This window comes from Pseudomonas mandelii (assembly GCF_900106065.1).
In the GTDB taxonomy this organism is placed as follows: domain Bacteria; phylum Pseudomonadota; class Gammaproteobacteria; order Pseudomonadales; family Pseudomonadaceae; genus Aquipseudomonas; species Aquipseudomonas mandelii.
The window spans coordinates 1,198,726-1,314,068 of sequence record NZ_LT629796.1 but is presented as its reverse complement, the minus strand read 5'-3'; the positions used below and the strand labels follow the sequence as shown (position 1 = coordinate 1,314,068).

Sequence of the window (115,343 nt, the reverse complement as noted above, 5' to 3'; positions counted from 1 at the left end):
GTTCGACTTCGGCGGCGTACTGTCGCCATCCATCGACGAGCTGTACCGCGTCTACCAGGAAAATACCGGCATCAGCCGCACCCAGATGGAAGCCGCCATGCATGCCGTGGCCAAGCCGCTGAACGTGCAGTTCCAGGCACCCATCGAGCTGGCAATGATGACTCAGATCGAATGGGGGCAGGGCATGAGGAAGGCATTGTCCGAGCTGTATCCGGGCATTGATTTGAGCCGCTGCGACTTTGATCATCATGGCGAGCAGTGGTTTTCCCCGCACAACGTCAACGAACACATGTTCGAGCTCTTCCATGAAGTGAAAGCGGCCGGTCTGAAGTCATGCATCCTCACCAACAACGTGGTGGAGTGGGAAACGCCTTGGCGGCGCATGGTTGGCCTGGATGATGTCGCTGACAGCATCGTCGATTCCTGCAAAGTGAAACTGCGCAAACCAGACCCGAAAATCTTTGCGCTGGCGGCCGACCAGATCGGCGTACCTGCCGACGGCTGTGTGCTGATCGATGACGTCGAAGAAAACTGCGAAGCCGCGCGAGCTGCCGGTTGGCACGCCATTCTGTTCGTGGACAGCCTCGAGACTCAGCAAGCCGTACGCGCCCTCATCGACGCTGCCCGACCTCGTGCGCAGGCAGGTGCCCGATGAACATGCGCGTCCATCCCTGCGTGCTGGATATTCCCAACCTTGATGCGGTGCCCTACTACCAAACCGTGGGTTGGGAAGGTCAACTGCCGCAAATCCGGTTGCCCAGCGGCCACGTCGCCACTCACCTGACTGGATACGCCGATTGCAAGGCGTTCCTGGCCGACCCAAGTATCAGTCGAACCCTGTGTAACGTCGAAAACGGCCCGACCTTTCTTCCCGGACCGACCCAGCCGGAGCTGTTGCTCAATCTGGATAACCCGGCCCACATGCGCTCCCGCGCGACCGTCGCGCGTGCTTTCAGCAAGCGCGGCCTGGAAAGCGTGCGCCAGCACGTGACCACGGTGACCGTCGACAGCATCGAGCTGCTGCGCAAAGGCGAGACGCCGGCGGACCTGTTTGCCTCGGTGCTGGAGCGCCTGACTTCATCGACGGTGTGCCACATCCTCGGTATCCCGGAAGAGGACCGGCTGCTGTTCAGGCCCTGGAGCCAAATGATTCAATCGGCGCCGCCGGACGATATCGCCGGTATCGAAGCGGCGGTCAACGCCAGTTTCGATTACATGATGGACTTCGTGCAGGGCCGCAGGGTGGCGCATCCAGACGGTTTTATTCGCCAGTATGTCGACCAGCGCCACACCCTGGAAGACCCGCTGAACGACCGGGAGTTTGTCGGCGTGCTGCTGGGTATTCTGCTGGGGGGCGACCATAACGCCCTGAGCGTGATGACTAAAAGTCTCTATACCTTGCTGTGCGCGCCATCGCTCTGGCAGTACGTCCGGGAGAACCCCGATCGTTCGCCACAATTGATCGAGGAGCTCATTCGGCTGATTCCCATCGGCAAGTTATCGGCGTTCCCCCGAATCACCACCCAAGCCCTGCAAACTAGCCGCGGGCTGATTGCGGCGAACACTACGGTTTACGCCAACGTGTTCCTCGCCAACCGTGACCCCAGCGTGTTCAGCGCACCGCTGCTGATCAATCCCGACCGCCAGGACAAGGCCGCGCATATGCAATTCGGCCATGGCATCCACAGCTGCATGGGGCCGGCGCTGGCGCGTCTGGAAATAGCCACCGTGCTGTCGACCCTGGTACAGGCATTGCCCGATCTGGAGCTGGCGTGTGACCCGGCGTCGATCCGTTGGATCAACGGCACGGTACTGCGCCGCCCCGACGAACTGCCTGTGCGTTTCTGATGCCATTTCAATCAAGGGAACAAGCCATGATCTTTAAACCGCTGATAAACGGATTTTCGCAGTTTTCGAACCAGATCTTTCTGAATGACCCTGAACACTCCTACACCTACGCCCAGTTGAGCGATGAGATCAGGGTTCAACTGGAGTGGCTGGCCGCCAATGACGTGCCCAGGCAAGCGGTCATATTCATGAGCGGTGACTTTTCGTTCGCGGGCATCGCGCTATTCCTGGCGCTGTACCAGAACGGCCACATCATCGCCCTCAACACCGCTGAAAACCCGGCTGAAATTCAAAACAAGCAGGCGGCGGCAAACCCTGAGTTTGTGATCGATATCGATACCCGCCAGATCCTGCCGTGCGTATGTGCCCAAGCCCCGGAAAACCTGATGATCGGCGAGCTGAAAAAACAGGGGCATGCCGGCCTGATTCTGTTCAGCAGCGGCACTACCGGCACACCCAAGGCGATGTTGCATGACCTGGACCGACTAGTGGGTGAGTTCTCCGAAAAACGATCTCGTCGCCTCGATATCTTTCTGTTTTTGCTGTTTGATCATATCGGCGGCATCAACACGCTGTTGAACATACTTTCCATCGGAGGAACAGCAACGATCGCGGCCAGCAAAACGCCGGACACCGTTGCCCGCCTGATTGAAAAACACCGCATTACCGTGTTGCCGACCTCGCCAACATTCTTGAACCTGATGTTGATCAACGAGGTGTTCGATACCTGTAACCTCAGCAGTTTGCGCATGATTACCTACGGCACGGAGCCGATGCCGGAGAGTTTGTTGCTCAAACTGCGAGAGCGTCTGCCACGGGTAAAATTCCTGCAGACCTTCGGCACCAGCGAGACGGGCATTATCACCACCAGCTCGTTGTCTTCCGACAGCCTGTATATGCGATTCCAGGAAGGTTCGAGTGAACACAAAGTCGTCGACGGTGAGCTCTGGCTGCGCAGTGCGACACAAGTCATGGGCTACCTGAACCACTCGATGGACAGCTTCACCGACGATGGCTGGTTCAAGACCGGCGACCTGGTGGAGGTCAATGCCGACGGTTACCTGAAAATCCTCGGTCGCAGCAAAGAGATCATTAACGTCGGTGGCGAGAAGGTCTACCCCGCGGAAGTCGAATCCGTGCTGCTTCGCCATCCGCAGGTGCGTGATTGCAAGGCGTATGGCGAGGCCAATGGTTTGACCGGGCAATTCGTCGCTGCGCACATCGTCCTGGATAGCGACTATGGGGACTCGACTGCGACGGTGCTGCGCGATATCCGGCAATTTGCCCGGCGGCTGATGGATGCCTATAAGGTGCCGGTACGCTTGAAATCGGTGGAGGCTATCCAGTATTCGACGCGTTTCAAAAAGCTGCTGATCGACTGAATGTGTGGCATGCCCTGAAGGAGCGATCAACCACCTTCAGGGCTGCTCATCAGTTGCGCTTCACCGAGAAAATCAATGAATGCGCGGGTCTTGGGTGACAGCAAGCGGCTTGGCGACCAGACAATCCAAAAATCCCCCTCCAGGCTTAATTCGGGCAACACCCTGATCAATTCGTGGTTGGCCAGGTATTCCTGAATGACAAAGTCAGGCAGGTAGGCCAGGCCCATACCATTACGGCACGCCGCCAGGACCGCCTCCACGCTGTTCATGATCACCGTGGTTTCCAGGTTGATCTTGACGGTGTCGCCATGGACCTTCAGCCACCAGGGCTGGAGTTTGCCGTTCGAGGGGAACTTATAGGCGATGCCTTTGTAGTGCTGGAGATCCTCCACGCTCGTTGCTGTGCCGTAGCGTTGCAGGTAGTCGGGCGCTGCACACAAGACGAACCTGAATGTGCAGATTCTTTTCGCCGCGAGGCTGGAATCGGGCAGTTCGCCGCTTCGGATCACGGCGTCAAAGGCTTCATCGACCACATCGACCAGTCGGTCGCTGAAGTCCAGGTCCAGTTCGATGTCCGGATAGCGATGGTAAAACTCGCGCAAGATACCTGATATCAGACGGTAGCCCACTGCTGGCAAACTGATTCGCAGACGTCCTTTCGGGCGCGTCTTGGAATGGGAAAGCGCAGCCTCGGCATCCTGCAATTGCTGGAGCAAGGTCCGGCAACGACCAAAAAAATCCAGGCCTTCGCTGGTCAGGCTGATTTGCCGGGTACTGCGGTGGAACAAGCGCACGCCAATCCGCTCTTCAAGACGGCTGACACTTTTTCCTACTGCAGAAGACGAGATGCCCAGCGCTCTGCCCGCCAGGGTAAAACTTTGATTCTCCGCTGCCCGCACAAAGGCAATCAACCCGCTCAGATTATCCATATTCCGTGTCCGCCCACTTATCCATTTTGTCGGCAGCCGCAACGACAGGACGCCGTGGTGACTTGCGAAAAACCAGTAACGACAAACCTGCTACAACCCCTGCGGAGATTGACTGGATTTCAGGCACAAAAAAAGACGTCCGTGGACGTCTTTTTTCGTTGAATTGGTGGGCCGGGGGGATTTGAATCTGCGCTGTATATCATTGATTAATAGAGATAATACTGGGTTTAAAATTTGAGTTGGAATACCGGTTGGCATGCTGCTCGGGTCAATATTTTCACTATAGGCAGGGGTGAAGTATCCGAGCGTAGATTTAGAGCAGATGAGCGAAATTAGTCTGCTCGAAGTGAGTCCGCTACGGTTGGGTGGATGAGTCGATATACCTTAAACCGCCCGGTTGTGAGTTCTAGCAGTCAAACGCTTTCGTGGATACTCGCAAATCAAAGCCGGTCAGCCGCGCCGTTTAGCAAAACAGCCGCCATACCATCCAGCCGCTTTTTGGTCTTTTCCCATTGCGGCATCACCTGGTGCATAAGCCGGTAGAACCGCTCGCTGTGGTTGTGTTCGGCGATGTGACAAAGCTCATGCAAGATCACATAGTCGATGCACTCGCGGGATGCTTTAACCAAGTGTGGGTTGAGCGTGATACGGCCCGCAGGTGAACAACTGCCCCACTGTGTCTGCATGCTTAGGATGCGCAGTGGGGGCTTGGATGCAACCCAAAGTGCTTGTCGCAAGGCAGCTTCTAGACGTCGATCAAATACCTCACGGGCGCGCGCTTTGTACCAGGTGTACAGGAGTTCGCGAATCCTCTCTGCCGACTTCACCCGGACAGACACCTCTAGCTTGCCTCGCAACAGGCGCACTTGCTGTAGCTCATCAGGCGCTTCTATAACCTTGAGCACGTACTGCTTGCCTAGGTAGTAGTGACTTTCCCCGCTGATGTACTGTCTTGGGCGGACGTGTGTGAGCTGCGCACGAAACTCACGAAGCTGCTCATAGATCCAGCGGCCGCGTCGCTTCAGCGCGGCCAATACCTGTTCATCGCTAGCCCCATCCGGCGCACTGACGCGCACGCGACAGTCGGGGTCAACCTTGATCAGTATGCGCGAAACCTCGCGCGCTCTTCGCGCCCTTTCAACCTGAATCAGCTCGTCGGCATAGTGAAAGCTCAGCCAGGTCGATACAGCGGCGGCAGAAGGAGCACTCATGACGATGGGCACACTCATAAGCCGGACAAGCCTACCCGCGTGATTTGCACCACCCACTCAACTATGGCCTTCGCCTGATCCATACCAGCGCCCACCGCTTTGCATTCCTTGAAGAGCAACGGCAGTAGCTTCTTACGGATATCGCTTTCGATGTTCTGTGGGTTGATTGAATGTTCGGCCACGGAGGTCATGACCATTTCATCCAGGCTGAAAGCCAGTTTTACCCAGTGTTCCTGTACCTGCTCATTAGCTGAAGTGAGGGCGTCAGGAAGGCTTTTCTTGAAAATACCGAAGTACGCCTGGGTATGCCGGTTACCCGCAAAAACATCCGGCAGCTCATCAAGCTTACGGGCCTGCACCTGCTGCTCAAATTCGTGGAATAGCAGGTACTGCTTAAGCGGATGATCAAACAGCTTTGCCGCCTCTTCGATGGCCTGACGCAGCAGTTTGGAGAACGCTTCCTGGGCATAGGGATCATCACGCAACTCCTGCTCGATTATCTTGCTGACACGAGTCTTGATAATGTCGGTTTCGTTGCGGGTTTTGTCCTCACTCCACTGCTCAGGTTTTTGCTGCCCCATCTTGCCGACTTCGTAAACGCCGCCAGGGTCTTTTACCTCCACGCCGACCACGTGCTTATCCAGCAGCTTGCGCACCTGTTCGGCGTACTGGTCATAGTTCACTGTTTCACCGGCATCCTGTCTGGCCAGTTGGCGCAGGCTGGAGAACTGCTTGAGGGTTTCCTTGTAATGGGTGCGGTCGGCATCGCTGAAGCTGGTGTCCTCGAAGAAGGACGAGGACTGCAAAGCAACTTTTAGGCAGCTGGCGAACTCGGTTAGCGCCTCGTAGAAGTCATCGCGCACCTTGAGATTTACATCAACCAACTCGCCGTCACGCTCCTGCATCTTGGGCACCAGTACCTGGCGCAACTGCTCGATATCCCCTTTGTTTTTCACATCGGAGAAAATCGCCCAGAGGTTTTTGTGCAGCTGAGGGAGCCGTTTGTACTCACTGCTCATCTGGTTGTAGAGCCCAGCGATGTCATTGATGTCATAGCCGCCTTGGGTGCGCGAAGCCAGGTCCTGATACTTCTGGATCGTGGTATCCAGCTCCGAAAGAATTCCCCTGTAGTCGATCAGCAGACCGAATTTCTTTAGCGGATGTAGGCGGTTTACCCGAGCAATCGCCTGGATTAGGTTGTGCTCCTTAAGTGGCTTGTCGATGTAGAGCACGGTGTTTTTCGGCTCATCGAACCCCGTCAGCAGTTTGTCCACCACGATCAAAAGCTTGAGCGATTCATCCTTGTCGAAGCGCTCGATTAGCTGCTTGGTGTAGGTTTGCTCATCGGTGCTGCCAACGTTTTTCTTCCACCACTGGGTTACCTCAGGTGAGGCCGCTTCATCCACGTCGGTGTTGCCCTCACGGCTATCCGGTGAGCTCATCACCACGGCGCTTTCGAACAACCCTGCCTCATCCAGATACTGTTTGTACTTGATTGCCGAGGTCTTACTGTCACAGGCCAGCTGGCCTTTGAGGCCCTCGTCGATGTTCTTCACGAAGTGGTTGGCGATATCCAGAGCAATAAGACGAATACGGTCATCAGCGCTGTATATCTGGCCTTTCTTGGCGAACTTGCGTTTGAGGTCGGCCTTCTGTTGCTCGTTTAGCCCTTCAGTAATGCGCTCAAACCAACTATCGATAGCGCGCGCATTCACATCCAGATCGGGAATGCGCTCCTCATAGAGCAATGGCGTCACGGCCTGATCTTCCACCGCGCGCTGCATGGTGTAGGCATGCACGATGGGACCAAACTTGTTCGTTGTCTTGTCATCCTTGAGCAGCGGCGTGCCGGTAAACGCGACAAAAGCCGCGTTGGGTAGCGCCTGCTTCATACGGATATGGTTTTCACCGCCTTGGCTACGGTGGCCCTCATCGATAAGCACGATGATGTCGGCGCTGGTATTCACGCACTGTGGCAGCTTGGTAGCGCTGTTGAACTTCTGGATCAGCGAAAAAATGATGCGTTCGTTGCCCTTACCGATTTGTTCAGCCAAGCGCGTGCCAGAAGTGGCCATGGCCGCCTCGCGGTCCTTCTTGCCAGTCAGCTCGCCACCGGAAGCAAACGTCTTACTCAGCTGGCTTTCCAGATCAACTCGGTCAGTGACCACCACAATGCGGCACTGCTTGAGTGCGTCATGCAGGATCAGCGCCTTGCTCAGAAAAACCATAGTAAATGACTTGCCCGAGCCAGTCGTGTGCCAGATCACCCCGCCCTCACGGCCGCCATCTTTGCGCTTGTGGCTAATCCGCTCGATCAACCGCTTGATACCGAAAACCTGCTGATAACGGGCAATGATCTTGCCGGCCTTCTTATCGAACAGCGTGAAGTAGCGAGTCATCTCCAACAGTCGGGCAGGGGAAAGCAGGCTGATCAGCAACTGATCCTGGCCAGTCAGCGCCAGCTCACCACCTGCTATCAGGGTTTCATACCAGTCCAGGTCACGGGCAGGGCGGTGGCTAAAGATTGAGGTTTTCTGCGCTGTATTCAGCTTGCGATTCTTCAGCGCGTACAACTCAGTAGTGGCGATATCTTCCTCACGCCAGGCTGCCCAGAATTTCGCAGGCGTGCCGCAGGTGGCGTAGCGTCCATCGCTACCATTGATCGACAGCAACAATTGGCTGTACGCGAACAGTCTGGGGATTTCATCGTGACGCTGGTTGCGCAAACTCTGCGAAACGCCTTCGTCGATGGTCGGACCTTTCATCGCATTGCTGTCGGGACGCTTGGCCTCGATCACCACCAGCGGGATGCCGTTAACGAAGCAAACAATATCCGGCCTGCGTGCTTCCGCACCGCCGCTGCGTAGCACGCGAAATTCTTCAGTGAAGATAAAGCTGTTATTTGCCGGGTTATGCCAGTCGATCAATGCCACCGTCGGGTTGGCCTTTTTGCCATCCACGAACTCAGTTACCGAGATGCCATACAGCAAATGGTTGTACAGCCTCTCGTTGGCAGCCTGCAGACCTTCATTGAGCGCAGGGCTGCACACTTCACTGATCAGGTTGTCGATGGCCTTGGCCGAGAGCGGATATTCACCCCCACCAAACAAGAAGCGACGCTTACTCAGTTGCTCGCGCAGCACATCACGCAATACCACTTCATCGCTCTTTCCGCCCCGCGCGAACAAAGCTTGTTCGGGCGACATAAACTCCCAACCAAGGTTACACAGCAGTGCCAGCGCCGGAAGCTTTGCGCTGTATTCTTCCTGAAACTTAGGGGTGGGGGTCACGGGGCAATTCCTTCTTCTTCCAGGGCGTGCATGGTGGTGATTCGGGGCCGATCAACGTTTCTTTTTTTCACTGCTCAGGCGTTTTTCCAGACGCTCTAAAGCTGCCAGCTCTTGAGTGTCGGCTGCCAATGCCTCGGCGCTGCGACGGTGTTGGTCGAACGTCTCGTAACGTTCGTGGGCCACCTGCTTCATCTGCTCGTGGCTGATGCTGCTAGCGATGCGCAGCAGCGGTTGCTTTAGAGAATCAGGTCGCTGCCTGCCATATCAGCCATTCGCCTCCGCAATGGTGCGATCCGCTACCACCTTGTCGACCATCGCCTTCACGGCGCAATCAATGGCTGAGCCATCGGTGTAATCAGCAGTGGTCGCCAGGTTGGTGCGGCCTTCCTTAACCAGCTTGAGCGCTTTGTCGCGGGCGCCACGTTTGCCTTTGCCGTAGACAGCGATCGAGTGGCCACCTTGATTCTTGACCAAACGCATGGAGGGGATGTCTGTCTCGCCGTCGCCGATAAACACCATATTGTTGAACGGCACAGGTCGCTCAGCGGGTTCGACAAACTTATTGATTACCGAGTTATCGTGCACATCCAGGCTGCCCTTGTTGATGCGGAACAGATACTGGGTCTTGGTGGTGTAGTTCACTGCCAGGGCAGGCCAATGCGCGACATCGTTATGGTCGTACATAAAACCTGAGGCATAGACACGAGTGAAGTGCTTGTTGATCGGGGTACCCACGATCATCTCGCGCAGCCCCGACGAGATAATGAAGTGCTCAACCTTTACGCCTTTGGCACGGCCATACTCGGTGATGCGCTTGAACCACTCCTGCACACCCGGGAATAGTTGGATATGGGCTCCAAAATCGGCAAAGTCTTTTTTGCGTACCGGCACCCGGGCGGCCTGAGCCTTTTCGATCATCAGTCGCATATAGGTTAGAATCTCGTCCGCCTGTTGCTCCTGAGCCATCGCCTTGGCTTCGCGCCAGAACTCAGCCGGCTTGATGCCCAGCGCTGGCACAAAGTTGTACTCCTGCATATTGCCGGGCGACAGGGTGCCGTCGAAGTCATAGGCAATCACAAAGGGGACGTGCTTCTTGGCCATTAAGCGACCTCCAGTTCATCTACCTTTACACGGCGCTTGCCGATAAACAGCTGTTGCATCAGGGCTTTTTTCTCTTGCTTCAAGCAGGCGAGTTTGGCTTGCAGTGCATGAATGTCTTGGTCAGCTGTTGTGAGCACTGCAGCAATTGCTTTTTGCTCATCCACCTCAGGGACAAAAACAGTTAGCCCAAAGAAGTCGCTCGGCTTGACGTTGAGCAAGCCATGCGCCCGGCCGCCTTCGTTAGCGACTTTACTTAAGCCATTATTCAAAAGGCCTGATTCGAAGTAGTGCTCAAAAAATTCTGGGTTGCAGATGGTCTCGTCACTTACTTCAAAGCAAATATAAAGTGTGGTAACTACGCCTTTGTCATATTTGTTTAGGCGTTTTATGGCTCCCATCGGGTAGCCATTGGAGTAGCTTTTGTTGTAGGCGAACTGCCCTTTCTTCAATAGGAAGTAGTTATCTAGAGTCTCTGATGCAACGGTCTTATTAAAGAAATCTTCCTGCCGGATCAGACCATGCTGGGCCGAAATGGTGACAACATTGGTGCTAGCTTCAGTGTTCTTTGTGGTTACTCTGGAGAAGAGCTGTTCGAGCCGAATATTTTGCCATTCACTTTGGACGCCGTGAACTCGCTGATTACCAGATAACAGCAGTTGCTGCAGCGCTTTTTTTTGTCGCTGGCTGTTTTTCAACAGTTCTTCGGTGGTAGTGATTGCTTGGTCCCAAGTGGAGAGCACTAAAGCAATTTTCTGTTGTTCCTGTAATTCTGGGTGATAGATGGTTAGTTTTTTAACTTCTCCAATATTTATTCCTTTAACCGCCTGGCCAACGGTGTTTAATTCTATTTGTCTCTGGATATCAGGCGACTGAAGCGCGTAATAGACATATCTAGGGCTGTCGTTTGATGATACGCGGATCCTTGCGGAGTCCTGGGTAATATTGGCGCCATCGAGCGACTTAGGAACGAATGCAACTCGTCCTGTGGTCCCTCGAATTGTCAGTAGTAGATCTCCTGATTTTATTTCTGCGCGCTTATATTGCTTGTGAATTTCTGGAGAGGTATGTAGCAAATCACTCTCTAGGACTCGACCACCTATAATATTTTTAACCTTAATTACTGGAATGCCACCCGGGTAATTTTCCCCAGGCTTCAGAATTCCATAGCAAATAGGACCGCTTTTATCTACAAAAGCGTCAAGAGCAGTATATCTAAAATTAGATTTGACCATAACCTAGCTCCTTTAAGTACCCATCCATCTGCACTTCAAGTTCAGCCAGTTGCAGCTTTAGTTGCTTGCGCTCGGCCCGGACTGTCAACAGGTCGATTTCCTCTTCTGCCTCGAAGGTGTCCACATAACGCGGAATATTCAGGTTGTAATCATTGTCTCGGAGTTCCTGCAGGCTGGCACGGTGGCTGTACTTGTCTGAGTTGATGCGGTGGCGGTAGGTGATCAGGATATTGTTGATCTGCTCTTCACCCAGGATGTTCTGGTTTTTGCCGGCCTTGAAGTCGCGGCTGGCGTCAATAAACAGCACGTTTTCATCGGTCTTGGCTTTACTGAAAACCAGGATCGCTGCGGGGATGCCGGTGCCGTAGAAGAGCTTTTCCGGCAGGCCAATAACGGCATCCAGCAGGTTTTCCTCGATCAACTGCTGGCGGATCTTCCCCTCACTGGAACCGCGGAATAGCACGCCATGGGGCACGATCACGGCCATGCGCCCGGTCTTGGTCTTCAGGGTTTCGATCATGTGCAGGATAAAAGCGAAGTCGCCCTTGGTTTTCGGTGGGATGCCGCGCTTGAAGCGGCCAAACTGATCGTGCTCGGCTTCCTCATGGCCCCATTTATCCAGCGAGAACGGCGGGTTGGCGGTGACGATATCGAATTTCAGCAGTTGGCCATTCTGGTCGAGCAGTTTGGGGTTGCGCAGGGTATCGCCCCACTCGATCTTGTGGTTGTCCTCGCCATGGAGAAACATGTTCATCTTGGCCAGTGACCAGGTGGAGCCGATGGCTTCCTGGCCATAGAGGGCATATTGCTTGCTGTTGTGGTGTTCGCGCACCTTGCGCCCGCACTTCATCAGCAACGAGGCCGAGCCACAGGCCGGATCGCAGATGCTGTCGCCCGGTTGTGGGTCGAGCAACTCTGCGATCAGCTCGGAGACTTCCGGCGGGGTGTAGAACTCACCGGCCTTCTGTCCGCCGCTGGCGGCGAAGTTCTTGATCAAGTACTCGTAGGCGTTACCGATCACGTCCAGGCTGCCGACGCGGGATGGCTTGAGGTTGAGTTCGGCCCCGGCGAAGTTTTCCAGCAGATGGCGGAGGATGGTGTTCTTCTGCTTCTCCTCGCCAAGCTTGTCGGTGTTGAAGGAGATGTCCTGGAACACGCTCTTGCCGGCATCCTTGAGTTTGGTGCCGTTGGCTTCTTCGATGGCGTGAAGTGCCTGATCAATGCGCTCACCATTGCCTGGCTCATGGCGACGCTCATAGAGAGCGTAGAAACTGGCATCACGTGACAACACGAAACGCTCGTTCTTGAGCATTTCCTCGATCAGCTCCGGCTCGTCGCCGTATTCCTTCTTGTAGTTGTCGTAGTGGTCCTGCCAGACATCGCTGATGTACTTGAGGAACAGCATGGTAAGAATGAAATCTTTGTAGGTGTCCGCACTGATGGTGCCGCGGAAGGTGTCGCAGGCCGCCCAAAGCGCCTTGTTGATCTCGTCCTGATTTACTTTGTCGTTCATGGCTCAATCCTTAATAAGGTGCTGGTAAATGCCTTGCAGCATTTGCTCTCTGTTGGTTTGCAGGCGCGCGATCAGATGATCTTCTTCATCCCAAAGCCGCTGCAAGTCGATCAGCTTTTGCTGAGTGGCAAGCGGGGGGAGAGGAATCATCATGTCCTGCAAGGCGCCTTTGCTGATGGCCTGGATGCTGCTGCCGCTGCGTTCAAGGCTGCGTTGGCTTTGCGGCAAATTGATCATCCAGCACAGGTATTCGGGTAAGACGTTTGTTTTTTTTGCGCTGACAATAAAAAACTGGCTCGTCGCGACAACTGGCTCCTCATCTTTATAAAGGGCAGCCTTGTTGCTGTCGCCACGGGAAATCACGGTGATGTCGCCGTGCTGAAGCAGGGGCGCAGCGGTGCGAGCGTCCCAGGTAATGGCAATCAGCTTATCGGGCTCAATCGCAGCGCTGTGTCGCAGATCCTTGATCTGCAGCACGCGAACATCGCCAGACGGATCATGCTCCAACGCACCGCGAAAGGTGTAGCCAGATCGAACCTCTGCCAGTTCGCTCAATTTAAGTAATGGGGTTGGCATAAATAGCCCTGGTAAAAAGCGCCGTCCTTGGCGCAAGAGTTGGTCAGACTTCGCAGCGCTGGTACTGGTTTTTCAGCCACTCAATCGCCTTCGCAGACAATCCGTGCCAGGCGGCATCTCCCTTGAGACGGGTCACCAGCAGCCCATCATCAGCATCCATTACCGCTTTAAGGTTATCCCGTACCTGAGCAGCGTTTTGGCTCGTAGCAATAATCCATGTAGATTCCAGCGGTCGACACCAAGTGCCATAGGCTTTGATGCGCTCATACAGAGATTGATAGTCACGCTGCTTACGCAGGTCATAGGTGATTTGGTACAATTTCATAGCTTTAGCTCTCCTAATCGGTCAGTTATGGCAATCGCGACAGGCTGCCACCTGTCGCACCTCATTTTTTCTCCGTACATCGCGTACTGAGTTGCGGCGAGAGCAATATCGCTTCGCTTGCGCCTGCTGTCAAATGTTTTTTGTGCAGTAGATGTCTTATTGAGGCTGTGGTTGAGATCAGCGCTCTATCTCCCTTCCTGTTTTTGCTTACCCGCCACCTCTGTTGGATTTGCCTCCTCGTACGGTGAGCTGACTCAGGCTGCGGAAGAAAGAGTTCTCATTTCCCTGTATGGGAGCTGACGAAGTTTCTAGGAATCGCAATAGCCGTATTGAACACCGACGACCAGTCGAATTTACATTTGAGAGGTTTGGCCTTTCCCCAATCGCTTCCAGATCAACAAGGCAGTGAGACGGTAGTAGTACCGGGTGGCGTCGGAGTGGTCTTTCAAGTGCTGGGTGAGAAACCAGCGCACATGCTTCAGCTGCCAGGTCCAGGGATTGTCGCGTTGCCATCGCTGTTGAATGGCCGCTTGCATGAAGCGGGCTTGGCGTAGGTGTCGCTGCTGGGTGGCTTTTGAGCCGGTCAGTACGCCGCTGAGGAACAGCGCCATATCGAAGGGTTTGCTCACCTTCTATCCCCTATGTAGGCCGCCACCACGTCGATCCGGTTGTGCCCAAGCTCAAGGCTGATTTGCTTTCGCGCTTGTTGATCGAGGCCTCGGTCGATGCGATAGCAATGGCCGCCATTGACCGGTGCTGCGTGGCCGGTGAGCTGTTCGTAACGTTCGCAGGCATAGGCCGCACGCAGCTCGTGAAAGCCCTTCAGCCCTTGCTCATGCAGCAGTTCGCGGGCGGGGCGCACGGTTCGTTGTAAAAAGGCGGCATAGCTTTCGTCGCGGGTTAGCAAGTTTCGGCTGCCGGCGGGCGAGGTGTTTTGGGCAAACCGCAGCGCAGCCTTTACGTCTTTATTGGCCTCGATCCAGCGCGGCGCGAAAGCCCCTGAGCGACCGCCCTTGGTGCCGTTCTGAATGTTGATGCGACCGAATCGTTTTGCTTCGCGTTGTAGGCGTGGCAGATCAGCCAGGATCGCTTCGCGCAGGCGCATACCGGTTGCGCAGACCAGGCAGACAATCGCCGCTATACGTTCGTGGTGCTGCTCACGAAGCGCTTCAACCACGCGACTCAACCGTTGGCGGTCTTGGCCATCCGGTGCTCGGTTGCGTACGCTTGATCGCTGCATGCCAAGCGCCTTGCTCGGACTGGCGATTTTCACATACTGATCACCGCGTAACGCTGCGAGGGTGCGGTTGACGCTACTCAGGCGGTTCTGCGCGGTGGCGATGCAGATTTCACCTTGTTGGATTTGCTGACGCAGGTGTGTGGCGTAGCTGTGCAAGGTACTGCGATCTATCTGGCGGGCATCGTTGTAACCGGGGCCATCTGTTGACTGACACCACTTCACAAACGCCTGCCAGCGATCACTGTGTGCTTTGACCGTAGCGAAGTGGCCGCCGGCAAACATATCTTTCAGCGCTTGTGGGCCGGCATAGCTGAGCTGACGGCCGTAGCCAAAGTTGCGCCCGTCACGCCGGCCGACCAATGCCATCGGCTTCACCGTTTTCCGTGTCTTGCAGAAAGCGCAGCACCGCTTTCCAGTGGGCGCTGATCTTGTCCGTCTGATGCCAATGTGTGGGACGAATAATCAGGGCGTTTTGCTGATACCGGAGCATTGCTCCCTCTTCGCGCAGTTGGTGGATCAGTTGGCCGATGTCGACAGGCCCTAAGACGGGTGTGGCGATAACGGCGACAGTGGCGACATCCCTTGTAGTTGCTGCTCTGAAGCTTGGCGACAAGGCGGCGACGGAAGTGGCGACGCTCCGCAATGCAGGTCGTGTCTGATGCTGTGCCTGGTAACGGCGCACCGCGTCATTGAGGCGGAACATGGCGCACCTCGAAGGTCTTTCCGTCAGGAGAGTCCAGCCAGCTATGTGAGATCAATTCGACCAGCAGCGTAATTGCGTGATGACTGCTCTTGCGGGCAAAGCGGGGGCCATTGCGGTTGAGGTCGCGGACGGAGAATTGGGTCCAGCCTTTTTGCGTTAGCCAGCGCAATAGTCGATCCGCCTCCTCGCGTAACGTGTTGATGGGCTCTTGCTCCGTCAGGCGCTGGATTTCGGCCAGGTAGTAATCCATCAGCGTCGAGGCGCGCTGGATATGGGGTTCGTCCACTGCATGCGCGTCTTCAATCACCGCCAATACCCCGGCGATACGCAGTACGTTGGCGGCTGCTTTCCCCGCGACGGACTGCACACCGGCCAGCTCGCCAAACTCACCAGATTGGCATTCGATGGTGTCGTGAATATCGATCCAAGCAATGCGCGCGTTGGGTGTCAGTTCCAGCCTGTCAGGGTTAAGTGAACCATCGTTGTGCAGCGACAGCGGCTTATCCAGCAGAGCGGTAATGCGCGCTTGGTAGCGCTGGATCCTGGCATCTCGCGTAAGGTCGACTGCCTTGTACAAGCGCCGCCCCACCAGGCGTTCGGGCCAACTGATCAGGCAGCGGCCAAGAATGCCTTGGCCGTTGATCATTCGATCTGTGAGTAGCTGGTTGGCCAGGTAAGGTTGCAGCATCAGATGCAGACTGAGGCGACGATCATAAGCTCGCAGGCTTTCGCCAGGCATGGAGCGCGCCCGGTCGATGGGGCTGCCGTCCCATAGTGCTGACAGGGTGGTGATGGCCTTGAGTTGGTTCTCTTTGCTCATGGTGCTGCTGCCCAGAAATTGGCCACCCTCATCGTTGAATAACCCCATGCTGGGCAAGCCCTGGCATAGGCTTTTGATCAAGGCTTCAATGGTCGGCTCGGCGATGATCAACCTGGGCGGGACGGGGTCGGATAACTCACGAGCTTCGTGCTTTCCTCGAATGGCGGCGCGATTGGCTTTCAGTTGCTCCAAATACAACATCCACTGCCGCCGCTCCCACTCACGCGCAGCCGCTAGCGCCAGATGATCCACTGCGCTTTTCCGATCACCCGACGATGCCACCGTCAGCATGTACAGGGACAACGGATAAACACGGCCATCGAGCTGCACATTGGCGTGCGACTGGGTCACCAGGGCGGCAGTGGCCAACACCGATTGCGCAGCCATGGCGCAGGGCACGCCGATCACCTCGGCCATGCGTTCGACGGCTGGCCCTAATATCTGTCCCAACGCTTCGACCGGATACGCCAGCGGCTCGGGCCGGTATTCCAGCAGCGGCCGTGGCAGGTCGAACACTTCGCACAATTGCATCGTCATTCTCCTGGTGCTTCGAATTTCCCCCTCACTCTCCCCGCCACGGTTGTTGAGTGTTATCAGGGATCAAGGCCCCTGCAGCCTGTGAGGGTTGTCCACTTACGCAGGACGGGCGGCTCTTTACGACCGGGAGCTTGGGCATCTCATGATCTGGCCTCCTGAGCACCGATAGCGGTGGGCGGGTGGAGGCTGCGTTGGCTGACGAGACCAGCGCCGCGAGATCCTGAGTCTTTTGCAGGCAGTGATGCGATGACCGGGGCGTGCCTGACTGTCAGTCAGGTGCAGTCCATTCCATGAGCTGCGGCACCATCATCTGTATCGCTGCTGCGGGTGACATCGGGGTTGTCATGCCGATTGTCACTGGGACAAAAGCTGCAATGCGTTGCCTGGTAAGGGCTGCGGCAGTGGTTTCGGCGCCCGTCTCTTTCCTGGAGAAAGAGACGGGCGTGGGCTGCCGCATTTGCACTGTGGATAAGTTGGCTTCGATCACGTTGGGCGTGACTGCGCGCCTAATTGGAAGCGAGCGCGCATGGGCTGGGACCACCACTGTAGGGCGTAGCCTTAAAGGTCCCTGGCTACCTGGGCAATGCTGTCGATGACAGCGCTTTACGGCTCTGGTGTAACGCGTGCTCGGAGGGTGGTCAACTGGGTGAGCGGTGGGGTTTTTAGGCGTTGTACGTGTTTGGAAGAAGGTGGCTTGGAATGGACAATGGGCCGTTCGTCGGTTTTTAAAGTGAGCCCCTGAGGACGGGAAGGCGAAGCCTTCCTGCCCTCAGGGGCTGGGCATTAAAAGCTTGTGGGCGCTGCAGATGGTGGCGACTGTCGCCACGTTGTCGCCATACGAAGGACCGCTAAATACTTGGGTTGTCGCCAGTGTCGCCGCTGTCGCCAGCAGGAACTGATTAACGAAACGGGATGACGTTCCCGTTTTTGTTTTCATGAATGGCCGTCACCGACAAATTGCCGGTGGCGGCTTTTTGAATGTACTCGCTCCACCAAATCATCATTGGACGCCGGCGCTCAATGTAGTCCGCTCGGTTGTACGCGCTTCGGACTTCGTCTTTGTCGACATGGGCGAGTGCGACTTCAATCAACTCCGGGTCCCATCCATGTTCGTTGAGGATGGTGCTGGCCATTGATCGCAGGCCGTGGCTGACCAACCGATCCTGGAAGCCCATACGCTTTAATGCCATGTTCGCAGTCTGGCTGTTTGCGTGGGTACGCGGATTTCGGTCGGCCGGAAATACGTGTTCCCGGTGGCCGCTGTAGGGCTTGAGTGTCTCTAGCAGCGCGAGCGTCTGGTCGCTTAGGGGGATGGGGTGCGCACGGCGTTTTTTCATGCGCTCCTTTGGGATGGTCCAGATGCGTTTCTCGAAATCTATTTCTGCCCAGGTCGTCCCAGCAGCCTCGGCAGGGCGGGTCATAGTGTGCAGTTGCCATTCGATCAGGCAGCGGGTGATGCGTTTGATGCTGGCGTTGGCAATCGCCAGCATCAGGTCGGGTAGTTCTTCGGGAGGAAGTGCTGCCATGTTTTGTTTTTGCGGTTTCTTGAAGGCTGCCCGAATGCCACTGAGCGGGTTCGCAAAGATCAGCCCGCAGTTGACGCCGTAGGCCATGATTTCGTTGAGACGTTGGGAAAGTCGCTTGACCGTCTCCAGGCTGCCTTTGGCCTCGATCGGGCGTAGGAGCTTGATGATCATGGGGGCGGTGATGTCTGCGAGGGGTGTGGCTTTGAGTCTGGGGAAAACATGCAGCGTGAGTGAGCGCCAGATGTCTTCGGCGTAGGCCGTTGTGACGGAGTGTTTTTTCAGTTCGAACCAGGCGGTGGCCACCTTCTCAAATGTGTGTTCGGTCTTCGCCAGCTTGGCTTGCCTGAGCTCATCGCGGTGAGCCTTGGGATCAATGCCTAGCACCAGTAGTTCACGTGCTTCTTGAGCTTTCTTTCTGGCGTTCGCCAACGAGAGAGCCGGGTAAGGGCCCAGCGCCATATTGAGGCGGTTTTTGGTTACCGGCTCGCGGTAGTTGAAATTCCATATCATCGAGCCACTGGCTCTGACCCTGAGTTGAAGGCCGTCGCCGTCAGTGAGAACGAAGTCTTTTCCTGTTGCCTTGACTGCCTTGAGTTGGCGGTCTGAGAGGCGGGTTGCATTAGTAGGCATGAGAGCTACCTCCGACACCGTTTTGGTATCCCAAAAATAGCACCGGTGGGTCCGGGATACCAAATGGGATACCAAAATGCCTGGAAATCAAAATGCCTCTACGGAAGCCAATGGCCCTGAAACCCTTGATTTCACTGGATTTCAGGCACAAAAAAAGACGTCCGTGGACGTCTTTAGTTGATAAAATGGTGGAGCCGGGGGGATTTGAACCCCCGTCCGCCAGTACTCCGCTGTCGGTACTACATGCGTAGCCGTTTCTATTAAGTTAACCCTCAGCGACCCGAAGGGCAGGGTGCTTTGGGCGAGTTGTGTAAGTTTTAGCCGCTTCGTCCACAACGTACTGCACGGCGATTCTGTTCTATATGACAATCACTTTGGGTTTACAGACATCCCCTGATGATTGCTGGACCCGAAGGTACCAGGAGGGAAGGGCTAAGGCTGCTTACGCAGCGAGAGCGTATTCCCCGTAGGTTTCGTCATTGGCAACTATAGAAAGTTGCAACAGTGGATTTACGAGTTCTGTTACCAACTCGGCATGCACCTAAAGTTTCGCAACCGGCGTCGAATCCTAAACGGCCCCGAGCCTGTTGCTCGGTGAATCAAAGTGAGCAACAAGCCTGCGCATTGTACGCCAACACGCGTGAGAAGGCCAACCCGAAGGTTGGCCGCGAGTGGTTATGGGTTGGGTTCGCTGCTCAGTTTGTCAGCGCCAATGCCTGGATGGCCTCGGTGGCGCATTTTTTGTCGTCCCCGGCGGCTTTTGAAGTTTTGGCGCTGGCCAGCAGTCTTTTGATCTCCGGTGCGTTGGTGGAGGTCGCTGGTAGCGCATTCACTTTGGCTTCGAGTTCCTGCAGCTTGCTCGTGCAAAGGTCGTTGTCCGCTGCAAATACGGGAGAGGCCAACACTGCAGCAGACATGAACAAACACGCGAGTGCGGTACGTTTCATGGATATCTCCTTGTACTGATGGTCTCGGTGCTGCCGTATGAGCGGGCGGCTCGGGCCAGTCCGAAAAATAAGCCACGATTGATTGGGGCCTACCTAAAAGACTACGACACGGCGCAGAAATTCGGTTTTTTCAGAATGGCTATGAAAAAACTGTTTGATAGTCGATGGGTGCAGTGGCACTAAAAATGGGGGTAATTGCCTCTGTATCGCGGGTGGGGTTGTGTAAGTTTTAGCTGCTTGAACCGGCGTCAAATCCTGAACGGCCCCGAGCCTGTTGCTCTGTGATTCAAAGTGAGCAACACGCCCGCGCCGTGTGCGCCACCGCGGTGGATAAGGCCAACCCGAAGGTTGGCCTGGTCACACGGGATTACTTGTTGGTTGGGTTTCGCGTTTGAATTTTCTCAAGCAAACCGCTAGTGATTCCAACGCAACCCTTGTCGTCCCCTGCGGCTTGGGCTGCTTTTGCTTTGTCCAAACCGGCTTGTACGTTGTCCTTGGCGTTTTCTGATGTGGCGGGATCAGAGTCCAGTACCTGCTGAATTTGGCTTATGTTTTGTTTGCAAAGGTCTTTATCTGCCGCAAACACCGGCGAGGCCAACAGTGCGGTGGTGATGAACAATCCAGCAATTGCAGAGTGCTTCATGGGTATCTCCTTGCGCATGAGGGCTCGGTGCTGCCGGTGAAGTAGGCTGCTGGCCGAGGTGGTTATAAGCCCGTTCACAGGGCCTAGCTAAATGACTATAGCCGCATGCTGGAGTTCGGTTTTTTTTTGAAGGAGTGTCGAGAGGTTTGGCGCAACGGCAGTGCATGAAAAAGGGGCGTAATCGCCCCATTTTCACCAAAGTACCCTCAAGCCGGACGCACTTGCGTCACCCGATCCACCAAGTAAACCAGACCGTGATAGTCGATCCCGCCATGTTGGCTCAGGCCGATTTCGCAGGTGCGGCTGGTGGAAATGCCTTCTGCGCAGAACTGCACGGCGTCTTTCAGGCTGCGCAGTGAGTGAGCGTTCAGTTCGGGGGTGGTGAAGCCCTTGTCCCCTGCAAAACCACAGCAGTGAATGCCCTCTGGAATGACCACGTTTTTGCTGCATTTACGCGCCAGATCAATCAACGCCTGACTCTCGCCAAGGTGCTGGGTGCTGCAAGTGACGTGCACCGCGATCGGCGCTTCCTGCGGTGTGAAATCCAGGCGGTCCATCAAATGCGTACGGATGAATCGCACCGGGTCGTAAAGGTCGAGTCGGACTTCGCCCAAATCCTGAACCAGCCGTAGCGTGCACGGGCTGGTGTCGCAATAGATCGGATCGAGCCCGCCGCGACTGGCGTGCAGCAATGCGCCGATCAGTTCCTGGCGTTTGTGCTCGGCCTGTTCCGCATAGCCTTTGGAGGCAAATGGCTGACCGCAGCAGAGGCTGTCCTGATTGTCGGGAAAGACGACCTGGTAACCGGCTTTTTCCAGCAGCCCACGGGTTTTGTCGTACAGCGACATCTGCTCCTTATCACCCGCCGCCGGGCCCATGACCCGCGAGACACACGCCGCCAGATACACCACACGAGGGCGTTGGTCCGATACGACCGGGCTGAAGCGAATGGCTTTTTCTGGCTGCGGCATAGCGTTGGTCCATTGCGGGACCTGACCTTTGGACAACTTGGTCAACGTCGCCGACAGCTTCGCCAGACGCGGTGCGCCCAGCAGCATCCGCGCACCGTTGGCGACATGCAGGGTGAAACGCGCGCCTTGCAGTGCCGTGGCGAAATTGCCTTCAAGCCAGTTGGCGGTTTTCGTATGCGTCGCCTTGCGGCCGCGAAGCTTTTTCACCAGCTCGCCGGTGTTGATGCCTACAGGGCAACGTTGCGCACACAAACCGGTGGCGGCGCAGGTGTCGATGCCTTGGTATTCGTAGGCGGCTTCAAGTTCGGCGGTGTCGACGCCTGCGCGTTTCTTCGCCTGAATATCGCGCCAGATCACGATGCGCTGGCGCGGGCTCAGGGTCAGTCCTTTCGACGGGCAGACCGGTTCGCAGAAACCGCACTCGATGCACTTATCCACAATCTCGTCGGCGGCCGGCAGCGGTTTCAGGTGCTTGAGGTGGATCTGCGGATCTTCGCTGAGCACCACGTCCGGGTTGAGGATGCCATTAGGGTCGAGCAGCCGTTTGAGTTGCCACATCAGTTGATAGGCATCGCTGCCCCATTCCAGCTCGACAAAGGGCGCCATGTTGCGGCCGGTGCCGTGCTCGGCCTTCAACGATCCGCCAAACTCCACCGCCACCAACTGCGCCACGTCGTCCATGAATGCCTGGTAGCGTGCGACTTCTTCCGGGTTGTTGAAGCCTTGGGTGAAGACGAAGTGCAGATTGCCTTCCAGGGCATGGCCGAAGAGGATCGCCTCGTCGTAGTGGTGTTTGTCGAACAGCTCGATCAGGCGGTTAACGCCAATGGCCAGCTGTTCCACCGGAAACGTCACGTCTTCGATGATCACTGTGGTGCCGGTTTTGCGCACCGCACCGACGGCAGGGAAGGTGTCTTTGCGGATCGCCCAAAGTCGAGCGTTTTCCACGGGGTCCTCGGTGAAGTCGACTTGTTTTTCCACCGGGAAAGAAGTCAGCGACGCCATGATCTGCGCCAGTTGTTCCTGTAGCAAAGTGGACGATGCGGCGCGGGATTCGATCAGCAAGGCGCAGGCATTGTTCGACAGCTGTTGTACGAAAGCGGGCATGCCGGGTTTGTCCTGCACCGAGCGCAGGCTGCGACGGTCCAGCAGTTCCACGGCGGACACCGGCTGGCTTTTCAGCACGGTGACGGCGTTGCAGCAGGTCTCCACATCCGGAAACACGATCAGCGCCGAAGCCTTGTTCGGGTGGTCGATGACCGTGTCGTAGGTCACCGCGCTGATGAAGCCGAGCGTGCCTTCGGAGCCCACCAACAAATGGCTCAAGATATCCACAGGCTCGTCAAAATCCACCAGCGCATTGAGTGACAGGCCGGTGGTATTTTTCAGGCGGTACTTGTGGCGGATTCTCGCAGCCAGTTCGGCATTGGCGCGGGTTTCGCGGCCCAATGTCGCCAGACGTTCAAGCAGCGCGGCGTGGCTCTGGTGAAACGCGGCAACGCTCGCCGCATCTTCGGTATCGAGACGGCTGCCGTCGGCCAGGACCAGACGAATACCGGCCAGCGTGTGGTAGGTGTTCTGCGCGGTGCCGCAGCACATGCCGCTGGCGTTGTTGGCTACGATACCGCCGATTTTGCAGGCGTTGATCGAGGCCGGATCTGGACCAATCTTGCGCCCGAACGGCGCCAGCCAGGCGTTGGCCTGAGCGCCGATCACGCCCGGTTGCAGGCGGATTTGCGTGCCTTGGCCGCGGATCTCGCGACCGTTCCAGTTATCCCCAAGCACGATCAGCACCGAATCGCTGATGGCCTGGCCGGACAGGCTGGTACCGGCCGCGCGGAAGGTCACCGGGACCTGGTCACGTTGCGCCAGTTTCAGTAGCGCCACCACTTCGTCTTCGGACTCGACACGGATCACCAGTTTCGGAATCAGACGATAAAAACTGGCGTCGGTGCCGAAGGCCAATGTCGACAATGGGTCGTCGAAGCGCCGCTCTTGGGGGATCAGTTGCTGCGCATCTCGCAGGAAAGCCGCCGGTAGAGTCATTGGTCCTCCAGAATCAAAACCACCAGGTCTTTCGGACCGTGCGCACCGTAGGCCAGGACTTGCTCGATGTCGGCCGTTTTCGATGGGCCGGACACCAGCAGGGCGTTGGTCGGCATGCCTTGCGCCCAGTTGAATTCCTGTTGGACCTGATAGAAGTTGTCGCGAATTTCACTGGCCTTCAGCAGGGCAAAATGCACGGGCGGAACCAGGCTCATCAAGCGCGGTTCCTCCCGTGTTGGCCAGAGAATCAGACTTCCGGTGGCGGCAATTGCGCCGAGGGTGGTGGTCAGGCTGGCCGGGGTGTCGTTGAACAGCTCGGCTTTCCACTCTTCAACCGGACGGTCGTAGGACTTGAGTGTCGGCAGATCAGGGTTGTTCGCCCAGTGTTGAGTGACGCGTTGCCCATGAGGCGTAGTCGGCGCGATCAACAAGCTCGGCAACTGACGGTCTCGCAACAACTGTGCGAGCAGCGCCGGCCAACCTTCGCCGGACGTGAGGTGGATCTCGGTGTGCACCGCTTCCATCAGTTTGCGCAATTGCGGGATGCGTTGCTCGGCGGTGTAGGTGTAAGGAGCAGTCACCAGCTCGACGTCGAATTCGTCGGGCACGGGCGTGGTGCCTGTCAGACTTTTCCGTAGCTTGGCGAGGATGTTTTGCTTGGCGCTCATCAACGATCTCCCTGTTTGGCCAGATGCTCACGGGCCATGTCATGCAGTGAGCGGGCAGCGGGTTTCGGTGCGCTGTGGTTTTGCGTCCACGGGCCAACATTGTTCGGTGCCAGGGCACGCAGTCGTGTGGCGACAAAGCCGAACAGACGATACAGCGTCGGCGAGCTGTTGAGTCTGGCCCAGGCGTTCCAGATAAAACGTTCCTTGCGCGAATATTTGCTGCCCTGACCGCGCATGACTTGATGCGCACTGTCCGGGGCTTTGACGTTCTCTTCCCGCAGGCGACGCAGCAGTGCCGGGATCGGAATTTTTACCGGGCAAACTTCACCGCAAGCACCGCAGAGCGACGATGCGCTCGGATGGTCCGGGACGTTCGCCAGGCCGACCATGTGCGGGGTGATGATTTTTCCGATAGGCCCAGGGTAAACCTCCCCATAGGCGTGACCGCCAATTCGGGTGTACACCGGGCAATGATTCATACAAGCACCGCAGCGGATGCAGTTCAGGGTCTGGCGCAATTCGCTGTCGGCGAAGGCCTGGCTGCGACCGTTGTCGAGCAGGACCAGATGCACTTCCTGCGGACCGTCGAGTTCATGTTCCTTGCGCGGGCCGGAGATCATGTTGACGTAGGTGGTGATCGGCTGGCCGAGGGCCGAGCGGGTCAACAGCGATAGCAGCGGGACCACGTCGCGCAGGTTTTCCACGACTTTTTCGATGCCGGTCACCGCGATGTGCACCGGCGGCACCGTGGTGGTCATGCGGCCGTTGCCTTCGTTTTCCACCAGCAGCAAGGTGCCGGTTTCGGCCACGGCGAAGTTGACGCCAGAAACGCCGATGTCCGCTTCGAAGAATTTCTGTCGCAAGACTTTGCGACCGATCTGAATGAGTTGGTCAACGTCCTTGGTGTACTCCACGCCAAGTTTGTCGTGGAACAAGGACGCGACCTGACCGGCATTCTTGTGGATCGCCGGCATAATAATGTGTGAAGGCTTCTCGTGATCGAGCTGGACGATGTACTCCCCCATGTCCGACTCCAGGCATTCAATGCCTTGAGCTTCGAGGACATGGTTCATCTCCATCTCTTCGCTGACCATCGATTTGCCCTTGATCACTTGCCGCCCCTCGTGAGCGCGGATGATCGATAGGACGATGCCATTGGCCTCGTCCACCGTTTCCGCCCAGTGCACTGTCACACCGTTGCGGGTCAGGTTCTGTTCCAGCTGCTCGAGCAGGTCGGGCAACTTGGATAACGCACGGGCACGGACTGCATTGCCCAGCGCTCGTAAATGTTCTCTTTCATGGGCATCGCTGAAGGACGCTGCCCGTTTTGTCATCAGAGAATCCATCGCAGTACGAAAGTTGTTTCGCAGCTGCTTGTCACCCAATGCCTTGTGAGCCCGGGTGCGAAAGTCTTCTTCCACGGCAACCGTAGGAATAATCGCGGAAGCGTTCATAGAACACCTCCGGTTCGCTGCCAAAGGAAACTGGCCAGGTGTTGGCCGCGCAACGCTTCCTTCTGTTTCTCCAGCGAGCCGTTGATGTTCATCAGGCAACCACAATCGGCACTGAGAACCTTGTGTGCGCCGGATTCCTTCAACGACCTTGTCTTGTCAGCCACCATCGCGCCGGAAATATCTGGCATACGGACGCTGAACGTTCCACCAAAGCCACAGCATTCACTTTCGTGGCTGTGGTCGACTCGCTCCACGTTGCTCAGTTGCGACAACAACTCGCGACCATGCAAGTGGGTGTTCATTTCACGCCGTGCCGAACACGAGGTGTGCAACGCCACTTTTACCGGCTCGCCGCCGTCCTTGAGCTGCACCTTGCAGACAAACAGCAGGAACTCGGCCAGTTCGTAAGTCCGGGCCGCCAGCGCCTGAACCTGCTTCAACGTCTGCGGCTCGTCCTTGAACAAGTCGGCGTAGTGTTCGCGCAACATCCCGGCACAGGATCCCGACGGCACCACCACCGGGTAATCCCCGGCGAACAGCGCCAGTTGCGAGCGCGCCACGGTCCTTGCCTGCTCGGTGTAACCCGAGGTGTAGGCCGGTTGTCCGCAGCAGCTCTGCCCTTGCGGGTACTCGACACGGATACCTTCGCGTTCCAGCAAGTGAATCGCGTCCATCCCGGCTTCGGGGTAGAACAAGTCCACCACGCAGGTCCCGAACAGGTAGACCCGTGACGGTTTCTCGCTGGGGTATTGCCGAGGCTCGGGCAGTGGCGGGGCGACGCGGGTCGCATTCGGCACGGCGTTGTAAAAAAGCTCGCTCATCAGGCGTGTCTCCGGGTGGACCCGGTTATCCGTCTGCTGAGGCTGCTGAATATAGAGAGGGAAACTTTCAGCAGCCTTACAGACCGGGTTGTGAATAGCTGACGCCGGAATCGTGGTCCGGCGTCGGTTTTTTCGATGTGGCTTGTAGTCCCTAGTGCACCAACATGCCAGTGAGCCAGTAGGCCTGGATGTAGGTGATCAGGCCGACGATGGTTGCAAAGAACAGGCTGTGCTTGAGGGTGAAGCGGAACAGGTCCGATTCCTTGCCCACCAGACCGGTGGCGGCGCAGGCCACGGCGATCGATTGTGGCGAGATCATCTTGCCGGTCACGCCGCCGCTGGTGTTTGCCGCCACCAACAGCACATCGCTCACGCCGATCTGGTGCGCGGTGGTTGCTTGCAACGAACTGAACAGCGCGTTGGACGAGGTATCGGACCCGGTCAGGAACACGCCCAGCCAGCCGAGGAATGGCGAGAAGAACGGGAATGCCGCGCCAGTGCCTGCCAATACCAGTGCCATGGTCGAAGACATGCCCGAGTAGTTGGTGACGAAGGCGAACGCCAACACCATGCCGATCGACAGAATCGGCCAGCGCAGCTCGTAGAAGGTCTCTTTCAAAGTGGTAAGACCAGTTTTGATGTTGATCTTCAGCACCAGCATCGAGATCAGCGCGGAGAAGAAAATCGCCGTGCCGGTCGCGGAAATCGGATCGAGTTTGAACACCGCTGTAATGGCGGTCGGCGCAGTCACGATCGGTGCGACCTTGATCACCATCTGATCCAGGTGCGGGATGGCGAAGTTGAACACCCAGCTGTACATCGAACCGCCGGCGGCGAACATGGCCTTGAACGGTTTCAGGGTCCAGATGGTGACCAGCACGGTGAGGATCAGGAACGGCGACCAGGCTTTGACGATTTCAAACAGGCTGTAAGGCGACGCTACGCTGGTGCGCGGCTGGCCGAAACCGCCGGCGCTGGCGGTCACCACGGAGGCCGAGACGGCACCGGCGATGTGTTGGCCGGCGGCGCGTTTTGGCTGCCAGACTTTCAGGAACAGCGTCAGGGAAATCAGGCTGGCCAGGGCCGAGGTGATGTCCGGCAACTCAGGGCCGATGAAGTTCGACGTGAAGTATTGGGTGATGGCAAAGCTCAAGCCGGCCACCAGCGCAGCAGGCCAGGTTTCCCGAACGCCGCGCAGGCCGTCCATCATGAACACCAGCCAGAACGGCACGAACAGCGACAGCAACGGCAGTTGGCGGCCGGTCATGGCGCCGATCTTGAACGCGTCAATGCCGGTCACTTGCCCGGCCACGATGATCGGAATCCCCAGGGCACCGAAGGCCACTGGCGCGGTGTTGGCGATCAGGCACAGGCCAGCGGCGTACAGTGGGTTGAAGCCCAGTCCTACAAGCAGCGCGGCGGTAATCGCTACCGGTGCACCGAAACCAGCGGCACCTTCCAGGAACGCGCCGAAGCAGAAACCGATCAGCAGCACCTGCAAACGCTGGTCGTCGGTGATCGACAACACCGAGCTGCGGATCACTTCGAACTGACCACTCTTGACCGTCAGTTTGTAGAGGAACACGGCCGCGACAATGATCCAGGCAATCGGCCACAGACCGTAGGCAAAGCCATAGCCTGCGGCGGCGAAGGCCATATCGACCGGCATCTGGAAGGCAAAGATCGCAACGGCGATGGACAACGCCAGGGTGATGCTGCCGGCGACATGGCCTTTGAGGCGGAACACCGCCAACGCCAGGAAGAAAAACACGATGGGAATAACGGCCGCGAGCGCGGAGACGCCAAGGCTGCCGAGCGGGGTATAGAGCTGTTGCCAGGTTTGCATATGGGGTGGCCCCTAATTGTTGTTGGTCAGGCACTGGTCAGCGTTCTTGGATAATTGGTAATACCAATTTACAATCGCTGTTGGCTAGGGTAAAAGCCTTGTATGCGGTGTGTCAATTTGTCGCCCTAAAACTTTTGTCGAATAAGTGCTGAATCGTGGGCGTGATCCGCTTTAACAAATGCCGTCTGGTAGGTGCTGGCACAGCGCCGATAGGCCAGAATAGAGGGCCCGGCGAGCCGTCGGGACCGTGGAGAATTGAGTTATGGGGTTTGATCAGATTCGTCAGCGCCGTTTGTCTGACGATATTGTCGAGCAACTCGAGGGGATGATCCTCGAAGGCACGTTGAAGTCTGGCGAGCGCTTGCCGGCCGAGCGCGCGTTGGCCGAGCAGTTCGGCGTGTCACGCCCCTCGTTGCGCGAGGCGATTCAGAAACTGGCGGCCAAAGGCTTGTTGGTCAGTCGCCAGGGCGGCGGCAATTATGTGGTGGAGTCGCTGGGTTCAACCTTCAGCGATCCACTGTTGCATCTGCTGGAAAGCAACCCCGAAGCCCAGCGCGATCTGCTGGAGTTTCGTCATACGCTGGAGGCGTCCTGCGCCTATTACGCGGCACTGCGCGCCACGGATGTCGATCGCGAGCGGCTGACGGCGGCATTCAATGAATTGCAGGACTGCTACACGCGTCACGATGAGGTGAGCCGGGCGGAAGAGGGCGCGGCGGATGCGAAATTTCATTTGGCGATTGCCGAAGCCAGTCACAACGCTGTGTTGCTGCACACCATTCGCGGGCTGTTCGATCTGCTCAAGCGCAACGTGGTGACCAACATTGGCGGCATGTACAAGCAGCGCACGGAAACCCGCGACATGCTGATCACGCAACATCGGGAGCTGTACCTGGCGATTATCGAAGGGCGGGCGGAACAGGCGCGGGAAGTCTCCAGCCGACATATTTTGTATGTGCAGGAAGTGCTGGAAGAAGTGCGTCAGGAAGTGCAGCGCATGGCCCGGGCGGAGCGGCGCAAGGGGATGTAGCCATGATCATTCCCACGCTCCGCGTGGGAACGATCATCAGACCGAAAGATTAATCTTCCTTGCCCTTGTTGCGCACCGCACGCTGCAACTCGCGACCGGCGTCGCGTTCGCGTTCGGTATCACGCTTGTCGTATTCCTTCTTGCCCTTGCCCAGAGCGATCTCGCACTTGACCATGTGCTTGCTCCAGTACCAGGACAGGCACACGCAGGCATAGCCTTTTTGCTGCACGGCGGCGGCCAGCTTTTCAAGCTCGCGGCGGTTGAGCAACAACTTGCGGGTGCGGGTCGGATCGGCGATGACGTGGGTGCTGGCGGTCATCAGCGGCGTAATGTGGCTGCCGAGCAGCCAGGCTTCGCCATCCTTGAGCAGCACGTAACTGTCAACCAGTTGCAGCTTGCTTGCCCGCAGACTTTTTACTTCCCAGCCGGCCAGGACCAGACCAGCCTCGAACTTATGCTCGATGAAGTAATCGTGTCGCGCCTTTTTGTTTTGCGCGATGGTCCCTGTTGGGTGTTTCTTCTGTTTAGCCATAGGGGCGGCATTATAGGGAGTTGCACGCGAGTCGGCTACGGTATCGCTACGTGCTTGAGCAGGTTGATTGAATCCCGGACAATGCGGCCTCTTTTTTGAACGCTTGGGCGTGATAACGATGTCGACAGACAAGGTTTCTGTCCACGGCAGTTGGGCTAGCCGCTGGGTCTTCATACTCGCCGCGACCGGTTCGGCCGTGGGCCTGGGTAGTATCTGGAAATTCCCGTACATGGTCGGCGTCTACGGGGGCGGCGCCTTCGTGCTGATGTTCCTGGCCTGTATCGCGCTGATCGGTGTGCCGGTCATGCTGGCCGAAACCCTGATCGGCCGCCGCGCGCGGCAGAGTCCGGCCAACGCCTTGAAGGTGCTGGCGGTGGAGGCGGGGCATTCGGGCAAGTGGTCCTGGGGCGCATTCGCCGGGATGATCACGGCGTTGCTGATCCTGTCTTTCTATAGTGTGGTCGGCGGCTGGTCGCTGGATTACATCATCGACATGGGCCGTGGCGACTTCCAGGGAGCAACGCCCGATCAGGTCGGCGCGTACTTTGGCAATGTGATCGCCGATCCGTGGCGCCTGACACTTTGGCACACGATTTTCATGCTGCTGTCTGCCGTCGTCATCGCCAAAGGCGTGGTCGCCGGGCTTGAACGCAGCTTGCGGATCATGATGCCGCTGCTCTTCGTGATGATTCTGGTGCTGCTGGGCTACAGCATGACCACCGGCCATTTCATGGAAGGCGTGCATTTCATGTTCGACTTCCACCCGGAAAAAGTCCTCGACGGCTTGTTGCCGGCCATGGGGCACGCGTTCTTCTCCCTGAGTGTGGGCGTTGGTTCGATCATGATTTACGGCGCTTACATGCCCAAGCATTCGTCGATCTCCGGCACTGTGGTCGGCGTGGCGCTGCTCGACACCTTCGTTTCCCTGGTGGCTGGTCTGGCATTGTTTCCGATTGTGTTCGCTGCGGGCTTGAACCCGAGCGAAGGCCCGGGCCTGATGTTTGTCAGCCTGCCGTTCGCCTTCGGTAACGTAGCGTTCGGCCAGTTGATGGGCGTAGTGTTCTTCGTACTGGTCGCGGTGGCTGCCTGGAGCTCGGCGATTTCCCTGCTCGAGCCGATGGTGGCTTACCTGGTCGAGCGTACGAAAGTCAGTCGCGCCTGGGTGACTTTCTGGCTGGCTTTTATCTGCTGGTTCGTGGGGTTGGGCACGGTGTTTTCCTTCAATATCTGGAAGGAAGCCAAATTTTTCGTGAACGAAGGCGGGATGTTCCATCTCTATCAATGGGGTGCGGCAGGTGGCCTGGACTTCTTTGGCGTGATCGATTTCTTCACGTCGCGGATCATGTTGCCACTCGGTGGTTTGTGTTTCGTGGTGTTTGCGGGCTGGGTGATGGGGCGTGAAGCGGTGCGCGACGAGTTGTCGGTCCGCAACCCTGCGCTGTTCGCCCTGTCCTTGTTCTTGATGCGCTATGTGGCGCCCATCGGCATTCTCGTAGTGTTTGCCGCACAGCTGTGGAAGTGACGCTGACATGACGACACACATTCAACGTTCGGCTCTGCTGCCTTACCCGGCGCAAGCGCTGTATGACCTGGTCAACGACGTGGCGCGTTACCCGGAATTTCTGCCGTGGTGTTCCACCGCTGAAGTGCTGGAAAGCACTCCCGAGCACATGCGTGCCAGCGTGGGCGTGGCCAAGGGTGGGTTGAGTCAGCATTTTGTTACCAGAAACACTTTAGTGCCCGGCCATTCAATCGAGATGAACCTCGAGGAAGGACCTTTCACCCAGTTGCATGGCATTTGGGTGTTCAAGCCGTTGGGCGAAAAGGCCTGCAAGATCAGTCTGGACCTGTCCTTCGATTACGCCGGGCCGATTGTTCGCGCAACCTTGGGGCCGCTGTTCAATCAGGCCGCAAACACGTTGGTGGACGCGTTTTGCCAGCGCGCCAAACAAATGCATGGTTGAGTCGAAGGTTGACGTCGAGGTGGTCTACGCCGCAGTTGATCGTCAGGTGCTTCTCGCAGTGTCGGTGCCAGCGGGAACGACGGTGCGCGCGGCTTTGCTGGCGTCAGGCGTTGGCGAGACCTTCGCGGAGCTGGATCTGACCCATTGCCCGGTGGGGATCTTCGGTAAAGTAATTACTGATGCGGACACTTGTCCTGTGCAGGCGGGTGATCGCATCGAGATTTACCGGCCATTGCTGGCAGATCCGAAAGAGATTCGTCGGCTGCGTGCCGCCAAGGCTGCTGAGGCCAAGGCCCGGAATCAGTAAGCCGCCCAAGCGCCAGACAATAAAAAACCCGGACATGCCGGGTTTAATGAGATGGTCAGCCTGACCGAGAAGCCCTGCAGGTTTACGCTTGCAGGGCTTTTCTCGTTTTCGGCGGAGGATCTCTCATGAACACGATGACGCTTCTCGGTATCGACATTGGCAAACACAGTTTCCACCTGCATGGCCAGGACGCCAAAGGTCATCAGGTATTGCGCAAGAAAACCAACCGCGGCCAATTGCTCAGCACATTGGCCCAGTTACCGGCCTGCACGGTGGTGATGGAGTCGTGCGGCGGCGCCCACTGGCTGGCTCGACAGATCGGTGCATTGGGCCACGAGGTGAAGCTGATCGCCCCGCAGTACGTCAAACCGTTCGTCAAAGGCAACAAAAACGACTTCATTGATGCCGAAGCGATTTGCGAGGCGGCGAGCCGCCCCGCGATGCGCTTCTGCTCGATCAAAACCGCAGAGCAGCAAACGCTTTCAGCCCTGCATCGTGTCCGAGATTCCTTGATTGGCCATCGCACCGTCGCGACCAACCAGATTCATGGCTTTTTACTGGAATTCGGCATCAGCCTGCCCATTGGCGCAACTGCATTGCACCGCGTGCCGGCGCTGCTGGACGATGCACAGCACCCGGTTCCATTGCGTCTGAAGGGCGTGGTGATGCGCCTCCATCATCAAATTCAACTGCTGAATGATGAAATCAAGGACATCGAGTCCGATCTAAAGCAACAGTTGAAAGAAGACGATGCCGGAAGTCGTTTGCAGAGTATTCCTGGCATCGGCCCCATCACCGCCAGTGCGGTATTGGCCGATGTAGGCGATGCGTCGAACTATCGAAGTGGACGCGATTTTGCCGCTTCGCTAGGGCTGGTGCCGAGGCAATATTCGACGGGCGGAAAGACAGTGCTTCTGGGGATCAGCAAGCGCGGCGACAAGCACATCCGCCAACTGCTGGTGCAGGGCGCGCGATCCATCATGCAGCATATCGATAAGCGGGAAGACGCCATTGGGCCTTGGGTTCGGGAGCTGCTGACGCGTCGACACTCCAATGTCGTCGCGTGCGCGCTGGCGAACAAACTGGCGCGAATCGTGTGGGCGGTACTGGCCAAAGGCGGCCAGTACGACCCACATCCGAACGTTTGAACGTACAGCTTTACCACCGGCTTTTGCGACGTCACTGACTGATGACAGTAAACGGCAAACGGCCCGACTGAGAACCTGGCAATAAAATCAGCTTTAGAGGCTGAGGGTTTTTTCAGGACAGTCGGGAGCGGCTACTCATCAAGGGCCGAGCGTTGTTGACGCAACACTCACGACGAGCCCGAATACATTAGCGCAAGCCAGCTTTACCGAAAACAGCCCATGAGGTTGCAGGAGATGGGCTGACCATACATTTTATTGCGTCGCAAATTATTGCGGCGAGGTTTCCAGCGGTTCTGGCGTCGGGACCGGAACGGTTTCTACACCGTCTACGTCCTTCTGGATCTGGTCCAGCAACGAGCCTGGCTTGACCGGTTTTTCCGGTTTCGGCTTCTCGGCGTTTTCTGCTGGTGCAGTGACTGTTGTGCCACTGTCCTTGCCGAGAATAGCTTCGTCGCGGCTCACGCCTGGCATGAAATCACCAGAGAGGCTGACAAGTTGGTCATTTGGGTTGAAGATAACGCTAATGCGTTCCTGTTGGCGTTCACCGCCACCCGGTTGCAGGCTGTACAGATAATCCCAGCGATCGGCATGGAACGTGTCGGTCAGCAGGGGGTTGCCCATGATAAACCGTACTTGCTTACGGGTCATTCCCGGGCGTAACTGGTTTATCATGTCCTGCGTGACGACATTGCCCTGCTGGATGTCGATTTTGTAAACCCCGGGGAATGAACAACCGGCGAGTGCGAGCAGTCCCACAAAGGTGAAACTGGTTAGCAAGAGCTTGGTGTTTTGCATCGGTGGGCGACTTCCACTATCTTGGCTGGGACAACGTAAACGCCGATCATACCCGCATTAAGAGAAGCTGCGAAGCAGCATCGCGAGAAAGCTGACCATGGTTGAAAATAGCGAACTACGCAAAGCCGGCCTCAAAGTGACCCTTCCACGGGTCAAAATTCTGCAAATGCTCGATTCCGCCGAGCAACGCCACATGAGTGCCGAGGATGTTTACAAGGCGCTGATGGAGGCTGGTGAGGACGTCGGTCTGGCCACGGTTTACCGTGTACTGACTCAGTTCGAGGCAGCTGGCCTTGTGGTGCGGCACAACTTCGACGGAGGCCATGCGGTCTTCGAGCTGGATGACGGCAAGCATCACGACCATATGGTCAACGTCGAAACCAGCGAAGTGATCGAATTCTTCGACGAAGAAATCGAGCGTCTGCAGAAAGCCATCGTCGATAAGTACGGCTTCGAGATGGTTGATCACAATCTGGTGCTGTACGTGCGCAAGAAAAAGTAAGCATGTCGCGCGAATTTTACATTCGCGAAACGAGCGAAGGCGACCCAAGGGTCGCCTTCGTGCTTTCTGCCGTCCTTAAATTTTTGCGGTGACGACCATTTTTTTCGCGTGAGCCAGGGATTCCTTGGTCAGATCGATGCCACCCAGCATCCGCGCTACTTCTTCGACGCGATCATTCTTGCTCAGTTTGGAAACAGCCGTGTGGGTCGCCTCTTCGCCGCGCACCTTGTGCACGAATAGATGTTGATGGCCCTGGGCGGCCACTTGCGGCAAGTGGGTCACTGTCAGCACCTGTCCGCGTTCACCGAGGCGACGTAGCAGTTGGCCAACGATCTCCGCGGTGGGGCCTCCGATGCCCACGTCTACCTCATCGAATACAAGTGTCGGCACACGTGAGGTCTGTGCGGTGATCACCTGAATAGCCAGGCTGATTCGTGACAGTTCGCCACCCGAGGCCACTTTGGCCAAGGCTTTTAATGGCTGACCGGGGTTGGCGCTGACCAGCAGCTCGACCTGCTCCAGTCCATTAGGCAGCAGTTCGTCGCTGCTGTTAGGACGTAATTCGATAGTGAAGCGCCCGCCGGGCATGCCCAGTCGCTGGATTTCCTGTTCCACGGCGCTGGCCAGGCTGTTCGAGGCTTGATGGCGCAGGTCGCTTAGTTCTCGAGCCTTCTCCTGATAATGACGGGCATAAGAAGCCAGCTCATCGCTCAGTCGCTCGATGGATTCATCGTTGGCGTTCAGGGTTTCGATTTCATCCAGCAAGCGCTGCTGCATCTCGGCGACTTCGGTCGGCTGGATGCGGTGCTTGCGCGCCATGGTGTAGATCGCATCCAGGCGTTCTTCCAGGTATTGAAGGCGCGCCGGGTCGGCGTCGAAGTTGTCGAGAAAGCGGTTGAGCTCGCCCACGGCTTCTTCGACCTGTATCTGTGCGCTGGTCAGCAGGCTGCTGGCTTCACCCAGTGCGCCGATCGAGTTATTGACGCTCGATAGACGATTGAGGCTGGCGGTCAGCGCGTTCAGGACATTCCCGGAATCACTTTCGCTGCATTGCTCGACCACTTGCCGACAGATACCCAGCAGGGTTTCTGCGTTGGTGAGGTTCTTGTGCTCCTGTTCCAGTTGTTCCAGCTCGTTTTCGCCGAGGCCGAGGTTTTCCAGCTCTTCGAGCTGATAGCTGAGCAATTGATGGCGAGCGCGCTGCTCGTCGCCGGAATTGGAGAGGCGCTCCAGCTCCTGGCGAGTCTGGCGCCAGCGTTGGGCGGCCAGATGCACCTGGCGGGCAAGATCAGTGGCGCCGGCGTATTCGTCGAGCAAGCGGCGGTGAGTGTCGGTCTTGAGCAGGGATTGGTGTTCGTGCTGGCTGTGGATATCGATCAGCAGTTCGCCGAGGGCTTTGAGGTCGCCGAGCGGGCAGGGCGTGCCGTTGATATAGCCACGAGAGCGTCCTTCGGCGGTGATGACCCGTCGCAAGATGCACGGGCCGTCGCTTTCCAGGTCGCGCTCTGCCAGCCAGGCGCTGGCTTCCGGGATGTCGACCAGGTCGAAGGTTGCAAGGATGTCGGCCTTGTCGGCGCCGGGACGGACTACGCCGCTGTCGGCACGGTCGCCCAGGGTCAGGCCGAGGGCGTCGAGCATGATCGACTTGCCGGCACCGGTTTCCCCGGTTATCACGCTCATCCCGCGATCGAGCTCGAGATCGAGATGTTCAACGATGGCGTAGTTATGTACGGACAGGTGCACCAGCATAAAGGCCGCTCCCAGGCTTTAGGTCTGGTTATTTATACAGTGTTTTATTTGCGGCTGACAATGCCCCTGAAGTGCTCGATCGCCTCGGTCTGACGAAATGCCTGGTCGTCGCGTAATCACAATGCAGCGTTTTTTGTAGGGTTAATCGCAACCCGCCCCTTGAAGCTGATTTTTGCGGCCCCATATACCGGGGCAGAAGCGCGAGTTGAGCTCGCGGACGTTATTGAAAGGAGAATTCTATGGCTGACGAACAGACAGTGGATACGCAAAATCTAGACGCCGATCAGGCTGCCCCGGATTCGGGTGATGAACTGGCGGCTCGCGTACAAGTGCTCGAGGAGCAATTGGCTGGCGCTCATGATCAAGCTTTGCGTGTAGCGGCTGATCTGCAGAACGTCCGCCGTCGAGCCGAGCAGGACGTAGAAAAAGCGCACAAATTCGCCCTGGAAAAATTTGCTGGCGATTTGTTGCCGATCATCGACAGCCTGGAGCGTGGCCTGGAGTTGTCCAACCCGGATGACGAAAGCATCCGCCCAATGCGCGAAGGCATCGAGCTGACCCTGAAAATGTTCCAGGACACCCTGAAGCGTTATCAGTTGGAAGTGATCGATCCGCATGGCGAGCCGTTCAATGCCGTTCAGCACCAGGCAATGGCCATGCAGGAAAGCGCCGACGTTGAGCCGAACAGCGTGCTCAAGGTGTTCCAGAAAGGGTATCAGCTCAACGGTCGTCTGCTGCGCCCGGCCATGGTTGTGGTGAGCAAGGCCCCTGCGCCAGTTTCGCCTTCTATTGATGAGCAGGCTTGAAATTAGCCACAAGGCCCCCATTTAGAAGTCAAGCGTTTAAGTGCTACCGCAGTTAGCCACCACTGCTGCGGCAACCAAATCCAAAAGTTTCGGGAGAATAAACATGGGCAAAATTATCGGTATCGACCTGGGGACTACCAACTCCTGCGTCTCCGTGCTTGAAAACGGCGTAGCCAAAGTTATCGAAAACGCTGAAGGCGCGCGTACCACGCCGTCGATCATCGCTTACGCCAACGACGGCGAAATCCTGGTTGGCCAGTCCGCCAAGCGTCAAGCTGTGACCAATCCGCATAACACCCTGTACGCGGTGAAGCGTCTGATCGGTCGTAAGTTCGACGAAGAAGTCGTACAGAAAGACATCAAGATGGTCCCGTACAAAATCGCCAAGGCTGACAACGGCGACGCATGGGTAGAAGTGAACGGCCAGAAAATGTCGCCGCCACAGATCTCGGCTGAAATTCTGAAGAAAATGAAGAAGACCGCCGAAGACTATCTCGGCGAGCCAGTGACCGAAGCGGTCATCACCGTTCCGGCTTACTTCAACGACAGCCAGCGTCAAGCCACCAAAGACGCCGGCCGTATTGCTGGCCTGGACGTAAAACGTATCATCAACGAACCGACCGCGGCCGCTCTGGCCTACGGTATGGACAAGGCGAAGGGCGATCACACCGTGATCGTTTACGACTTGGGCGGCGGTACCTTCGACGTTTCCGTGATCGAAATCGCTGAAGTCGATGGCGAGCACCAGTTCGAAGTATTGGCCACCAACGGTGACACTTTCCTGGGCGGTGAAGACTTTGACATTCGTCTGATCGACTACCTCGTCGACGAATTCAAGAAAGAAAGCGGCATGAACCTCAAAGGTGACCCGCTGGCCATGCAGCGCCTGAAAGAAGCCGCTGAAAAAGCCAAGATCGAACTGTCCTCGAGCATGTCGACTGATGTGAACCTGCCGTACATCACTGCAGACGCCACCGGTCCTAAGCACTTGAACGTGAAAATCTCCCGCGCCAAGCTCGAAGCGCTGGTAGAAGACCTGGTTCAGCGCACCATCGAACCTTGCCGCATCGCGCTGAAAGACTCCGGTATCGACGTTGGCGCCATCAACGACGTGATCCTGGTGGGCGGTCAGACACGTATGCCACTGGTTCAGAAGTTGGTGACCGAGTTCTTCGGTAAAGAAGCACGTAAAGACGTGAACCCGGACGAAGCCGTTGCCATGGGTGCTGCTATCCAGGGTGCCGTACTGGCCGGTGACGTGAAAGACGTTCTGCTGCTCGACGTCAGCCCGCTGACCCTGGGTATCGAAACCATGGGTGGCGTGATGACCGCGCTGATCGAGAAAAACACCACGATTCCTACCAAGAAATCGCAAGTGTTCTCGACTGCCGACGACAATCAGGGCGCCGTGACCATTCACGTGCTGCAAGGTGAGCGTAAGCAAGCGGCACAGAACAAGTCCCTGGGCAAGTTCGACCTGGCCGAGATTCCACCAGCACCACGTGGCGTGCCACAAATTGAAGTGACCTTCGACATCGACGCCAACGGCATCCTGCACGTAGGCGCCAAAGACAAGGCCACCGGCAAGACTCAGTCGATCGTGATCAAGGCCAACTCCGGTCTGTCCGAGGAAGAGATTCAGCAGATGATTCGCGATGCTGAAGCCAACGCCGAAGAAGACAGCAAGTTCGAAGCACTGGCCGCAGCCCGCAACCAGGGCGATGCACTGGTTCACTCGACTCGCAAAATGGTCGCTGACGCCGGCGATAAAGTGACGGCTGAAGAGAAGACTGCAATCGAAGCCGCTGTTGTTGCTCTGGAAGCCGCTGTCAAAGGCGACGACAAGGCTGCAATCGAAGCCAAGGTTGAAGAGTTGTCCAAAGTCTCCGCTCCAGTGGCGCAGAAGATGTACGCCGAACAGGCCCAGCCTGCCGAAGGCGCGGCACCTAACGACGAAAAAGCCGAAAAAGCCGACGACGTTGTTGATGCCGAGTTCGAAGAAGTCAAAGACCACAAGTAAGTTGTTGGTCGCCCGGTTGACTGCCTTCTGGCGGTGACTGGTAGGATGTCGCCGCGCGGGAGCTTGCTCCCGCGTTGGCGTGTCTGGAGTTAGCGAATTTTTACAGCATGCGACAACGCTCGAATGCTGGCGGTATGGCCGGGAATGCTCCTGCTTCTCGAGCTGAAAGTACCGCATTGAATCAAAGACCAGGATCGTTGAATTGACGTGAGTTGGGTCCGGGCCTGTATTGGGGCTCAACGAGTTTGGCGAGGCTCAGGAGGGGTTTGCCGGACGTCCTTAAGAGTGCAAAGACTTATGGCAAAGCGTGACTATTACGAAATATTGGGTGTTGAGCGTGGTTCAAGCGAAGCAGACCTGAAAAAGGCCTACCGTCGCCTGGCGATGAAGCATCACCCGGACCGTAATCCCGATGACAAAGCGTCGGAAGAGATGTTCAAGGAGGCCAACGAGGCCTACGAAGTCCTGTCCGATTCCAGCAAGCGCGCGGCCTACGACCAGTACGGTCATGCCGGTGTCGATCCGAGCATGGGTGGCGGCGGTGCCGGATTTGGCGGTCAGAACTTCTCCGACATCTTTGGTGATGTCTTCAGTGACTTCTTCGGTGGTGGTCGCGGCGGTGCCCGTGGCGGCGCTCAGCGCGGCAGCGACTTGCGTTACACCCTGGAGCTGAACCTGGAAGAAGCGGTGCGCGGCACGACCGTGAATATCCGCGTTCCGACACTGGTCAACTGCAAGCCCTGCGACGGCTCGGGTGCCAAGAAAGGCTCCTCGCCAGTGACCTGCCCGACATGCGGCGGTATTGGCCAGGTGCGCATGCAGCAGGGCTTCTTCTCGGTGCAGCAGACCTGCCCGCGTTGCCATGGCCAGGGCAAGATCATTTCCGACCCGTGCAACTCCTGCAACGGCGAAGGCCGCGTCGAAGAGTACAAAACCCTCTCGGTGAAAGTACCGGCCGGTGTGGATACCGGTGATCGCATTCGTCTGTCCGGCGAAGGCGAGGCGGGTGCGCAGGGTGGACCGACGGGCGATCTGTACGTGGTGATCAATGTGCGCGAGCACGCGATCTTCCAGCGCGACGGCAAGCACCTGTTCTGCGAGGTGCCGATCAGTTTTGTTGATGCTGCGCTGGGCGGCGAGCTGGAGATTCCGACCCTTGATGGTCGAGTCAAACTGAAAATCCCTGAAGGGACCCAGACCGGCAAGCAGTTCCGTGTTCGCGGCAAAGGCGTTGCGCCTGTGCGTGGCGGTGGAGCCGGTGACTTGATGTGCCGTGTGGCGGTCGAAACCCCGGTCAACCTGGGTCGTCGTCAGCGCGAATTGCTGGAAGAGTTCCGCAGCTCGCTGGCGGATGACAACAGCCATTCGCCGAAAACCACCGGTTGGTTCGAAGGCGTAAAGCGCTTCTTCGGCGATTTGTAAGGAGACAGGCATGCGACGTATTGCAGTGATGGGCGCCGCCGGGCGCATGGGCAAAACCCTGATCGAGGCCGTGCAGCAACAGCAGGGCGCGGGTCTGACGGCGGCCATTGATCGTCCGGACAGCTCGCTGGTCGGCGCAGATGCCGGCGAACTGGCTGCGCTGGGTCGTATCGGTGTGCCGCTGTCGGGTGATCTGGATCGCGTGGTCGACGAGTTCGACGTGCTGATCGACTTCACGCACCCGACGGTGACGCTGAAGAACCTCGCGTTCTGCCGCAAGCATCACAAGGCGATGATCATCGGTACCACCGGTTTCAGCGTTGAGGAGAAGCAGTTGCTGGCGGAAGCGGGCAAGGACATTCCGATTGTCTTCGCGGCCAACTTCAGCGTCGGCGTTAATCTTTGCCTGAAGCTGCTCGACACCGCTGCCCGGGTGCTGGGTGATGATGTCGATATCGAAATCACTGAAGCCCATCATCGGCATAAAGTCGATGCGCCGTCCGGTACTGCCGTGCGCATGGGTGAAGTCATTGCCGATGCGCTGGGGCGTGATCTGAAGAAGGTGGCGGTTTACGGTCGTGAAGGCCAGACCGGCGCCCGCGCTCGCGAAACCATCGGCTTCGCCACGGTGCGTGCCGGTGACATCGTCGGTGATCACACTGTGCTGTTCGCCGCTGATGGTGAGCGTGTCGAGATCACGCATAAAGCGTCCAGTCGCATGACCTTTGCCAAGGGTGCAGTACGTGCCGCCTTGTGGCTTGATGGGCGCGAGCCGGGTCTTTATGACATGCAAGACGTGCTCGACCTGCGTTAAGAAGTGCCTGAAATCGGGTTCAAACACGGCGTTTGAGCCCGGTTTTACTCCGCCAAGCGACGTCCTGTCGCATTCTCCGGCCTTTAAGGCTCATTGGCGGTAGACCGAAAATGCCTTTTTCTGTAAGCTACAGCTTTAGTGTGTTCACTAAAAGCGCGCAGAATAATTCAGTGAATGAGCGGGGTGACGTGTCCATACGTCACTCCGCTTTTTTACACCTGCGATCGCCCTTTCAGGCTTTATTTACGGGAGGTCTTCTTGACTAAGCCAGCCATACTCGCCCTTGCTGATGGCAGCATTTTTCGCGGCGAAGCAATTGGAGCCGACGGTCAAACCGTTGGTGAGGTGGTATTCAACACCGCCATGACCGGCTATCAGGAAATCCTTACCGATCCTTCCTACGCCCAACAGATCGTTACCCTGACTTACCCGCACATCGGCAACACCGGCACAACGCCGGAAGACGCCGAGTCCGACCGCGTATGGTCCGCTGGCCTGGTCATCCGTGACCTGCCACTGGTTGCGAGCAACTGGCGTAACACGATGTCCCTGTCGGACTACCTGAAAGCCAACAACGTAGTGGCAATCGCCGGTATCGACACTCGCCGCCTGACACGCATTTTGCGTGAAAAAGGTGCGCAGAACGGCTGCATCATGGCAGGTGACAACATCTCCGAAGAAGCCGCCATCGCCGCCGCCCAGGGTTTCCCTGGCCTCAAAGGCATGGACCTGGCGAAAGTCGTCAGCACCAAAGAGCAATACGAGTGGCGCTCGACTGTCTGGGATCTGAAAACCGACAGCCACGCGACCATCGAAGCCTCCGAGCTGCCCTACCACGTGGTCGCCTACGACTACGGCGTCAAGCTGAACATCCTGCGCATGCTGGTCGAACGCGGTTGCCGCGTGACCGTGGTGCCGGCTCAGACTCCAGCCGCTGACGTTCTGGCGATGAAGCCGGACGGCGTGTTCCTGTCCAACGGCCCTGGTGACCCTGAGCCTTGCGACTACGCGATCCAGGCGATCAAGGACGTGCTCGAAACCGAGATTCCGGTCTTCGGCATCTGCCTCGGTCACCAGCTGCTGGCCCTGGCCTCCGGTGCCAAGACCCTGAAAATGGGCCACGGCCACCACGGTGCCAACCACCCGGTCCAGGATCTGGATACCGGTGTAGTGATGATCACCAGCCAGAACCACGGTTTTGCGGTAGACGAAGCGACCCTGCCGGCCAACGTCCGCGCGATTCACAAATCGCTGTTCGACGGCACCCTTCAAGGCATCGAGCGTACCGACAAAAGCGCCTTCAGCTTCCAGGGTCACCCTGAAGCCAGCCCTGGCCCGAACGACGTAGCGCCATTGTTCGATCGCTTCATCAACGAAATGGCCAAGCGACGCTAATCGCTCGCCTTGATGTTGCAAAGCTTGAGGGGCGGTCCCGAACATCGGCGGCCCCCTCAAGGCTTCACAGATTGAACAAGACGGCTTGCCGACTGACCTGCGGATTTGAGTGACAAACCCATGCCAAAACGTACAGACATTAAAAGCATCCTGATTCTCGGCGCTGGCCCGATCGTGATCGGCCAGGCCTGCGAATTCGACTACTCCGGCGCCCAGGCCTGCAAAGCCCTGCGCGAGGAGGGCTACCGCGTCATCCTGGTGAACTCCAACCCAGCGACCATCATGACCGACCCGGATATGGCTGACGCCACCTACATCGAGCCGATCAAATGGCAGACCGTTGCCAAGATCATCGAGAAAGAGCGTCCGGACGCGTTGCTGCCGACCATGGGTGGCCAGACTGCTCTGAACTGCGCCCTGGACCTGGAGCGCGAAGGCGTTCTGGAGAAGTTCGGCGTAGAGATGATCGGTGCCAACGCTGACACCATCGACAAGGCCGAAGACCGTTCGCGCTTCGACAAGGCGATGAAATCCATCGGCCTGGACTGCCCGCGTTCGGGTATCGCCCACAGCATGGAAGAGGCCAACGCAGTGCTCGAGAAGCTTGGCTTCCCGTGCATCATCCGTCCGTCCTTCACCATGGGCGGCACCGGTGGCGGTATCGCTTACAACCGCGAAGAGTTCGAAGAAATCTGCGCCCGCGGTCTCGACCTGTCGCCGACCAAGGAACTGCTGATCGATGAATCCCTGATCGGCTGGAAAGAGTATGAGATGGAGGTTGTCCGCGATAAGAAGGACAACTGCATCATCGTCTGCTCCATCGAAAACTTTGACCCGATGGGCGTGCACACCGGTGATTCGATCACCGTTGCTCCGGCACAAACCCTGACGGACAAGGAATACCAGATCATGCGTAACGCCTCTCTGGCGGTACTGCGCGAGATCGGCGTGGAAACCGGCGGCTCCAACGTCCAGTTCGGCATCTGCCCGGACACTGGCCGCATGGTAGTCATCGAGATGAACCCGCGTGTATCCCGCTCTTCGGCACTGGCCTCGAAAGCCACTGGTTTCCCGATTGCGCGTATCGCTGCCAAGCTGGCGATCGGCTACACCCTGGACGAGCTGCAGAACGAAATCACCGGCGGCGCTACTCCTGCATCCTTCGAGCCGTCCATTGACTACGTCGTGACCAAGTTGCCACGCTTCGCCTTCGAGAAATTCCCGAAAGCCGACGCGCGCCTGACCACTCAAATGAAGTCGGTCGGTGAAGTCATGGCGATCGGCCGGACCTTCCAGGAATCCCTGCAGAAAGCTTTGCGCGGTCTGGAAGTGGGCGTTTGCGGCCTGGACGAGAAGCTCGACCTGAGCAATCCGGAAAGCATGAGCATCCTCAAGCGCGAACTGACCGTGCCGGGTGCCGAGCGTATCTGGTACGTGGCTGACGCGTTCCGCGCCGGTCTGTCGGTCGAAGACATCTTCGGCATGAACATGATCGACCCGTGGTTCCTGGTGCAGATCGAAGACCTGATCAAGGACGAAGAGAAGGTCAAGACCCTGGGTCTGGCTAGCATCGACCGCGACTTGATGTTCAAGCTCAAGCGCAAAGGCTTCTCCGACATGCGTCTGGCCAAGCTGCTGGGCGTGACCGAGAAGGCGCTGCGTCGCCACCGTCACAAGCTGGAAATCTTCCCGGTCTACAAGCGCGTTGACACCTGCGCGGCCGAGTTCGCCACCGACACCGCGTACATGTACTCGACTTACGAGGAAGAGTGCGAAGCCGCACCGACGGGCCGCGACAAGATCATGATCCTGGGCGGCGGTCCTAACCGCATCGGCCAAGGCATCGAGTTCGACTACTGCTGCGTACACGCGGCACTTGCCCTGCGCGCCGACGGTTACGAGACCATCATGGTCAATTGCAACCCGGAAACCGTTTCGACCGATTACGACACCTCCGATCGCCTGTACTTCGAGCCGGTGACCCTGGAAGACGTGCTGGAAATCTGCCGCGTCGAGAAGCCAAAAGGCGTGATCGTCCAGTACGGCGGCCAAACCCCGCTGAAACTGGCTCGCGCCCTGGAAGAAGCTGGCGTGCCAATCATCGGCACCAGCCCTGACGCCATCGACCGTGCCGAAGACCGTGAGCGTTTCCAGCAAATGGTTGAGCGCCTGAACCTGCGTCAGCCGCCAAACGCCACCGTGCGTAGCGAAGACGAAGCGATTCGTGCTGCCGCCAAGATCGGTTACCCGCTGGTGGTTCGTCCGTCCTATGTTTTGGGCGGTCGTGCGATGGAAATCGTCTACGAAGAAGAAGAACTCAAGCGCTACCTGCGCGATGCGGTGAAGGTGTCCAACGACAGCCCGGTGCTGCTCGACCACTTCCTCAACTGCGCCATCGAAATGGACGTGGATGCGGTCTGCGACGGCACCGACGTGGTGATCGGCGCGATCATGCAGCACATCGAGCAGGCCGGCGTTCACTCCGGTGACTCGGCGTGCTCCCTGCCGCCGTACTCGCTGCCTGCGCACATCCAGGACGAGATGCGCGAACAGGTCAAGAAAATGGCCCTGGAACTGGGCGTTGTCGGCCTGATGAACGTGCAGTTGGCGCTGCAAGGCGAAGACATCTACGTCATCGAAGTCAACCCGCGCGCTTCCCGTACCGTACCGTTCGTGTCCAAGTGCATCGGTGTTTCCCTGGCCATGATCGCGGCACGCGTGATGGCCGGTAAAACCCTGAAAGAAATCGGCTTCACCAAAGAAATCATCCCGAACTTCTACAGCGTGAAAGAGGCGGTGTTCCCATTCGCCAAATTCCCTGGTGTGGACCCGATCCTGGGCCCAGAGATGAAGTCCACCGGTGAAGTGATGGGCGTGGGTGACACCTTCGGCGAAGCGTTCGCCAAGGCACAGATGGGCGCCAGCGAAGTGCTGCCGACCGGCGGCACCGCGTTCATCAGCGTGCGTGACGACGATAAGCCACTGGTTGCAGGCGTGGCCCGTGATCTGATCAACTTGGGCTTCGAAGTGGTAGCCACTGCCGGTACTGCCAAGCTGATCGAAGCCGCAGGCCTGAAAGTGCGCCGTGTGAACAAGGTGACCGAAGGTCGTCCGCACGTGGTCGACATGATCAAGAATGACGAAGTCACCCTGATCATCAACACCACCGAAGGTCGTCAGTCGATTGCTGATTCGTACTCCATTCGTCGTAATGCCCTGCAGCACAAGATCTACTGCACCACGACTATTGCTGCTGGCGAAGCCATCTGCGAAGCGCTCAAGTTCGGTCCCGAGAAGACCGTACGCCGCTTGCAGGATCTACACGCAGGATTGAAGGCATGATCAAGTACCCTATGACCGTCCAGGGCGCGAAAGCCCTGGAAGAAGAACACGCTCACCTGACCAAGGTCGTCCGTCCGAAGCTCAGCCAGGACATCGGCACGGCCCGCGAGTTGGGTGACTTGAAGGAAAACGCCGAATACCACGCTGCCCGTGAGCAGCAAGGGATGGTCGAGGCGCGGATTCGTGACATCGAGGGCCGGATTCAGAATCAGGTGATCATCGACGTCACGACCATTCCTCACACCGGCAAAGTGATTTTCGGTACCACCGTTGAAATCGCCAACGTCGAGACTGATGAAAGCGTCACTTACCACATTGTGGGTGAGGATGAGGCTGACTTTAAACTCGGCAAGATTTCGGTGGGCTCACCACTGGCCCGCGCCTTGATTGCCAAGGAAGAGGGTGACGTGGTTGCCGTGAAAACGCCTGGCGGCGTTATCGAGTACGAGATTGTCGAAGTACGCCACATCTAAACGCAGGCGCCCGCTCCGTGCGGGCTCCATGCTTTGGCAGCTCACTCAGATGTTGTGGGTGGGCGGCTTGTGGCTGTTACACATCGGTCTGCTGCCGGTGCTGGGCCAGATTGGCCTGGCGCCGCTGCTGATTGACGAAATTGCAGGCATGCTTGATGCGCTGATGGTGGGTTTCGCCACAGCGTGTGTGATTTTTCAGGCTTTGGTGCTGATTCAGGCCGAGGGCCTTGTCAGTCTATGGCGCGATATTCGTGGGCAACTGCTGCTGATGGCGCTGTATGCGTGCGGTATGTTCTTCGCGGTGCGCGTCGGTTGGCCGGATGCCGTGCGCTGGCAGGTGTTCAGTTACCTTGTTCTGGGCTTTTCCGGGGTGGTGCTGGTGTTGCAGCCGGTACCCGGATGGAGTGGCAGGGTGCGCGAAGCACACCCTTGACCCTTGCCATCACTTGAAGCGATGAACGTTCGACAGCTGCTTGTTGACGCTGAAGTTCTTGCGGTAAATCAGTGCCATCTTGCCGATGACCTGAACCAGGTCCGCTTTGCCGACCTTGCACAGTTCTGCAATGTTCGCCAGGCGCGACTCGCGATCGAGGATGTTGAGCTTGATTTTAATCAGCTCGTGATCCGCCAAAGCGCGTTCAAGTTCGGCTAACACACCTTCAGTCAAACCGTTGTCAGCCACAATCAAAACTGGTTTCAGATGATGGCCAATGGATTTGTACTGTTTCTTCTGCTCTTGAGTGAGCGGCATAATCTGACCCCTGCGTCTGATCTTGTAAAAAGCGGCGGCCAGTTTACCCGAGCGAGTCCGGGACCGCCCAGTTAATCACGACCCGTTTTATTTTCGAGGTGGCCCGTGGCCCGTTCCAAGACAAGCCTTAAATGGCTGCAAAGACATGTCAATGATCCCTATGTGAAGCAGGCGCAGAAGGATGGTTATCGCTCGCGTGCGAGTTACAAGCTTCTGGAGGTCCAGGAGAAATACAAACTGATCCGTCCGGGTATGAGCGTTGTCGACCTGGGAGCGGCGCCCGGCGGCTGGTCGCAGGTCACCAGTCGGCTGATCGGTGGTCAGGGGCGACTGATCGCCTCGGACATCCTGGAAATGGACAGCATTCCGGACGTGACTTTCATCCAGGGTGACTTCACCCAGGACGAAGTGCTCGCTCAGATCCTCGAAGCCGTGGGTAATTCGCAGGTGGACCTTGTGATTTCCGATATGGCCCCCAATATGAGTGGTACGCCTGAGGTGGATATGCCCAAAGCCATGTTTCTATGTGAGCTGGCTCTTGATCTGGCGGCTCGGATACTCAAGCCGGGTGGTAATTTCGTGATCAAGGTGTTTCAGGGCGAAGGGTTTGATGCTTACGTGAAGGACGCTCGTCAGAAATTCGACAAGGTCCAGATGATCAAGCCGGATTCTTCCCGTGGCAGTTCCCGCGAGCAATACATGCTGGCTTGGGGCTACCGTGGCCGTAGCGAGTAAATCGAGGTTTTTTTGCGGGTCGATAGGATTTTCGTATTTCGCCCCGTGAGCATTAGCGAATATTGTGTAGAAAGTGTTTCACAAAGGGTTACAGACGGCGCCTGCCAGAGTCGTAGGTAATGTAGTAAGTTAGGCCGGTGAATATCATGCGAAGCGCGCGCCATTAGCGGAGCTTGCTTCAGAGGGTAGTTAATTGAACGATATGGCAAAGAATCTGATCCTGTGGTTGATCATCGCGGCTGTCCTGGTGACGGTGATGAACAACTTCTCCAGCCCTAACGAGCCGCAGACCCTCAACTATTCCGACTTCATCCAGCAGGTCAAGGATGGCAAGGTCGAACGCGTAGCAGTTGACGGCTATGTGATTACCGGTAAGCGCACCGATGGCGATAGCTTCAAGACCATTCGTCCTGCCATTCAGGACAACGGTCTGATCGGCGATCTCGTGGATAACCACGTCGTGGTCGAAGGCAAGCAGCCTGAGCAGCAAAGCATCTGGACTCAACTCCTGGTCGCCAGCTTCCCGATCCTGGTGATCATCGCCGTGTTCATGTTTTTCATGCGGCAGATGCAGGGCGGTGCGGGCGGCAAGGGCGGGCCGATGAGCTTCGGCAAGAGCAAGGCACGCCTGCTCTCCGAAGATCAGGTGAAAACCACCTTGGGTGACGTTGCCGGTTGCGACGAAGCCAAGGAAGAGGTCGGTGAACTGGTCGAGTTCCTGCGTGATCCGGGCAAGTTCCAGCGACTGGGCGGCCGCATTCCACGCGGCGTGCTGATGGTGGGTCCTCCGGGTACCGGTAAAACCTTGCTGGCCAAGGCGATTGCCGGCGAAGCCAAAGTGCCGTTCTTCACCATTTCCGGTTCCGATTTCGTCGAGATGTTCGTCGGTGTCGGTGCCAGCCGTGTTCGCGATATGTTCGAGCAGGCCAAGAAACACGCACCCTGCATCATCTTTATCGATGAAATCGATGCTGTCGGTCGTCACCGTGGCGCCGGTATGGGTGGCGGTCATGACGAACGCGAGCAGACACTCAACCAATTGCTGGTTGAGATGGATGGCTTTGAAATGAATGACGGCATCATCGTCATTGCAGCAACCAACCGTCCCGACGTACTGGACCCCGCGTTGCTGCGTCCGGGCCGTTTCGACCGTCAGGTTGTGGTCGGTCTGCCGGATATTCGTGGTCGTGAGCAGATTCTCAAGGTTCACATGCGCAAAGTGCCAATGGGTGACGACGTCGCTCCTGCGGTGATTGCACGTGGTACGCCTGGTTTCTCTGGTGCCGACCTGGCTAACCTGGTGAACGAGGCCTCGTTGTTCGCTGCCCGTACCGGCAAGCGCATCGTCGAAATGAAAGAGTTTGAACTGGCGAAAGACAAGATCATGATGGGCGCCGAGCGCAAATCCATGGTCATGTCGGAAAAAGAGAAGCAGAACACCGCTTATCACGAAGCGGGTCACGCCATCGTCGGTCGTGTCGTGCCAGAGCACGATCCGGTCTACAAGGTGTCGATCATCCCGCGCGGTCGTGCGCTGGGTGTGACGATGTTCCTGCCGGAAGAAGATCGCTATAGCCTGTCCAAGCGTGCGCTGATCAGCCAGATCTGCTCGCTGTACGGTGGCCGTATCGCTGAAGAAATGACCCTGGGCTTTGACGGTGTTACCACCGGCGCGTCCAACGACATCATGCGTGCCAGCCAGATTGCGCGGAACATGGTGACCAAGTGGGGCCTTTCGGAAAAACTCGGTCCGTTGATGTATGCCGAAGAAGAGGGCGAAGTATTCCTTGGTCGCGGCGGCGGTGGTCAGGGTGCGAGCTTCTCTGGTGAGACAGCCAAGCTGATTGACTCCGAAGTGCGCAGCATCATTGATCAGTGCTACGGCACGGCCAAGCAGATCCTCACGGATAACCGTGACAAGCTCGACGCCATGGCGGATGCCTTGATGAAGTACGAGACGATCGATGCCGATCAGATCGATGACATCATGGCCGGACGTACCCCTCGCGAACCACGCGACTGGTCGGGTGGCGGCACCGGTACTTCCGGGACACCTCCGGTGGTCCAGGATGAGCGTCCGCAAACACCGATCGGCGGTCCGGCTGCTGACGTCTAAGGTTTGAAATGACTTCTGTTCAGTCCTCGACCCGGTTGCCTTGCGGCAACCGGGTTCTTGATTTGGCCCAGACGCATGTCATGGGTATTCTCAATGTCACTCCCGATTCCTTTTCTGATGGCGGCCGATACAGCCAGCTCGACGCGGCCCTGCGCCACGCCGAGGCGATGGTAGCGGCGGGCGCCACGCTGATCGATGTCGGTGGCGAATCGACCCGGCCCGGTGCAAGGGCGGTTTCGCCACTTGAAGAGCTGGAGCGCGTGGCGCCTATCGTTGAGCTCATCAATCGCGAACTGGATGTGATTATTTCGGTTGATACCTCCACTCCGGCGGTCATGCGCGAAACCGCACGGCTCGGAGCGGGCTTGATCAATGATGTGCGCTCGCTGCGCCGAGACGGTGCCCTGGATGCGGCAGCCGCCACCGGATTGCCGGTGTGTCTGATGCATATGCTCGGTGAGCCGGGCGATATGCAGGACAATCCGAGCTACGGGGACGTGACCAGGGAGGTTGGCGAGTTTCTCGCTGAGCGTATGGCCCAGTGTGCGTTGGTGGGAATCCCTGCTGAGCGGATTATTCTTGATCCGGGGTTTGGGTTCGCGAAAACCTTGCAGCACAATCTAAGCTTGTTCAAACATATGGAAGACCTGCATGCCTTGGGGCGGCCCCTGTTGGTTGGGGTTTCGCGAAAGAGCATGATAGGTCAGGCCTTGAATCGCCCGGTTGGAGAACGCCTGTTTGGTGGTCTGGCGCTCGCGGCGCTGGCTTCGGCCAAGGGTGCGCGTATATTGCGCGTCCATGATGTAGCCGAAACAGTGGACGTGGTGCGGATGATCGCCGCAGTGGAATCAGCCGAATAAGAATGATGGAGCACTTATGAGCAAAAAATACTTTGGCACCGACGGTATTCGTGGTCGGGTCGGCGAATACCCGATAACTCCTGACTTCATGCTCAAGCTCGGTTGGGCTGCGGGCATGGCGTTCCGCAAAATGGGCGCCTGCAAGGTGCTGGTTGGCAAGGACACCCGGATCTCCGGTTACATGTTTGAGTCCGCGCTCGAGGCTGGTCTGACGTCGGCAGGTGCTGACGTGATGCTGTTGGGCCCGATGCCAACGCCGGCGATCGCTTACCTGACGCGTACCTTTCATGCTGAAGCCGGTATTGTGATCAGTGCCTCGCACAATCCTCATGATGACAACGGCATCAAGTTCTTCTCCGGAAAGGGCACCAAGCTGCCGGATGAAGTCGAACTGATGATTGAAGAGTTGCTCGACACCCCGATGACCGTGGTTGAGTCGAGCAAGATCGGCAAAGTTTCGCGAATCAACGATGCCTCTGGCCGCTATATCGAATTCTGCAAGAGCAGCGTGCCGACCGGTACCAACTTCGCCGGCCTGAAAATCGTGATCGACTGCGCTCACGGCGCGACCTACAAGGTTGCACCTAGCGTGTTCCGCGAGTTGGGTGCCGAAGTCGTTGTGCTTTCTGCTCAGCCAAACGGCTTGAACATCAATGACAATTGCGGTTCGACCCATATGGGGCAGTTGCAGGCTGCGGTATTGGCCGAACACGCCGATCTGGGTATTGCCTTTGACGGTGACGGTGATCGCGTCTTGATGGTCGACCACACAGGCGCCATCGTAGATGGTGACGAGTTGCTGTACATCATCGCCCGCGATCTGCATGAGCGCGACAAGCTGCAAGGCGGCGTGGTTGGTACATTGATGAGTAACCTTGGGCTCGAATTGGCCCTGGCGGATCTGTCGATTCCTTTCGTGCGTGCCAACGTTGGCGACCGTTATGTGATCGCTGACTTGCTGGAGCGTAACTGGTTGGTAGGCGGTGAGAACTCGGGTCATATCGTCTGCTTCAATCACACCACCACAGGTGATGCGATCATCGCGGCGTTGCAGGTGCTGATGGCGCTGAAAACGCGCTCGGAAGGACTTGCTCAGGCCCGTCAGGCGCTGCGCAAGTGCCCTCAGGTGCTGATCAATGTCCGGTTCGGTGGGGGCGCGAGTCCGCTCGACCATCCGGCGGTCAAGGAAGCCAGCGACCGTGTTACCCAGGCTATGGCCGGCCGCGGGCGCGTGTTGTTGCGCAAGTCCGGGACGGAGCCGTTGGTGCGCGTGATGGTTGAAGGCGAGGACGAAACACAGGTCCGTGGCTACGCCGAAGAGCTGGCAAAACTGGTTACTGAAGTTTCTGCCTGAATTCGGCTTGCCAGCCATGATTGTGTTGGGTAACATCTGCGCCCACTTTGACCGACGAGGTACAGCATGCGTCGCCCTATGGTAGCTGGTAACTGGAAGATGCACGGTACCCGCGCCAGCGTCGCTGAGCTGATCAATGGCCTTCGTCATCTGGCCTTGCCGAGCGGTGTTGATGTAGCGGTATTCCCGCCTTACTTGCATATCAATCAAGTGATTGATGGCTTGAACGGCAAGTCGATTTCGGTCGGCGCGCAGAACTCTGCGGTGGAAGCCATGCAAGGTGCACTGACCGGTGAAATCGCGCCGAGTCAATTGGTGGATGCAGGTTGTTCCCTGGTTCTTGTCGGGCATTCCGAGCGCCGCCAGATTATGGGCGAGCAGGACGGTGTGCTGATTCGCAAGTTCGCAGCGGCGCAGGCATGTGGCTTGATCCCGGTGTTGTGCATAGGGGAAACCCTTGAGCAGCGCGAAGCCGGTAAAACTCTAGAGGTTGTCGGGCGTCAGCTAGGCAGTATCATAGAGGAGCTGGGTGTAGGTGCCTTTGCAAATGCAGTAATTGCTTACGAGCCAGTCTGGGCCATTGGCACTGGGCTGACTGCTTCGCCGCAACAAGCGCAGGATGTGCATGCAGCCATTCGCGCTCAGTTGGCGGCAGAGAATTCTGAGGTCGCACAAGGTGTGCGGCTTCTATACGGCGGCAGCGTGAAGGCGGCCAATGCGGTCGAACTGTTCGGCATGCCGGATATCGATGGGGGGCTCATTGGTGGAGCTTCCCTGAATGCAGATGAGTTCGGTGCGATTTGTCGCGCCGCGGGAAACTGAAAAAATGCTGGAAACAGTCGTAGTCGTTTTTCATCTGCTGGGTGCATTGGGCGTAGTTGCTCTGGTATTGCTGCAGCAGGGTAAAGGTGCGGATGCTGGCGCGTCTTTCGGAGCAGGTGCTTCAAATACTGTGTTCGGAAGCCAAGGTTCCTCTACCTTTCTTAGTAAGTTTACTGCTATACTTGCCGCCGGTTTCTTCATAACCAGCTTAGGGTTAGGTTACTTTGCTAAAGAGAAAGCTCAGCAGCTGACTCAAGTAGGTTTGCCAAACCCGGCAGTGTTGGAAGTTCCAAAGCAACAACCGGCTTCTGATGATGTACCGGTGCTTCAAGAGCAAAAGTCGGCTACTCCAGCGACTGACGTGCCTCCAGCTCAAGAGCAAAAGTAAGAAGGGTTTCAAACGTAGTATTGCCGAGGTGGTGGAATTGGTAGACACGCAACCTTGAGGTGGTTGTGCCCATAGGGTGTAGGGGTTCGAGTCCCCTTCTCGGTACCAATTATCAGGAGAGCCCGCTGTTGCGGGCTTTCTTGTAGGTGGAAGGTTACATTGACCCTGTCAAGGATCGGTCGTATACTTCCGCCCCAGCTTTGTCGCGGGGTGGAGCAGTCTGGTAGCTCGTCGGGCTCATAACCCGAAGGTCGTCGGTTCAAATCCGGCCCCCGCAACCAGTTTAAGGAGCCCCTTTTAAGGGGCTTTTTGTTAGCTGGACACTTTCTACGCCGCTGTTCGACGGCGTTTCAAGGATGGGCGTTTCGCCCATTTTTTTATTTTGCATAGCATGCACATACATGCACGAGGGGGTTCAGGTGTCGAGCAAGCTAGAAGAGTTGCAGGCCTTGTTGGCCCCGGTGGTCGTGGCCCTGGGCTATGAATGCTGGGGTATTGAGTTTTCGGCTCAAGGTCGCCACTCAATGTTGCGCGTTTATATTGATAAAGAGGGCGGTGTGCTGGTGGACGATTGTGCCATCGTCAGCCGTCAGATCAGCGGTGTCCTGGATGTTGAAGATCCAATCGCCGTTGAATACACCCTTGAAGTTTCCTCGCCTGGCATGGAACGCCCACTGTTCACTATTGAGCAGTTTGCAAAATTTGCCGGTGAACAAGTGAAGATCAAGCTGCGCTCGCCTTTTGAAGGACGACGCAACTTTCAGGGCCTTCTGCGCGGTGTAGAAGAGCAGGACGTCGTGGTGCAGGTAGAAGACCATGAGTTCCTGTTGCCGATCGATATGATCGACAAGGCCAACATTATTCCCAGTTTTGACTGAGACGCGGATCCCGCGGATCCAATGGCTTGCGAAAGGCGAGGCGTACGATGAGCAAAGAAGTACTGCTGGTTGTTGAGTCGGTATCCAATGAAAAGGGCGTACCGGCAAACGTAATTTTTGAAGCGCTGGAGCTGGCCCTGGCCACTGCTACCAAAAAGCGTTTCGAGGACGAAGTCGATCTGCGTGTGGAAATCAATCGCCACACCGGTGCTTACGAGACATTCCGTCGCTGGACGGTCGTCGAAGAAGCAGACCTGGATGATCCGGCCATCGAAACCTGGCCGAGCAAGGTTGCCGAAACGCACCCGGGCGCCCAGGTGGGTGATGTAGTCGAAGAGAAAATCGAATCCATCGAGTTCGGCCGCATTGCTGCACAGACTGCCAAGCAAGTCATCGTGCAGAAAGTTCGCGAAGCCGAGCGCGCTCAAGTCGTTGACGCTTATCGCGAGCGCCTGGGGGAAATCATCTCCGGCACCGTGAAGAAAGTGACCCGCGACAACGTGATCGTCGACCTGGGCAACAACGCTGAAGCGTTGCTGGCTCGTGAAGACATCATCTCTCGCGAAACCTTCCGGGTTGGCGTGCGCTTGCGTGCGCTTCTCAAGGAAATCCGCACCGAGAACCGCGGCCCGCAGCTGATCCTGTCGCGTACCGCGCCGGAAATGCTGATCGAGTTGTTCCGCATCGAAGTGCCGGAAATCGCTGAAGGCCTGATCGAAGTAATGGCAGCCTCCCGTGACCCGGGTTCGCGTGCCAAGATCGCGGTCCGCTCGAAAGACAAACGCATCGACCCGCAGGGCGCTTGCATCGGTATGCGCGGTTCGCGCGTCCAGGCAGTGTCGGGTGAGTTGGGCGGTGAGCGTGTGGATATCGTCCTGTGGGATGACAACCCGGCTCAGTTCGTAATCAACGCCATGTCCCCGGCTGAGGTTGCGGCAATTATCGTTGACGAAGATGCCCATGCAATGGACATCGCCGTTGGCGCAGACAATCTGGCTCAGGCCATCGGTCGCGGTGGTCAGAACGTGCGTCTGGCTAGCCAGTTGACTGGCTGGACCCTGAACGTGATGACCGAATCGGACATCCAGGCTAAGCAGCAAGCAGAAACCGGCGACATCCTGCGCAACTTCATCGACGAGCTGGAAGTCGACGAAGACCTTGCACAGGTGCTGGTAGATGAAGGCTTCACCAGCCTGGAAGAGATTGCCTACGTACCGTTGGAAGAAATGCTCAACATCGAAGGCTTTGACGAAGAAACCGTCAACGAGCTTCGCGCTCGCGCCAAGGATCGTTTGTTGACCAAAGCCATCGCTACTGAGGAAAAGCTGGCAGACGCCCATCCGGCCGAAGACCTGCTCTCGCTTGAGGGTATGGACAAGGATCTGGCGATGGAACTGGCGGTGCGCGGCGTAATTACCCGCGAAGACCTGGCCGAGCAGTCTATTGACGACCTGCTCGACATCGACGGCATTGACGATGATCGTGCCGGCAAGTTGATCATGGCCGCCCGAGCCCACTGGTTCGAGTAATTAGGCGCGGCCTGAGGAGAGAAGTGCATGACGCAAGTCACGGTGAAACAACTGGCCGATGAGGTCAAAACACCGGTAGAGCGCCTGTTGCAGCAGATGCGTGAGGCAGGTCTGCCGCACACCGCCGCCGATGAAGGTGTGAGCGATAGTGAGAAGCAGTCTTTGCTGACTCACTTGAAGAGCAGCCACAAGGCGAAAGTGGAAGAACCGCGCAAGATCACACTGCAGCGCAAAACCACCAGCACCCTGCGTGTTGCTGGCAGCAAAAGCATCAGCGTTGAAGTACGCAAGAAGAAAGTCTTCGTACAGCGCAGCCCGGAAGAAATTGAAGCCGAGCGCAAACGCGAACTGGAAGAACGTCGCGCAGTAGAAAATGCTGCTCGTCAGAAGGCTGAAGAAGAAGCCAAGCGTCGCGCCGAAGAAGAAGCGCGTCGCCAGCCTGCTGCTGCGCAATCCGCTACTAACGACGCCGTTGCAGCCCCTGCTGCAGTTGCTGAGCCAGTACGCGAAAGCGCGCCGGTTGTAGCCGCTGCTCCAGCACCGTCTGCTGACGTTCGCAACAAGCAGAACGAACAGCGCCGTCCGGACAAACCACGCGCCGACGATAACAATCGTCGTGGCAGTGGCGATGGTGAGCGCAAAAACGCTCCGCATCGTGCTTCGGTTAAAGAGAAAGCGCCTGCTCCACGCGTTGCACCACGTACTACCGACGAAGAAAGCGATGGCTTCCGTCGTGGTGGTCGCGGCAAGGCCAAGCTGAAGAAACGCAACGCCCACGGTTTCCAGAGCCCAACCGGCCCTGTCGTGCGTGATGTGCAGATCGGCGAGACCATCACTGTTGGCGATCTCGCCAATCAGATGTCGGTCAAGGCTGCTGAAATCATCAAGTTCATGTTCAAACTGGGTACGCCAGCGACCATCAACCAGGTGCTTGATCAGGAAACTGCTCAACTGGTAGCCGAAGAACTGGGCCACAAAGTGACCCTGGTCAGCGACACCGCCCTGGAAGATTCCCTGGCCGAGTCCCTGAAGTTTGAAGGTGAGACGTTCTCCCGTGCGCCAGTCGTGACCGTAATGGGCCACGTTGACCACGGTAAGACGTCGCTGCTCGACTATATCCGTCGTGCCAAGGTAGCTGCAGGCGAAGCCGGCGGTATCACCCAGCACATCGGTGCGTACCACGTTGAAACTGATCGTGGCATGGTCACTTTCCTCGATACCCCGGGTCACGCCGCGTTTACCGCAATGCGTGCCCGTGGTGCCAAGGCGACTGACATCGTGATCCTGGTGGTTGCAGCGGACGACGGCGTAATGCCGCAGACCATTGAAGCGGTCCAGCACGCCAAGGCTGCCGGTGTTCCACTGGTTGTTGCAGTGAACAAAATCGACAAGCCGGGCGCTGATCTCGATCGCATCCGTAGCGAGCTGTCGGTTCACGGCGTGACTTCGGAAGAGTGGGGCGGCGACACCCCGTTCGTATCGGTTTCGGCGAAAGTCGGTACTGGTGTGGACGAGTTGCTCGAAGCTGTTCTGCTGCAAGCCGAAGTTCTGGAACTGAAAGCGACGCCTTCGGCTCCTGGCCGTGGTGTGGTGGTTGAATCGCGTCTCGACAAAGGTCGTGGCCCGGTTGCAACCGTTCTGGTTCAAGACGGTACTCTGCGCCAAGGCGACATGGTCCTGGTCGGTTCGAACTATGGCCGTGTACGCGCCATGCTCGACGAGAACGGCAAGCCGATCAAAGAAGCCGGTCCTTCCATCCCTGTCGAGATCCTCGGCCTGGACGGTACCCCGGACGCTGGCGATGAGATGAGCGTGCTGTCGGACGAGAAGAAAGCCCGTGAAGTGGCTCTGTTCCGTCAAGGCAAGTTCCGCGAAGTCAAACTGGCTCGCGCTCACGCCGGCAAGCTGGAAAACATCTTCGAAAACATGGGTCAGGCAGAGAAGAAGACGCTCAACATCGTCCTCAAATCCGACGTCCGTGGTTCGCTGGAAGCGTTGAACGGTGCCTTGAACGGCCTGGGTAACGACGAAGTGCAAGTGCGTGTTGTCGGTGGCGGCGTCGGTGGTATCACCGAGTCCGACGCTAACCTGGCACTGGCCTCCAACGCTGTACTGTTTGGCTTCAACGTGCGTGCCGATGCTGGCGCTCGCAAGATCGTCGAGCAGGAAGGTCTGGATATGCGTTACTACAACGTGATCTACGACATCATCGAAGACGTCAAGAAAGCCCTCACCGGTATGCTGGGCAGCGATGTTCGCGAGAACATCCTGGGTACCGCTGAAGTGCGTGACGTGTTCCGTTCGCCGAAGTTTGGCGCGATCGCCGGTTGCATGGTTATCGAAGGTGTTGTTCACCGTAACCGTCCAATCCGTGTACTGCGTGAAGACATCGTTATCTTCGAAGGCGAGCTGGAATCCCTGCGCCGCTTCAAGGATGACGCTTCCGAAGTACGTGCCGGCATGGAATGCGGTATCGGCGTGAAGAGCTACAACGACGTCAAAGTCGGTGACAAGATCGAAGTCTTCGAGAAGGTTCAGGTTGCTCGCAGCCTCTAACTCGCGCACTTCAAGGGCCACGCCAAGCCGCCGCATGCAAATGCGCGGCACCGCGTCAGGACTCTAAACGCAACGCCCGGTCTGGCTTTTGTCAGGCCGGGCGTTTGCCGCTTTCAGACCCCTCGGGTTTCACCGTGGGGCAGTAACAGGTAACAAGACATGGCAAAAGAATACAGCCGTACCCAACGTATCGGCGATCAGATGCAGCGTGAGCTGGCACAGCTGATCCGTCGTGAAGTCAAAGACCCGCGCGTCGGTCTGGTCACCATTACCGCTGTTGAAGTCAGCCGTGACGTCGGTCACGCCAAGATCTTCATCACCGTGATGGGCCAGGACAACGCCGAAGACATCGCGCAAAGCATCAAGGTGCTCAACTCAGCCGCCGGTTTCCTGCGCATGCAGTTGGCTCGTGAAATGAAGTTGCGCAGCGTTCCGCAGTTGCACTTCCACTACGACGAAAGCGTCGTGCGTGGCGCGCACCTGTCGGCCCTGATCGAGCGTGCGGTGGCTGAAGACAATCAGCACCCGGTAGCGGCTGAACCCGAAGACGCCAAGGAGTAATCGGTGGCTCAGGTCAAACGTATCCGTCGTAACGTCAGCGGTATCATTCTGCTCGACAAGCCATTGGGGTTCACCTCCAACGCCGCGTTGCAGAAGGTTCGCTGGCTGCTGAACGCCGAGAAAGCCGGTCACACCGGCAGTCTCGATCCGCTGGCCACCGGCGTGTTGCCGTTGTGCTTCGGTGAGGCCACCAAGTTCTCGCAGTACCTGCTCGATTCCGACAAGGGTTACGAAACCCTGGCGCAACTGGGCAAGACCACCACCACGGCCGATGCCGAGGGTGAAGTTTTGCAGGAGCGTCCGGTGACCGTTGGTCGCGCAGATGTCGAAGCTGTTCTGCCGAATTTTCGCGGGCAAATCAGTCAGATACCGCCGATGTACTCGGCGCTCAAGCGTGATGGCCAGCCGCTGTACAAGCTGGCCCGTGCAGGCGAAGTAGTGGAGCGTGAACCGCGTTCTGTTACTATTGCGCGCTTGGAATTGCTGGCCTTTGAAGGTGATACTGCGCGGCTTGCGGTGGATTGCAGCAAAGGCACCTATATTCGCACCCTGGTGGAGGATATCGGTGAGCAACTCGGTTGTGGCGCTTACGTGGCTGAATTGCGACGTACCCAGGCCGGGCCTTTCACGCTGGCGCAGACGGTCACGCTTGAAGAGTTGGAAGCGGTACATGCCGAAGGCGGCAACGAAGCGGTCGACCGCTTCCTGATGCCATCGGACAGCGGCCTTCTGGATTGGCCACTGTTGCAGTTCTCGGAGCACAGTTCGTTCTACTGGCTTAACGGCCAACCGGTACGAGCCCCGGATGCACCGAAGTTCGGCATGGTACGGGTACAGGATCACAACGGTCGCTTCATCGGTATCGGTGAAGTGAGCGAAGACGGGCGCATCGCGCCACGTCGACTGATTCGGTCAGAATGACCGGACGAGGGTGGCTGTTAACAGGCACGGTCACTACTCATTTTTAGATACAGGGATTTGTCCCTGGCCTGTTGAAGCTGTTTCTTTGAAACAGTTTCCTGATAAAAGGATTGCCTCATGGCTCTCGACGTTCAAGAAAAAGCTCAAATCGTAGCTGACTACCAGCAAGCTGTTGGTGACACTGGTTCGCCGGAAGTGCAAGTTGCACTGCTGACCCACAACATCAACAAGCTGCAAGGTCACTTCAAGGCCAACGGTAAAGATCACCACTCCCGTCGTGGTCTGATCCGCATGGTTAACCAGCGTCGTAAGCTGCTGGACTACCTGAAAGGCAAGGATCTGGGTCGTTATCAGGCTCTGATCGGTCGCCTGGGTCTGCGTCGCTAATAAGCGATTGCGCTAGAGGTTGGTTGTCTGTCGTGCGCCAGTGGGTTTCCCGCTGGCACATGGCAGGCTCCCAGCCTCAAGTTTTATCTGGATAGTCGTTTTACCCTGGACAGGCGTTGGGCCGATTCCCGACATTGCCCAAGAATTTCGCAAGAAGACAAGTTCCCCAAGAGCCACAAAAGAAGGTAGGACACCGTGAACCCGGTAATCAAAAAATTCCAGTTCGGTCAGTCGACCGTTACCCTCGAGACTGGCCGTATCGCCCGTCAGGCCTCCGGCGCAGTATTGGTCACCGTTGACGACGACGTCAGCGTGTTGGTGACTGTGGTCGGCGCCAAGCAAGCCGATCCAGGCAAGGGCTTCTTCCCTCTGTCTGTTCACTACCAGGAAAAGACTTACGCTGCCGGTAAGATCCCTGGCGGTTTCTTCAAGCGTGAAGGCCGTCCTTCCGAGAAAGAAACCCTGACTTCCCGACTGATCGACCGTCCGATCCGTCCGCTGTTCCCAGAAGGCTTCATGAACGAAGTGCAGGTTGTCTGCACCGTCGTTTCCACCAGCAAGAAAACCGATCCGGACATCGCTGCGATGATCGGTACCTCGGCTGCGTTGGCTATCTCCGGTATTCCTTTCGATGGCCCGATCGGCGCTGCCCGCGTGGCGTTCCACGAAAGCACTGGCTACCTGCTGAACCCGACTTACGAACAACAGAAAGCTTCGAGCCTGGACATGGTCGTTGCCGGTACTTCGGAAGCCGTATTGATGGTTGAATCGGAAGCCAAAGAGCTGACCGAAGACCAGATGCTGGGCGCGGTACTGTTTGCTCACGACGAGTTCCAGGTGGTGATCAACGCCGTCAAGGAACTGGCCGCCGAAGCTGCCAAGCCGACCTGGACCTGGGCTCCACAGCCAGAAGCCACTGCTCTGCTGGGCGCTATCCGTGCCGAGTTCGGCGACGCGATCTCCCAGGCTTACACCATCACCATCAAGGCCGACCGTTACGCTCGCCTGGGTGAGCTGAAAGACCAGGTGGTTGCCAAGCTGTCCGGTGAAGAAGGCCAGCCTTCGTCCAGCGAAGTCAAAGCCGCTTTCGGCGAAATCGAATACCGCACCGTTCGCGAAAACATCGTAAACGGCAAGCCACGTATCGACGGTCGCGACACCAAGACCGTACGTCCTTTGAACATCGAAGTCGGTGTTCTGCCAAAGACTCACGGTTCGGCTCTGTTCACCCGTGGCGAAACCCAGGCGCTGGTTGTTGCAACACTGGGCACCGCCCGTGACGCACAGCTGCTGGACACCCTGGAAGGTGAGAAAAAAGACCCGTTCATGCTGCACTACAACTTCCCTCCGTTCTCGGTAGGTGAGTGTGGTCGCATGGGTGGCGCTGGCCGTCGCGAAATCGGTCACGGCCGTCTGGCCCGTCGTTCGATTGCAGCCATGCTGCCTGCTGCCGACGTGTTCCCATACACCATTCGTGTTGTGTCGGAAATCACCGAATCCAACGGTTCGAGCTCGATGGCTTCCGTTTGCGGCGCTTCCCTGGCTCTGATGGACGCCGGCGTTCCGATGAAGGCACCGGTTGCCGGTATCGCCATGGGTCTGGTTAAAGAAGGCGAGAAGTTCGCCGTCCTGACCGACATCCTGGGTGACGAAGACCACCTGGGCGACATGGACTTCAAAGTAGCCGGTACCGCCAAAGGTGTTACCGCGCTGCAGATGGACATCAAGATCAAAGGCATCACCGAAGAAATCATGGAAATCGCTCTGGGCCAAGCCCTGGAAGCGCGCCTGAACATCCTCGGTCAGATGAACCAGATCATTGGTCAGTCTCGCACCGAACTGTCGGAAAATGCTCCGACCATGATCGCGATGAAAATCGACACCGACAAAATCCGTGATGTCATCGGTAAAGGCGGCGCGACCATTCGTGCGATCTGTGAAGAGACCAAGGCTTCGATCGACATCGAAGACGACGGCTCGATCAAGATCTTCGGCGAAACCAAGGAAGCGGCTGAAGCAGCACGTCAGCGCGTTCTGGGCATCACCGCAGAAGCTGAAATCGGCAAGATCTACGTTGGTAAGGTTGAGCGCATCGTCGACTTCGGCGCATTCGTCAACATCCTGCCTGGCAAGGACGGTCTGGTACACATCTCGATGCTGAGCGATGCTCGCGTTGAGAAAGTGACCGACATCCTGAAAGAAGGCCAGGAAGTGGAAGTACTGGTACTGGACGTGGACAACCGCGGCCGTATCAAACTGTCCATCAAAGACGTAGCAGCGGCCAAGGCTTCGGGCGTTTAATCACCCCCGCTTGATTGCTTCAACGTTATAAAAAATGCCCCGCAGTGAAAGCTGCGGGGCATTTTTTTGTCTGTGAAACAGGGTGTGAAGTTGCTGGCTTTCGAACCCGGTGCTAGGTTTAGCCCACCGCCCGTGTAGCTCAGCCGGTAGAGCAGCGCACTCGTAACGCGAAGGTCGCAGGTTCGATTCCTGTCTCGGGCACCAATTCAAATTCCACCGGGTGCCGGTGAGCAACAGTTTGGAATCACGGACGAAAGCGTCATCAACTGGTTTTGAACGACGGAAATCAGCTGCTGGATATCATGTAGAACTCAAGATCGACAATGAAGGGGGCGGCACTACGACTGCTCCCCTTATTACGGTATCTTGCTCGACACAGGCGCGGTACGCCGATATGGAAAATAACCAGTTCGATAGTGGCACCACACTGTCAATCTTTTACTGGATAACGTCCTTAAGCGCCGGTCGGGATCTCAGGCTACGGTTTTCGGTGCGATGCCGAGGCAATCAACCAAGAGGATCGACAACCAAATCACGAACTCGAGATTGTGAATGTGAAGGTGAATGTGTCCTTGAGCAAGTATGTGATCGGTGATGAGGCCGTATGACGAACGGGGGCGGAATTACTGCAGCAGGCTGGCTGGAAACTGAAACCTAGAGAAACATTTTTGCCTGATGTATCCTCGGTGCGCCGCTGACGCTTTTTTCCAAGGATTCGGTACCTTGTGCCGCACCTTGCCAGCAGCACTTAGGGCAGATGCAAAGCTGTTTGGCTTCCTCGATACAGACTTGCATCAGCTCATTTATATTTTCAGGAAGAGTTAGAATGTCTCTCGCGCAAACGCTGAATTATTCAAATACCAGGAGCGGGGTACTTGTACCTGTGATTGGGGCTGCAATGTCGTTACCAATAGTGATGTTTTCGCTAATGGGCTATGATATTAATCCGGCATTTCTGCTTGCTCCTATTATTGGAGTCGCATTTTTGATGACCTTCGGCCGCACTGCGCTTGCGTATATTGCGACAATGGTTTTTGGCCTAATTTCAATATTCGCGGCCAATAAAATATCCCCTGACGGAGATGTGATTAAACATATTTTTTCACTAGTGTTAATTATGTTCGCACCGTCTTTCTTGTTTCTTGGTAAATATGTCTCTAAAACTCATGAGATAGGAAAAGTTTTTTACTGGCTGTCACTCTTTTCTGCTCTATTTTTGATCGTGGTTACTACCCGCATACTTTACCTTGAGCAGGACGTTCGCATTTATATTGGCACCCAAGGTCTCGCGGCAATGAATGCCGAATTCTTTGGCCTTCCAGTGTTTGCAACGTTTGGCGTTCTGAGCCTCGCACACCTGGTGTGCTTGCAGGCAGTGATTCTTTGCGGAACTCTCATTGGTGGTAAAGCCAGCAAGCCGGTATCAGTATTGCTGTGGGTTGCGCTGTTCTGCGCATCCTTCCTGATCATCGGCAGCGATTCTCGAAGCGCCCAGATTCTGTTGGTGTGGATTCTTGGGGCTGTGGTGGTTTACGCATTCCGTAATGCTGACGCTCGGCGTGCTTGTGTCGTCGTCATTCTCACTATCCTGATGGCGTTTGCGGTGACGTACGCGCGGGGCATGAACGAAAGCCGCATGTTGTCTTCCATTGAAGCTATCAGAACTGATTCTGGAAATGACGTTTTGGCCGGCTACGAGCCGCTCGGTTCGCCGCAGGGCCAAATTGTTGATAAGAAGTGGGAGAAACAGGCCGATCAGTTTGCAACTGGCCGTGTAGAGTTGGCTATCGCTGGCTTTAATGAAGTTAAAGCGAGCCCAATCATCGGCAGCGGGTTCGCTGGCTACGGTCGGTATTCGACAGAGGGGCTGTCCAAGGCTTTGGAAGCTAACACCTCAACCCACGTTTATTACCTTACACTGCTGTGGAAAGGCGGGCTGATATTCTTCATTCCAATTGTGGTGATGCTCCTCCTAAACTTGAAGGCCGCGATAGCCGTAACGAAAACCACTGCCCGCTCTGCTGAGCGATTCTTTGCATGGGCTGCTGTTTTGATGGCGTTCGGACCAATGGCAATGGCTTGGGATATCCTGATCGTACCGAGCGCGGGGGCTTTGGCCTTCTTCCTGTTCGGATTGCTGGCGACAACGAAAAAAGCTTAGCTGCCCCATTAAGTTCAGCCGCCTTCGGGCGGCTTGTTTGTTTAGAAAAAGGGCGAGCATAAGGCCCCGTCGATCTTTTCTGGCAATCCGCTAGTTGGTGGCTCTGGGTGAAGCTGTCAGAGTCGTCTTTGGGAGGTAATCTTTTATTATGGTGTATAGCCTGCTAGTGCGCTCAACCGTGTTCTCACAATTTATATGAAATGCGGTGTCATAAAAACTGGATAAAGGGAAATAGAAGTCATCCGGGTTGCCCACGATAGGAACACCAGCAGCCCTTATTTGCTCCATCATAGTCATCAAAGCTTTGTGGTAGGACTCTTTGTTCGATCGTTCATCTTGAACGGTTACGCTTGGCGCAATGTAAAATGCAACACCTTTGCTTTTGAGCTCTTTTGCGGTATCTGAGAGCAGTTCTAGTACGTTCTTATTGACTTTTGGGTTTTGAGGGATATCAATGCTCACCATATTTGCTATGGGGTGAGTACCGCACGCGCCTTGAATGTCTCCAGAGGAGTTCATGTTAAGGTATGAATAGGAGAACGGTTGCGGGGCGGTTCGATCGATTTTTGCGTATTGGACTCTAATCTCATCCATAGTCAGAGCCCTGCGATAAAGAAACTCCTTCAATACAGCATCTTTCTTGGATTTTACGTCCATGTTTGTGTAAAGAGTCTTCATGTCAATCGCGGACATGTATTTGAGTTTCGTCAAAAAGGGAAGACTATAAAAATAGTCACCATACCAAGCTACCATTTCTCTTAAGATCCAATCCTCAGGCGTTCGGTAGTCTTTGAAGTAGTATAGCCACACCAAGGACATTACGACCGTGTCCCCCTCGCGGGAGTTTTTGATGACCGATTTGGTAAGGGCATCTAACGGAAGGCCGCCATGTAGCGCCATATTGGCAACTGGCATGCCAGTCTTTTTAGATAACAACTCGCTGTTAACGCCAAATACTGTGCTTGAATCGCCAAATAATAATATTCGTTTACCTGGTGTATTGATCCCTACCAGATTCTTATAAGTATTCCAGTTGGCCGCGTCATATCCGGATGGTATCGGCGCGTCAAACTGATACAGAAATGCAGCATAAAACGCACCAAAGGAAACAATGGTCGCGCAAGCCGCAGAAATGATGAATTTTCTATATAGGGTCATGGTCAGAATTGGAAATAGAGGAAAGGGCTGATGACGTTTGTTCCGAAAGTAGACAACATGCTTGCGCCTATCACCGCCACGCAGACGATCCCGGCTGTGACGCAGACCATCGAACTTACTCTATGACCTTCATCACCGTTAATCTGAATTCGTTTATGTAGCAGGTCTAATACCTCATAAACGTTTGGAAATGCCCAGATAATCAGCATTGATATTGAAAAGTAAGCGAGCAATGGCAGAAAGCTTATCGTTTTGAATATGGCCTCCCACGCAACTGGCTCTTCGAAACCCGCCATTGCGACAATTATAGTTTGGGCTGAATGGATGCTCTCGGCGCGGAAGAATACCCATGCGATGACAACCACGCAGAACGTTAGCAAGACACTCGCCGGAATTGTAATCGCTGCAGGAAGCAACCCTGACATCCTTAGGGGGGGGCGGTATCTTCTGAAACATATGGTTGATGCATAGATAAGCGCCATGAAGAGCGCCCCAGATGACAAAGGTCCAATTCGCACCATGCCAAAGGCCACCAAGCAGCATCGTGAGCATTAGATTGACCAGGCGGCGTGTTTCTCCCTTTCGATTCCCGCCTAAGGGGATATACAGGTAGTCCCTTAAAAATTGGGACAGTGTCATATGCCAGCGGCGCCAGAATTCAATGATGTTTCGGGCTTTGTAAGGTGAGTTAAAGTTTATAGGGAGGTGGATTCCGAACAACATGGAGAGGCCGACAGCCATATCCGAGTAGCCAGAAAAGTCAAAGTAAATTTGCAACGTATAAGCGATGGCCCCGACCCAAGCAATCATTGGCCCAATCGCCTGTCCAGTGGCGGCCGCATGAAATACCGGGTCCGCATAGGTACTGATGGGATCAGCAAGCAATAATTTCTTACCGAGCCCGACCGCGAATAACGCAACACCAATAGAGATGTTCCTTGACCGGATGCGGTAGATCTCCGGGTCTTTGAATTGAGGCATCATTTGCCCGTGGTGCAAGATCGGACCCGCAATCAGGTGGGGGAACCAGGTTACGAACAGCAGGTAGTGCCAAAAATTGTATTCTTGGGCTTTGCCTTTCCAGGCATCAACGAGGAAAGCGATCTGAGTAAATGTGAAAAAAGAAATACCGAGCGGTAGCACGAGTTCAAGGGTCGGCATGTGGACGCCGGTAGATCGGGCAACCTCACCTAGAAAGAAATTGGAGTATTTGTAGTAGCAGAGCAGCAGTAGATTGCTGATGACTCCAACATACAGGGCTGCCTTAGATTTTGCCCGGGCTCGCTCATGGTTTTTCGCAATGATGTATCCAACGGTGTAGTTGAACACGATCGATGCCAGTAGGAGCGGGATATAGGTTGTGCTCCACCAGCCATAAAAAAACACAGACGCTGCTACCTTGATGAAGCAGAGGAATGCAGTCAGTCGAACCAAAAAAATTGCAATGACGGGGGGGGAAGGGTGGTGCCCAGAAAAAGCAGGGTTAAATCGGTGTTATGCGATTCCTGTCCAGGCACCGTTCCCTTGTTATTTCACCTTTCTGCTCAAATCTTCCACGGTGCGTTTCAGCTGATCCAGTTGGTTGTCCTGATCGCTGACTTCCCGCTTAAGGCTGGACAGGTCGCTGGAGCTCGAGCTGGAACTCGAACCGGCGCTACGCTTGAGGTCTTCCACCTGGCTGGCAAGTCTTTTCAAGTCGTTTTCCTGTTCATTGACGGTACGCTTGAGGTCGTTCACTTCGCTGGAGCTTGAACTGGAGTTCGAGCCGCCGCTGCTGCGCTTCAGATCGTCCATCTGACTGGCGAGCTTTTTCAGACCGTTGTCCTGTTCGCTGACCGCGCGTTTCAGATCACTCACTTCGCTTGAGCTAGAGCTTGCGCTTGAGCTGGAATTCGAGCTGCTGCTTCGCTTCAGATCGTCCATCTGACTGGCGAGCTTTTTCAGTCCGTTGTCCTGTTCGCTGACCGTCCGCTTGAGGTCGTTGACTTCGCTGGAACTGGAGCTGGAATTCGAGCTGCTATTGCGTTTGAGTTCGTCCACAGCCTTGGCAAGGTTTACCAAACCGGTGTTCTGTTCGCTGACCGTGCGTTTCAGGTCGTTCACTTCGCTGGCGCTGGAACTGGAGCTCGAACCACTGTTGCGTTTGAACTCGTCCATGGCCTTGGCGAGGTTTTTCAGCGCAGTGTCCTGATCACTGACGGTGCGCTTGAGTTTATCCACTTCGCTGGCAGTCGAACTCGAACCGGACACCGTGTTCTTTTTCAACTCTTCGATGAGCCGCGCCTGTGTACTGACGGTTTTCTTCAGCTCTTCAAGATCTGCCGTATCGGTTTTAACCATTCTTTGTAATTTTTCCACGTCTTCGATACTGAGGCCTGATTTGACCATCACGTCTGTGCCGTAATAGTTGTGGAAAACCAAAAATTTATCGGAAGAGTTTGCGCTGTCGAATTTGTACTCCAGACCGGCTTGAGCCGAATCGGGCATTGCCAGGCTGCCGAGAAGAAGGGCAGCCATGCCGGTTGCAAACAGGGTAGATGGAAGCTTGGGAAAATTGCGCATCACCGATTCCTTGTGAAGTGCCTATATGGCACATCGCTATGACTTTACCTTTTGAACGTTGTTCCTGGGTAGCGAGGGAAAATTTTCAGAAAGGCCGATCAACGGTTTTTTTGTAGATTTGATGTAAAAGTCCATATAAATCGTCGACCAAACGTCCTATATTCGGACGTTGCACACGTACCACTTTGCAGTTTTCAGATGATCCCCGAATGGTTCTGAAGGCCAGACAAACCGGGCTTCACACGGTTTTTTGCGTCAGAGAGATCCTTGATGATCCAGATCCATCTTCCATTCCCCAGATCAGCGAGAACGCCATGACCGTTAAAGAATTGACCCAAGAAGCCAGACACGAAGAAGCGCTGAAAAAGTACCTGCAGGAGTCGCCCCAGCTAGCCGACGAGATCAAGGACCTGCCGGCCGACGATCAAAAAGACCAGATCCAGTGGGCGTTCGAGGATGAGGCGGAGTCCCAGGGCTTGCAGCCATGGGAACTGACGCTCAAGTACACCTCGACCCCTGAAGAGTTCGAGGCTGCGCGCCTGGTGCTGCACAAGGAGGCGGCCGAGGTGTTAGGGGTCGAGTGGGAAGAGTACTGCGAGATGAACAATCTGGTGGTTTGAGAGCAGCTTCAGGCTTCAGGCTTCAAGCGGTAAGCTGCAAGTAAAAGCAAAACTGCTTGAAACTTGGAGCTTGCCGCTCGAAGCTGCGTTTTAGAGGCTTAAGCGCATCGACAGGTCGACAGCCTTCACATCCTTGGTCATCGCACCAATCGAAATGTAATCCACCCCGGTTTCGGCGATCGGCAGCAGCGTGTTTTCGTTGATACCACCGCTGGCTTCCAGTTTCGCCTTGCCCGCGTTCAGGCGCACGGCTTCACGCATGTCATCCAGGCTCAACTCATCGAGCATGATGATGTCGGCACCCGCCGCCAGGGCTTCTTTCAATTCCGCCAGACTTTCCACTTCAATCTCGACCGGCTTGCCCGGGGCGATCTTGTGCGCGGCGTTGATGGCCTCAGGAATGCCACCGCAGGCGGCGATGTGGTTTTCCTTGATCAGGAAGGCGTCGTACAGGCCGATGCGGTGGTTGTGGCAACCGCCGCAGGTCACGGCGTACTTCTGCGCCAGACGCAGCCCTGGCAGGGTTTTACGGGTGTCGAGCAGCTTCACCTGGGTCTCGGCGACAAAATCCGCCAGGTATTGCGCGCGCGTGGCCACGCCCGAGAGCAATTGCAGGAAATTCAGTGCGCAGCGTTCGCCGGTCAGCAGCGAGCGTGCCGGGCCCTCGAGGTGAAACAGCGCCTGATTGGGTTTCACCCGTTCGCCGTCACGCACCTGCCAGTGCACCGCGACCCGTGAATCGAGTTGCCGGAAAACGGCATCGACCCATGCGGTGCCGGCAATGACCGCGGCGTCGCGGGTGATGATGGTGGCTTTTGCCAGGCGTTCGGCCGGGATCAGCTGTGCGGTGATGTCGCCGCTGCCGATGTCTTCGAGCAACGCACGGCGCACGTTGGCTTCGATTTCGGCGGTCAAATCGGCGAGACGTAGATTCGGCATAACGGGCTCCACAAACAAAGTGGCCCGATTATAGGGCCATGGCGCGAGGCAACCCAAGGCATCAGAGGCGTTCCCCTCACCTGCAAACCTGCATTTGGTCGATTCCCTTGAATCATCGGCACTAAGTCAACGTCTTTCCTATGCGTCTATTTCGATACGTAGCACAGAGTCTGCTGGTACACGGGAGCGCTTTTGCAAGATAATCCGCCTTGCTTTTGACGTCATGGCTTTGACGTTCGTTTGGATTTACGACTATTCGCAGAATCACCGTTTCAGGAGGCTTGGATGCACAACGACGGGAATGTAGTGCCTTTGCACAAGGCGGCTACCGGTCAGGCGACGCAATCGCCGCTCGCCCGCCTGCCTGTGATTCTGCTTCAGGTTCGCGACAAGGCCACTCAACAGCTCAGGCATGGCTTGCAGGAGCTGTTTGATAACGCCGACGACACGCTGTTCGAAATGGCTGATCGGGCCCGCAGCGATGTCGAACAGAACCTCTTTTTCGAAGCCATGCGCGACTTGCGACTCAAGCGAAAAAGCATCGAACGCGGTTTTCTCGAACACTTCTTCGAGGCGTTCGTCAGTCTCTCGCAGCACGACAGCGCCCAGGCGGCCTTGCCTCAGGCATTGGCATTTGAAACCGATGCATTGCCCAATGACGATCTGGAACGCAGCGTCGCGGTGGACGCCATGGTCAGCAAAGTGCTGAGCCGCGACGGGTTCGCCCTTGACCAACTGACAGCCCGACTCAGTGCGTTGCTGGACAAGGCGCTGGACGATGAGCACAACCCGCTGGGGCCTGCGCGGCTCTGCGAGTATTTCTTGCAGGCCTGGCGCAACCTGGGGGTGGAGATCAAGGTCAAGCTGATCATTCTCAAACTATTTGATCGCTACGTGCTCAGCAGCACTGATCAGCTGTACGCCGAAGCCAATCAACTGCTCATCGCGACCGGCGTGTTGCCCGACCTCAAGCCCGCTCCCACGCGGCGAGCCAGCGATCATGCCGCCGCCAGCGCCTATGCCGAACCGATCGAAGTCGGCATCCACTCGGGCCATGCACCGGTCGACGATGGCGTGCAGGAAGTCTTTGCCGCGTTGCAGGAGCTGCTGCTACACGTGCGCGGCAGTGTCGCGCCGACCCTCGAAGCCAGTGCCCAGACACAGCCCATTTCCACCCGTGACCTGTTGCGCCTGCTCTCGCACTTGCAGCAATACGTGCCGGCGCTGGCGACCCAGGACGACTTCGATCTGCGTAACCAGCTCGAACAGCTGCTAACCCGGGTCAGCGTCAAAAGCGGCAAGTCGCGCGTGGTCGGCGTGGCTGACGAAGACGTGATCAACCTGATCGCCATGCTCTTCGAATGCATCCTTGATGACCGCAACCTGCCTGACTCCCTCAAGGCGCTGATTGGTCGGTTGCAGATTCCGATGCTCAAAGTGGCGGTGCTCGACAAGAGCTTCTTCAGCCGGGCCAGCCACCCGGCCCGGCGTCTGCTCAACGAAATCGCTGCCGCCGCGATGGGCTGGGGCGAGTGCGATGACCACGAGCGTGACAGCCTGTACCTGCGCATCGAGCAAGTGGTCCAGCGTCTGTTGAACGACTTTGTTGACGATCCGGCGATCTTTTCCGAATTGCTGGCGGATTTTCTCGCCTTCACCAGTGATGAGCGCCGCCGCAGCGAACTCCTGGAACAGCGTACCCGTGACGCCGAGGAAGGCCGCGCCAGGACCGAACTGGCTCGCCAGCGTGTCGAGCAGGCGCTGAATCAGGCGTTATTGGGCAAAGTGCTGCCCCAGGCTGTGGTGGTCTTCGTGCAGGAGGCCTGGAGCAAAGTGCTGTTGTTGACCTGCCTCAAACATGGTGATGCGTCGGCGCAATGGCAGGCCGATGTGCAGACTATGGAGCAATTGATCTGGAGCGTGCAGCGTCATGACGAGCCCGATGCCGGCCTGCGTTTGTTGGCGCTGGTGCCCGGGCTGCTGAAGGCCTTGCGCGACGGATTGAGCAGCTCGGCGTTCGATCCGTTCGCCACCAGTGAGTTTTTCAGTGAGCTGGAAACCTTGCACGTGCAACTGTTCGAGCGCCCGGGTCAGACGGCTGAACAACCCGTCGACCCGCCGGTTATGGTCGAAGTGCTGCAGCAAATCGTGCTGCACACCGCGGACGAAGGCCTGGCCGATGTGGTGTCTGTGCGGTTGCCGGCGGACGATGCCGGTTTGCTTCAGGTCGATCAACTGCGTCCGGGCTGCTGGGTCGAGTTTCAGGAAAACGATGAAAACACCCTGCGTTGCAAGCTGGCAGCGATCATCGATTCCACCGGCAAATACATCTTTGTCGACCGCACGGGAATGAAAGTGCTGGAGCGCAGCCGCACCGGCCTGGCCCTGGAATTTCGCCGTGGCGCGGTGCGGGCGCTGGACGATACCTTGCTGTTCGACCGGGCCCTGGAGTCGGTGCTGGGCAATCTGCGGCGTCTCAATCGCGGCAAGTGATCGCGCCCCGAGGGCCTATCGCGGCATACTGGGCGCCAACACAGTCGTCGTTGAAGGAACCTGTATGCAGTTGGACCCCGCGAGCGGTTGGTGTCAGGGCGTGCGTGTATGCCGCTCGCCCAACTTCAATGCGCGCCCCTCGGGCGAAATTTCCCTGCTGGTGATCCACAACATCAGCCTGCCGCCAGCGCAGTTCGCCACCGGCAAGGTGCAGGAATTTTTCCAGAATCGTCTGGATGTCACGGAGCATCCCTATTTTGCAGGTATTGCTGACCTGCGGGTGTCTGCGCACTTTCTGATCGAACGTGACGGCACCGTCACTCAGTTTGTCTCTTGTCTTGAGCGCGCCTGGCACGCCGGTGTCTCGAGTTTCGAGGGGCGGGAGACCTGCAACGATTTTTCCGTGGGCATCGAACTTGAGGGCACGGATGATCTTCCGTTCGAGGACGCCCAGTATCAGGCGTTGACGACTCTGACCCGACAACTGCGAAGCACATTTACGGCGATCACGGCGCAACGCATCTGCGGGCATAGCGACATCGCACCGGGGCGCAAGACGGATCCGGGACCCGCGTTCGACTGGGCACGCTACCGCGCCGCCTTGGCAAAAGCCGCTTTGGAACAAGAGGAACAACGATGAGTTTTCTGGTGTTGCTGTTGGCCGTCTGGATCGAGAAATTCTCGGCCTTGCGCCATCGGGTCCAACGTGACGGCGGTTGGGTGCGTGAACTGAACAAGCTTGAAGTCAGCCCGCGCCTGATTGATCGGCCATGGCTGGTATTGGTGGTGCTGGTGTTGTTGCCGGTGGCGCTGCTGGGTTTGTTGCTGGTGGTGCTTGAACCGGTGGCCTACGGGTTGCTGGCATTGCCGGTGCACCTGCTGGTGGTGATTTACAGTCTGGGTCGCGGCGATTTGCTGGCTGGCCTGGGACCGTTTCGCGATGCCTGGCGCCGGGAAGACCTGCAAGCCGCCGCCCATGTGGCGAAGCGCGACGTGGACATCTGCGCCGATAGCGGCGAGCAACTGCTTGAGCGGGTCGAAGGGCATTTGCTGTGGGAGGCTTACCAGAGCTTTTTCGCGGTGATTTTCTGGTACTTCGTGCTGGGCCCGGTCGCCGCACTGAGCTACCGGCTGCTGGCGCTGGCCGAAGAGCACGGGCAGAACCCTGCTGTGGTCGAGCGCGCGGCACAGTTGCGTCATGCGTTTGATTGGGTGCCGGTGCGTCTGTTGGCGGCCAGTTTCGCGCTGGTCGGAAATTTTGTCGCGGTCAGCCGCGTCATGCTGCATGAACTGCTGAACTGGAACATCAGCGCTGCCCAGTTGATCGAGAAAGTTGGCCTGGTGGCTGGCGAAATTCCTGCACCGGTCGTCGGACCGGATGGTATCAACAGCCTGGACCGGATCTGGGAATTACTGCTGCGAGCGGCGGTGCTCTGGTATGCAGGTTTTGCGTTGTGGACGGTCCTTCCGTAACCCAACGGCTGTTTTAAGTGAACATCTTTGTGGCGAGGGGGCTTGCTTCCGCTGGGGCGCAGCGCCCTCAAACGGCCAGGCAAATATGTCAGGAAAACCCGCTCGCCTGCATTGCGTCTGCTTCGCAGACGAGCGGGAGCAGGCTCCCTCGCCACAAGATGATCATCTATCTCAAGTCCGGCGATCTGCCGTTAACCTTAAGTTACAAAACACTCAGCCGATTTAAGCTATACAGGGATAGCGCTGAATAGTGGCTATCTGCCGTCGACCCGCGCCTGCCAATAAAAATAAGAATCAAAAGGGAGACTTCCAGTGAAGAGCTTGCTCTATCCCGCCGTCGCGCTGATGAATCGCCTGAGCTTCGGCATGAAGTTCAGCCTGATCAGTGTGCTGTTCCTCGTGCCGATGCTGGTGACCAACTTCTATCTGGTCCGCGACTCCTATCGTGAATTCCAGGGCACACAAGTCGAGCTGCAAAGCCTCGACCTGCTCGGCAGCAGCCTGACCCTGCGGCGTGATCTGGAAACCCTGAACAACCTGGTGCAAATCAACGTCACCCTTGGCCAGTCCGGCAAGGCCGGTAATGTCGAGACGAAGATCAGCACTCTGGAGCAAAGTGTTCTGGCCCGCCTGCAAGGGCTGACGGCGATGACCACTGATCCGGAGCAGATCACGGTTTTCGATGGCAAGCGCGATGAAATGATCGCGGCGTTCAAGGCCCAGCAAGCGGAAAACTCCCTGCAAAGCAAAAGTGGGATGATCGGCAAGTTGCTCGGCAGCGCGCAGATTTTCAGCCAGATCATCGCCAGTCAAGCCGGCCTGAGCCGCGATACCCAGAGCGACATGCGTCAGCTCAGCGAACTCATTACCAACGTCACTCCGCCTGTGACGCAGATCCTGGGCGACGGCCGGGCGATGGGTTCCTATTCGCTTGGGCAAGGTTTTCTGAATTCGTCGTCGAGCACCCGATTTGATGAGCTGCTGGCGCAGATCGAAAAGCTCCAGGGCGAATACGGTCTGAAGCTCAATGATGCATTGGGTTCCAGCAAAGCGGCGCGTGACACCCTGGCCGCCCAGGCCGAGAGCAGCAAGGCCTCGCTGAAAAAGGCCAGTGAACTGTTCGAAGAACAGGTGGTGATGGCCGACACCCTCGATGCGCCATGGCAGGCCTTTTACGACCAGGTCACCGGCCTGATGGACCAGACCTACCAACTCAACGAAGCCACCCTGGCATTCCTCGGCACCCAGTTGCAGCAGCGACTGGAGCAGAACCGCACCCACATGATCTTGCAGGCCGTGGCGCTGTCGGTGGTGTTTGTGTTGATTTTCTACCTCTACGGCGGCTTCTACGCCTCGACCCGCACCACCCTCAAACGTCTGGGCGCGACGCTGGACAAAGTTGCAGCGGGCGACATGACCGTCACCTTCCGGGCCGAAAGCCGCGATGAGTTGGGCGAGTTGGGCGAGGTGTTCAACGGCACCGTGAAGAAAATCCATGACCTGATCGAGCGCGTAGGCCAGACCGTCAACGAGGTTGAGCGCCAGGCCGGACAAGTCGAAAGTGTCTCTGCCCAAAGCAACCAGGCGGTGGCGGGGCAGCGTTCGCAGATCGAGCAGGTCGCCACGGCCATGAACCAGATGTCCGCCACCTCCCTTGAGGTGGCGCGCAGTGCCGCCGCAGCAGTCAGCAGTGCCCACAGCGTCAACGACGAAACCATCAGCGGTCGCGGCCTGGTGGCGTCCCAGCAGGGCAGCATCGCGCAACTGGCCGGCGAGATCGATCAGTCGGTGCGGGTGGTCAACCAATTGGCCAGCGACAGCCAGTCCATCAGCCGCGTGCTGGAAGTGATCAAGAGCATCGCCGAGCAAACCAACCTCTTGGCGCTCAACGCCGCGATCGAAGCCGCCCGGGCCGGTGAGCAAGGGCGTGGTTTTGCTGTGGTGGCCGATGAGGTGCGGACCCTGGCCAAGCGCACTCAGCAATCGACCGAAGAAATCGAGCAGATGATCACCAAGCTCCAGAATGGTGTCGGCGCGGCGGTGAAAGCTATGGGCGTCAGCCATCAGGTGGCCGATGGCACCGTCGGGCAGTCGGAAAAGGTCCAGCAGGCGCTGGAAAACATCCTCGGTGCCGTCGGCATGATCGTCGACCAGAACCAACAGATCGCCGCCGCGGTGGAGCAGCAGACCGCGGTGGCCCACGACATTGACCAGAACATCGTCGAGATCAACCGTGCGGGTGAACGTACCGCCGAAGGGGCGCACCAGACCGAGGATGCCAGTCGAGCATTGTCGGCCCAAGTGTTGGAACTCAAACAATTGATCAGCGCGTTCCGGGTCTGACGACACACAAGGATCAAATGTGGGAGCAGGTTTTTGTGCAGGGCTGATTTACCAGTTGAACAACTCGCAGGCATTGGCCGTGCTCGCGGCCGCCAATCGCTCGGGACTGGTCGCCATGATGCCGGCCAGCGCCGAGCAAATCGCCGGCAGGTGCGCCGGGCTGTTGCGTTGACCGGGAAACATGGCGGGCGCCATGTCCGGTGAATCGGTTTCCAGCACCACTGATTCCAGGGGCAGGTCAGCGAGGACGCGGTGCATGCGCAGCGCCTGCGGCCAGGTCGCGGCGCCGCCCAGGCCCAGTTTGAAACCGAGCTTGATGTATTCGCGCGCCTCTTCCTTGCTGCCGGCGAAGGCATGAATGATGCCCGCGCGTTTCAATCGAAACCGTTTGAGCGTGGCAATCACCGCGGCATGGCTGCGCCGCACATGAATCAGCGCCGGAAGATTGAAGTCCACCGCCAGTTGCAGTTGCGCGTCGAACAAGGCCTGCTGGCGCTCACGGTCGAGGGTTTCGATGAAGTAATCCAGACCGATCTCGCCCACGGCACACAATTGCCGATGACCCGCCAGGCGGGTCAGCCAGTCACCGAGTTCGAGTAAATCGTCAGGGCGATGCTGGTCCAGGTACACCGGGTGCAAACCGAGCGCCGCATGCAGGTCGGGATCGCTTTGCACCAGGTCCCAGACCCGCTGCCAATTGCCCTGATAAACCCCCAGCACCACCATTCGCCGTACCCCGAGGGCGCGGCTTTCGGCGAGCAGCGCCGTGCGGTCCTCGTCGAAGTCCGGAAAATCCAGATGAGTGTGGCTGTCAATCAGCTCCACGGTTCAGTCCTGGCGAATACGCTGCTTGAAGGTCCGCGCGATGGCTTGCACGCCGGGTTGGTAGTCGGACTGCTCAATGGCGGCCAGCGCCAGCGCCAGGGCCTTGTCGGCAATCAACTGATGCTGCTGGGCCATGGCGTTGACCGGCAGCGGCAAGAAGTCCAGCAACTGCGTGTCGCCGAAGGTGCCGAGGCGCAGCGGACGGGTTTTCAGCGGGAAGTCGTGCAAGGCATCGAACACGCCTTGAAGCAGCACGTAAGACGTGGTCACCAGCGCATCCGGCAAATGCCCAAGGCGCTGTAACAATTCCTCCATCAACTGCTTGCCGCACTCACGGCTGAACGATTCGCCGTGCTCGATCAGCACGTCGCCTTTGAACCCGCTTAACGCCTCCTTGAACCCGGCGGCACGTTCCTGGCTGATGCTCAGCTCGGGCCGGGCACCGATCAGCGCGATTTGCTTGGGCAGCGGGTCGAGCAGGCTGCGGGTCAGTTGCAGGCTGGCCTCGCGATCATCGCTGATCACCGAACAGAAATGCTCAGGCTCCATCACCCGGTCGATGGCGATGATCGGAATGCCTTTGGCCTGTAACAGACGATAACTGTCATCACCGGCCGGCAGGCAACTGGCGACGATCAAGGCATCACAGCGCCGGGCGCGGAACAGTTGCAGCAATTGCCGCTCACTGTCCGGCGCATCGTCGGAACTGGCGATCAGCAATTGATAACCGCGCGCCCGGGCGCCTTGCTCGAGCAGTTTGGCGATTCTTGCGTAACTGGGGTTTTCCAGGTCCGGCAGAATGAAGCCCAAAGTGCGGGTGTGCCGACTGCGCAGCCCCGCCGCCTGAGGGTTGGGCGTGAAGCCATGTTGTTCGACGACCGCACGAACGCGCTCGACGGTGGCACTGCTGATACGTTGCTGCTCGGCCTTGCCATTAATGACATAACTGGCGGTGGTAACGGACACACCGGCCAACTGTGCGATATCACTGAGTTTCAACTCGGGATTTCCTTGTTTGTTCGAGCTTGCCCCGACATTTTCGCCAATCCTACCCGATTCGGGCAGACGACCATTGTCGCAACGCTTCCGACAAGTTGGACTTCAAGGATGGGACATAATCGAGTAACGTGCCAATCATTCTAGATTAAACGTTTCAGCAAGCGTATTTTCTACGTTATAAGCGCATTTGGCCGGTTCTGCCGTGAAACCGCCAAAAATGATGACGAAGCGCCTAAGCTGGAATCATCCAAAACAATACCTGGCGCCCACAGACGCCAAAAAGGAGAAAGCATGCTCGAGCTCACCATAGAGCAGATATCCATGGGCCAGTCGGCTGTGGATAAGTCCGAAGCCTTGCAATTACTGGCCGGGCATCTGGTCACCGATGGCCTGGTAGCCGAGGGTTATCTCGCCGGTTTGCAGGCCCGGGAAGTCCAGGGCTCGACCTTTCTCGGTCAAGGTATTGCCATCCCCCACGGTACGCCGGAAACCCGCGATCAGGTGTTTTCCACCGGTGTGCGGCTGATGCAATTCCCCGAAGGCGTGGACTGGGGCGACGGCCAGATCGTTTACCTGGCGATCGGCATTGCCGCCAAATCCGATGAACACCTGCGACTGCTGCAACTGCTGACCCGTGCCCTCGGAGAAACCGACCTGGGCCAGGCCCTGCGTCGCGCCAGTTCCGCCGAAGCCTTATTGAAACTGCTGCAAGGGGCACCGCAGGAACTGGCGCTGGATGCACAAATGATCGGCCTTGGTGTCTCCGCCGATGACTTCGAAGAACTTGTATGGCGCGGCGCGCGTTTGCTGCGCCAGGCCGATTGCGTGAGTAACGGGTTCTCCGCCGTCTTGCAACAGGTCGAAGCGCTGCCGCTGGGCGATGGCTTGTGGTGGCTGCACAGCGAACAAACGGTCAAGCGTCCGGGCCTGGCGTTCGTCACGCCGGACAAGCCCATGCGCTACCTCGGCCAGCCCCTCAGTGGCCTGTTCTGCCTGGCCAGCCTCGGCGAGGCGCATCAGGCTTTGCTCGAACGCCTGTGTGCGCTGCTGATCGAAGGCCGTGGCCATGAACTGGGTCGCGCCACCAGCAGCCGTAAAGTCCTCGAAGTGCTGGGCGGTGAACTGCCGGCGGACTGGCCGAGCGCGCGCATTGCGTTGGCCAACGCCCACGGTTTGCATGCCCGCCCGGCGAAGATCCTCGCGCAGTTGGCGAAAAGTTTTGAAGGCGAAATCCGCGTGCGCATCGTCGATGGCCAGGACAGCGCCGTGTCGGTGAAGAGCTTGAGCAAACTGCTCAGCCTCGGCGCCCGGCGCGGTCAGGTATTGGAGTTCGTCGCTGAACCGAGCATCGCCGCCGATGCCTTGCCAGCCTTGCTGGCCGCCATCGAAGAAGGCCTCGGTGAAGACGTCGAGCCGTTGCCCGCCGTGAGCCAGCAGCGCGAGGTGTTTGCCGATGTCGCCGAAGTGCTCCTGGCGCCAGCGTCCGGCAGTCTGGTCCAGGCCATTGCCGCTGCACCGGGCATCGCCATTGGCCCGGCGCACATTCAAGTGCTGCAAACCATCGAATACCCGTTGCGTGGCGAGTCTGCCGCCATTGAGCGTGAACGTCTCAAGCAGGGCTTGGTGCACGTGCGCCGCGACATCGAAGGCTTGATCGAACGCAGCAAATCCAAAGCCATCCGCGAGATTTTCATCACCCACCAGGAAATGCTCGACGACCCGGAATTGACCGATGAAGTCGACACCCGCCTCAAGCAAGGCGAAAGCGCTGAAGCGGCGTGGATGGCGGTGATTGAAGCGGCGGCCAAACAACAGGAATCGTTGCAGGACGCCTTGCTCGCCGAACGGGCTGCCGACCTGCGCGACATCGGTCGTCGGGTGCTGGCGCAACTCAGCGGCGTCGAAACCCCGAGTGAACCCGATCAGCCGTACATTCTGGTGATGGACGAAGTCGGCCCGTCCGACGTTGCCCGTCTCGATCCGACCCGTGTGGCCGGCATTCTCACGGCCCGTGGCGGCGCGACCGCTCACAGCGCGATTGTCGCCCGGGCGCTGGGCATTCCGGCCTTGGTCGGCGCTGGTGCGGCGGTGTTGCTGCTGGCGCCGGGCACGCCGTTGCTGATTGATGGTCAGCGCGGTCGCCTGCATGTGGACGCCGACGCGGCAACCTTGCAGCGCGCCACCGAAGAACGCGACACCCGCGAACAACGCCTGAAAGCCGCCGCCGAACAACGCCATCAACCGGCGCTGACCACCGACGGCCATGCGGTCGAAGTGTTCGCCAACATCGGCGAAAGTGCCGGCGTGACCAGCGCGGTGGAGCAGGGTGCCGAAGGCATCGGCTTGCTGCGCACTGAACTGATTTTCATGGCCCATTCCCAGGCGCCGGACGAGGCCACCCAGGAAGTCGAATACCGCCGCGTCCTCGACGGCCTGGCCGGTCGTCCCCTGGTGGTTCGCACCCTCGATGTCGGTGGCGATAAACCACTGCCGTACTGGCCGATTGCGAAAGAAGAAAACCCGTTCCTCGGCGTGCGTGGCATTCGCCTGACCTTGCAGCGTCCGCAGATCATGGAAGCGCAATTGCGCGCCTTGCTCCGTGCAGCGGACAACCGTCCGTTGCGGATCATGTTCCCGATGGTCGGCAGCGTCGATGAGTGGCGCCAGGCGCGGGACATGACCGAGCGTCTGCGTCTGGAAATCCCGGTGGCTGACCTGCAACTGGGGATCATGATCGAGGTGCCATCGGCGGCCTTGCTGGCGCCGGTGCTGGCCAAGGAAGTCGACTTCTTCAGCGTCGGCACCAATGACCTGACTCAATACACCCTGGCCATCGACCGGGGGCATCCAACCTTGTCAGCCCAGGCTGACGGCTTGCACCCGGCGGTGCTGCAACTGATCGACATCACCGTGCGCGCGGCCCATGCCAACGGCAAGTGGGTCGGCGTGTGCGGCGAGCTGGCAGCCGATCCGCTGGCGGTGCCGGTGCTGGTCGGTCTCGGCGTGGACGAACTCAGCGTGTCCGGTCGCAGCATTGCCGAGGTCAAGGCACGCATCCGCGAACTCAGCCTCAGCCAAACCAGAATTCTCGCCCAACAGGCCCTGGCCGTGGGCAGCGCCAATGAAGTGCGCGCATTAGTGGAGGCCCTGTAATGGCCAAAATCCTGACCCTGACGCTCAACCCGGCGCTGGACTTGACGGTGCAGTTGCCGCGCCTCGAGCCCGGCCAAGTCAATCGCAGCGACGAAATGCACACCCACGCCGCCGGTAAAGGCGTGAACGTGGCGCAGGTGCTCGCCGACCTCGGCCATCAGCTGACGGTCAGCGGTTTCCTCGGTGAGGACAACCTTCAAGCGTTCGAAACCCTGTTCGCCAAACGCGGTTTTGTCGATGCGTTCATCCGGGTGCCCGGTGAGACGCGCAGCAACATCAAACTGGCGGAAAACGATGGGCGGATCACCGACATCAACGGTCCGGGGCCGATGGTCAATGCGACGGCTCAGCAGGCGCTGCTGGATCGACTCGAGCAGATTGCGCCCGGTCATGACGCGGTCGTGGTGGCCGGCAGCCTGCCGCAGGGCATAAGCCCGCAGTGGTTGCAGGCGTTGATTGAACGTTTGAAAAACCTCGGTCTGAACGTTGCCCTCGACAGCAGCGGCGAAGCCTTGCGTGCAGCGCTCAAGGCCGGCCCGTGGCTGATCAAGCCGAACACTGAAGAGTTGGCCGACGCGCTGGGCTGCGAGGTGATATCGGTGGCAGCACAAGCCGAAGCGGCGAGCCGTTTGCACGCTCAAGGCATCGAGCATGTGGTGATCTCCCACGGGGCCGATGGCGTGAACTGGTTCAGTGTCGGCTCGGCGATGCACGCTACGCCGCCCAAGGTCAGTGTCGTCAGCACCGTGGGCGCAGGCGATTCGTTGCTGGCCGGCATGCTCCACGGTTTGCTCAGTGCCGACACGCCTGAACAGACCCTGCGCACCGCCACGGCAATCGCCGCGATGGCGGTCACGCAGATCGGTTTCGGAATTGGCGATGTCGCGCAGTTGGCGCGGCTCGAACAGGGCGTGCGCATCCGCACCCTGACAGAACAATAAGAGGGTTTGTCATGAAACTAGCCATTGTTACGGCCTGCCCGAACGGCATGGTCACCAGTGTGCTGTGCGCCCGTTTGCTCGATGCAGCGGCCCAGCGTCAGGGCTGGAGCACCAGCGTCGAAGTGGTCGATGCCGCGCATCCGGAACGTCAGCTGTCGGCTGCCACGATTGAAGCGGCCGAGTGGGTGTTGCTGGTCACCAGTGCGCCGGTGGATATGTCGCGATTCGTCGGCAAGAAAGTGTTCCAGAGCACGCCCGCGCATGCCCTGCAGGATGTCGAAGCGGTGCTACGACGCGGGGCTGAAGAAGCTCAGGTGTATGTCGCGCCCGAAGCTGTCGAGCAACCTGCTACCACCGTTCAAAACGCGCCACGCCTGGTGGCGATCACGGCGTGTCCGACCGGTGTCGCTCACACGTTCATGGCGGCCGAGGCCTTGCAGCAAGCGGCCAAGCGTCTGGGCTATGACCTGCAAGTGGAAACCCAAGGCTCGGTCGGTGCGCGCAATCCACTCAGCGCTGCGGCGATTGCCGATGCCGATGTGGTGCTGCTGGCGTGCGATATCGAAGTCGCCACCGAGCGTTTTGCCGGCAAGAAAATCTACCGTTGCGGTACTGGCATTGCGTTGAAGCAAGCCGAGGCGACGCTGAATAAAGCGCTGGCCGAAGGCAAGCAGGAAACCGCGTCGACCGGTGCCAAAGGCCCGGCCAAACAAGAGAAGACCGGCGTCTATAAACACCTGCTGACGGGCGTGTCGTTCATGCTGCCGATGGTGGTGGCGGGCGGTCTGATGATCGCCTTGTCGTTCGTGTTCGGCATTTCCGCATTCAAGGAGGAAGGCACACTCGCCGCCGCACTGATGCAGATCGGTGGCGAGACCGCGTTCAAGTTGATGGTGCCGCTGCTGGCGGGTTACATCGCCTACTCGATCGCCGACCGTCCGGGCCTGGCGCCGGGGATGATCGGTGGCCTGCTGGCGAGCACCCTGGGCGCCGGTTTTATCGGCGGGATCATTGCCGGTTTCATTGCCGGTTATGCGGCGCAGGCGATCAATCGTTATGCGCGCTTGCCGCAAAGTCTTGAGGCACTGAAACCGATCCTGATCATCCCGTTGCTGGCGAGCCTGTTCACCGGCCTGGTGATGATTTACATCGTCGGCAAACCGGTGGCCGGCATGCTCGAAGGGCTCACGCACTTCCTCGACAGCATGGGCACCACCAACGCGATTCTGCTCGGTGTGCTGCTCGGCGGGATGATGTGCGTCGACCTTGGCGGGCCGATCAACAAAGCCGCGTATGCGTTCTCGGTGGGGCTGCTGGCCTCGCAAAGTTATGCCCCGATGGCCGCGACCATGGCCGCCGGTATGGTGCCGCCGATTGGCTTGGGCATCGCCACGTTTATCGCACGGCGCAAATTTGCCCAGACCGAGCGCGAGGCCGGTAAAGCGGCGCTGGTATTGGGGCTGTGTTTCATCTCCGAAGGGGCGATTCCGTTTGCCGCCAAAGACCCGTTGCGAGTGATTCCGGCGAGCATTGCCGGTGGCGCATTGACCGGTGCGTTGTCGATGTATTTCGGCTGCAAACTGATGGCGCCGCACGGTGGGTTGTTTGTGTTGGCGATCCCGAATGCGATCAACCATGCGCTGTTGTATCTGCTGGCGATTGTGGCGGGGAGCCTGCTGACGGCGGTAGCGTATGCGCTGCTCAAGCGGCCGGAAGCTGTTGGGATGGCACTCGAACCCGCCAAAGCCTGACACCACGTTGTAGGAGCGAGGCTTGCCCGCGAAGACGGTTTAACATTCAACAAATAGGTGTCTGTCAGATCGCCTTCGCGGGCAAGCCTCGCTCCTGCAGGGGGGCGGTGTCACATCGGTTTCATGCGCACGTGCTTTAGTTTTCCTTTTCAGGGAGAACACCATGAGCGAATTCGACCTCGGCCGTCGCCGTGTCATGCAAGCCGTCGGCGCCGGGCTATTGCTTCCAGGGCTGGCGCCGGCCGTCATCGCCTCGGTCAAGGACCGTCCGCAGCTCACCGATGGCGTGCAGTCCGGCGATCTAATGGGCGACCGGGCGATGATCTGGAGCCGCAGCGACCGACCGGCGCGGATGGTGGTCGAATGGGACACCCGCAGCCTGTTTGGCAACCCACGCCGATTCGTCTCGCCATTGGCCGATGCGCGCAGCGATTTCACCGCACGGGTCGAGCTCACGGGCCTGCCGGCTGATCAGGCGATTTTCTATCGCGTGTATTTCGAAGACGCCCAAAGCGGTGTCACCAGCGAACCCTGGTTCGGTCATTTGCGCAGCGTGCCGCAAACCCGGCGCGACCTCCGTTTTGTCTGGAGCGGCGACACCGTTGGCCAAGGCTTCGGCATCAATCCGGACATTGGCGGCATGCGCATCTACGAAGCCATGCGTCTGCGCCTGCCCGACTTCTTTATCCACAGCGGCGACACCATCTACGCTGACGGCCCGGTGCCGGCGCAACTGGCCACCGAAAGCGGCCGGGTGTGGCGCAATATCACCAGCGAAGCCAAGAGCAAGGTCGCCGAGACACTCGACGATTATCGCGGTAACTACCGCTACAACCTGATGGACGAGAACATCCGTCGCTTCAACGCCGAAGTCCCGCAGATCTGGCAGTGGGATGACCACGAAGTGGTGAACAACTGGTCACCGGGCAAGCAATTGGATGAGCGCTACAAGAGCAAAGATATCCACAGCCTGGTCGGTCGCGCCCACCAGGCCTGGCTCGAATATGCGCCCATGCGTTTGCAGAGCGCCGATGGCGGCGGGCGGATTTATCGCAAGCTCGGCTACGGGCCGATGCTGGATGTGTTCGTGCTGGACATGCGCAGCTATCGCGAAGCCAATGACGACAACCTGGGCACTGCCAAACCGTTTCTCGGTCGTGAGCAACTCGACTGGCTCAAGGCTTCGTTAAAAGCCTCCAGTGCTCAATGGAAGGTCATTGCTGCTGACATGCCGATCGGCCTCGGCGTCCCCGACGGAGAAATCCGCCCCGGTGTGGCACGCTGGGAAGCAGTGGCCAACGGTGATCCCGGACCGGCCCAGCGACGTGAACTGGAAATCGCTGAACTCTTGGGCTTTTTACGGGCGCAGCAGGTGCGCAATTACGTGTTCCTGACGGCCGATGTGCATTACTGCGCAGCCCACCATTACCACCCGGACCGCGCCGCATTCCAGGACTTCGAACCGTTCTGGGAATTTGTGGCCGGGCCGTTGAATGCCGGGAGCTTCGGACCCAATCCGCTGGACAAGACCTTCGGGCCCGAGGTGGTTTTCGAGAAAGCACCACCGGCGCAGAACACCTCGCCGTTTGCCGGGTTCCAGTTTTTTGGCGAGGTGAATATCGATGGGCAGACGGGGGAGATGAGTGTGGTGTTGCGGGATCTGGATGGGGTGGCGGTGTTTGAACGCAAGCTTCAGCCAGCCTGACCGTTTTCACCAACAACACACAACCAATGTGGGAGCGAGCCTGCTCGCGAATGCGGTTTCACATTCAACAGCGTCGTTGTCTGACCCACCGCTTTCGCGAGCAGGCTCGCTCCCACAGGGATTGTGGTGGTTCAGTAGACGTCGCGGCGGTAGCGGCCCTGCTCGATGAGGCGGTCGACTTCTGCAATCCCGAGCACTTCGTTGAGTACGTGATCCACGCCTGATGCCATTCCCTGCAAGCTCCCGCAGATGTAAATCACGGCGCCGTCAGCCAGCCATTGCTTCAATAGATCGGCCGACTCACGCAGCCGATCCTGCACATAAATCTTCTCGGCCTGATCCCGCGAGAACGCCAGGTCCAGACGCTCCAGATCGCCTGAAGTCAGCCATTCCTCAAGCTCATCGCGGCACAGATAGTCGTATTCCCGATGACGCTCACCGAACAGCAGCCAATGCCGTTGCTGCCCATCGGCAATGCGTGCCTTGAGCAAACTGCGCAGTCCAGCCAGCCCGGTGCCGTTGCCCAGCAGGATCATCGGCACCGGCTCGGTCGGTAGATGGAACCCGCTGTTACGCCGCACTCGCAGGCTGATGGTGCCACCCACCGGCGCGTGTTCGGTCAGCCAGCCGGAGCCGATGCCCAGGCTGCCATCGGTGTGCATTTCCTGGCGCACGATCAGTTCCAGAATGCCGTCAGCCGCAATCGAAGCAATGGAGTATTCGCGCATGGCCAACGGCACCAGCGCATCGACCAGTGCCTGAGCGTGCAGGCCGACCAGATGGGTTCTGTTTTCCGGCAGTTGTCGGCTGGCGAGGGCGTGCTCCAGCGGTTGCGACAAGCCACTGAAGGTCACCATCGCCCGGCCTTCAATACCCAGGCCATCAAGGAAATGCTCGATTGCCCACGGGCAATTGCGGGGCAGGACTTCCACCAGATCCCCCGCCAGCCAACTGCTGGTGGTCGGTGCGGTGAGGCCCAGCAAGTACACCGGTGAACCGCTGCTGTCCGGGTTCATCAACTCGCGGCGGGTCAGGGTCCAGTTGTCGTAGCTCGGCGCCTGCCAGGTGTCGACCGGTGCTTGCCCGGTCAACAGGCCGAGTTGCTGCTGCCAGTGACGCAAGGCGTAAGGGTCGCCGCTGTCGACTTCCACTGGGGCGAACAACGTCTTGCCGCCATGCTCGCCAAGCCAGGTGTGCAAGCGTCGGGCGAAGCCGCAGAAGTGGTGATATTGGCGATCACCGAGACCCAATACCGCGTAGTTCAGGCTTTCCAGGTTCGACGCCTGGCCCAGCACCTTGCGTTCGAAACCGCGGGCGCTGTCCGGCGCTTCGCCGTCGCCGAAGGTGCTGACCACGAACAGCGCATTGCTGGATTCACGCAAGTCCTGTTCGCTGACATTCGCCAAGGGTTGGACTTTCACCGGCAGGCCGGCCGCCTGCAATTGCCCGGCAGTTTGCCACGCCAGTTGCTCGGCAAAGCCGCTTTGGCTGGCGAAGCCGATCAACCAGGCTGGCGCATTGTTGCCCGTTTGCGCGAAGTTTTTGCGGGCGTCCTTGATCTGCTTTTTCTTGCGGCGACGGTCCAGGTACAACAACCAGCCAGTGACAAAGAACAGCGGCATGGTCAGCGCGGTGAGGGTCAGGATGATCCGCCCGACGATGCCGAAGTAACTGCCCACGTGCAGCGCGTAAATGCTGGTCAGCAGTTGTGCCTTGAGGCTCTTGTCGCTGTAACGGTCATGCCGTTTGACGAGGCCGGTGGCCGGATCGAGGCTGATCTGGTTCAGCGCACGGTCATGGGGCGAGGAGTTCAACAGGTAGAAGACCGTCGCCAGTTGGCCGGCCACGGGCGGCATGCGGATGTTGTAGGCACTGAGTGCCGGACCTGCGGCGCTGTAGATGCTGCTCCACATGGCGGCGTAATCGGCGGTGGGCGCCGGGCCGCTTGGGGCAGGACCTCGACCGCCGCGCACGCGCTCGTTCTGCGGAGAGTCGGACAGCAATTGGGTCAAGCCCTTGTTGTACCACTCATAGGACCAGGACAACCCGGTCAGCGCTGACAGGAGGTAAAACACCAGGCACCAGGTACCGGCCACCGAGTGCAGGTCCCAGTTGAAACTGCGGCCCTTTTTCTTCCAGTCGAGGGTCAGCCAGGCGCGCCAGTTTTTCCATTGGCGCGGCCAGCGCAGGTACAGGCCGGACAGGCAGAAAAATACCAGGATCAGCGTGCAGGCCCCGGTGATCTGCCGCCCGGTATCGCCCATGGCGAGGAAGCGGTGCAGTTGCAGCATCAGGCCGAAGAAGTCCTGACCGGTGGCTTCACCCATGAACTGGGCGGTGTACGGATCGAAGTAGCGCATCTCGCCCCGGCGTTCGCCCGGTGGCGGGGTGAAACTCACCCGCGCGGCGTTGCCGCTGTCGGTCTCGACCCAGAGCATCGCGACTTTCTTGCCGGAGGCGCCCTCGATTTTTTCCACCAGTTCGGCGGGCGGCAGGACGCCTGCAACCTGCTTCTCGACCTGCAACACAGAAGGATTGAGCACGCTGAGGATCTCATCCTCAAACGACACTATCGCCCCGGTGATGCCCATCAGGGCCAGGACCAGCCCGGCACTGATGCCGAAAAACCAGTGCAACTGGAACAGGGTTTTCTTCAACACGTCGCTCGCCTTGTTCGTTCGAAATAATCATCACGGCGCGCATTATGCCGTGGGTTGCTGAGAAACATTCTTTTTTACGTACAAAAGCCCCGTTCATGCAGATGAACGGGGCCTGACCTTATAGCGCCGGCTGCTTTATGTGGAAGCGAGCCTGCTCGCGAAGGCTGTAGCCGTCGCCACAGATGAGGTGCGGCAACCATCCATTCGCGAGCAGGCTCGCTCCTACATTGATCAGAAGTGGAAGTTGGTGCTCAGCAATGCCGTGCGGCCCGCCGCCTGGTTGGCGAAGTGGGTCGAGAAGGCTTTGTCGTAGTAGGTTTCGTCGGTCAGGTTCTGCACGTTCAGTTGCAGGTCGACGTTTTTGCTCAACTTGTAGGCAGCCATTGCGTCGTAACGAACATAGGACTCGACCATGGTGGTGTTGGCCACGCTGCCGAAGACGTCGTCGACATAGAACGCACCACCACCGATGGTCAGCTTCGGCGTGACCTGATAGGTCGTCCACAGGCTGGCACTGTTTTTCGGGGTGTTCGGCAGTTCGTTGCCATCGTTGGCTTTACCCAGCGGGCCGCCGTCGACTTGCTCGCTGTCCATGTAGGCGTAACCGGCGAAGACTTGCCATTTTTCGGTGATCTTGCCGCTGGCCGACAATTCGATGCCCTGGACGCGGGTTTTACCGGCGTTTTCATAGGACGTGGTGTCGACCTGGACGCGGGCGTTGTCTTTTTCGGTGCGGAAGATATCGGCGGTCAACGACAGGCGATCGTTCAGCAAGTCCCACTTGGTGCCGATTTCGTAGTTCTTGGTGGTTTCCGGCTCCATGTCGCTGCTCAGCAGATTGCCGTTGCGATCCGGCGTGCCGCCCAACGGGTTGCCTTCCTGACCTTCGCCCAGCGTGTTGCCCGGTGGCGTGGCGGAGGTGGCGTAGGACGCGTAGATGCTGCCGTTTTCGGCCGGTTTGTAGACCACGCCGAACTGGCCGGTCACGAACTCGCTGACGTCATCCCCTTTGGACGTGGTCACGCTGGACGCGTTGTAGGTTTTGTATTTGGTGTCGAAATGGTCGTAACGCAGGCCCATGTTCACCAGCCATTGCTCGGACAACTCGAGGGTGTCGAACACATACAGCGCGTAGGTATCGGACTCGGTATCAGTGCCGGCGTAGTTCCGCGAGATCGCACCGTTCCATGGGTCGTTCGGGTTCGGGTTGGCCAGCGAGGTGCAGTTGTAGCCGCTTGGCGCGCCGATCAGTGCCGGCGAGCAGTTGGTGGTCGACGCCGCGGTTCGAGGGGTGGTGTCGACGTTGACGTTGTACGAGGATTTCTGGCTTTCCTCGCGGCTCAGCTCGATGCCGGTGGCGAAGCTGTTCTTGAAGCCCGCAATGTAGACGTCACCAAACAGATCGGTCTGGTTCGTGGTGGTCTCGGTGTTGCTCACGCGGGTGTTGGCCCGGCGCCAGACGCTGCCGTTGTTCACGTTGCCCTTGCTGTCGTCCGGCTGGGTCAGGATGTAATCCTGCATGCTGCTGCCGTGGCGCAGGGTGTTCTTGACGGTCAGCGCATCGCTCAGGTCGTGCTCGATGGCAAAGGTTGCCGTGTCGGTGCGGCCCTTGCGGAAATCGCGATCCAGCCCGTAGAAGTTGCTGTGATCGCCGCCGGCGAACGGCTTGTCCGGATTCGACTTGGTGCGGGCGGCGGAACCTGCGACAGGGATGGTGTACGGAATGCCCGAGTCTGGCGTGTCGTTGCTTTCCAGATGGTAGTAATCGAGGTTGACCCGGGTGTCGGTGCCCAGGCCGAATGCCAGCGACGGCGCGATGCCCCAGCGGTCGTAGTCGACGCTGTCACGGCCGGCGACATTGCTTTCGTGGCTCATCAGGTTCAGACGGCCAGCGGCGGTGTCGGTGAACTGGTAGTTGCCGTCCAGGGTGTAACGCTGGGTCTGGTCCGAACCCCAGGTAAAACCACCGTCGAACGAGTCGCCCAAGTGGGCCTTTTTGCTCACCAGGTTAATGCTGCCGCCCGCCGCGCCACGGCCGCCAATGGCCGAGTTCGGACCTTTGCTGACTTCGATGGATTCTACGGCGAAGATCTCGCGGCTCTGCGAACCGGTGTCACGCACACCGTCCAGATAGGTGTCGCCCTGAGCGTCGAAACCACGAATGAACGGACGATCGCCTTGTGGGTTTCCACCTTCACCGGCACCAAAGGTGATGCCCGGAACGGTGCGCAGCGCATCCTGCATATTGAGGGCTCCGGTGTCCTTGAGCACTTGCTGCGGGATGACGGTGACCGAGCGCGGTGTGTCCACCAGCGGTGCGGTGTACTTGGGCGAGGAGGCTTTTTCAACGTTGTAGGAAGTCGCATCCTGGGCTTCGCCAGTGATGGAGGTCGCCCCCAGGGAAATCGCATTGCCCGGCGCTTTTTCGTCGGCCTTTTCGGCTGCGAAAACCATGTGGCCGGCAGAACCGGCCGTGATCGCCACGCCAATTGCAGACGCGAGCAAACGCGGTGAACTGACCGGTAAATGTGAGTGTTGGCGTGACATGTGAATTCCCCTCCCCAAGGATTTGAGGCCGCGGAATATAGGGTAGACGCGTATTTGTATCAATTGCGAAACGTTACTATTCGCGAGGAATTTACATTCTTTACAATTTGACCTTACGGTTTTTGATGATTCGTTCGTCGCGGGGTTTTACACAGTCAATAAGAATCAATACCATTGCCGCCTCTTTACCTCCAGGTGTCCTCCCATGCTGCTGCACATTCCCGGCGTGTTCGCGAAAGAAGAAGTGCAGCGCATCCGCGAGGCTCTGGAGCAGGCGGATTGGGCCGATGGCAAAATCACCGCCGGCTACCAGTCGGCCAAAGCCAAGCACAACCTGCAGCTGCCTGAAGGTCATCCGCTGGCCAAGGAAGTGGGTGCGGCGATGCTTGAGCGGCTGTGGAAAAATCCGCTGTTCATGTCCGCGGCTTTACCGCACAAAGTGTTTCCTCCGTTGCTGAACTGTTACACGGCGGGCGGCAGTTTCGACTTCCATATCGACAACGCCGTGCGTCAGCCCAAGGGCGGTATCGAGCGGGTCCGCACCGACCTGTCGGCGACGCTGTTTTTCAGCGAACCGGAGGACTATGACGGCGGCGAACTGGAAATCCAGGACACCTTCGGCACCCAGCGCGTGAAATTGCCGGCCGGCGACATGGTTTTGTATCCCGGCACCAGTCTGCACAAGGTCAACGCCGTCACCCGCGGCACCCGCTATGCGTCGTTCTTCTGGACCCAAAGCCTGGTGCGCGAAGACAGTCAGCGCGCGTTGCTGTTCGAGATGGACGGAGCGATCCAGCAATTGACTCAGGACATGCCCGATCACCCGTCGTTGATCCGCCTCACGGGCACATATCACAACCTGTTGCGTCGTTGGGTCGACGTATGAGTTTCCAATTGCGCCGCGAGGAAGTCCTCGACGGTGATTCGCTCAAAGCCATGCTGGAAGAAAGCCCCGCTCGTGCAGCCCAGGCGATTCTGATCGCTGCCCGTGAAAACATTCTCGATGCTCAAGCCTTGCTCGGGCAGATTCTGCTGGACGGGAATGGCATCGGGCAGGACCAGCCGCTGGCCGTGCGCTGGTTCGGGATTGCCGCCCGGCGCGGGCATCTGATGGCGCGCAACATGCTCGGTCGTTGTCATGAACATGGCTGGGGGTGTGCGGCGGATGCTTCGGTTGCCGCGCAGCATTATCGAATCGCCGCCGACGCCGGGCTGGATTGGGCGATGTACAACTACGCCAATCTGCTGGCGACCGGGCGAGGTGTGATGGAGGATCAGGCGCAAGCGCTGAGTCTTTATCGTCGCGCCGCAGAACTGGGCCATGCGAAGTCGATGAACCTGTTCGGTCGTTATCTGGAAGAAGGACGGGGCTTTCCGGCGGATCCGCAAGCTGCGCGTGAGTGGTATCGACGCTCGGCGGTCGGTGGTGATTTTCGTGGGCAGTTCAGTCATGCCGCTGTGCTGGCCGACGAGGGGCATATCGAAGAAGCGCTGGGTTGGTTACGCAAGGCGCGGGACGGCGGAAATATAAATTTCCTGCGGGTGGCGAGTCAGACGTTGTTGACTGCGCAGAACGGGCAAGTTCGCGAATTGGCTACCGATTACGCTCAGCGCTGCGCCGACCTTGAGCGGGAGCTCGTCCCCCTGCAAGCGCTGTAGAGTGCCGGGGGAGAAGTTTTCAGACACAAAAAAGCCCATGACATGTCATGGGCTTTTTGATTGTCGCTTCAGCGCTTACAGGTAAAACGATTTCAACGGCGGGAAGCCATTGAATTCAACCGCGCTGTAACTGGTGGTGTAGGCACCGGTCGACAGCCAGTACAGACGATCACCGATGGCCAGGTTCAGCGGCAGACCGTACTTGTAGTTCTCATACATGATGTCGGCGCTGTCGCAGGTTGGGCCGGCGATGACCACTTCTTCCATCTCGCCTTTCTTCTCGGTCCAGATCGGGAACTTGATCGCTTCGTCCATGGTTTCGATCAGGCCGGAGAACTTGCCCACATCCGTATAAACCCAACGCTCGACGGCGGTACGGGATTTACGCGCCACCAGCACCACTTCACTGACCAGGATGCCGGCGTTGGCGATCAACGAACGGCCTGGCTCCAGGATGATTTCCGGCAGGTCATCACCGAAGTCTTCCTTGAGGAAGCGGATGATTTCTTCGGCGTAGGTTTCCAGGCTGTTGGTGCGAGTGATGTAGTTGGCCGGGAAGCCGCCGCCCATGTTGATCAGCTTGAGGTGGATGCCGTCTTCTTCTTTCAGGCGTTCGAAGATCACTTTGACCTTGGCGATCGCCGCGTCCCAGACACTGATGTCGCGCTGTTGTGAACCGACGTGGAACGAGATGCCGTAAGGCACCAGGCCCAGGTCGCGGGCGAGGATCAGCAGGTCCATGGCCATGTCGGTCTGGCAGCCGAATTTGCGCGACAAAGGCCAGTCAGCCGTGGTCGAGCCTTCGGTGAGGATGCGCACGTAGACTTTCGAACCCGGCGCAGCCTTGGCAATGTTGCGCAGGTCTGCTTCGGAGTCGGTGGCATACAGACGCACGCCCTTGTCATAGAAGTAGCGGATGTCCTTGGATTTCTTGATGGTGTTGCCGTAGCTGATGCGATCCGGGCCAACGCCCTGGTTCATCACTTTGTCGAGCTCGTAGATCGACGCGATGTCGAAGTTCGAGCCTTTCTCTTTGAGCAGGTCGATGATTTCGACGGCTGGGTTGGCCTTGACCGCGTAGTAGACCTTGGCGAATTCGAAACCGGCGCGCAGGTCGTCATAGGCCTGGCTGATCATCGCGGTGTCGATCACCACGAACGGGGTTTCTTGTTTGTCGGCAAACGCCTTCATTTTGTTGAAGGTATCGCGCGCGAAATAGTCTTCGACGTTGATCGACATGCTGGGAACTCCTACTGGCAAACTGAAATTAACAATGGGTGCGAGGGTGTGTCATCAATGAAATCGCGAGTGCGTTGCGCCTGAGCGCGTGCCAGGCAAGGCGCAGGCCGCCGCTAATGGTCATTCCCTTCGCAAGGCCTGCAACGCAGCATGGCGCGCGCTCAGGCACAACCCGAAGGGCCGGGCCTGCTTTTGCGCAGGGCTGCGTTGCTCGTCCCTTATTTGGAACAACCAAACCGCGGGCCTCGCGCCTTGTCCTGCGCAAAAGCAGGCTCCGGCGCACTCGTGATTTCATTGATGACACACCCTCCTGAACGTCCTCCGTATCCCCACTTTGGTTCGCCTACTTCCCAAGGCATGTCGCCGAAAGCAAAAAGGCCACGGGAGGCGGTGCTTTCCCTTGGCCTTGCTGTCTCGTCGTCAGTACTTGAGCCGGATGGATCGTTTCCAGCATGGACGTTCGGCGCGAACTTTAGGGCGTGAGGGGCTTGAGATCAACAAAAAATGTCGCGTTTTTGCACGCTTCCGTCGTGCGGTCCTGGATAGCTACTGATGTAACCGACCTGCATGACAGTGTGATGTTCCCTTGGTAGGGAAATTTGAGGGGGGGGCAGCGGGATTTGTGGTGCGCCATCACGATTCTGCTCGCGAAGGCACTAGATCCGGCGACAGCAGGGTTGGCCGACCCTTAGGTACTTGCCCAAACACCGGTAACTCTCTAATTGTTGAGTTATCTTCATGCGGATCCCCTCCACGGAAACAAATTGAGCACCGCATAAGTAATGATCGTTTGAATATCTCTCTATAGTCGAAAAGGTAATCTAAACTTTCCGGGTGTTTCGAAAATGATATTAAAAACTACTGTAACCTGTTATTTGTGTCAGTAGATCGCTCTCCTCATCTATCCGATACTCGAGATCGAAAGTGAGTTGAAAATTTCTGTCGAATGGAATTCGCTCGTACGGTCATAGATGCATTGCCATTATTAGGGTGAGTACTTCCCTGCGCGTTTTAGTGTGTCGGATTTCGCACGTGTCTTGCGTTTTCCTAAATAACGCAATGGGAGACTAATGTGTTTAATAATGTATTGTTAAAAGGGGCGCGCGTCACTTTGATGGTAGGAGTTGCCGCTGGCTCTCCTCTCTTGCAAGCAAGTCCCGGCACAGATGCGGCAACGCTGATGGAGTATTGGTATCGTCTTACCGCCAGGGATTGTGGCAGCGGAAGGCTTGCATCTGACTGTTCCGGATTGATTCTTCGGGGGACGGACAGCAAAAAAGTATTCCGTCCATGGAATGCTGGTCCGAACTCGCATAACGCTGAGGCGGGTGGCAACGGTGTTGTTTCCAATGGTGGCGTGTCTGCTTCCTATCTGCGCAAGGACGCGGAATACGATGGTCTGGGTTTACTTAAGTTTAATGGTTTTGCTTTGATACCTAATGATTTTATAAATGAAAATGACCAATTCAAAGTCACAGTGCTTTGTGCGTTTCCTATTGATGCCTGGACTTATAATCGAAACAATAACGGTTGTGGTGATTATTTTCAGGATGGCGACATCAATAATACCGTTGGTGTTCAAGAGGATTATTGTCAAAAGCTTAAGATCAGTAGCGCCTCGGGCTGGATGGCGTATTTTGATCGTCAGACCAAGGATCCGGATCCTATCAAGGCTCATCGATTTCAATGTGGGTTCGATACGACCGCAGATTATTTTGGAACGTTCAATAAGGCGGATGCTTTTAATGCCTTTATTGAAGGGCGGAAATTGATAGCCCATGATCCTGAAGAAAAAATCAGAGCTCAAACCACTCAAACGGAGTTGCGACTGCGCGTTTGGCCTGACGATAATTTTTGGAAAAGAGACTGGAACCTCAGCAGGACCCATTTTGATTCTCCCGACCCAGATGATACAAACCCGGCGACAGTTGCAAATAAGGTATTTAAGGCACTGCCTATCGCAGCATTTACGTATATCGGTGGCATCGACTTCGTTGAGACGAATGGCAAAAGCTTCGCGGGTCGCGCGCTCGCTCAGGATGACCAGCGTAGATGGAACGAGGAGATTCCATCTGGTAAAGGCGGCTGGAAACCAGTCATAAAAGTACAAATGCCGCGCACGATCGTCGAGGATGCCAAATTTGCCTATTACCCGGGCGATCAGGTCGTTGCACCGCCGGTCGACAATCGGTCCTGTGACAAATACATCGAGAAGGCTGTGTGGATTGACGACTACAAAGAGCCAGTGCTGGGAACCATCTCATCACTGACGGTGACACCAACCGAGTGCGGAAGGAAAGCCGGAGTGGGGAAAACAAATGTGGTATTTGCGGAATTAGCCAATCTGGCGGCTAACAATTCCAGTAAGGAATGGAATTTCGATCACATCGGCAGCACCATGCGCCGTCAACTCGCCTGTCATCTTGATTCCCCTGACATCGCCGCGAACAAGGCGACCTGGAGCCTTGAACCGCGTCGCCCGTACGTCGCTCATGAGGTAATAATGGAGCTGCAGGGTGACAATAAATGCAACCCTCACTAAGACGTTGAAAGCGGCGTCCATATCGCCGCCTGGATATCAAACAGGCGGCGACAGATTAGGGTCAGGCCAGCGCAGTCTCGGCCGGCGAAACAATGCTGGTCTTGCCCCCACGGGACTTGCCGGAACTCAGGTACTCGGCAATCGATTCCTGAGTCACTTCCCCCAGGAACACCCGCTCCGCATCCATCACCGGCAGCCACGAGCGGTTGAACTCGTACATGCGCGACAGCAGGATGCGCAAATGCTCGTCAAACGCCGCCGTGGCGTTGAACTCACGCAAGTACTGCGCGCAAGTCCCTGTCTGACGGTGCAGGTCGCGACGTCGTACATAACCCAGCGCCTTGTTCTCACCATCGGTGACCACCACATAGCGACGGTCCAGTTCGTCCATCAACTCCAGGGCCTCGGCCACTGGGGTTTCCGGACTCACCGACGGTGCGTTATCCGCCGCGTCCTCGGCTTTCACCAACAACAGACGCTTGAGGGTGCTGTCCTGGCCAACGAAGTTGCTGACAAAGTCATCCGCCGGGTGCGCCAGCAGCGTGTCCGGGTGATCGATCTGCAGCAGCTTGCCAGCGCGGAAGATTGCAATCTTGTCGCCCAGCTTGATCGCTTCGTCGATGTCGTGGCTGACCATGATCACGGTCTTGTTCAGCGCCCGTTGCATCTCGAAGAACTCGTTCTGGATCATCTCGCGATTGATCGGGTCGACCGCGCCGAAGGGTTCGTCCATCAGCAACAACGGCGCGTCGGCCGCCAGTGCCCGAATCACACCGATCCGCTGCTGCTGACCGCCGGACAACTCACGCGGGTAGCGATTCAGGTACTGCTTGGGTTCCAGCTTGATCATGCTCATCAACTCGCGGGCGCGGTCGTGGCATTTCTGTTTGTCCCAGCCCAACAGGCGCGGAACGATGGTGATGTTTTCCTCGATGGTCATGTTCGGGAACAGGCCGATCTGCTGGATCACATAACCGATGTTACGGCGCAAGGTCACGGCGTCGAGGTCGGTGGTGTCTTCGCCGTTGATCAGGATCTTGCCCGAGGTCGGCTTGATCAAGCGGTTGATCATCTTCAGCGTGGTGCTTTTGCCGCAGCCCGATGGCCCGAGGAATACGCAGATTTCGCCTTCATTGACGGTCAGGCTTACCGAGTCCACGGCTTTCACATCTTTGCCGTTGCTTTGGAAGGTCTTGCTGAGGTTTTGAAGTTCGATCATTTGAGCAGTCCTTTTGGAGTCAGCGTGCGTTGCAGCCATTGCAGAAGCAGGTCGGCGAAGATGGCCAGGAGACTGACCAGCACGGCGCCGACGATCAGCATCGACATATCGCTGCGGCTGATTGAAGCGAGAATAAGTACACCGAGGCCACCGGCACCGATGGTTGCGGCGATGGTCATGACGCCGATGTTCATGACCACGGCGGTGCGCACACCGGCCAGAATTACCGGCACGGCGATGGGCAGTTCGACCATGCGCAGGCGCTGGCCGAAGGTCATGCCGATGCCGCGAGCGGCTTCGCGAATGCCCGGTTCGACGCCGGTCAGCGCCAGGTAGGTGTTACGCATGATCGGCAGCAGCGAGTACAAAAACACCGCCGTGATTGCCGGCATCGGACCGAGGCCCTGGCCGAATTTCGAGTAGAACGGCAGCAACAGGCCAAACAGCGCAATCGACGGCACGGTCAGCAGCACCGTGGCGCTGGCTTGCAGCGGGCCGGCGAGGGTCGGGAAGCGCGTCATCAGCACGCCCAACGGCACGCCCACGAGGATCGCCAATGTCACGGCGATGCCGACCAGGGTGATGTGCTGCCAGGTCAGGTGCAGCACCAGCGGCCAGTCGAGATGGGAAAAGGCGTTCAGAAATTCCATGTCTTTTCCTCCTCAGTTCAAGGGATGCTGGCGCAGAAAGTCTGCGGCAACGGATGAAGGGCTTTCGTGATCGACATCGACCCGCGCGTTGAGCTGGCGCATGGTGGCGTCGTCGAACAGTTCAGCCAGCGGCTTTATTTCTTCCGCCAGTTTTGGATGGGCGTCGAGATAGTCCTGACGCACAACTGGCGCGGCGGTGTAGTCCGGGAAGTAGTGCTTGTCGTCTTCGAGCAGTTTGAGCTTGAAGGCGTTCAATCGACCGTCGGTGGTGTAGACCAGTCCGGCGAAGACCTGACCATTGCGCAACGCGGTGTAGACCAAACCGGCATCCATCTGCCGAATGTTCTTGCGGGACAGGTTCATGCCGTAGAGATCGACCATGCCGTCCAGACCGTCGGAACGGTTGGCGAACTCGGTATCCAGCGCCACCAGATGATTGGTCTTGGCTTCAGCCTGCAGCACCGTGTTCAGCTCGCTGATGGTGTTGATCTGCGGGTAAGCCTTAGCGGTGGTTTCCGGCAGGGCCAGGGCGTAGGTGTTGCTGAATTTCGACGGAGTCAGCCAGATCAGGCCTTTTTTCGCGTCGAGTTCCTTCACCTTGGCGTAGGACTGCGCACTGTCGAGCTTCTCGGTGATGTGGTTGTAAGCCACCAGCGAGACGCCGGTGTATTCCCACATCAAATCCAGCTGACCACTTTCGTGGGCGCTTCGGGCCAGGTTGCTGCCCAGACCGCCGGTCACCTGAGTGTCGTAACCCTTGGTGCGCAGGTATTGGGAGGTGATTTCCGCCAGCAGGGTTTGTTCGGTGAACACCCGGGCGCCGATGCGGATGACCGGTTTTTCTGCGGCTTGGGCGATTCCTGCGAACAGCAGGGCGCAGCCTAGAAACAAGCATATTTTTTTCATGAGATTTCCTTTGCCGAGGCTTAAGACGGGCGCAAGCCGCGTTCGAGCCAGAGGCGGCTGGCGAGTGTCACCAGGCCGTCGAGCAGCAAGGCCAGCAGGGCGGTGCAGGCCGCGCCGAGCAGCAGTTGCGGCTGATTGTTCAAGGCGATGCCAGGGAAAATCAGGCTGCCCAGGCTGTTGGCGCCGATCAGGAACGCCAGCGGTGCCGTCCCGACGTTGATCGCCAAGGCCACGCGCACGCCGCCGATGATGATCGGCACGGCGTTCGGCAGTTCGACCCGCCACAGCACTTGCGTCGGTGTCATGCCGATGCCGACGGCCGCTTCCTTGAGGGAGCCCTGAACGTTTTTCAGGCCTTCATAGGTGTTGCGCACAATCGGCAACAGCGAGGCGAGGAACAGCGCGAAGATCGCGGGGCCGCTGCCGATGCCGAGGATCCCCAGGGCGATGGCCAGTACGGCAAGAGGCGGCACGGTGTTGCCGATGTTGAAGATCTGCATGAAGCGTTCAGCGCGGCCCACCATGCTCGGGCGGCTGAGGAAAATACCGGCGGGGATGCCCACAACGAGGGCGGCCAGCATGGAGACAAGGACGAGGATCAAGTGAGCTTGCAGGTAAAACAACAAATCGTCGCGGTAATGTTCGATCGTGTTGATGCCAATCCAGTGGACCAGCAGGGCCAGGAGAGCGACGACAACCGCACCTCCTATCAGCCCCTTGCCATAGCGAATAGCCACAGGCGGACTCCTTTTTTCTTTGTCGGCGAACGCAGTCCCGTGTGGCATGCCATTCCTGGCTGCCGGGAAAAACAACGTTCGCGAGAAGCAGCTCTTCATGCTGATGCAACCGCATGAGATCGAGCCATAAGCGCAGCCTCGTCAGGCTAACTTGCAGGTTTTTCAAACCCTGCTACGAGAGCTGTAACAGGGGAGTGGACGTCTGCACCTTTTAAAAGGTTCCATAATTAGCAGCAATTAGCCACCCTGGATCTCCCTTTGGACCTGTCGATCGCCATGGGCGAGAGGGCGAACGGTGGTCCGTGACGGTCGGTTTGCGCTATACTCGCCGCCCTTTTTTGAATCACCTGCCAGGCGATTTCCCATGACCAAACAGGCCGCCGAAGTCGCGAAACGCCGCACTTTCGCCATTATTTCCCACCCCGATGCCGGTAAAACCACCATCACCGAGAAGCTCTTGCTGATGGGCAAGGCGATTGCGATTGCGGGCACGGTGAAATCCCGTAAATCCGACCGCCATGCCACCTCCGACTGGATGGAAATGGAAAAGCAGCGTGGTATCTCGATTACCACGTCGGTCATGCAGTTCCCATATCGCGACCACATGATCAACCTGCTCGACACCCCGGGCCACGAAGACTTCTCCGAAGATACCTACCGCACCCTGACGGCGGTGGACTCGGCCTTGATGGTCCTCGACGGCGGTAAGGGTGTAGAGCCTCGGACCATCGCGCTGATGGACGTCTGCCGTCTGCGTGACACGCCGATCGTCAGCTTCATCAACAAACTCGACCGTGACATCCGCGACCCGATCGAACTGCTAGACGAAATCGAAGCGGTCCTGAAGATCAAGGCGGCGCCGATCACCTGGCCGATCGGTTGCTACCGTGACTTCAAGGGCGTTTATCACCTCGCCGACGATTACATCATCGTTTACACCGCGGGCCACGGCCACGAGCGCACCGATGTCAAAATTATCGAGAAGCTCGACTCCGACGAAGCTCGCGCGCACTTGGGCGATGAATACGATCGCTTTGTCGATCAGCTGGAACTGGTGCAGGGCGCCTGTCACGAATTCAATCAACAGGAATTCCTCGACGGTCAGCTGACGCCGGTGTTCTTCGGTACTGCCCTGGGCAACTTCGGTGTCGATCACGTGCTCGATGCCGTGGTCAACTGGGCGCCGAAACCGTTGGCCCGTGTTGCCAACGAGCGTACCGTCGAGCCAGTCGAAGAGAAATTCACCGGCTTCGTGTTCAAGATCCAGGCGAACATGGACCCTAAACACCGCGACCGTATCGCGTTCATGCGTATCTGCTCCGGCAAGTACGAAAAAGGCATGAAGATGCGCCACGTGCGCACCGGCAAGGACGTGCGGATCGGCGACGCGCTGACCTTCTTCTCCTCCGAGCGCGAGCAACTGGAAGAAGCGTTTGCCGGCGATATCATCGGCCTGCACAACCACGGCACCATCCAGATCGGCGACACCTTCACCGAAGGCGAAGCCCTGAGCTTCACCGGTATCCCGCACTTCGCCCCGGAACTGTTCCGTCGCGTGCGCCTGCGTGATCCGCTGAAATCCAAGCAACTGCGTCAAGGCTTGCAGCAATTGGCAGAAGAGGGCGCCACCCAGGTGTTCTTCCCTGAGCGCAGCAACGACATCATCCTCGGCGCCGTCGGTGTGCTGCAGTTCGATGTGGTGGCCAGCCGCTTGAAAGAGGAATACAAGGTCGAGTGCTCTTACGAGCCGATCACCGTCTATTCCGCTCGCTGGATCGATTGCGACGATAAGAAGAAATTCGAGGAGTTCCGGGTCAAGGCCGTGGAAAACCTGGCGGTCGATGGCGGTGGTCACCTGACGTACCTGGCGCCGACCCGGGTCAACCTGGCGTTGATGGAAGAGCGCTGGCCGGACGTGAAATTCCGTGCGACGCGTGAGCATCACTAAGCGCTGAGTCGCAAAATCAAAAGCCCCGGTCGTGAAAGCGCCGGGGCTTTTTCATGCCCGACACAATTCCCTGTGGGGGCGAGCCAGCTCGCGATGGTGGTCAGGACGTCACGGTTTATCAGGCGGCCCGCATTATCGTTGACGTCTTTCGCGAGTGCTGGCCGGACGTGAAATTCCGCAAGGCGGGCGAACATCATCAAGCGATGAGTCAGTACGCGTACGTCAGGCATTTCTGTAGGCGTTTTTACGGAGTTCTGTAGCTGGGCTCTGCTTTTTACTTCTCTAGTCTTTTACGCGAGACATGGAAGTCGTTGACGTCTAGCTTTCGGTGGACATTTCGCAAGTAGCGACTTTCCACGAGCAGGAGCACAAGACAAATGGATGTAATGAAAACCGATGCGGCTGCACTGACAACCCAACGACCTCTGACTCCCATTTCTGTCATCGAACGTTACTACGATCTGATCGTCAGCAGTGCTCCCTGTTTCGAAGTCAGCATCCGTGACGACGCTTTTGAGCCTTCCATGAAGCTGCCCGAAATGGAGCCGCGAATGCAGGCCTTCCTTTCTGTCGCCACTGCGCAATTTTTTGAGATGGGCCGTTACCGAGGTATGCCGTTGCGTTTGTTCGACCTGAGGCAAAACGCAAATACTCAAACCACAAAGACCTTTGCCTCGACGCTGATCGTTGCGCGCGCCATTCGCCATATTCAGGATACCGGCGACAGTATTGTGTTGTTTTCCCCCTCATCCGGAAACAAAGCCATCGCTCTACGTGATGCGGTTCTACGGGCACTTAAAAACAAGCTGGTCCACCCAGAGCAGTTACGCATTGTCACGCTGACGCCTGCCCTGACGACTGAAAAGTTGCGTAGATCCGAACTTTACGACGATCCTCGATTGCGTGCTTTGAATCCTGTGTTCGTGCTGGATACTGAGTCGCCGGAAGCAGTAAAGGTTGTTGGACAACAGTTCAAGGATCTCTTCAATCGTCGTCCATTGGGTGATTCGAAGTTGTGGCATTCCCTCCGTCTCGAGAACTACCGGTTTTCTGATCAAGCCCGGGCTTTTTTTGATTTTGAGTATGGTGACGCCTGGGACACTGACCGCAAGACCGTGCATGTGCATGCTGTGTCGAGTGCTTATGGTCTTCTGGGATATTGCTCAGGTGTGGATGTGATGAAGCGTCACGGGACACAGGTTTCCACTCCGTCATTTTTGTTGGTTCAACATCTCGCAACCAGCGACATGGTTCTGCACTTGCTCGACGGAAATTTTGAGGGTGCTTCTGCTCCACGCTATAAGCAGGGGGCCGACGGTTTATGGGTGCAGTCGGAGTCTGCGCACTTTCCTGCCACAACATGGAGTCCAGACGAAGTACTCGAACACACTTTTTATACACACCTGCCACCTACCGCAGTGGAAATGACTGCGCGGGTCAGGGCCAATGGCGGCTCGGGAATAGTCGTTTCGCTTCATGAGTGCATGCAGCGCTACAGTGAATGCGCTCAGTTTCTCGCGAATACGCTCGTCAGCTTGCCAGCCGATCCTCGTGATCTGAAAGAGTGGTCATTGGTGATGGCCATGACAGGTTGCCTGAATGCAATTGATCGACAACTACTTGAGGGTATGGACGGTTGCACCATCCACGCGTCGGGCACCTATTGCGGGCGGGATTTTGAATGCATCCCCACAGAGGGTTTGTCTTTTATTGATAGTGCTGAAGAGATGATGGAGATCCTTCGCAGCCCTTGTAATCCATGAGCTTTGATCCTCACATGATCAGCAAAGCGCTCTGCCATTTTCGCGTCTATCGGGGCGACTCCAGAGCTGGAGAATCGGCATGCCTGGTTTATGCAGGAGTGGCGGAAGGTTTGGTTTATATCGCACCGTTTGTGGCGCAGTGTTTTTTTGAAAAGTCGTATATAGAGCAGGAAGGAACTCTGGAGTGGCACCAGCTTGAGGGTTTCATAAAGCAGGATCAAACCGACTTGTACTTGTTGATGGCTCCCTTGGAGGTCATTCAGCAATACCGGCAGCCTGGCGATATTGTTGGCGTGAGCAGGATTCACCAGCAAGTTGATGTTTCAGCTGGATGGCAGCAGGTACTGAGCCAATTCTCCCATCGAGAAAACAAGCGTCGCACTCAATTGGCCGGACAAGGTTTTGATTTCGATGTGTCGTTTGAAGATAAAGACTTCTTTGCGTTCTATCGGTCGATGCACGTCCCGACAATGAGCGCCCGTTACGGGTGTTTTGCGCGAAGCGTGCCGGAGCAAGCGGCTTATCTCGACTTATTTAAACAAGGCGTGTTGTTTCGAGTTCATTTAAAGGGTGAGTGGGTGGCGGGCAGTATTTCCCAGATTAATGAATCGACACGCACCTTGAATGCGCGGTTGATCGGAGTGAAGGAGGGAGCCGCCGTCTACCGGGCCAATGGAGCGCAGAATTATGTCTACCACGCGATCCTTGAGTGGGCATCCGACCATCCAGCGATTGACTGTGTCGACTTCCAGGGCTGCGAGCCATTTCTGAGCAAAGGAACATTCCAGTACAAGAAACGCTTTGGGACGACGGCAGTTGTTCCTGAAAACGCATTCGGTCAATGGCGGTTGTTGATTCGAACAAGGGCGCTTTGTGTGTCCACCAGACACTTTCTGATCAATAACCCTTTACTGGGTCTGGATGCCGAGGGGCGGTTACAAGCGCAATATTTTTTTGATGCAGAGCATGAGGTTCGCTCGGATATTCCTTTCGCTTCAAAGGGCATCCAAAGCGAAGTAAGGCGCAACCTGGATCTATGGGATGACTGATCGGTACATTTACCCGATTCGGCTCAGTGGCTATTTCTGCCCAATGGCCTGGGTGCTTGCTGCGTTGATTTTTATCAGCCGTTTGAGCGCCATGGTGAAGCTGTTCATGGCGTTGTACCTGCGTCAGGCGTTGGCGTTGCCGATTGAAACCGTTGGATGGTTGTTGTCCGGGTACGGAGCCGGCTTGTTGATAGGGTCGATGGGGGGAGGACTGCTGAGTGAGCATTTCCCGACGGCTCGACTCACTGCCGCGCTGTTTTTTGTTTCAGCGTGGATTTTGGTCTTGTTGGGACTGGTTACAGATGTGCTTTTGTTGGCAGGTCTGCTTCTGTTCAGCGGGGTACTTGATGGTGCGATTCGCACCCTTCATCAGCGGTTGATCATGGAGTATTGCGAGGTTGCACAGCGGACTCGCTCGCAGTCATTGAACCGTGTTGCCAGCAATTTGGGCATGGCAGTTGCCGGAGTGGTGGGTGGCGTCCTGGCGCAGACGGATTTTCGTTGGGTATTTTTTCTCAGTGCCGCCATGTCTCTGCTGGCCTTGGTCTGGTTTGTTCGGGCGACACATCAGCGAGATATTCTGAGGCAGGATGAGGACTCCGAGGGGGCTTCAGGTTCTTGCGTACCGTATCGCGACAAGCCTTTCCTCTGGCTGTTGGGGGCCTCAGTCTTGCTCGGTCTTGCCTTTGAGCCGGTCTACAGCATGTTGGGCAACTATTTACTTGATTACTATCGGTTGGGTGCTGAAGTCATTGGTTGGCAATTTGCGCTCAACGCAGTGCTGGTGGTGGTACTGCAAATCCCGATATCTCATTGGAGCGAGCGATGGAGCGCACGCTGGCGGCTGCTGGCAGGCAGCATTTTGCTGGCCTGCGGGCTTGGCATGTTGCCCTTGGGCGCCGGTGTGTTTTATCTCTGCCTCTCGACCGCTATCTGGACGCTTGGCGAAATTCTCTTCATGCCTACTTTGAACGTGATGGTCATGAAGCGCGCACAAGCGGGAAAAAGCGGGCACTACTTTGGTCTTTTCTCAATGTGTTGGAGCGCGAGTGTGCTGCTTTCTCCGACGCTTGGAGGCCAACTTTATGGCCACTTTGGTGGGCATAGTGTCTGGCTTGGGTGTGCGGCCTTGGCGATCTTGTCCATGCCACTGGTTTGCCAGGCAACTCGCAGATAGCTCGCGTAATTTAGCTGATCTGGTTATAGGCATTATTCAAATCCGTTCTCCCCACCCACTGCATTTCCCGCGCATCGTTAGAGTCCTATCTGGAGAACCCAACCCGCCCCATCGGGACCGGATGTCTACCAGTGCCGTCGGGCCACCACGTTTCACCTGCGATAAGGATGGAATCAGCCATGAGCATTTTTCAACGCATTGTGTTGTTGCTGAAAGTTTGGGTACTGCTGTTGGTTGGCATGTCAGCGGCCTGGGCGGAATGCCCGGACCATCGTGAGCAGGCTTCGAGTGGGCAGGTGACGCACACTGGGCTGATGATCGCCGCGTCCGAGTCGGAGCCAGGCGACCAAGGGCAGGGCGGCAGTGCGGACGACGATGATTCGACCACTGATGAACCGGACAGCGATGATGAAGGCGACAGCCAGACATAAACCGCAGGCAAATGAAAACCCCTTCTGTCCCGGCTGATGCGCAGCCGGGGCAGAAGGGGTTATTGAACAGCTCACCTATTGCTGTGGGAGCGAGCCTGCTCGCGAAAGCGGCGTGTCAGTCGACATTGATGTTGACCGGGTTAACGCCTTCGCGAGCAGGCTCGCTCTCACATTTTTTTATGCCGCGCCGTCGAGGAACTGCTCGGCGTAGTGGCAAGCCACCTGGCGGCTGTCGAGCAGGCGCAGGGCCGGCTCTTCGGTGCTGCAGCGCTCGGTCGCGTAAGGGCAGCGCTTGTGGAATGCGCAGCCGGACGGCGGGTTCAGCGGGTTGGGCAGTTCGCCGACGATCTTGATCTTCGGCTTGTTCGGGTCCGGGTGAATGGTCGGGGTGGCCGACAGCAGCGCCTGGGTGTACGGGTGCAGAGGACGCTCGTAGATGTCGTTCTTCGGCCCCATTTCCACCGGGCGGCCGAGGTACATCACCATCACGTCATCGGCGACGTGTTGCACCACCGCCAGGTTGTGGGAGATGAACACGTAGGCGGTGTTGAACTCTTGCTGCAAATCCATGAACAGGTTGAGCACCTGCGCCTGAATCGATACGTCCAGCGCCGAGGTCGGTTCGTCCGCGACCAGCACTTTCGGTTGCAGCATCATCGCGCGAGCGAGGGCGATCCGCTGGCGCTGACCGCCGGAGAACATGTGCGGATAACGCTGATAGTGCTCAGGACGCAAGCCTACCTGCTTCATCATCGCCTGTACTTTCTCGCGACGTTCCGAGGCGCTCAGGCTGGTGTTGATCAGCAGCGGCTCGGCGAGTTGATCACCGACTTTCTGCCGTGGGTTCAACGACGCGTAAGGGCTCTGGAACACCATCTGCACGTCTTTGCGCAGTTGTTTGCGCTGAGCCTTGTCGGCGCCGGCGACTTCCTGCCCGGCGATTTTCAAGGAGCCGGAGGAGGGCTCTTCGATCAGCGTCAGGGCGCGGGCCAGGGTGGATTTGCCGCAGCCCGACTCACCTACAACGGCGAGGGTCTTGCCGGCTTCCAGTTCGAACGACACGCCGTTCAGGGCGCGCACGGTCGCATGGCCCTTGAACAGGCCACGGGACACTTCGTAGTGACGGGTCAGGTCGCGGGCGGTAAGTACGACGGCCATTACGCCACCTCCTGATTCAGCGGGTAGAAGCAGCGGGCGAGGCTGTTGCTTTTCGGGTCCAGGGCTGGACGCTGGGCGCGGCAGCTGTGTTGCACATACGGGCAGCGTGGCGACAGCAGGCAACCCTGCGGACGGTCATAGCGACCGGGAACGATGCCCGGCAACGTGGCCAGGCGCGTGGCACCCAGGCTGTGTTCCGGAATCGCCTTGAGCAGCGCTTCGCTGTAAGGGTGTGCCGGAATGTCGAACAACTGAGGAACCTGACCCACTTCAACCGCCTGGCCGGCGTACATCACGCACACACGCTGAGCGGTTTCGGCCACGACCGCGAGGTCGTGCGTGATCAGCACCAGGCCCATGTTCTGCTCTTTCTGCAACGCCAGCAGCAGGTCCATGATCTGCGCCTGGATCGTTACGTCCAATGCCGTGGTCGGTTCGTCGGCGATCAGCAGTTTCGGTTCGCCGGCAATCGCCATGGCGATTGCAACACGCTGGCTCATACCGCCGGAAAGCTGATGCGGGTAGGCGTCCATACGACTGGCGGCGCCCGGGATTTCCACTTTTTCCAGCAGTTCGATGGCGCGTGCGCGGGCCTGCTTGCCGGACATTTTCAGGTGCAGGCGCAGCACTTCTTCAATCTGGAAGCCGACGGTGTAGCTCGGGTTCAGCGCGGTCATCGGGTCCTGGAAGACCATGGCCAGGTCTTTGCCGACGATTTGCCGACGCTGACGGTTGCTGAGCTTGAGCATGTTCTTGCCGTCGAAATTCAGCGCGTCGGCGGTGACGATCCCCGGGTGCTCGATCAAGCCCATCAGCGCCATCATGGTCACGGATTTACCGGAACCCGACTCGCCAACGATGGCCAGGACTTCGCCCTTGTCCACGGTAATGTCGAGCCCGTCGACCACCGGAACCGCGTTCTTGTCGCCGAAGCGAACGTTGAGATTCTTGATTTCTAACAGTGACATTTGAATCTCCTCAGGCGGCGTTCTTGAGTTTCGGGTCGAGCGCATCGCGCAGACCGTCGCCCATCAAGTTGATTGCCAGCACGCTGAGCAAAATGGTCAAACCAGGCAGACTTACCACCCACCAGGCGCGTTCGATGTAGTCGCGAGCCGAAGCCAGCATGGTGCCCCACTCAGGGGTTGGCGGTTGTACGCCAAGGCCGAGGAAGCCCAGTGCCGCGGCATCGAGAATCGCCGAAGAGAAACTCAGGGTGGCCTGAACGATCAGCGGCGCCATGCAGTTGGGCAGCACGGTGACGAACATCAGGCGTGGCAGACCGGCACCGGCCAGGCGCGCGGCGGTCACATAGTCGCGGTTCAATTCGCCCATCACCGCAGCGCGGGTCAGACGAACATAGGACGGCAACGAAACCACGGCGATGGCAATAATGGTGTTGATCAGGCCAGGGCCGAGGATGGCGACAATCGCCACCGCCAGCAGCAGGGACGGCAGGGCCAGCATGATGTCCATCAGACGCATGATGGTCGGGCCGAGCAGTTTCGGGAAGAAGCCGGCGAACAGGCCTAGAAGGATGCCCGGAATCAGCGACATCACCACCGACGACAAGCCGATCAGCAGGGACAGGCGCGAACCGTTGATCAGGCGCGACAGCAGGTCGCGCCCCAGTTCATCGGTGCCGAGCAGGAACTGGATCTGCCCGCCCTCCAGCCAGGACGGCGGGGTCAACAGGAAGTCACGGTATTGCTCGCTCGGGTTATGCGGAGCAACCCACGGCGCGAAAATCGCGCAGAAAATCACCAGCAGCATGAACATCAGGCCGGCAACGGCGCCTTTGTTCTTGGAAAACGCTTGCCAGAATTCTTTGTACGGGGACGGGTACAGCAGGCTTTGATCGACTGTTACCGCTTGATTTTGAGTTGAAGCTGGAGTGGTCATGGTCATGATGATCTCAGCGCTGGTGACGAATGCGTGGGTTGGCAAAGCCGTAGAGGACGTCCACGACGAAGTTCACCAGAATCACCAGGCAGGCGATTAACAGGATGCCGTTCTGCACCACGGGATAGTCCCGTGCGCCAATGGCTTCGATCAGCCATTTGCCGATGCCGGGCCAGGAGAAGATGGTTTCGGTCAGAACCGCACCGGCCAGCAATGTGCCGACTTGCAGGCCGACCACGGTCAGTACCGGAATCAGCGCGTTGCGCAGGCCGTGAACAAAGACCACGCGCGACGGCGACAGGCCTTTGGCGCGGGCGGTACGGATGTAGTCTTCACGCAGCACTTCGAGCATCGACGAACGGGTCATCCGCGCAATAACGGCCAGCGGGATGGTACCCAGCACGATGGCCGGCAGGATCAGGTGATGCAGGGCATCGAAGAACGCACCGACGTCATCGGCCAGCAGCGTGTCGATGAGCATGAAGCCGGTGCGCGGCTCGATGTCATAGAGCAAGTCGATCCGCCCGGACACCGGGGTCCAGCCCAGGCTCACCGAGAAGAACATGATCAGGATCAGGCCCCACCAGAAGATCGGCATCGAATATCCCGCCAGGGAGATGCCCATCACCCCATGGTCGAACAGGGATCCTCGCTTGAGTGCCGCGATCACCCCGGCCAGGAGGCCCAGGATGCCGGCGAACAGCAGGGCGGCCATGGACAGTTCCAGGGTCGCTGGGAATAGAGAGGTGAACTCGCTCCACACGCTTTCACGGGTACGCAGCGATTCGCCGAGGTCGCCGTGAGCCAGTTTGCCGACGTAGTCCAGGTATTGGGCATACAGCGGTTTGTTCAGACCAAGGCGTTCCATTGCCTGAGCATGCATTTCGGGGTCGACTCGGCGTTCGCCCATCATTACTTCCACGGGGTCGCCTGGAATCATGCGAATCAACGCGAAAGTCAGCAAGGTGATGCCGAAGAACGTGGGGATCAATAACCCCAATCGGCGGGCAATAAAACTAAACATCTTGTGGTGTACCTCATCAGCCGGTTAGGCGTGCCTGGTGTCCCTGGAGTCAGGGACACCGGGAGTTTTCTTATTTACTTCACCTGGGTGGTGGCGAAGTTATTCGTGGTAAGCGGGCTAATGTGATAGCCCTCTACGTTGTTGCGCATTGCAGTAAACATACGGGTGTGCGCCATGCTGATCCATGGCTGGTCCTGATTGAAAACCTCCTGGGCTTGCTCGTAGAGCGCCGCACGTTCCGTCGGGTTCACTTTAGCTCGGGCTTCATCGATCAGCGTCTGGAATTTCTCGTTGCACCAGCGCGCGTAGTTTTCGCCGTTCTTGGCTGCTTCGCAACTCAGCATAGGCGTCAGGAAGTTATCCGGATCGCCGTTATCACCCGCCCATCCGGCGGAAACCATGTCGTGCTCGCCGTTTTTCGCACGTTTGAGCATTTCGCCCCATTCCATGACGCGAATGTCGATCTTGATGCCGACCTTGGCCAGGTCAGCCTGCATCATCTGCGCGCCCAGCATCGGGTTCGGGTTGGTCGGCCCGCCGCCGTTACGGGTGAACAGCGTGAAAACAGTGCCCTCCGGCACGCCCGCTTCCTTGAGCAGGGCGCGAGCCTTGTCCAGATCACGTGGCGGGTTTTTCAGCTCGTGGTTGTAACCCAGCAGGGTGTCCGGGTACGGGTTGACCGCCACTGTTGCGTTGCCTTTGCCGAACAGCGCGTTGACATAAGCCGCCTTGTCGAACGCGATGTCGATGGCCTTACGCACACGCACATCGCTCATGTATTTGTGCGAGGTGTTCATGGCGATGTAGGAAACGGTCATCGCGTTCATCTCATCAACCTTCAGGTTGGTGTCTTTCTTGATGCTCGGGATGTCATCCGGTTTAGGATACAGCGCGACCTGGCACTCGTTGGCCTTGAGTTTTTGCAGGCGCACGTTGTTATCGGTGGCGATGGCCAGGATCAGCGCATCAGCCGGTGGCTTGCCACGGAAGTAGTCCGGGTTGGCCTTGAAGCGAACCTGGGCATCTTTGTTGTAGCGCTGGAACACGAACGGGCCGGTGCCGACCGGTTTGTTGTTCAGGTCGCCGGTCTTGTTGGCCTTGAGCAACTGGTCGGCGTACTCGGCAGAGTAAATCGAGGAGAAGGCCATGGCGACGTCCGCCAGGAACGGCGCTTCGCGACGGGTCAGGGTGAATTTGACGGTGTTGTCGTCAACTTTCTCGACGCTTTTCAGCAGTTCCTTGAAGCCCATGCTTTCAAAGTACGGGAAGCCCACGCTCGACAGTTTGTGCCATGGGTGGTTCGGGTCCAGCTGACGCTGGAAACTCCAGACTACGTCGTCGGCGTTCATGTCGCGGGTCGGCTTGAAGTATTCGGTGGTGTGAAACTTGACGCCTTTACGCAGGTGGAACGTGTAAGTCAGACCGTCCTCGCTGATCTCCCAGGAGTCGGCCAGTGCCGGAATCACTTCAGTGGTGCCGGGCTTGAAGTCGGCCAGACGATTGAAGATGGTTTCGGCCACCGCATCGGCTGTGACTGCAGTCGTGTACTGGACCATGTCGAAGCCTTCCGGACTGGCTTCGGTGCAGACCACCAGGGGTTTGGCCGAGACGCCAACAGCGACACTCAGCAACGCGGCTGCAATGGCCGCACGTAGGGGAAGCATTTTCATCAAGAACCCTCTGCAATCGGTTAAAGGACAAAAGCCGAACGGCCGATTCGTCACTGAATCAGCCGTTCGGCAGGTGTATTACAGAATGTTGAACGGGATGGTGGTCACGAGACGGAACTCGTTGAGGCTGCCATCCGCCTGGTTATCACTGGCGCGGTGAGCGGTGTAGGTCGCGCGGATAGCCGTGGCCTTGAGCGGGCCGCTCTGTACGGCGTACGAAGTACCAATGCCGTATTCATAGTGGGTTTCGCCGTCCATCGACTGCACGCCGTCGTAACCGCCGCCGGCATAGTGAGTACCGTCGATGCCCCAGCCGCGAGCCTGGTAGATGTTGAACTTCAGGCCTGGAATGCCGTATTCAGCCATGTTCAGGCCGTAGGCGATCTGGAAGGATTTCTCGTTCGGGCCGTTGAAGTCCGACAGCAGGGAGTTGGCCAGGTAGATGCCGTTGGTTTCGTGCAGGTAGTCGAAGTACTCGTTACCGTTCACTTCCTGGTACGAGAAGGTCAGGCTGTGGGCCTGGTGAGTCAGGCCCAACGACAGGGAGTAGGTGTCGTTGTCGATTTCGCCCAGCAGCTTTTTGCCTTCGTCGACGGTTTTGTAGTAATTCAGGCCGGTGGTCAGGCTCAGTACCGAGCTGTCACCCAGAACGTGGGTGGCGCCGAAGTAGTACTGGTTCCACAGGTCTTCGGCCTGGGTGCCCCACAGGCTGGTGGTCAGGCTGGCGAACGGCGTGTAGGTGATACCGGCGGTGTTGACGTGATCGGCTTCAGCGGTACCGTCGCCGTATTCGGAACGGAATTTGCGCTGGCTCTGTTCGGTACGCGGCGAGTTACGGTCAAAGGTGGCGATGTCGAAAGTCAGGTTTTCCAACTCTTCGCTGTGCAGACTGACACCCTCGAAGCTCGAAGGCAGTGGACGGTTACCGATGACATCTACTTGCGGGCTGCTGAAGTTCTGGCGACCGGCAGTCAGTGTGGTATTGGAGAAACGCGCCTTGACGTTGGCCAGGCCCAGTTTGCTCCACTGATCAACAGCGTCACCGCCATTTTCAGTCAAAGTACGGTTGTTGCCACGGCCGCCACGACCTGGCTCGGGAGCACCACCGTTACCGGATGCGAGGTCTTTGCGATCGCGGTCCAGAGCAATGGCGTTGTACGCCGCCACTTCGGTGCTGAAACCGACAGTACCCTCGGTGAAGCCCGAGTTGTACTTGATGATCGTGCCTTGAACCCAGTTGATTCGACGGTCAGTCGTACGAGTCTCACCATTTTTACGATAGTTGAGCGTCGCGCCCCGCTTGAACGACTCATTCGCATACCAGTTACGCGTGGAACCGGTGATCGATTGGCCTTCAACAAAGCCGGTGGCTTCGCTTTGGGCGCTTTTCTCTTTCACGGTAACCGGGGTGAAAGCCTGGCTTTGGGTTTCTGCGTAAGCCGAGGCGGTTACGCTGCTGATGGCCAGGGCCAATAACGCGGTGCTGCTCAGTTTCATGGGTGAAGCTCCTTACTTTCTTTTTTTTAATGCCGGTCTTTTTTGGTGATCCGGCTATTTGGTTTAGAACTCATACAAGGCTTCGCAAACGTTTGCTTTATGCCGGATTGGCGAATTACGGCAATACGTTTGCGTGAGGGCGCAATGCGCCCCCAGCGTTCTGGCTAATCGGTTATTGGTCGATACTGACGCCCGAGAACACGTTACGACCGAATGGACTCACCTTGAATCCTTCGATTTTGGCGCTCAACGGCTGGTTAACCGTTGAATGGGCGATAGGCGTGATCGGCACTTGTTGCTTGAGGTAGTGCTGCGCCTGTTTGTAGAGCACGGTGCGCTGGTCGCGGTCGGTGACGACCTTGGCCTGCTTGATGAACTTGTCGTAAGCCGGATCGCACCACATGGAGTAGTTGTTGCCACCAATGGCGTCGCAGCTGTAAAGCGTGCCGAGCCAGTTGTCCGGGTCCCCATTGTCGCCGGTCCAGCCAATCAGGCTGACGTCGTGTTCGCCATTCTTGGTGCGCTTGATGTACTCGCCCCATTCATAGCTGACGATCTTCACTTTGAGGCCGATTTTTGCCCAGTCAGCCTGGAGCATTTCGGCCATCAACTTGGCGTTCGGGTTGTAAGGGCGCTGAACGGGCATCGCCCACAAGGTGATTTCGGTGCCTTCTTTCACGCCGGCAGCCTTGAGCAGTTCCTTGGCTTTTTCCGGGTTGTAGGCAACGTCCTTGATTGTGTCGTCGTAGGACCATTGAGTCGGTGGCATGGCGTTGACGGCCAATTGACCGGCGCCCTGGTAAACGGCGTTGAGAATGCCCTGCTTGTTCACCGCCATGTCCAGCGCCTGACGCACTTCGAGCTGGTCGAAAGGCTTGTGGCGCACGTTGTAGGCGATGTAGCCCAGGTTGAAGCCGGGTTTCTCGATGAGCTTGAGTGCCGGGTCGTTCTTCAACGCGGGAACGTCGGCGGGGCGCGGGCTCAATGTGATCTGGCACTCATTGGCCTTGAGCTTCTGCACCCGCACCGACGCGTCGGTGTTGATCGAGAAGATCAGGTTGTCGAGCTTGACCCGGCTCGGGTCCCAGTACTGCTTGTTGCCGGTGTAGCGGATGTTGGAATCTTTCTGGTAGCTCTTGAAGGCGAACGGGCCAGTGCCGATCGGCTTCTGGTTGATGTCGCTCGGCTTGCCTTCGGCCAGCAGTTTGTCGGCGTATTCGGCGGACAGAATAGCGGCGAAGCTCATGGCGATGTTCTGGATGAACGCGGCGTCGACGCTGTTGAGCGTCATGACCACGGTCAGCGGCCCGGTCTTCTCTACCTTGGCGATGTTCTTGTTCAGGCTCATCCCGTTGAAATACGGGAACTCGGTCGGATAAGCCTTACGGAAAGGTTGTTGCGGATCGAGCATGCGATTGAACGTGAACAGCACGTCATCGGCGTTGAAATCTCGGGTCGGCGTGAAGTACTTGGTCGTGTGAAATTTCACACCTTCGCGTAGGTGAAAGGTGTACTTGAGGCCGTCCTCGGAAATATCCCAGCGAGTGGCCAGGCCGGGTACGACGTTGGTGGCGCCTTTTTCAAACTCTGCCAATCGGTTGTACAACGGCTCGGCGGCATCGTTGTCGGTCGATGTCGTGTACTGCGCAGTGTCGAAGCCAGCCGGGCTGCCTTCGGAGCAGAACACCAGGCTGTTATTGGCGGCCTGGCTGATGGAAGTGGCGG

The 115,343-nt window shown here is 57.7% G+C and carries 93 protein-coding genes, 3 tRNA genes, 1 other RNA gene and 1 pseudogene (2 of these 98 only partly in view); 52 read left to right on the top strand and 46 right to left on the bottom strand.

The window, feature by feature from the left end; genetic code table 11:
• The 3 genes in view from BLU63_RS06040 to BLU63_RS06030 are tightly spaced (at most 26 nt apart) and all read left to right on the top strand, a layout consistent with a single transcriptional unit that may run on beyond the window.
• On the top strand, positions 1-655 hold the 3' portion of the coding sequence (locus tag BLU63_RS06040; protein ID WP_083375073.1) for an HAD family hydrolase. It extends 20 nt beyond the left edge of the window; the window shows 655 of its 675 coding nt (coding positions 21-675); its start codon lies off the left edge, out of view; its stop codon occupies positions 653-655.
• A 2-nt stretch (positions 656-657) separates the two neighbouring features.
• Positions 658-1,848 carry a cytochrome P450 gene (locus BLU63_RS06035; RefSeq protein WP_158243822.1) on the top strand — a complete coding sequence of 397 codons (1,191 nt, stop codon included), beginning with the start codon at positions 658-660 and terminating at the stop codon, positions 1,846-1,848.
• 26 nt (positions 1,849-1,874) lie between these two features.
• Positions 1,875-3,230 carry an ANL family adenylate-forming protein gene (locus BLU63_RS06030; RefSeq protein ID WP_083375071.1) on the top strand — a complete coding sequence of 452 codons (1,356 nt, stop codon included), beginning with the start codon at positions 1,875-1,877 and terminating at the stop codon, positions 3,228-3,230.
• 26 nt (positions 3,231-3,256) lie between these two features.
• Here BLU63_RS06030 and BLU63_RS06025 read toward each other — a convergent pair whose 3' ends face one another.
• From BLU63_RS06025 to BLU63_RS05920, 22 genes are all read right to left on the bottom strand, one after another.
• Positions 3,257-4,159 carry a LysR family transcriptional regulator gene (locus BLU63_RS06025; RefSeq protein ID WP_083375070.1) on the bottom strand — a complete coding sequence of 301 codons (903 nt, stop codon included), beginning with the start codon at positions 4,157-4,159 and terminating at the stop codon, positions 3,257-3,259.
• Positions 4,160-4,599: 440 nt separating this feature from the next.
• A complete protein-coding gene (locus BLU63_RS06020) occupies positions 4,600-5,388 on the bottom strand; it encodes a M48 family metallopeptidase (RefSeq protein ID WP_083375069.1) in 789 nt (262 codons plus the stop codon).
• Positions 5,385-8,660 (bottom strand): type I restriction endonuclease subunit R, encoded by a 3,276-nt coding sequence (locus BLU63_RS06015; RefSeq protein WP_083375068.1) that lies wholly within the window; start codon positions 8,658-8,660, stop codon positions 5,385-5,387. The genes BLU63_RS06020 and BLU63_RS06015 overlap by 4 nt, the downstream gene beginning before the upstream one ends.
• A gap of 51 nt (positions 8,661-8,711) precedes the next feature.
• Complete coding sequence (locus BLU63_RS06010; RefSeq protein WP_231990942.1) at positions 8,712-8,852, bottom strand: hypothetical protein; 141 nt, start codon at positions 8,850-8,852, stop codon at positions 8,712-8,714.
• Positions 8,853-8,924: 72 nt separating this feature from the next.
• Positions 8,925-9,761 (bottom strand): HAD family hydrolase, encoded by an 837-nt coding sequence (locus BLU63_RS06005; protein ID WP_083375067.1) that lies wholly within the window; start codon positions 9,759-9,761, stop codon positions 8,925-8,927.
• Positions 9,761-10,993: a restriction endonuclease subunit S gene (locus tag BLU63_RS06000; RefSeq protein ID WP_083375066.1), complete on the bottom strand. Its 1,233-nt coding sequence runs from the start codon at positions 10,991-10,993 to the stop codon at positions 9,761-9,763. Before BLU63_RS06000 ends, BLU63_RS06005 begins: the two co-directional genes overlap by 1 nt.
• On the bottom strand, positions 10,980-12,506 hold the full coding sequence (locus tag BLU63_RS05995; protein WP_083375065.1) for a type I restriction-modification system subunit M: 1,527 nt from the start codon (positions 12,504-12,506) through the stop codon (positions 10,980-10,982). The genes BLU63_RS06000 and BLU63_RS05995 overlap by 14 nt, the downstream gene beginning before the upstream one ends.
• A gap of 3 nt (positions 12,507-12,509) precedes the next feature.
• The gene (locus tag BLU63_RS05990; RefSeq protein ID WP_083375064.1) at positions 12,510-13,082 is read right to left on the bottom strand and encodes a restriction endonuclease subunit S; all 573 of its coding nucleotides are present in this window, start codon (positions 13,080-13,082) and stop codon (positions 12,510-12,512) included.
• Between the two features lie 43 nt (positions 13,083-13,125).
• Positions 13,126-13,407, bottom strand: a complete 282-nt coding sequence (locus BLU63_RS05985; protein ID WP_083375063.1) for a hypothetical protein — start codon at positions 13,405-13,407, stop codon at positions 13,126-13,128.
• A 353-nt stretch (positions 13,408-13,760) separates the two neighbouring features.
• Positions 13,761-14,036, bottom strand: coding sequence for a hypothetical protein (locus tag BLU63_RS05980; RefSeq protein WP_083375062.1), 276 nt, complete (start codon positions 14,034-14,036; stop codon positions 13,761-13,763).
• Complete coding sequence (locus BLU63_RS05975) at positions 14,033-15,013, bottom strand: integrase domain-containing protein (protein WP_083375061.1); 981 nt, start codon at positions 15,011-15,013, stop codon at positions 14,033-14,035. Before BLU63_RS05975 ends, BLU63_RS05980 begins: the two co-directional genes overlap by 4 nt.
• Positions 14,991-15,350, bottom strand: coding sequence for a hypothetical protein (locus BLU63_RS32685; protein WP_144443441.1), 360 nt, complete (start codon positions 15,348-15,350; stop codon positions 14,991-14,993). The genes BLU63_RS05975 and BLU63_RS32685 overlap by 23 nt, the downstream gene beginning before the upstream one ends.
• Entirely contained in the window at positions 15,334-16,701 is a 1,368-nt protein-coding gene (locus BLU63_RS05970) for a YfjI family protein (RefSeq protein ID WP_083375060.1), read from the bottom strand. The genes BLU63_RS32685 and BLU63_RS05970 overlap by 17 nt, the downstream gene beginning before the upstream one ends.
• A gap of 905 nt (positions 16,702-17,606) precedes the next feature.
• On the bottom strand, positions 17,607-18,863 hold the full coding sequence (locus BLU63_RS05960) for an integrase domain-containing protein (RefSeq protein WP_083375058.1): 1,257 nt from the start codon (positions 18,861-18,863) through the stop codon (positions 17,607-17,609).
• Positions 18,864-19,049: 186 nt separating this feature from the next.
• Positions 19,050-19,443: a transfer-messenger RNA gene (gene ssrA, locus BLU63_RS05955) on the bottom strand.
• 115 nt (positions 19,444-19,558) lie between these two features.
• Positions 19,559-19,810, bottom strand: coding sequence for a hypothetical protein (locus BLU63_RS05950; RefSeq protein ID WP_083375057.1), 252 nt, complete (start codon positions 19,808-19,810; stop codon positions 19,559-19,561).
• 367 nt (positions 19,811-20,177) lie between these two features.
• Complete coding sequence (locus BLU63_RS05945; RefSeq protein ID WP_083375056.1) at positions 20,178-20,453, bottom strand: hypothetical protein; 276 nt, start codon at positions 20,451-20,453, stop codon at positions 20,178-20,180.
• Between the two features lie 206 nt (positions 20,454-20,659).
• A complete protein-coding gene (locus tag BLU63_RS05940; protein WP_083375055.1) occupies positions 20,660-23,470 on the bottom strand; it encodes an FAD-binding and (Fe-S)-binding domain-containing protein in 2,811 nt (936 codons plus the stop codon).
• Positions 23,467-24,138 carry a LutC/YkgG family protein gene (locus BLU63_RS05935; RefSeq protein ID WP_077747379.1) on the bottom strand — a complete coding sequence of 224 codons (672 nt, stop codon included), beginning with the start codon at positions 24,136-24,138 and terminating at the stop codon, positions 23,467-23,469. The genes BLU63_RS05940 and BLU63_RS05935 overlap by 4 nt, the downstream gene beginning before the upstream one ends.
• Positions 24,138-25,592 carry a LutB/LldF family L-lactate oxidation iron-sulfur protein gene (locus tag BLU63_RS05930; RefSeq protein WP_010463552.1) on the bottom strand — a complete coding sequence of 485 codons (1,455 nt, stop codon included), beginning with the start codon at positions 25,590-25,592 and terminating at the stop codon, positions 24,138-24,140. Before BLU63_RS05930 ends, BLU63_RS05935 begins: the two co-directional genes overlap by 1 nt.
• On the bottom strand, positions 25,589-26,413 hold the full coding sequence (locus BLU63_RS05925; RefSeq protein ID WP_010463550.1) for a (Fe-S)-binding protein: 825 nt from the start codon (positions 26,411-26,413) through the stop codon (positions 25,589-25,591). The genes BLU63_RS05930 and BLU63_RS05925 overlap by 4 nt, the downstream gene beginning before the upstream one ends.
• Before the next feature lie 151 nt (positions 26,414-26,564).
• Positions 26,565-28,259, bottom strand: a complete 1,695-nt coding sequence (locus tag BLU63_RS05920; protein ID WP_077747381.1) for a lactate permease LctP family transporter — start codon at positions 28,257-28,259, stop codon at positions 26,565-26,567.
• 262 nt (positions 28,260-28,521) lie between these two features.
• On the opposite strand from BLU63_RS05920, the gene BLU63_RS05915 reads away from it, so the two are divergent.
• Positions 28,522-29,289, top strand: a complete 768-nt coding sequence (locus BLU63_RS05915) for a GntR family transcriptional regulator (RefSeq protein ID WP_010463546.1) — start codon at positions 28,522-28,524, stop codon at positions 29,287-29,289.
• 49 nt (positions 29,290-29,338) lie between these two features.
• On the opposite strand, the gene smpB is transcribed toward BLU63_RS05915, so the two are convergent.
• The gene (gene smpB / locus BLU63_RS05910; protein WP_007900551.1) at positions 29,339-29,821 is read right to left on the bottom strand and encodes an SsrA-binding protein SmpB; all 483 of its coding nucleotides are present in this window, start codon (positions 29,819-29,821) and stop codon (positions 29,339-29,341) included.
• A 118-nt stretch (positions 29,822-29,939) separates the two neighbouring features.
• Here smpB and BLU63_RS05905 point away from each other — a divergent pair, with 118 nt between their 5' ends.
• From BLU63_RS05905 to BLU63_RS05890, 4 genes are all read left to right on the top strand, one after another.
• Complete coding sequence (locus BLU63_RS05905; RefSeq protein WP_010463541.1) at positions 29,940-31,343, top strand: sodium-dependent transporter; 1,404 nt, start codon at positions 29,940-29,942, stop codon at positions 31,341-31,343.
• A gap of 7 nt (positions 31,344-31,350) precedes the next feature.
• Entirely contained in the window at positions 31,351-31,785 is a 435-nt protein-coding gene (locus BLU63_RS05900) for a type II toxin-antitoxin system RatA family toxin (RefSeq protein WP_010463538.1), read from the top strand.
• Positions 31,778-32,092 (top strand): RnfH family protein, encoded by a 315-nt coding sequence (locus BLU63_RS05895; RefSeq protein WP_083375054.1) that lies wholly within the window; start codon positions 31,778-31,780, stop codon positions 32,090-32,092. The genes BLU63_RS05900 and BLU63_RS05895 overlap by 8 nt, the downstream gene beginning before the upstream one ends.
• Before the next feature lie 125 nt (positions 32,093-32,217).
• Complete coding sequence (locus BLU63_RS05890; RefSeq protein WP_083375053.1) at positions 32,218-33,240, top strand: IS110 family RNA-guided transposase; 1,023 nt, start codon at positions 32,218-32,220, stop codon at positions 33,238-33,240.
• Between the two features lie 267 nt (positions 33,241-33,507).
• Here BLU63_RS05890 and BLU63_RS05885 read toward each other — a convergent pair whose 3' ends face one another.
• Positions 33,508-34,035 (bottom strand): outer membrane protein assembly factor BamE, encoded by a 528-nt coding sequence (locus tag BLU63_RS05885; RefSeq protein ID WP_010463534.1) that lies wholly within the window; start codon positions 34,033-34,035, stop codon positions 33,508-33,510.
• Positions 34,036-34,132: 97 nt separating this feature from the next.
• Between BLU63_RS05885 and fur the strand changes: the two genes are divergently transcribed.
• Positions 34,133-34,537 (top strand): ferric iron uptake transcriptional regulator, encoded by a 405-nt coding sequence (gene fur / locus BLU63_RS05880; protein ID WP_003197684.1) that lies wholly within the window; start codon positions 34,133-34,135, stop codon positions 34,535-34,537.
• Between the two features lie 75 nt (positions 34,538-34,612).
• Here fur and recN read toward each other — a convergent pair whose 3' ends face one another.
• Positions 34,613-36,286, bottom strand: a complete 1,674-nt coding sequence (recN, locus tag BLU63_RS05875) for a DNA repair protein RecN (protein ID WP_010463523.1) — start codon at positions 36,284-36,286, stop codon at positions 34,613-34,615.
• Between the two features lie 239 nt (positions 36,287-36,525).
• On the opposite strand from recN, the gene grpE reads away from it, so the two are divergent.
• The 8 genes from grpE (at position 36,526) to BLU63_RS05835 (ending at position 46,991) form a co-directional block, all read left to right on the top strand.
• Positions 36,526-37,092, top strand: coding sequence for a nucleotide exchange factor GrpE (gene grpE / locus BLU63_RS05870; protein WP_077747384.1), 567 nt, complete (start codon positions 36,526-36,528; stop codon positions 37,090-37,092).
• A gap of 103 nt (positions 37,093-37,195) precedes the next feature.
• Positions 37,196-39,112, top strand: coding sequence for a molecular chaperone DnaK (gene dnaK, locus BLU63_RS05865; RefSeq protein WP_077747385.1), 1,917 nt, complete (start codon positions 37,196-37,198; stop codon positions 39,110-39,112).
• Positions 39,113-39,409: 297 nt separating this feature from the next.
• Positions 39,410-40,534, top strand: a complete 1,125-nt coding sequence (gene dnaJ / locus BLU63_RS05860) for a molecular chaperone DnaJ (protein ID WP_010463516.1) — start codon at positions 39,410-39,412, stop codon at positions 40,532-40,534.
• Positions 40,535-40,544: 10 nt separating this feature from the next.
• Complete coding sequence (dapB, locus tag BLU63_RS05855; protein WP_010463514.1) at positions 40,545-41,348, top strand: 4-hydroxy-tetrahydrodipicolinate reductase; 804 nt, start codon at positions 40,545-40,547, stop codon at positions 41,346-41,348.
• 258 nt (positions 41,349-41,606) lie between these two features.
• Positions 41,607-42,743, top strand: a complete 1,137-nt coding sequence (carA, locus tag BLU63_RS05850) for a glutamine-hydrolyzing carbamoyl-phosphate synthase small subunit (protein ID WP_010463512.1) — start codon at positions 41,607-41,609, stop codon at positions 42,741-42,743.
• Positions 42,744-42,863: 120 nt separating this feature from the next.
• Positions 42,864-46,085, top strand: coding sequence for a carbamoyl-phosphate synthase large subunit (gene carB / locus BLU63_RS05845; protein WP_010463509.1), 3,222 nt, complete (start codon positions 42,864-42,866; stop codon positions 46,083-46,085).
• Positions 46,082-46,558 (top strand): transcription elongation factor GreA, encoded by a 477-nt coding sequence (gene greA / locus BLU63_RS05840; RefSeq protein WP_010463507.1) that lies wholly within the window; start codon positions 46,082-46,084, stop codon positions 46,556-46,558. The genes carB and greA overlap by 4 nt, the downstream gene beginning before the upstream one ends.
• Before the next feature lie 28 nt (positions 46,559-46,586).
• Positions 46,587-46,991, top strand: a complete 405-nt coding sequence (locus tag BLU63_RS05835; protein WP_010463505.1) for a hypothetical protein — start codon at positions 46,587-46,589, stop codon at positions 46,989-46,991.
• A gap of 9 nt (positions 46,992-47,000) precedes the next feature.
• Here BLU63_RS05835 and BLU63_RS05830 read toward each other — a convergent pair whose 3' ends face one another.
• Positions 47,001-47,309, bottom strand: a complete 309-nt coding sequence (locus tag BLU63_RS05830; protein WP_008057408.1) for a YhbY family RNA-binding protein — start codon at positions 47,307-47,309, stop codon at positions 47,001-47,003.
• A 105-nt stretch (positions 47,310-47,414) separates the two neighbouring features.
• Between BLU63_RS05830 and rlmE the strand changes: the two genes are divergently transcribed.
• The 17 genes from rlmE to BLU63_RS05745 all read left to right on the top strand — a co-directional run bounded on the left by rlmE (position 47,415) and on the right by BLU63_RS05745 (position 64,878).
• The gene (gene rlmE, locus BLU63_RS05825) at positions 47,415-48,044 is read left to right on the top strand and encodes a 23S rRNA (uridine(2552)-2'-O)-methyltransferase RlmE (protein ID WP_008005470.1); all 630 of its coding nucleotides are present in this window, start codon (positions 47,415-47,417) and stop codon (positions 48,042-48,044) included.
• A 202-nt stretch (positions 48,045-48,246) separates the two neighbouring features.
• Positions 48,247-50,160 (top strand): ATP-dependent zinc metalloprotease FtsH, encoded by a 1,914-nt coding sequence (ftsH, locus tag BLU63_RS05820; protein ID WP_010463496.1) that lies wholly within the window; start codon positions 48,247-48,249, stop codon positions 50,158-50,160.
• 8 nt (positions 50,161-50,168) lie between these two features.
• On the top strand, positions 50,169-51,020 hold the full coding sequence (gene folP, locus BLU63_RS05815) for a dihydropteroate synthase (RefSeq protein WP_083375052.1): 852 nt from the start codon (positions 50,169-50,171) through the stop codon (positions 51,018-51,020).
• 16 nt (positions 51,021-51,036) lie between these two features.
• On the top strand, positions 51,037-52,374 hold the full coding sequence (gene glmM, locus BLU63_RS05810; RefSeq protein ID WP_010463493.1) for a phosphoglucosamine mutase: 1,338 nt from the start codon (positions 51,037-51,039) through the stop codon (positions 52,372-52,374).
• Positions 52,375-52,440: 66 nt separating this feature from the next.
• Complete coding sequence (gene tpiA, locus BLU63_RS05805) at positions 52,441-53,196, top strand: triose-phosphate isomerase (protein WP_010463491.1); 756 nt, start codon at positions 52,441-52,443, stop codon at positions 53,194-53,196.
• A 4-nt stretch (positions 53,197-53,200) separates the two neighbouring features.
• Positions 53,201-53,584 (top strand): preprotein translocase subunit SecG, encoded by a 384-nt coding sequence (secG, locus tag BLU63_RS05800; protein WP_010463489.1) that lies wholly within the window; start codon positions 53,201-53,203, stop codon positions 53,582-53,584.
• 22 nt (positions 53,585-53,606) lie between these two features.
• Positions 53,607-53,692: transfer RNA gene (locus BLU63_RS05795), tRNA-Leu, on the top strand.
• Between the two features lie 96 nt (positions 53,693-53,788).
• A tRNA-Met gene (locus tag BLU63_RS05790) sits at positions 53,789-53,865 on the top strand.
• A gap of 138 nt (positions 53,866-54,003) precedes the next feature.
• Positions 54,004-54,462 carry a ribosome maturation factor RimP gene (gene rimP, locus BLU63_RS05785; RefSeq protein WP_010463487.1) on the top strand — a complete coding sequence of 153 codons (459 nt, stop codon included), beginning with the start codon at positions 54,004-54,006 and terminating at the stop codon, positions 54,460-54,462.
• Positions 54,463-54,509: 47 nt separating this feature from the next.
• The gene (gene nusA, locus BLU63_RS05780) at positions 54,510-55,991 is read left to right on the top strand and encodes a transcription termination factor NusA (RefSeq protein ID WP_010463485.1); all 1,482 of its coding nucleotides are present in this window, start codon (positions 54,510-54,512) and stop codon (positions 55,989-55,991) included.
• 27 nt (positions 55,992-56,018) lie between these two features.
• Positions 56,019-58,547 (top strand): translation initiation factor IF-2, encoded by a 2,529-nt coding sequence (gene infB, locus BLU63_RS05775; RefSeq protein WP_010463483.1) that lies wholly within the window; start codon positions 56,019-56,021, stop codon positions 58,545-58,547.
• 159 nt (positions 58,548-58,706) lie between these two features.
• Positions 58,707-59,108, top strand: a complete 402-nt coding sequence (gene rbfA, locus BLU63_RS05770; RefSeq protein ID WP_007942872.1) for a 30S ribosome-binding factor RbfA — start codon at positions 58,707-58,709, stop codon at positions 59,106-59,108.
• A 3-nt stretch (positions 59,109-59,111) separates the two neighbouring features.
• The gene (gene truB, locus BLU63_RS05765) at positions 59,112-60,029 is read left to right on the top strand and encodes a tRNA pseudouridine(55) synthase TruB (protein ID WP_010463480.1); all 918 of its coding nucleotides are present in this window, start codon (positions 59,112-59,114) and stop codon (positions 60,027-60,029) included.
• 117 nt (positions 60,030-60,146) lie between these two features.
• Positions 60,147-60,416: a 30S ribosomal protein S15 gene (gene rpsO / locus BLU63_RS05760; RefSeq protein ID WP_003176135.1), complete on the top strand. Its 270-nt coding sequence runs from the start codon at positions 60,147-60,149 to the stop codon at positions 60,414-60,416.
• A gap of 195 nt (positions 60,417-60,611) precedes the next feature.
• Positions 60,612-62,717: a polyribonucleotide nucleotidyltransferase gene (gene pnp / locus BLU63_RS05755; protein ID WP_010463478.1), complete on the top strand. Its 2,106-nt coding sequence runs from the start codon at positions 60,612-60,614 to the stop codon at positions 62,715-62,717.
• Positions 62,718-62,845: 128 nt separating this feature from the next.
• A tRNA-Thr gene (locus BLU63_RS05750) sits at positions 62,846-62,921 on the top strand.
• Between the two features lie 622 nt (positions 62,922-63,543).
• Positions 63,544-64,878 carry an O-antigen ligase family protein gene (locus BLU63_RS05745; protein WP_159454572.1) on the top strand — a complete coding sequence of 445 codons (1,335 nt, stop codon included), beginning with the start codon at positions 63,544-63,546 and terminating at the stop codon, positions 64,876-64,878.
• 90 nt (positions 64,879-64,968) lie between these two features.
• Here the strand turns inward: BLU63_RS05745 and BLU63_RS05740 are convergent, their stop codons facing one another.
• The 3 genes from BLU63_RS05740 to BLU63_RS05730 all read right to left on the bottom strand — a co-directional run bounded on the left by BLU63_RS05740 (position 64,969) and on the right by BLU63_RS05730 (position 68,598).
• Complete coding sequence (locus BLU63_RS05740; RefSeq protein ID WP_084315811.1) at positions 64,969-66,036, bottom strand: hypothetical protein; 1,068 nt, start codon at positions 66,034-66,036, stop codon at positions 64,969-64,971.
• A gap of 174 nt (positions 66,037-66,210) precedes the next feature.
• On the bottom strand, positions 66,211-67,365 hold the full coding sequence (locus tag BLU63_RS05735; RefSeq protein ID WP_197678983.1) for an MBOAT family O-acyltransferase: 1,155 nt from the start codon (positions 67,363-67,365) through the stop codon (positions 66,211-66,213).
• 198 nt (positions 67,366-67,563) lie between these two features.
• Positions 67,564-68,598 carry a hypothetical protein gene (locus BLU63_RS05730; RefSeq protein WP_083375049.1) on the bottom strand — a complete coding sequence of 345 codons (1,035 nt, stop codon included), beginning with the start codon at positions 68,596-68,598 and terminating at the stop codon, positions 67,564-67,566.
• A gap of 314 nt (positions 68,599-68,912) precedes the next feature.
• On the opposite strand from BLU63_RS05730, the gene BLU63_RS05725 reads away from it, so the two are divergent.
• Entirely contained in the window at positions 68,913-69,218 is a 306-nt protein-coding gene (locus BLU63_RS05725; protein WP_042932942.1) for a DUF6388 family protein, read from the top strand.
• Between the two features lie 90 nt (positions 69,219-69,308).
• Here BLU63_RS05725 and nadC read toward each other — a convergent pair whose 3' ends face one another.
• Entirely contained in the window at positions 69,309-70,157 is an 849-nt protein-coding gene (gene nadC, locus BLU63_RS05720) for a carboxylating nicotinate-nucleotide diphosphorylase (RefSeq protein ID WP_083375048.1), read from the bottom strand.
• A gap of 285 nt (positions 70,158-70,442) precedes the next feature.
• Between nadC and BLU63_RS05715 the strand changes: the two genes are divergently transcribed.
• From BLU63_RS05715 to BLU63_RS33690, 5 genes and pseudogenes are all read left to right on the top strand, one after another.
• Positions 70,443-72,650, top strand: a complete 2,208-nt coding sequence (locus BLU63_RS05715) for a DUF1631 domain-containing protein (RefSeq protein ID WP_083375047.1) — start codon at positions 70,443-70,445, stop codon at positions 72,648-72,650.
• Positions 72,651-72,714: 64 nt separating this feature from the next.
• Positions 72,715-73,290: a 1,6-anhydro-N-acetylmuramyl-L-alanine amidase AmpD gene (ampD, locus tag BLU63_RS05710; RefSeq protein ID WP_083375046.1), complete on the top strand. Its 576-nt coding sequence runs from the start codon at positions 72,715-72,717 to the stop codon at positions 73,288-73,290.
• Positions 73,287-74,123, top strand: coding sequence for a regulatory signaling modulator protein AmpE (gene ampE, locus BLU63_RS05705; RefSeq protein WP_010463467.1), 837 nt, complete (start codon positions 73,287-73,289; stop codon positions 74,121-74,123). The genes ampD and ampE overlap by 4 nt, the downstream gene beginning before the upstream one ends.
• 345 nt (positions 74,124-74,468) lie before the next feature.
• A pseudogene (locus BLU63_RS33695) lies at positions 74,469-75,560 on the top strand (methyl-accepting chemotaxis protein); the annotation flags it as partial.
• A complete protein-coding gene (locus BLU63_RS33690) occupies positions 75,537-76,466 on the top strand; it encodes a methyl-accepting chemotaxis protein (RefSeq protein WP_391564244.1) in 930 nt (309 codons plus the stop codon). The pseudogene BLU63_RS33695 and the gene BLU63_RS33690, both read left to right, overlap by 24 nt.
• 48 nt (positions 76,467-76,514) lie before the next feature.
• On the opposite strand, the gene BLU63_RS05695 is transcribed toward BLU63_RS33690, so the two are convergent.
• Positions 76,515-77,291 carry a TatD family hydrolase gene (locus BLU63_RS05695; protein WP_083375044.1) on the bottom strand — a complete coding sequence of 259 codons (777 nt, stop codon included), beginning with the start codon at positions 77,289-77,291 and terminating at the stop codon, positions 76,515-76,517.
• Positions 77,292-77,294: 3 nt separating this feature from the next.
• Positions 77,295-78,290: a catabolite repressor/activator gene (cra, locus tag BLU63_RS05690; protein ID WP_010463461.1), complete on the bottom strand. Its 996-nt coding sequence runs from the start codon at positions 78,288-78,290 to the stop codon at positions 77,295-77,297.
• A 291-nt stretch (positions 78,291-78,581) separates the two neighbouring features.
• On the opposite strand from cra, the gene ptsP reads away from it, so the two are divergent.
• The 4 genes from ptsP (at position 78,582) to BLU63_RS05670 (ending at position 85,840) form a co-directional block, all read left to right on the top strand.
• Positions 78,582-81,443: a phosphoenolpyruvate--protein phosphotransferase gene (gene ptsP / locus BLU63_RS05685; RefSeq protein WP_010463459.1), complete on the top strand. Its 2,862-nt coding sequence runs from the start codon at positions 78,582-78,584 to the stop codon at positions 81,441-81,443.
• Positions 81,443-82,384, top strand: coding sequence for a 1-phosphofructokinase (gene pfkB, locus BLU63_RS05680; RefSeq protein WP_010463457.1), 942 nt, complete (start codon positions 81,443-81,445; stop codon positions 82,382-82,384). The genes ptsP and pfkB overlap by 1 nt, the downstream gene beginning before the upstream one ends.
• An 11-nt stretch (positions 82,385-82,395) precedes the next feature.
• On the top strand, positions 82,396-84,135 hold the full coding sequence (locus BLU63_RS05675) for a PTS fructose-like transporter subunit IIB (protein ID WP_083375043.1): 1,740 nt from the start codon (positions 82,396-82,398) through the stop codon (positions 84,133-84,135).
• 163 nt (positions 84,136-84,298) lie between these two features.
• On the top strand, positions 84,299-85,840 hold the full coding sequence (locus BLU63_RS05670) for an alkaline phosphatase D family protein (RefSeq protein WP_083375042.1): 1,542 nt from the start codon (positions 84,299-84,301) through the stop codon (positions 85,838-85,840).
• A 131-nt stretch (positions 85,841-85,971) separates the two neighbouring features.
• On the opposite strand, the gene BLU63_RS05660 is transcribed toward BLU63_RS05670, so the two are convergent.
• Positions 85,972-88,500 (bottom strand): PepSY domain-containing protein, encoded by a 2,529-nt coding sequence (locus BLU63_RS05660; protein WP_083375040.1) that lies wholly within the window; start codon positions 88,498-88,500, stop codon positions 85,972-85,974.
• Positions 88,501-88,731: 231 nt separating this feature from the next.
• Entirely contained in the window at positions 88,732-91,047 is a 2,316-nt protein-coding gene (locus BLU63_RS05655) for a TonB-dependent receptor (protein ID WP_083375039.1), read from the bottom strand.
• Between the two features lie 205 nt (positions 91,048-91,252).
• Here BLU63_RS05655 and BLU63_RS05650 point away from each other — a divergent pair, with 205 nt between their 5' ends.
• Together BLU63_RS05650 and BLU63_RS05645 are read left to right on the top strand one after the other, a co-directional pair.
• Positions 91,253-91,933 (top strand): Fe2+-dependent dioxygenase, encoded by a 681-nt coding sequence (locus BLU63_RS05650; protein WP_010463447.1) that lies wholly within the window; start codon positions 91,253-91,255, stop codon positions 91,931-91,933.
• Positions 91,930-92,706: a tetratricopeptide repeat protein gene (locus BLU63_RS05645; RefSeq protein ID WP_083375038.1), complete on the top strand. Its 777-nt coding sequence runs from the start codon at positions 91,930-91,932 to the stop codon at positions 92,704-92,706. Before BLU63_RS05650 ends, BLU63_RS05645 begins: the two co-directional genes overlap by 4 nt.
• A gap of 75 nt (positions 92,707-92,781) precedes the next feature.
• Here the strand turns inward: BLU63_RS05645 and BLU63_RS05640 are convergent, their stop codons facing one another.
• On the bottom strand, positions 92,782-93,945 hold the full coding sequence (locus tag BLU63_RS05640; RefSeq protein WP_010463443.1) for a type III PLP-dependent enzyme: 1,164 nt from the start codon (positions 93,943-93,945) through the stop codon (positions 92,782-92,784).
• Between the two features lie 1,072 nt (positions 93,946-95,017).
• Between BLU63_RS05640 and BLU63_RS05635 the strand changes: the two genes are divergently transcribed.
• Entirely contained in the window at positions 95,018-96,487 is a 1,470-nt protein-coding gene (locus BLU63_RS05635; protein WP_231990941.1) for a DUF2599 domain-containing protein, read from the top strand.
• Between the two features lie 61 nt (positions 96,488-96,548).
• Here the strand turns inward: BLU63_RS05635 and BLU63_RS05630 are convergent, their stop codons facing one another.
• From BLU63_RS05630 to BLU63_RS05615, 4 genes are read right to left on the bottom strand one after another with little or no spacing between them, the layout of a single operon-like run.
• The gene (locus BLU63_RS05630) at positions 96,549-97,706 is read right to left on the bottom strand and encodes an osmoprotectant ABC transporter ATP-binding protein OsmV (protein WP_010463440.1); all 1,158 of its coding nucleotides are present in this window, start codon (positions 97,704-97,706) and stop codon (positions 96,549-96,551) included.
• Entirely contained in the window at positions 97,703-98,356 is a 654-nt protein-coding gene (locus tag BLU63_RS05625) for an ABC transporter permease (RefSeq protein WP_010463438.1), read from the bottom strand. The genes BLU63_RS05630 and BLU63_RS05625 overlap by 4 nt, the downstream gene beginning before the upstream one ends.
• A 12-nt stretch (positions 98,357-98,368) precedes the next feature.
• Complete coding sequence (locus tag BLU63_RS05620) at positions 98,369-99,262, bottom strand: glycine betaine ABC transporter substrate-binding protein (protein ID WP_010463436.1); 894 nt, start codon at positions 99,260-99,262, stop codon at positions 98,369-98,371.
• Positions 99,263-99,282: 20 nt separating this feature from the next.
• Entirely contained in the window at positions 99,283-99,999 is a 717-nt protein-coding gene (locus BLU63_RS05615; RefSeq protein ID WP_010463434.1) for an ABC transporter permease, read from the bottom strand.
• Between the two features lie 364 nt (positions 100,000-100,363).
• On the opposite strand from BLU63_RS05615, the gene BLU63_RS05610 reads away from it, so the two are divergent.
• The 5 genes from BLU63_RS05610 to BLU63_RS05590 all read left to right on the top strand — a co-directional run bounded on the left by BLU63_RS05610 (position 100,364) and on the right by BLU63_RS05590 (position 106,367).
• A complete protein-coding gene (locus tag BLU63_RS05610) occupies positions 100,364-101,947 on the top strand; it encodes a peptide chain release factor 3 (RefSeq protein ID WP_010463432.1) in 1,584 nt (527 codons plus the stop codon).
• Positions 101,948-102,324: 377 nt separating this feature from the next.
• Positions 102,325-103,710, top strand: a complete 1,386-nt coding sequence (locus BLU63_RS05605) for a DUF6002 family protein (protein ID WP_083375036.1) — start codon at positions 102,325-102,327, stop codon at positions 103,708-103,710.
• Between the two features lie 14 nt (positions 103,711-103,724).
• Positions 103,725-104,759: a hypothetical protein gene (locus tag BLU63_RS05600; RefSeq protein WP_231990940.1), complete on the top strand. Its 1,035-nt coding sequence runs from the start codon at positions 103,725-103,727 to the stop codon at positions 104,757-104,759.
• The gene (locus tag BLU63_RS05595; protein ID WP_083375035.1) at positions 104,752-105,936 is read left to right on the top strand and encodes an MFS transporter; all 1,185 of its coding nucleotides are present in this window, start codon (positions 104,752-104,754) and stop codon (positions 105,934-105,936) included. The genes BLU63_RS05600 and BLU63_RS05595 overlap by 8 nt, the downstream gene beginning before the upstream one ends.
• A 179-nt stretch (positions 105,937-106,115) precedes the next feature.
• Positions 106,116-106,367: a hypothetical protein gene (locus tag BLU63_RS05590; RefSeq protein WP_077747405.1), complete on the top strand. Its 252-nt coding sequence runs from the start codon at positions 106,116-106,118 to the stop codon at positions 106,365-106,367.
• A gap of 177 nt (positions 106,368-106,544) precedes the next feature.
• Here BLU63_RS05590 and BLU63_RS05585 read toward each other — a convergent pair whose 3' ends face one another.
• From BLU63_RS05585 to BLU63_RS05555, 7 genes are all read right to left on the bottom strand, one after another.
• Complete coding sequence (locus BLU63_RS05585; RefSeq protein ID WP_010463420.1) at positions 106,545-107,525, bottom strand: peptide ABC transporter ATP-binding protein; 981 nt, start codon at positions 107,523-107,525, stop codon at positions 106,545-106,547.
• Complete coding sequence (locus BLU63_RS05580) at positions 107,525-108,493, bottom strand: ABC transporter ATP-binding protein (RefSeq protein WP_083375034.1); 969 nt, start codon at positions 108,491-108,493, stop codon at positions 107,525-107,527. The genes BLU63_RS05585 and BLU63_RS05580 overlap by 1 nt, the downstream gene beginning before the upstream one ends.
• Before the next feature lie 10 nt (positions 108,494-108,503).
• Positions 108,504-109,433 (bottom strand): ABC transporter permease subunit, encoded by a 930-nt coding sequence (locus BLU63_RS05575; protein WP_370654429.1) that lies wholly within the window; start codon positions 109,431-109,433, stop codon positions 108,504-108,506.
• Positions 109,434-109,440: 7 nt separating this feature from the next.
• Positions 109,441-110,451, bottom strand: a complete 1,011-nt coding sequence (locus BLU63_RS05570; protein WP_083375033.1) for an ABC transporter permease subunit — start codon at positions 110,449-110,451, stop codon at positions 109,441-109,443.
• A gap of 74 nt (positions 110,452-110,525) precedes the next feature.
• Positions 110,526-112,121, bottom strand: a complete 1,596-nt coding sequence (locus BLU63_RS05565) for an ABC transporter substrate-binding protein (RefSeq protein ID WP_083375032.1) — start codon at positions 112,119-112,121, stop codon at positions 110,526-110,528.
• 78 nt (positions 112,122-112,199) lie between these two features.
• Complete coding sequence (locus BLU63_RS05560) at positions 112,200-113,618, bottom strand: OprD family porin (RefSeq protein WP_010463411.1); 1,419 nt, start codon at positions 113,616-113,618, stop codon at positions 112,200-112,202.
• Between the two features lie 172 nt (positions 113,619-113,790).
• A protein-coding gene (locus BLU63_RS05555; protein WP_010463409.1) for an ABC transporter substrate-binding protein crosses the window boundary here: on the bottom strand, positions 113,791-115,343 show its 3' portion. It continues 49 nt past the right edge of the window; the window shows 1,553 of its 1,602 coding nt (coding positions 50-1,602); its start codon lies beyond the right edge, outside the window; its stop codon occupies positions 113,791-113,793.

Excerpts from the sequence above, each read along its gene's own strand:
- BLU63_RS06035 (WP_158243822.1), top strand. The coding sequence starts at position 658 with ATGCGCGTCCATCCCTGCGTGCTGGATATTCCCAACCTTGATGCGGTG.
- BLU63_RS06030 (WP_083375071.1), top strand. The coding sequence starts at position 1,875 with ATGATCTTTAAACCGCTGATAAACGGATTTTCGCAGTTTTCGAACCAG.
- BLU63_RS06025 (WP_083375070.1), bottom strand. The coding sequence starts at position 4,159 with ATGGATAATCTGAGCGGGTTGATTGCCTTTGTGCGGGCAGCGGAGAAT.
- BLU63_RS06020 (WP_083375069.1), bottom strand. The coding sequence starts at position 5,388 with ATGAGTGTGCCCATCGTCATGAGTGCTCCTTCTGCCGCCGCTGTATCG.
- BLU63_RS06010 (WP_231990942.1), bottom strand. The coding sequence starts at position 8,852 with ATGAAGCAGGTGGCCCACGAACGTTACGAGACGTTCGACCAACACCGT.
- BLU63_RS06005 (WP_083375067.1), bottom strand. The coding sequence starts at position 9,761 with ATGGCCAAGAAGCACGTCCCCTTTGTGATTGCCTATGACTTCGACGGC.
- BLU63_RS06000 (WP_083375066.1), bottom strand. The coding sequence starts at position 10,993 with ATGGTCAAATCTAATTTTAGATATACTGCTCTTGACGCTTTTGTAGAT.
- BLU63_RS05995 (WP_083375065.1), bottom strand. The coding sequence starts at position 12,506 with ATGAACGACAAAGTAAATCAGGACGAGATCAACAAGGCGCTTTGGGCG.
- BLU63_RS05990 (WP_083375064.1), bottom strand. The coding sequence starts at position 13,082 with ATGCCAACCCCATTACTTAAATTGAGCGAACTGGCAGAGGTTCGATCT.
- BLU63_RS05985 (WP_083375063.1), bottom strand. The coding sequence starts at position 13,407 with ATGAAATTGTACCAAATCACCTATGACCTGCGTAAGCAGCGTGACTAT.
- BLU63_RS05975 (WP_083375061.1), bottom strand. The coding sequence starts at position 15,013 with ATGGCATTGGTCGGCCGGCGTGACGGGCGCAACTTTGGCTACGGCCGT.
- BLU63_RS32685 (WP_144443441.1), bottom strand. The coding sequence starts at position 15,350 with ATGTTCCGCCTCAATGACGCGGTGCGCCGTTACCAGGCACAGCATCAG.
- BLU63_RS05970 (WP_083375060.1), bottom strand. The coding sequence starts at position 16,701 with ATGCAATTGTGCGAAGTGTTCGACCTGCCACGGCCGCTGCTGGAATAC.
- BLU63_RS05960 (WP_083375058.1), bottom strand. The coding sequence starts at position 18,863 with ATGCCTACTAATGCAACCCGCCTCTCAGACCGCCAACTCAAGGCAGTC.
- BLU63_RS05950 (WP_083375057.1), bottom strand. The coding sequence starts at position 19,810 with ATGAAACGTACCGCACTCGCGTGTTTGTTCATGTCTGCTGCAGTGTTG.
- BLU63_RS05945 (WP_083375056.1), bottom strand. The coding sequence starts at position 20,453 with ATGAAGCACTCTGCAATTGCTGGATTGTTCATCACCACCGCACTGTTG.
- BLU63_RS05940 (WP_083375055.1), bottom strand. The coding sequence starts at position 23,470 with ATGACTCTACCGGCGGCTTTCCTGCGAGATGCGCAGCAACTGATCCCC.
- BLU63_RS05935 (WP_077747379.1), bottom strand. The coding sequence starts at position 24,138 with ATGAGCGCCAAGCAAAACATCCTCGCCAAGCTACGGAAAAGTCTGACA.
- BLU63_RS05930 (WP_010463552.1), bottom strand. The coding sequence starts at position 25,592 with ATGAACGCTTCCGCGATTATTCCTACGGTTGCCGTGGAAGAAGACTTT.
- BLU63_RS05925 (WP_010463550.1), bottom strand. The coding sequence starts at position 26,413 with ATGAGCGAGCTTTTTTACAACGCCGTGCCGAATGCGACCCGCGTCGCC.
- BLU63_RS05920 (WP_077747381.1), bottom strand. The coding sequence starts at position 28,259 with ATGCAAACCTGGCAACAGCTCTATACCCCGCTCGGCAGCCTTGGCGTC.
- BLU63_RS05915 (WP_010463546.1), top strand. The coding sequence starts at position 28,522 with ATGGGGTTTGATCAGATTCGTCAGCGCCGTTTGTCTGACGATATTGTC.
- smpB (WP_007900551.1), bottom strand. The coding sequence starts at position 29,821 with ATGGCTAAACAGAAGAAACACCCAACAGGGACCATCGCGCAAAACAAA.
- BLU63_RS05905 (WP_010463541.1), top strand. The coding sequence starts at position 29,940 with ATGTCGACAGACAAGGTTTCTGTCCACGGCAGTTGGGCTAGCCGCTGG.
- BLU63_RS05900 (WP_010463538.1), top strand. The coding sequence starts at position 31,351 with ATGACGACACACATTCAACGTTCGGCTCTGCTGCCTTACCCGGCGCAA.
- BLU63_RS05895 (WP_083375054.1), top strand. The coding sequence starts at position 31,778 with ATGGTTGAGTCGAAGGTTGACGTCGAGGTGGTCTACGCCGCAGTTGAT.
- BLU63_RS05890 (WP_083375053.1), top strand. The coding sequence starts at position 32,218 with ATGAACACGATGACGCTTCTCGGTATCGACATTGGCAAACACAGTTTC.
- BLU63_RS05885 (WP_010463534.1), bottom strand. The coding sequence starts at position 34,035 with ATGCAAAACACCAAGCTCTTGCTAACCAGTTTCACCTTTGTGGGACTG.
- fur (WP_003197684.1), top strand. The coding sequence starts at position 34,133 with ATGGTTGAAAATAGCGAACTACGCAAAGCCGGCCTCAAAGTGACCCTT.
- recN (WP_010463523.1), bottom strand. The coding sequence starts at position 36,286 with ATGCTGGTGCACCTGTCCGTACATAACTACGCCATCGTTGAACATCTC.
- grpE (WP_077747384.1), top strand. The coding sequence starts at position 36,526 with ATGGCTGACGAACAGACAGTGGATACGCAAAATCTAGACGCCGATCAG.
- dnaK (WP_077747385.1), top strand. The coding sequence starts at position 37,196 with ATGGGCAAAATTATCGGTATCGACCTGGGGACTACCAACTCCTGCGTC.
- dnaJ (WP_010463516.1), top strand. The coding sequence starts at position 39,410 with ATGGCAAAGCGTGACTATTACGAAATATTGGGTGTTGAGCGTGGTTCA.
- dapB (WP_010463514.1), top strand. The coding sequence starts at position 40,545 with ATGCGACGTATTGCAGTGATGGGCGCCGCCGGGCGCATGGGCAAAACC.
- carB (WP_010463509.1), top strand. The coding sequence starts at position 42,864 with ATGCCAAAACGTACAGACATTAAAAGCATCCTGATTCTCGGCGCTGGC.
- greA (WP_010463507.1), top strand. The coding sequence starts at position 46,082 with ATGATCAAGTACCCTATGACCGTCCAGGGCGCGAAAGCCCTGGAAGAA.
- BLU63_RS05835 (WP_010463505.1), top strand. The coding sequence starts at position 46,587 with ATGCTTTGGCAGCTCACTCAGATGTTGTGGGTGGGCGGCTTGTGGCTG.
- BLU63_RS05830 (WP_008057408.1), bottom strand. The coding sequence starts at position 47,309 with ATGCCGCTCACTCAAGAGCAGAAGAAACAGTACAAATCCATTGGCCAT.
- ftsH (WP_010463496.1), top strand. The coding sequence starts at position 48,247 with ATGGCAAAGAATCTGATCCTGTGGTTGATCATCGCGGCTGTCCTGGTG.
- folP (WP_083375052.1), top strand. The coding sequence starts at position 50,169 with ATGACTTCTGTTCAGTCCTCGACCCGGTTGCCTTGCGGCAACCGGGTT.
- glmM (WP_010463493.1), top strand. The coding sequence starts at position 51,037 with ATGAGCAAAAAATACTTTGGCACCGACGGTATTCGTGGTCGGGTCGGC.
- tpiA (WP_010463491.1), top strand. The coding sequence starts at position 52,441 with ATGCGTCGCCCTATGGTAGCTGGTAACTGGAAGATGCACGGTACCCGC.
- secG (WP_010463489.1), top strand. The coding sequence starts at position 53,201 with ATGCTGGAAACAGTCGTAGTCGTTTTTCATCTGCTGGGTGCATTGGGC.
- nusA (WP_010463485.1), top strand. The coding sequence starts at position 54,510 with ATGAGCAAAGAAGTACTGCTGGTTGTTGAGTCGGTATCCAATGAAAAG.
- infB (WP_010463483.1), top strand. The coding sequence starts at position 56,019 with ATGACGCAAGTCACGGTGAAACAACTGGCCGATGAGGTCAAAACACCG.
- rbfA (WP_007942872.1), top strand. The coding sequence starts at position 58,707 with ATGGCAAAAGAATACAGCCGTACCCAACGTATCGGCGATCAGATGCAG.
- rpsO (WP_003176135.1), top strand. The coding sequence starts at position 60,147 with ATGGCTCTCGACGTTCAAGAAAAAGCTCAAATCGTAGCTGACTACCAG.
- BLU63_RS05745 (WP_159454572.1), top strand. The coding sequence starts at position 63,544 with ATGTCTCTCGCGCAAACGCTGAATTATTCAAATACCAGGAGCGGGGTA.
- BLU63_RS05740 (WP_084315811.1), bottom strand. The coding sequence starts at position 66,036 with ATGACCCTATATAGAAAATTCATCATTTCTGCGGCTTGCGCGACCATT.
- BLU63_RS05730 (WP_083375049.1), bottom strand. The coding sequence starts at position 68,598 with ATGCGCAATTTTCCCAAGCTTCCATCTACCCTGTTTGCAACCGGCATG.
- BLU63_RS05725 (WP_042932942.1), top strand. The coding sequence starts at position 68,913 with ATGACCGTTAAAGAATTGACCCAAGAAGCCAGACACGAAGAAGCGCTG.
- nadC (WP_083375048.1), bottom strand. The coding sequence starts at position 70,157 with ATGCCGAATCTACGTCTCGCCGATTTGACCGCCGAAATCGAAGCCAAC.
- BLU63_RS05715 (WP_083375047.1), top strand. The coding sequence starts at position 70,443 with ATGCACAACGACGGGAATGTAGTGCCTTTGCACAAGGCGGCTACCGGT.
- ampD (WP_083375046.1), top strand. The coding sequence starts at position 72,715 with ATGCAGTTGGACCCCGCGAGCGGTTGGTGTCAGGGCGTGCGTGTATGC.
- ampE (WP_010463467.1), top strand. The coding sequence starts at position 73,287 with ATGAGTTTTCTGGTGTTGCTGTTGGCCGTCTGGATCGAGAAATTCTCG.
- BLU63_RS33690 (WP_391564244.1), top strand. The coding sequence starts at position 75,537 with ATGACCGTCACCTTCCGGGCCGAAAGCCGCGATGAGTTGGGCGAGTTG.
- ptsP (WP_010463459.1), top strand. The coding sequence starts at position 78,582 with ATGCTCGAGCTCACCATAGAGCAGATATCCATGGGCCAGTCGGCTGTG.
- pfkB (WP_010463457.1), top strand. The coding sequence starts at position 81,443 with ATGGCCAAAATCCTGACCCTGACGCTCAACCCGGCGCTGGACTTGACG.
- BLU63_RS05675 (WP_083375043.1), top strand. The coding sequence starts at position 82,396 with ATGAAACTAGCCATTGTTACGGCCTGCCCGAACGGCATGGTCACCAGT.
- BLU63_RS05670 (WP_083375042.1), top strand. The coding sequence starts at position 84,299 with ATGAGCGAATTCGACCTCGGCCGTCGCCGTGTCATGCAAGCCGTCGGC.
- BLU63_RS05655 (WP_083375039.1), bottom strand. The coding sequence starts at position 91,047 with ATGTCACGCCAACACTCACATTTACCGGTCAGTTCACCGCGTTTGCTC.
- BLU63_RS05650 (WP_010463447.1), top strand. The coding sequence starts at position 91,253 with ATGCTGCTGCACATTCCCGGCGTGTTCGCGAAAGAAGAAGTGCAGCGC.
- BLU63_RS05645 (WP_083375038.1), top strand. The coding sequence starts at position 91,930 with ATGAGTTTCCAATTGCGCCGCGAGGAAGTCCTCGACGGTGATTCGCTC.
- BLU63_RS05640 (WP_010463443.1), bottom strand. The coding sequence starts at position 93,945 with ATGTCGATCAACGTCGAAGACTATTTCGCGCGCGATACCTTCAACAAA.
- BLU63_RS05630 (WP_010463440.1), bottom strand. The coding sequence starts at position 97,706 with ATGATCGAACTTCAAAACCTCAGCAAGACCTTCCAAAGCAACGGCAAA.
- BLU63_RS05625 (WP_010463438.1), bottom strand. The coding sequence starts at position 98,356 with ATGGAATTTCTGAACGCCTTTTCCCATCTCGACTGGCCGCTGGTGCTG.
- BLU63_RS05620 (WP_010463436.1), bottom strand. The coding sequence starts at position 99,262 with ATGAAAAAAATATGCTTGTTTCTAGGCTGCGCCCTGCTGTTCGCAGGA.
- BLU63_RS05610 (WP_010463432.1), top strand. The coding sequence starts at position 100,364 with ATGACCAAACAGGCCGCCGAAGTCGCGAAACGCCGCACTTTCGCCATT.
- BLU63_RS05605 (WP_083375036.1), top strand. The coding sequence starts at position 102,325 with ATGGATGTAATGAAAACCGATGCGGCTGCACTGACAACCCAACGACCT.
- BLU63_RS05600 (WP_231990940.1), top strand. The coding sequence starts at position 103,725 with ATGATCAGCAAAGCGCTCTGCCATTTTCGCGTCTATCGGGGCGACTCC.
- BLU63_RS05595 (WP_083375035.1), top strand. The coding sequence starts at position 104,752 with ATGACTGATCGGTACATTTACCCGATTCGGCTCAGTGGCTATTTCTGC.
- BLU63_RS05590 (WP_077747405.1), top strand. The coding sequence starts at position 106,116 with ATGAGCATTTTTCAACGCATTGTGTTGTTGCTGAAAGTTTGGGTACTG.
- BLU63_RS05585 (WP_010463420.1), bottom strand. The coding sequence starts at position 107,525 with ATGGCCGTCGTACTTACCGCCCGCGACCTGACCCGTCACTACGAAGTG.
- BLU63_RS05580 (WP_083375034.1), bottom strand. The coding sequence starts at position 108,493 with ATGTCACTGTTAGAAATCAAGAATCTCAACGTTCGCTTCGGCGACAAG.
- BLU63_RS05575 (WP_370654429.1), bottom strand. The coding sequence starts at position 109,433 with ATGACCATGACCACTCCAGCTTCAACTCAAAATCAAGCGGTAACAGTC.
- BLU63_RS05570 (WP_083375033.1), bottom strand. The coding sequence starts at position 110,451 with ATGTTTAGTTTTATTGCCCGCCGATTGGGGTTATTGATCCCCACGTTC.
- BLU63_RS05565 (WP_083375032.1), bottom strand. The coding sequence starts at position 112,121 with ATGAAAATGCTTCCCCTACGTGCGGCCATTGCAGCCGCGTTGCTGAGT.
- BLU63_RS05560 (WP_010463411.1), bottom strand. The coding sequence starts at position 113,618 with ATGAAACTGAGCAGCACCGCGTTATTGGCCCTGGCCATCAGCAGCGTA.